The 115343-nt window shown below is 70.8% G+C and carries 101 protein-coding genes, 5 pseudogenes and 1 riboswitch (1 of these 107 running past the window's edge); of the genes and pseudogenes, 75 read left to right on the top strand and 31 right to left on the bottom strand.

Features of this window, described 5'->3' with window-relative positions; translation table 11 throughout:
- On the bottom strand, positions 1-72 hold the 5' portion of the coding sequence (locus ACFYY7_RS35775; protein ID WP_266729460.1) for a hypothetical protein. The gene continues 132 nt to the left of window position 1, outside the view; the window shows 72 of its 204 coding nt (coding positions 1-72); it begins with the start codon at positions 70-72; its stop codon lies beyond the left edge, outside the window.
- Positions 73-82: 10 nt separating this feature from the next.
- Positions 83-790, bottom strand: a complete 708-nt coding sequence (cofC, locus tag ACFYY7_RS35770) for a 2-phospho-L-lactate guanylyltransferase (RefSeq protein WP_388667947.1) — start codon at positions 788-790, stop codon at positions 83-85.
- A gap of 149 nt (positions 791-939) precedes the next feature.
- Between cofC and ACFYY7_RS35765 the strand changes: the two genes are divergently transcribed.
- From ACFYY7_RS35765 to ACFYY7_RS35755, 3 genes are all read left to right on the top strand, one after another.
- The gene (locus tag ACFYY7_RS35765) at positions 940-1692 is read left to right on the top strand and encodes a lysophospholipid acyltransferase family protein (protein WP_388667946.1); all 753 of its coding nucleotides are present in this window, start codon (positions 940-942) and stop codon (positions 1690-1692) included.
- Positions 1689-2699, top strand: coding sequence for an NAD(P)H-dependent glycerol-3-phosphate dehydrogenase (locus ACFYY7_RS35760; RefSeq protein ID WP_388667945.1), 1011 nt, complete (start codon positions 1689-1691; stop codon positions 2697-2699). Before ACFYY7_RS35765 ends, ACFYY7_RS35760 begins: the two co-directional genes overlap by 4 nt.
- A gap of 100 nt (positions 2700-2799) precedes the next feature.
- On the top strand, positions 2800-3957 hold the full coding sequence (locus ACFYY7_RS35755; RefSeq protein WP_356086599.1) for a D-alanine--D-alanine ligase family protein: 1158 nt from the start codon (positions 2800-2802) through the stop codon (positions 3955-3957).
- A gap of 50 nt (positions 3958-4007) precedes the next feature.
- On the opposite strand, the gene ACFYY7_RS35750 is transcribed toward ACFYY7_RS35755, so the two are convergent.
- On the bottom strand, positions 4008-4490 hold the full coding sequence (locus ACFYY7_RS35750) for a DUF3515 domain-containing protein (protein ID WP_388667944.1): 483 nt from the start codon (positions 4488-4490) through the stop codon (positions 4008-4010).
- 20 nt (positions 4491-4510) lie between these two features.
- Positions 4511-4744: an Lrp/AsnC family transcriptional regulator gene (locus tag ACFYY7_RS35745; RefSeq protein WP_072487263.1), complete on the bottom strand. Its 234-nt coding sequence runs from the start codon at positions 4742-4744 to the stop codon at positions 4511-4513.
- Between the two features lie 324 nt (positions 4745-5068).
- On the opposite strand from ACFYY7_RS35745, the gene ACFYY7_RS35740 reads away from it, so the two are divergent.
- Positions 5069-6076 (top strand): thiamine-phosphate kinase, encoded by a 1008-nt coding sequence (locus tag ACFYY7_RS35740; protein WP_388667943.1) that lies wholly within the window; start codon positions 5069-5071, stop codon positions 6074-6076.
- Positions 6077-6086: 10 nt separating this feature from the next.
- Positions 6087-6893, top strand: coding sequence for a bifunctional hydroxymethylpyrimidine kinase/phosphomethylpyrimidine kinase (gene thiD, locus ACFYY7_RS35735; RefSeq protein WP_388667942.1), 807 nt, complete (start codon positions 6087-6089; stop codon positions 6891-6893).
- Positions 6894-7000: 107 nt separating this feature from the next.
- Here the strand turns inward: thiD and rpmB are convergent, their stop codons facing one another.
- The gene (gene rpmB, locus ACFYY7_RS35730; protein ID WP_030928661.1) at positions 7001-7186 is read right to left on the bottom strand and encodes a 50S ribosomal protein L28; all 186 of its coding nucleotides are present in this window, start codon (positions 7184-7186) and stop codon (positions 7001-7003) included.
- Between the two features lie 260 nt (positions 7187-7446).
- Here rpmB and ACFYY7_RS35725 point away from each other — a divergent pair, with 260 nt between their 5' ends.
- Positions 7447-9066: a DAK2 domain-containing protein gene (locus ACFYY7_RS35725; protein WP_388667941.1), complete on the top strand. Its 1620-nt coding sequence runs from the start codon at positions 7447-7449 to the stop codon at positions 9064-9066.
- A 45-nt stretch (positions 9067-9111) separates the two neighbouring features.
- Here ACFYY7_RS35725 and ACFYY7_RS35720 read toward each other — a convergent pair whose 3' ends face one another.
- Together ACFYY7_RS35720 and ACFYY7_RS35715 are read right to left on the bottom strand one after the other, a co-directional pair.
- The gene (locus ACFYY7_RS35720; RefSeq protein WP_388667940.1) at positions 9112-10350 is read right to left on the bottom strand and encodes a tetratricopeptide repeat protein; all 1239 of its coding nucleotides are present in this window, start codon (positions 10348-10350) and stop codon (positions 9112-9114) included.
- A 743-nt stretch (positions 10351-11093) separates the two neighbouring features.
- Positions 11094-11324: pseudogene (locus ACFYY7_RS35715) on the bottom strand (HSP90 family protein); the annotation flags it as partial.
- A gap of 437 nt (positions 11325-11761) precedes the next feature.
- Between ACFYY7_RS35715 and recG the strand changes: the two are divergent.
- From recG to mutM, 8 genes are all read left to right on the top strand, one after another.
- Positions 11762-13975, top strand: coding sequence for an ATP-dependent DNA helicase RecG (recG, locus tag ACFYY7_RS35710; protein ID WP_388667939.1), 2214 nt, complete (start codon positions 11762-11764; stop codon positions 13973-13975).
- A gap of 116 nt (positions 13976-14091) precedes the next feature.
- Positions 14092-14676, top strand: a complete 585-nt coding sequence (gene rsmD, locus ACFYY7_RS35705; protein ID WP_266729451.1) for a 16S rRNA (guanine(966)-N(2))-methyltransferase RsmD — start codon at positions 14092-14094, stop codon at positions 14674-14676.
- A gap of 26 nt (positions 14677-14702) precedes the next feature.
- A complete protein-coding gene (coaD, locus tag ACFYY7_RS35700; protein WP_351255069.1) occupies positions 14703-15182 on the top strand; it encodes a pantetheine-phosphate adenylyltransferase in 480 nt (159 codons plus the stop codon).
- A 98-nt stretch (positions 15183-15280) separates the two neighbouring features.
- Positions 15281-16372: a cell division initiation protein gene (locus tag ACFYY7_RS35695; RefSeq protein WP_388667938.1), complete on the top strand. Its 1092-nt coding sequence runs from the start codon at positions 15281-15283 to the stop codon at positions 16370-16372.
- A 174-nt stretch (positions 16373-16546) separates the two neighbouring features.
- Entirely contained in the window at positions 16547-17221 is a 675-nt protein-coding gene (locus tag ACFYY7_RS35690) for a DUF177 domain-containing protein (protein ID WP_266729449.1), read from the top strand.
- Positions 17222-17223: 2 nt separating this feature from the next.
- On the top strand, positions 17224-17397 hold the full coding sequence (rpmF, locus tag ACFYY7_RS35685) for a 50S ribosomal protein L32 (RefSeq protein ID WP_003965982.1): 174 nt from the start codon (positions 17224-17226) through the stop codon (positions 17395-17397).
- 19 nt (positions 17398-17416) lie between these two features.
- Positions 17417-18241: a ribonuclease III gene (gene rnc / locus ACFYY7_RS35680; protein ID WP_351254800.1), complete on the top strand. Its 825-nt coding sequence runs from the start codon at positions 17417-17419 to the stop codon at positions 18239-18241.
- A 116-nt stretch (positions 18242-18357) separates the two neighbouring features.
- Positions 18358-19218, top strand: a complete 861-nt coding sequence (mutM, locus tag ACFYY7_RS35675) for a bifunctional DNA-formamidopyrimidine glycosylase/DNA-(apurinic or apyrimidinic site) lyase (protein ID WP_388667937.1) — start codon at positions 18358-18360, stop codon at positions 19216-19218.
- Here mutM and ACFYY7_RS35670 read toward each other — a convergent pair.
- A complete protein-coding gene (locus ACFYY7_RS35670; protein WP_376416626.1) occupies positions 19191-19595 on the bottom strand; it encodes a winged helix-turn-helix transcriptional regulator in 405 nt (134 codons plus the stop codon). The genes mutM and ACFYY7_RS35670 overlap by 28 nt on opposite strands.
- 87 nt (positions 19596-19682) lie before the next feature.
- On the bottom strand, positions 19683-20600 hold the full coding sequence (locus ACFYY7_RS35665) for a CAP domain-containing protein (RefSeq protein WP_388667936.1): 918 nt from the start codon (positions 20598-20600) through the stop codon (positions 19683-19685).
- A 120-nt stretch (positions 20601-20720) separates the two neighbouring features.
- Here ACFYY7_RS35665 and ACFYY7_RS35660 point away from each other — a divergent pair, with 120 nt between their 5' ends.
- From ACFYY7_RS35660 to ACFYY7_RS35645, 4 genes are all read left to right on the top strand, one after another.
- A complete protein-coding gene (locus ACFYY7_RS35660; RefSeq protein WP_030928628.1) occupies positions 20721-21002 on the top strand; it encodes an acylphosphatase in 282 nt (93 codons plus the stop codon).
- A 416-nt stretch (positions 21003-21418) separates the two neighbouring features.
- Entirely contained in the window at positions 21419-21631 is a 213-nt protein-coding gene (locus tag ACFYY7_RS35655) for a hypothetical protein (RefSeq protein ID WP_018551753.1), read from the top strand.
- A 326-nt stretch (positions 21632-21957) separates the two neighbouring features.
- Positions 21958-25542: a chromosome segregation protein SMC gene (gene smc, locus ACFYY7_RS35650; protein ID WP_388667935.1), complete on the top strand. Its 3585-nt coding sequence runs from the start codon at positions 21958-21960 to the stop codon at positions 25540-25542.
- Between the two features lie 121 nt (positions 25543-25663).
- Positions 25664-27082 carry a sugar porter family MFS transporter gene (locus ACFYY7_RS35645; protein ID WP_388667934.1) on the top strand — a complete coding sequence of 473 codons (1419 nt, stop codon included), beginning with the start codon at positions 25664-25666 and terminating at the stop codon, positions 27080-27082.
- Between the two features lie 21 nt (positions 27083-27103).
- Here ACFYY7_RS35645 and ACFYY7_RS35640 read toward each other — a convergent pair whose 3' ends face one another.
- On the bottom strand, positions 27104-28078 hold the full coding sequence (locus ACFYY7_RS35640) for an LLM class flavin-dependent oxidoreductase (RefSeq protein WP_388667933.1): 975 nt from the start codon (positions 28076-28078) through the stop codon (positions 27104-27106).
- A 58-nt stretch (positions 28079-28136) separates the two neighbouring features.
- Positions 28137-29552 (bottom strand): purine-cytosine permease family protein, encoded by a 1416-nt coding sequence (locus ACFYY7_RS35635; protein ID WP_388667932.1) that lies wholly within the window; start codon positions 29550-29552, stop codon positions 28137-28139.
- A 109-nt stretch (positions 29553-29661) separates the two neighbouring features.
- On the opposite strand from ACFYY7_RS35635, the gene ftsY reads away from it, so the two are divergent.
- Positions 29662-30873 carry a signal recognition particle-docking protein FtsY gene (gene ftsY, locus ACFYY7_RS35630; RefSeq protein WP_388667931.1) on the top strand — a complete coding sequence of 404 codons (1212 nt, stop codon included), beginning with the start codon at positions 29662-29664 and terminating at the stop codon, positions 30871-30873.
- Positions 30874-30995: 122 nt separating this feature from the next.
- Here ftsY and ACFYY7_RS35625 read toward each other — a convergent pair whose 3' ends face one another.
- The gene (locus ACFYY7_RS35625; RefSeq protein ID WP_388667930.1) at positions 30996-31655 is read right to left on the bottom strand and encodes a bifunctional DNA primase/polymerase; all 660 of its coding nucleotides are present in this window, start codon (positions 31653-31655) and stop codon (positions 30996-30998) included.
- Between the two features lie 424 nt (positions 31656-32079).
- Between ACFYY7_RS35625 and ACFYY7_RS35620 the strand changes: the two genes are divergently transcribed.
- From ACFYY7_RS35620 to ftsH, 6 genes are all read left to right on the top strand, one after another.
- Positions 32080-33552 (top strand): hypothetical protein, encoded by a 1473-nt coding sequence (locus ACFYY7_RS35620; protein WP_388667929.1) that lies wholly within the window; start codon positions 32080-32082, stop codon positions 33550-33552.
- A 368-nt stretch (positions 33553-33920) separates the two neighbouring features.
- On the top strand, positions 33921-35273 hold the full coding sequence (locus ACFYY7_RS35615; protein ID WP_376632060.1) for an ammonium transporter: 1353 nt from the start codon (positions 33921-33923) through the stop codon (positions 35271-35273).
- Positions 35270-35608 carry a P-II family nitrogen regulator gene (locus ACFYY7_RS35610; RefSeq protein ID WP_388667928.1) on the top strand — a complete coding sequence of 113 codons (339 nt, stop codon included), beginning with the start codon at positions 35270-35272 and terminating at the stop codon, positions 35606-35608. Before ACFYY7_RS35615 ends, ACFYY7_RS35610 begins: the two co-directional genes overlap by 4 nt.
- A gap of 146 nt (positions 35609-35754) precedes the next feature.
- Positions 35755-38211, top strand: a complete 2457-nt coding sequence (locus ACFYY7_RS35605) for a [protein-PII] uridylyltransferase (RefSeq protein ID WP_388667927.1) — start codon at positions 35755-35757, stop codon at positions 38209-38211.
- A 125-nt stretch (positions 38212-38336) separates the two neighbouring features.
- The gene (gene ffh / locus ACFYY7_RS35600; protein WP_266729434.1) at positions 38337-39884 is read left to right on the top strand and encodes a signal recognition particle protein; all 1548 of its coding nucleotides are present in this window, start codon (positions 38337-38339) and stop codon (positions 39882-39884) included.
- Between the two features lie 152 nt (positions 39885-40036).
- Positions 40037-41950 (top strand): ATP-dependent zinc metalloprotease FtsH, encoded by a 1914-nt coding sequence (gene ftsH, locus ACFYY7_RS35595; RefSeq protein ID WP_388667926.1) that lies wholly within the window; start codon positions 40037-40039, stop codon positions 41948-41950.
- Between the two features lie 69 nt (positions 41951-42019).
- Here the strand turns inward: ftsH and ACFYY7_RS35590 are convergent, their stop codons facing one another.
- Positions 42020-42880, bottom strand: coding sequence for a class I SAM-dependent methyltransferase (locus ACFYY7_RS35590; RefSeq protein WP_388667925.1), 861 nt, complete (start codon positions 42878-42880; stop codon positions 42020-42022).
- A gap of 256 nt (positions 42881-43136) precedes the next feature.
- On the opposite strand from ACFYY7_RS35590, the gene proS reads away from it, so the two are divergent.
- The 17 genes and pseudogenes from proS (at position 43137) to ACFYY7_RS35505 (ending at position 55641) form a co-directional block, all read left to right on the top strand.
- A complete protein-coding gene (gene proS, locus ACFYY7_RS35585) occupies positions 43137-44552 on the top strand; it encodes a proline--tRNA ligase (protein ID WP_388667924.1) in 1416 nt (471 codons plus the stop codon).
- A gap of 229 nt (positions 44553-44781) precedes the next feature.
- The gene (locus ACFYY7_RS35580) at positions 44782-45375 is read left to right on the top strand and encodes a hypothetical protein (protein ID WP_072487235.1); all 594 of its coding nucleotides are present in this window, start codon (positions 44782-44784) and stop codon (positions 45373-45375) included.
- Between the two features lie 157 nt (positions 45376-45532).
- Positions 45533-45976 carry a 30S ribosomal protein S16 gene (rpsP, locus tag ACFYY7_RS35575; RefSeq protein WP_072487234.1) on the top strand — a complete coding sequence of 148 codons (444 nt, stop codon included), beginning with the start codon at positions 45533-45535 and terminating at the stop codon, positions 45974-45976.
- 2 nt (positions 45977-45978) lie between these two features.
- Positions 45979-46218 (top strand): RNA-binding protein, encoded by a 240-nt coding sequence (locus ACFYY7_RS35570; protein WP_005311361.1) that lies wholly within the window; start codon positions 45979-45981, stop codon positions 46216-46218.
- A 79-nt stretch (positions 46219-46297) separates the two neighbouring features.
- Complete coding sequence (gene rimM, locus ACFYY7_RS35565; RefSeq protein ID WP_388667923.1) at positions 46298-46915, top strand: ribosome maturation factor RimM; 618 nt, start codon at positions 46298-46300, stop codon at positions 46913-46915.
- Entirely contained in the window at positions 46915-47736 is an 822-nt protein-coding gene (gene trmD / locus ACFYY7_RS35560; protein ID WP_351254827.1) for a tRNA (guanosine(37)-N1)-methyltransferase TrmD, read from the top strand. The genes rimM and trmD overlap by 1 nt, the downstream gene beginning before the upstream one ends.
- 127 nt (positions 47737-47863) lie before the next feature.
- Positions 47864-48214 carry a 50S ribosomal protein L19 gene (gene rplS, locus ACFYY7_RS35555; protein ID WP_072487231.1) on the top strand — a complete coding sequence of 117 codons (351 nt, stop codon included), beginning with the start codon at positions 47864-47866 and terminating at the stop codon, positions 48212-48214.
- A gap of 45 nt (positions 48215-48259) precedes the next feature.
- Positions 48260-49027, top strand: a complete 768-nt coding sequence (gene lepB / locus ACFYY7_RS35550; RefSeq protein ID WP_388667922.1) for a signal peptidase I — start codon at positions 48260-48262, stop codon at positions 49025-49027.
- A pseudogene (gene lepB / locus ACFYY7_RS35545) lies at positions 49020-50077 on the top strand (signal peptidase I). Before lepB (ACFYY7_RS35550) ends, lepB (ACFYY7_RS35545) begins: the two are co-directional and overlap by 8 nt.
- Positions 49977-50858: a signal peptidase I gene (lepB, locus tag ACFYY7_RS35540; RefSeq protein ID WP_388667994.1), complete on the top strand. Its 882-nt coding sequence runs from the start codon at positions 49977-49979 to the stop codon at positions 50856-50858. Before lepB (ACFYY7_RS35545) ends, lepB (ACFYY7_RS35540) begins: the two are co-directional and overlap by 101 nt.
- Before the next feature lie 274 nt (positions 50859-51132).
- Entirely contained in the window at positions 51133-52074 is a 942-nt protein-coding gene (gene lepB / locus ACFYY7_RS35535; RefSeq protein WP_388667993.1) for a signal peptidase I, read from the top strand.
- Between the two features lie 51 nt (positions 52075-52125).
- Positions 52126-52875 carry a signal peptidase I gene (gene lepB / locus ACFYY7_RS35530; protein ID WP_388667921.1) on the top strand — a complete coding sequence of 250 codons (750 nt, stop codon included), beginning with the start codon at positions 52126-52128 and terminating at the stop codon, positions 52873-52875.
- Positions 52865-53353: an NUDIX hydrolase gene (locus tag ACFYY7_RS35525; protein WP_358943846.1), complete on the top strand. Its 489-nt coding sequence runs from the start codon at positions 52865-52867 to the stop codon at positions 53351-53353. Before lepB (ACFYY7_RS35530) ends, ACFYY7_RS35525 begins: the two co-directional genes overlap by 11 nt.
- 64 nt (positions 53354-53417) lie before the next feature.
- Complete coding sequence (locus tag ACFYY7_RS35520) at positions 53418-53726, top strand: DUF2469 domain-containing protein (protein ID WP_003965949.1); 309 nt, start codon at positions 53418-53420, stop codon at positions 53724-53726.
- A gap of 192 nt (positions 53727-53918) precedes the next feature.
- Positions 53919-54278 (top strand): YraN family protein, encoded by a 360-nt coding sequence (locus tag ACFYY7_RS35515; protein ID WP_266729425.1) that lies wholly within the window; start codon positions 53919-53921, stop codon positions 54276-54278.
- Positions 54278-54985 (top strand): annotated as a pseudogene (locus ACFYY7_RS35510) (magnesium chelatase domain-containing protein); the annotation flags it as partial. The gene ACFYY7_RS35515 and the pseudogene ACFYY7_RS35510, both read left to right, overlap by 1 nt.
- A 98-nt stretch (positions 54986-55083) precedes the next feature.
- A complete protein-coding gene (locus ACFYY7_RS35505; protein WP_388667920.1) occupies positions 55084-55641 on the top strand; it encodes a hypothetical protein in 558 nt (185 codons plus the stop codon).
- On the opposite strand, the gene ACFYY7_RS35500 is transcribed toward ACFYY7_RS35505, so the two are convergent.
- Genes ACFYY7_RS35500 through ACFYY7_RS35490 form a run of 3 tightly spaced genes read right to left on the bottom strand, consistent with a single transcriptional unit; the run spans position 55622 to position 59483 of the window.
- The gene (locus tag ACFYY7_RS35500) at positions 55622-58072 is read right to left on the bottom strand and encodes a hypothetical protein (protein ID WP_388667919.1); all 2451 of its coding nucleotides are present in this window, start codon (positions 58070-58072) and stop codon (positions 55622-55624) included. The genes ACFYY7_RS35505 and ACFYY7_RS35500 overlap by 20 nt on opposite strands.
- Entirely contained in the window at positions 58069-58401 is a 333-nt protein-coding gene (locus ACFYY7_RS35495) for a helix-turn-helix domain-containing protein (RefSeq protein ID WP_388667918.1), read from the bottom strand. The genes ACFYY7_RS35500 and ACFYY7_RS35495 overlap by 4 nt, the downstream gene beginning before the upstream one ends.
- Positions 58398-59483 carry a tyrosine-type recombinase/integrase gene (locus tag ACFYY7_RS35490; RefSeq protein ID WP_388667917.1) on the bottom strand — a complete coding sequence of 362 codons (1086 nt, stop codon included), beginning with the start codon at positions 59481-59483 and terminating at the stop codon, positions 58398-58400. Before ACFYY7_RS35490 ends, ACFYY7_RS35495 begins: the two co-directional genes overlap by 4 nt.
- A 212-nt stretch (positions 59484-59695) precedes the next feature.
- Here ACFYY7_RS35490 and ACFYY7_RS35485 point away from each other — a divergent pair.
- The 4 genes and pseudogenes from ACFYY7_RS35485 to ACFYY7_RS35470 all read left to right on the top strand — a co-directional run.
- Positions 59696-60616 (top strand): annotated as a pseudogene (locus ACFYY7_RS35485) (ATP-binding protein); the annotation flags it as partial.
- The gene (dprA, locus tag ACFYY7_RS35480) at positions 60613-61884 is read left to right on the top strand and encodes a DNA-processing protein DprA (protein ID WP_388667916.1); all 1272 of its coding nucleotides are present in this window, start codon (positions 60613-60615) and stop codon (positions 61882-61884) included. The pseudogene ACFYY7_RS35485 and the gene dprA, both read left to right, overlap by 4 nt.
- A gap of 241 nt (positions 61885-62125) precedes the next feature.
- Positions 62126-62962 carry an RNA polymerase sigma factor WhiG gene (gene whiG, locus ACFYY7_RS35475; protein WP_388667915.1) on the top strand — a complete coding sequence of 279 codons (837 nt, stop codon included), beginning with the start codon at positions 62126-62128 and terminating at the stop codon, positions 62960-62962.
- Positions 62963-63080: 118 nt separating this feature from the next.
- Entirely contained in the window at positions 63081-63647 is a 567-nt protein-coding gene (locus ACFYY7_RS35470) for a TetR/AcrR family transcriptional regulator (RefSeq protein ID WP_266733522.1), read from the top strand.
- Between the two features lie 86 nt (positions 63648-63733).
- Here ACFYY7_RS35470 and ACFYY7_RS35465 read toward each other — a convergent pair.
- Positions 63734-64432 (bottom strand): annotated as a pseudogene (locus ACFYY7_RS35465) (murein hydrolase activator EnvC family protein); the annotation flags it as partial.
- Positions 64433-64709: 277 nt separating this feature from the next.
- Here ACFYY7_RS35465 and rpsB point away from each other — a divergent pair.
- The 10 genes from rpsB (at position 64710) to ACFYY7_RS35415 (ending at position 75239) form a co-directional block, all read left to right on the top strand.
- Positions 64710-65615 (top strand): 30S ribosomal protein S2, encoded by a 906-nt coding sequence (rpsB, locus tag ACFYY7_RS35460; protein ID WP_342286668.1) that lies wholly within the window; start codon positions 64710-64712, stop codon positions 65613-65615.
- A gap of 99 nt (positions 65616-65714) precedes the next feature.
- A complete protein-coding gene (gene tsf, locus ACFYY7_RS35455; protein WP_388667914.1) occupies positions 65715-66551 on the top strand; it encodes a translation elongation factor Ts in 837 nt (278 codons plus the stop codon).
- 159 nt (positions 66552-66710) lie between these two features.
- Positions 66711-67487, top strand: coding sequence for a UMP kinase (gene pyrH, locus ACFYY7_RS35450; RefSeq protein ID WP_351254843.1), 777 nt, complete (start codon positions 66711-66713; stop codon positions 67485-67487).
- Between the two features lie 182 nt (positions 67488-67669).
- On the top strand, positions 67670-68227 hold the full coding sequence (gene frr / locus ACFYY7_RS35445) for a ribosome recycling factor (RefSeq protein WP_072487217.1): 558 nt from the start codon (positions 67670-67672) through the stop codon (positions 68225-68227).
- Complete coding sequence (locus ACFYY7_RS35440; protein WP_388667913.1) at positions 68227-69312, top strand: phosphatidate cytidylyltransferase; 1086 nt, start codon at positions 68227-68229, stop codon at positions 69310-69312. Before frr ends, ACFYY7_RS35440 begins: the two co-directional genes overlap by 1 nt.
- Positions 69313-69405: 93 nt before the next feature.
- A complete protein-coding gene (gene rlmN / locus ACFYY7_RS35435; RefSeq protein WP_072487215.1) occupies positions 69406-70512 on the top strand; it encodes a 23S rRNA (adenine(2503)-C(2))-methyltransferase RlmN in 1107 nt (368 codons plus the stop codon).
- Positions 70513-70553: 41 nt separating this feature from the next.
- A riboswitch (TPP riboswitch) is annotated at positions 70554-70670 on the top strand.
- Between the two features lie 74 nt (positions 70671-70744).
- Positions 70745-71857: a thiamine ABC transporter substrate binding subunit gene (locus tag ACFYY7_RS35430; protein ID WP_388667912.1), complete on the top strand. Its 1113-nt coding sequence runs from the start codon at positions 70745-70747 to the stop codon at positions 71855-71857.
- A 116-nt stretch (positions 71858-71973) separates the two neighbouring features.
- On the top strand, positions 71974-73587 hold the full coding sequence (locus ACFYY7_RS35425) for an iron ABC transporter permease (protein ID WP_351254850.1): 1614 nt from the start codon (positions 71974-71976) through the stop codon (positions 73585-73587).
- Positions 73588-73589: 2 nt separating this feature from the next.
- Complete coding sequence (locus tag ACFYY7_RS35420; protein ID WP_388667911.1) at positions 73590-74615, top strand: ABC transporter ATP-binding protein; 1026 nt, start codon at positions 73590-73592, stop codon at positions 74613-74615.
- A gap of 171 nt (positions 74616-74786) precedes the next feature.
- Positions 74787-75239 (top strand): SRPBCC family protein, encoded by a 453-nt coding sequence (locus tag ACFYY7_RS35415; protein WP_351254854.1) that lies wholly within the window; start codon positions 74787-74789, stop codon positions 75237-75239.
- Between the two features lie 13 nt (positions 75240-75252).
- Here the strand turns inward: ACFYY7_RS35415 and ACFYY7_RS35410 are convergent, their stop codons facing one another.
- The 5 genes from ACFYY7_RS35410 to ACFYY7_RS35390 all read right to left on the bottom strand — a co-directional run bounded on the left by ACFYY7_RS35410 (position 75253) and on the right by ACFYY7_RS35390 (position 80457).
- Entirely contained in the window at positions 75253-76371 is a 1119-nt protein-coding gene (locus tag ACFYY7_RS35410) for an LOG family protein (RefSeq protein ID WP_388667910.1), read from the bottom strand.
- A 53-nt stretch (positions 76372-76424) separates the two neighbouring features.
- Positions 76425-77603 (bottom strand): hypothetical protein, encoded by a 1179-nt coding sequence (locus ACFYY7_RS35405; protein WP_388667909.1) that lies wholly within the window; start codon positions 77601-77603, stop codon positions 76425-76427.
- A complete protein-coding gene (locus tag ACFYY7_RS35400; protein ID WP_351254859.1) occupies positions 77585-78322 on the bottom strand; it encodes an ATP-binding cassette domain-containing protein in 738 nt (245 codons plus the stop codon). Before ACFYY7_RS35400 ends, ACFYY7_RS35405 begins: the two co-directional genes overlap by 19 nt.
- 279 nt (positions 78323-78601) lie before the next feature.
- Positions 78602-79981 (bottom strand): aspartate aminotransferase family protein, encoded by a 1380-nt coding sequence (locus ACFYY7_RS35395; protein WP_266729411.1) that lies wholly within the window; start codon positions 79979-79981, stop codon positions 78602-78604.
- Positions 79966-80457: an Lrp/AsnC family transcriptional regulator gene (locus ACFYY7_RS35390; RefSeq protein WP_176729251.1), complete on the bottom strand. Its 492-nt coding sequence runs from the start codon at positions 80455-80457 to the stop codon at positions 79966-79968. The genes ACFYY7_RS35395 and ACFYY7_RS35390 overlap by 16 nt, the downstream gene beginning before the upstream one ends.
- Positions 80458-80635: 178 nt before the next feature.
- Between ACFYY7_RS35390 and ACFYY7_RS35385 the strand changes: the two genes are divergently transcribed.
- From ACFYY7_RS35385 to ACFYY7_RS35375, 3 genes are all read left to right on the top strand, one after another.
- Entirely contained in the window at positions 80636-82075 is a 1440-nt protein-coding gene (locus ACFYY7_RS35385) for a gamma-aminobutyraldehyde dehydrogenase (protein WP_388667908.1), read from the top strand.
- 191 nt (positions 82076-82266) lie between these two features.
- Positions 82267-83430 carry a PotD/PotF family extracellular solute-binding protein gene (locus tag ACFYY7_RS35380; RefSeq protein WP_388667992.1) on the top strand — a complete coding sequence of 388 codons (1164 nt, stop codon included), beginning with the start codon at positions 82267-82269 and terminating at the stop codon, positions 83428-83430.
- A 53-nt stretch (positions 83431-83483) separates the two neighbouring features.
- Positions 83484-84029 carry a hypothetical protein gene (locus ACFYY7_RS35375; protein WP_388667907.1) on the top strand — a complete coding sequence of 182 codons (546 nt, stop codon included), beginning with the start codon at positions 83484-83486 and terminating at the stop codon, positions 84027-84029.
- Position 84030: 1 nt separating this feature from the next.
- Here ACFYY7_RS35375 and ACFYY7_RS35370 read toward each other — a convergent pair whose 3' ends face one another.
- From ACFYY7_RS35370 to ACFYY7_RS35345, 6 genes are all read right to left on the bottom strand, one after another.
- Complete coding sequence (locus ACFYY7_RS35370) at positions 84031-85227, bottom strand: serine hydrolase domain-containing protein (protein ID WP_388667906.1); 1197 nt, start codon at positions 85225-85227, stop codon at positions 84031-84033.
- Positions 85228-85426: 199 nt separating this feature from the next.
- Positions 85427-86092, bottom strand: coding sequence for a response regulator (locus ACFYY7_RS35365; protein ID WP_383721876.1), 666 nt, complete (start codon positions 86090-86092; stop codon positions 85427-85429).
- Positions 86089-87303, bottom strand: coding sequence for a sensor histidine kinase (locus ACFYY7_RS35360; protein ID WP_388667991.1), 1215 nt, complete (start codon positions 87301-87303; stop codon positions 86089-86091). The genes ACFYY7_RS35365 and ACFYY7_RS35360 overlap by 4 nt, the downstream gene beginning before the upstream one ends.
- A 76-nt stretch (positions 87304-87379) precedes the next feature.
- Positions 87380-88180 carry an SAM-dependent methyltransferase gene (locus ACFYY7_RS35355; protein ID WP_388667905.1) on the bottom strand — a complete coding sequence of 267 codons (801 nt, stop codon included), beginning with the start codon at positions 88178-88180 and terminating at the stop codon, positions 87380-87382.
- A 261-nt stretch (positions 88181-88441) separates the two neighbouring features.
- Positions 88442-89146 (bottom strand): glycerophosphodiester phosphodiesterase, encoded by a 705-nt coding sequence (locus ACFYY7_RS35350; protein ID WP_388667904.1) that lies wholly within the window; start codon positions 89144-89146, stop codon positions 88442-88444.
- 22 nt (positions 89147-89168) lie between these two features.
- Complete coding sequence (locus tag ACFYY7_RS35345) at positions 89169-90287, bottom strand: adenosine deaminase (RefSeq protein ID WP_388667990.1); 1119 nt, start codon at positions 90285-90287, stop codon at positions 89169-89171.
- 49 nt (positions 90288-90336) lie between these two features.
- Between ACFYY7_RS35345 and ACFYY7_RS35340 the strand changes: the two genes are divergently transcribed.
- Positions 90337-91065, top strand: coding sequence for a DUF4190 domain-containing protein (locus ACFYY7_RS35340; RefSeq protein ID WP_388667903.1), 729 nt, complete (start codon positions 90337-90339; stop codon positions 91063-91065).
- A gap of 94 nt (positions 91066-91159) precedes the next feature.
- Here the strand turns inward: ACFYY7_RS35340 and ACFYY7_RS35335 are convergent, their stop codons facing one another.
- Positions 91160-91699: an NADAR family protein gene (locus tag ACFYY7_RS35335; protein WP_383722008.1), complete on the bottom strand. Its 540-nt coding sequence runs from the start codon at positions 91697-91699 to the stop codon at positions 91160-91162.
- Between the two features lie 216 nt (positions 91700-91915).
- On the opposite strand from ACFYY7_RS35335, the gene ACFYY7_RS35330 reads away from it, so the two are divergent.
- The 8 genes from ACFYY7_RS35330 (at position 91916) to ACFYY7_RS35295 (ending at position 101761) form a co-directional block, all read left to right on the top strand.
- Complete coding sequence (locus tag ACFYY7_RS35330) at positions 91916-93430, top strand: gamma-aminobutyraldehyde dehydrogenase (RefSeq protein WP_383721866.1); 1515 nt, start codon at positions 91916-91918, stop codon at positions 93428-93430.
- Between the two features lie 42 nt (positions 93431-93472).
- Positions 93473-94723, top strand: a complete 1251-nt coding sequence (locus ACFYY7_RS35325; RefSeq protein WP_388667902.1) for a PotD/PotF family extracellular solute-binding protein — start codon at positions 93473-93475, stop codon at positions 94721-94723.
- A 55-nt stretch (positions 94724-94778) separates the two neighbouring features.
- On the top strand, positions 94779-95945 hold the full coding sequence (locus ACFYY7_RS35320; protein WP_388667901.1) for an ABC transporter ATP-binding protein: 1167 nt from the start codon (positions 94779-94781) through the stop codon (positions 95943-95945).
- Positions 95942-96871 (top strand): ABC transporter permease, encoded by a 930-nt coding sequence (locus tag ACFYY7_RS35315; protein ID WP_266729400.1) that lies wholly within the window; start codon positions 95942-95944, stop codon positions 96869-96871. Before ACFYY7_RS35320 ends, ACFYY7_RS35315 begins: the two co-directional genes overlap by 4 nt.
- The gene (locus tag ACFYY7_RS35310) at positions 96871-97671 is read left to right on the top strand and encodes an ABC transporter permease (RefSeq protein ID WP_266729399.1); all 801 of its coding nucleotides are present in this window, start codon (positions 96871-96873) and stop codon (positions 97669-97671) included. Before ACFYY7_RS35315 ends, ACFYY7_RS35310 begins: the two co-directional genes overlap by 1 nt.
- A gap of 24 nt (positions 97672-97695) precedes the next feature.
- Positions 97696-99111 carry an NAD(P)/FAD-dependent oxidoreductase gene (locus ACFYY7_RS35305; protein WP_388667900.1) on the top strand — a complete coding sequence of 472 codons (1416 nt, stop codon included), beginning with the start codon at positions 97696-97698 and terminating at the stop codon, positions 99109-99111.
- Between the two features lie 189 nt (positions 99112-99300).
- Positions 99301-99762: a hypothetical protein gene (locus tag ACFYY7_RS35300; protein WP_388667899.1), complete on the top strand. Its 462-nt coding sequence runs from the start codon at positions 99301-99303 to the stop codon at positions 99760-99762.
- 172 nt (positions 99763-99934) lie between these two features.
- Positions 99935-101761, top strand: a complete 1827-nt coding sequence (locus tag ACFYY7_RS35295; protein WP_388667898.1) for a chitinase — start codon at positions 99935-99937, stop codon at positions 101759-101761.
- Here the strand turns inward: ACFYY7_RS35295 and ACFYY7_RS35290 are convergent.
- Both ACFYY7_RS35290 and gabT read right to left on the bottom strand, forming a co-directional pair.
- The gene (locus ACFYY7_RS35290) at positions 101746-102321 is read right to left on the bottom strand and encodes a phosphatase PAP2 family protein (protein WP_388667897.1); all 576 of its coding nucleotides are present in this window, start codon (positions 102319-102321) and stop codon (positions 101746-101748) included. The genes ACFYY7_RS35295 and ACFYY7_RS35290 overlap by 16 nt on opposite strands.
- 397 nt (positions 102322-102718) lie before the next feature.
- Entirely contained in the window at positions 102719-104059 is a 1341-nt protein-coding gene (gene gabT, locus ACFYY7_RS35285; protein ID WP_266729396.1) for a 4-aminobutyrate--2-oxoglutarate transaminase, read from the bottom strand.
- A 243-nt stretch (positions 104060-104302) separates the two neighbouring features.
- Here gabT and ACFYY7_RS35280 point away from each other — a divergent pair, with 243 nt between their 5' ends.
- From ACFYY7_RS35280 to ACFYY7_RS35250, 7 genes are all read left to right on the top strand, one after another.
- Complete coding sequence (locus ACFYY7_RS35280) at positions 104303-106735, top strand: ATP/GTP-binding protein (RefSeq protein ID WP_388667896.1); 2433 nt, start codon at positions 104303-104305, stop codon at positions 106733-106735.
- Positions 106736-106865: 130 nt separating this feature from the next.
- Positions 106866-108443 carry a PucR family transcriptional regulator gene (locus tag ACFYY7_RS35275; protein ID WP_388667895.1) on the top strand — a complete coding sequence of 526 codons (1578 nt, stop codon included), beginning with the start codon at positions 106866-106868 and terminating at the stop codon, positions 108441-108443.
- Positions 108444-108594: 151 nt separating this feature from the next.
- Positions 108595-110040 carry an aldehyde dehydrogenase family protein gene (locus ACFYY7_RS35270; RefSeq protein ID WP_388667894.1) on the top strand — a complete coding sequence of 482 codons (1446 nt, stop codon included), beginning with the start codon at positions 108595-108597 and terminating at the stop codon, positions 110038-110040.
- A 331-nt stretch (positions 110041-110371) separates the two neighbouring features.
- Positions 110372-112318, top strand: coding sequence for an acyl-CoA dehydrogenase family protein (locus ACFYY7_RS35265; RefSeq protein WP_388667893.1), 1947 nt, complete (start codon positions 110372-110374; stop codon positions 112316-112318).
- Between the two features lie 105 nt (positions 112319-112423).
- The gene (gene dxr, locus ACFYY7_RS35260; protein ID WP_388667892.1) at positions 112424-113677 is read left to right on the top strand and encodes a 1-deoxy-D-xylulose-5-phosphate reductoisomerase; all 1254 of its coding nucleotides are present in this window, start codon (positions 112424-112426) and stop codon (positions 113675-113677) included.
- Positions 113674-114984 (top strand): site-2 protease family protein, encoded by a 1311-nt coding sequence (locus ACFYY7_RS35255; RefSeq protein WP_351267799.1) that lies wholly within the window; start codon positions 113674-113676, stop codon positions 114982-114984. The genes dxr and ACFYY7_RS35255 overlap by 4 nt, the downstream gene beginning before the upstream one ends.
- 190 nt (positions 114985-115174) lie before the next feature.
- Positions 115175-115343: flavodoxin-dependent (E)-4-hydroxy-3-methylbut-2-enyl-diphosphate synthase (locus tag ACFYY7_RS35250; RefSeq protein ID WP_351267810.1), on the top strand; the 169-nt coding region annotated here is incomplete at its 3' end.

The raw sequence follows: 115343 nt of genomic DNA, 5'->3' as shown, positions 1-115343 counted from the left end.
CGGGGTGCCGTCGTCGAGCAGCACACTGCCGGTGCGGGTCTCGGGGTCGTAGGTGTACGAGGTCGCCTGCATGGACGGCAGCCTATCGGTCCGGCGAGGAGGCCGTCGCGGGCTCGGCGCCGGGGGCTCCGGCGGCCCAGTGCCCCGCCGTGTGCGTGCCGACGCCCAGGGTGAGTGCCGCCCGCAGATCGTCGCCGGTGTCCACGTCCTGGCGCACCGAATCGATGCCGGCCAGATCGATTTCCACCGCACCGGACTCCAGGTGCCGGGCCCGGGAAGGGCCGCCGAACGCCGGGCGCAATTCCACCCCAGGTGAGGCCGACAGAAATGTTGTCCCGATTCCTGCCGCATCGGTCACAAATGCGCGAGGGAATTCGGCGGAATAATCGAGTACCCGGGCCAATTCTCCCGGGCGCAGCGCGGGCAGATCCGCGTTGAGCGCGGCGACCGCGGCCCGGGGCCGCCCGGCCCGTACCGCCCGCTCGCCATGCGCCAGCGCGGCGTTGAGCCCGCGGTCGGGCTCGTCGGGGACGATCCGCGCCCCGATCGCCGTGAGAGCCGCCGAGGCCTCCGGGTCGTCCGTGACTACCACCACATCCAGTACCGCCGGGCAGGACAGGGCGGCGGCCACGGTGTCCCGGGCGAAGGCCAGGGCCAGCAGGGGGCGCAGCTCGGCCCCCGTCGCGGGCGTCAGCCTGCTCTTGGCCCGCGCCAGGGGCTTCAACGGGACGACCAGGGACCAAGGACCGGCCGGGTCGGTGTTCGTGGCGATCTCCCCCTCGGTGCGCATCGCCGCCTATTCTCGCCTGCCTGTGCGAGAACCTGGAGGGTCGGTCCCGAAAGCGGGGCGTACGGTGTTCTCGACAGAGCAGGGGCCGGGGGCGAGACTTGACCGTCGGTGACCAGGCAGAGTTCAGGTCCTTAGAGGAAGGTGTCCGAGTGTCCCGCCGCAGAATCGGCTTCTGGTACCGCCTGGCGGCGGTGATCGCAAAACCGCCGCTGGTGGTTCTGTTCAAGCGTGACTGGCGGGGGATGGAACACATTCCGGCCGACGGTGGATTTATCACCGCGGTCAATCACAACTCCTATCTGGACCCGCTTTCCTACGGTCACTTCCAGTACAACACCGGACGCGTGCCGCGGCTTCTCGCCAAGGCGGGCCTGTTCAAGACTCCCTTTGTCGGAATGATGCTGCGCGGCACCGGGCAGATCCCGGTCTACCGCGAGACGACCAATGCGCTGGACGCCTTCCGGGCGGCCGTCGAAGCCATCGAGCGCGGTGAATGCGTCGCCTTCTACCCCGAGGGCACGCTCACCCGCGACCCCGGCATGTGGCCGATGGCCGGCAAGACCGGCGCCGCCCGGGTCGCGTTGATGACCAAGGCCCCGGTCATCCCCGTCGCCCAGTGGGGCGCCAACTTCGCGATGCCGCCGTACGCCAAGGAGAACAAGCTCCGGCTGTTCCCCCGCAAGACCCTTCAGGTGCAGGCCGGACCGCCCGTGGACCTCTCCAGGTTCTACGGCCTGGAGCCGACGCCCGACGTCCTGCGCGAGGCGACCGAGGCCATCATGGCCGCGGTGACCGCGCAGCTGGAGATCGTGCGGGGCGAGAAGGCCCCCACACAGCTCTACGACCACCGTAAGGCCCGTGCGGAGCAGCGGCGCAAGGCAGAAGGAAAGGGACCCAAGTGACGCACCCCGCAAAGGCGGCCGTCTTCGGAACCGGCTCATGGGGTACGGCCTTCGGCATGGTCCTCGCCGACGCCGGCTGCGAGGTCACCCTCTGGGGCCGTCGCGCCGAGATCGCCGAGGCCGTCAACACGACCCGTACCAACCCGGACTACCTGCCGGGAATTGAGCTCCCCGAATCGGTCCGGGCCACCACCGACGCCGTCGAGGCGCTGGACGGCGCCGACTTCGCCGTGCTCGTGGTGCCCTCGCAGACGCTCCGCGCCAACCTCGCCGAATGGACTCCCCACCTCGGTTCCGACACCGTCCTCGTCTCGATGATGAAGGGCGTCGAACTCGGCACCGCGAAGCGGATGAGCGAGGTCATCGAGGACGTCACCAGGGTCTCCGCGGACCGGGTCGCCGTCATCACCGGCCCCAACCTGGCCAAGGAGATCGCCGAACGCCGCCCCGCGGCGGCCGTCGTCGCCTGTCAGGACGAGTCCGTGGCCCAGCGCCTGCAGACCGCCTGCCACACCTCGTACTTCCGCCCGTACACCAACACCGACGTGGTCGGCTGCGAGCTCGGCGGCGCGGTGAAGAACGTCATCGGCCTGGCGGTCGGCATCGCCGACGGCATGGGGCTCGGCGACAACGCCAAGGGTTCGCTGATCACCCGGGGCCTCGCCGAGACGACCCGCCTCGGCCTGGCCATGGGCGCCGACCCGCTGACCTTCTCCGGACTCGCGGGCCTGGGCGACCTGGTGGCGACCTGCTCCTCGCCGCTCTCGCGCAACCACACCTTCGGCACCAACCTCGGCCGCGGCATGACGCTCCAGGAGACCATCGCCGTCACCAAGCAGACCGCCGAGGGTGTCAAGTCCTGTGAATCGGTGCTCGATCTGGCCCGCCGGCACAACGTCGACATGCCCATCACCGAGACGGTCGTCGGGATCGTCCACGAGGGCAAGCCGCCGATGGTCGCGCTGGGCGAGCTGATGTCGCGCAGCGCGAAGCCCGAGCGGCGCTGAGACCGGCCGGGGCGGGCGGACAGGTGAACCTCCCGGTCACCGCTCCGGCGGCCCCGGCCGCGCTGACGCCAGTGGTACCAGCAGGTACGCTCAACGCGATATGAGCAGCGAGAACCTCCCCCAGAGCCCGGAGCAGCAGCTCCGCAAGCCGCGCGTGGCCGTCGTGTTCGGCGGCCGCAGCTCCGAACACGGCATCTCGGTCGTCACGGCCGGCGCCGTCCTGAACGCCATCGACCGGACCAAGTACGACGTCCTGCCGATCGGCATCACGACGGACGGCCGCTGGGCGCTCACCGCCGACGAACCCGAACGCATGGCCATCACGGACCGGAAGATGCCGGAAGTGGCCCAGCTGGCCGAGTCCACCGAGGGCGCCGTGGTGCTCTCCGTCGACCCCGGCAGCCGCGAAGTGGTGTACAGCGAGCCCGGCTCGGTCCCCAAGGCGCTCGGCGAGGTCGACGTCGTCTTCCCGGTGCTGCACGGCCCGTACGGCGAGGACGGCACCCTTCAGGGGCTCCTGGAGCTCTCCGGCGTGCCCTACGTCGGCGCGGGCGTGCTCGCCTCGGCGGTCGGCCAGGACAAGGAGTACATGAAGCGGGTCTTCATCTCCTTCGGGCTGCCGGTCGGCCCGTACCTCGTGGTCCGTCCCCGCGAGTGGGACAACGACCCCTCCGGCGCCCGCAAGCGCATCGTGGAATTCGCCGGCGACCACGGCTGGCCGCTCTTCATCAAGCCCGCAAGGGCCGGATCGTCCATCGGCATCACCAAGGTCGACGACCTCTCCGGCCTCGACGAGGCGATCGAGGAGGCCCGCCGCCACGACCCCAAGTTCCTGGTCGAGTCGCTGCTGCGGGGCCGCGAGATCGAGTGCGGGGTGCTGGAGTTCGAGGACGGTCCGCGCGCCAGCGTGCCCGCCGAGATCCCGCCGGTGACCTCGCACGACTTCTACGACTTCGAGGCCAAGTACATCGACTCGGCCTCCGGGATCGTGCCCGCCCCGCTCACCGAGGAGCAGACGGCCGAGGTGCAGCGGCTCGCGGTCGAGGCCTTCGAGGCCACGTCCTGCGAGGGGCTGGTCCGTGCCGACTTCTTCCTCACCGAGGACGGCACCTTCGTGATCAACGAGATCAACACCCTGCCGGGCTTCACCCCGATCTCCATGTACCCGCGGATGTGGCAGGAGAGCGGTGTCAGCTACCAGGAGCTGGTGGACCGGCTGATCCAGGCCGCGTTGAGCCGCCCGACCGGCCTGCGCTGAGCCGGTTCCCGTGCCGCAAGGGCGTGCGCTCCCGCCCGGGAGCACACGCCCTACAGCCCGGGAACCGTCTTGCGGACGGCGGGGCCGAACGCGGCCAGCGGACTCGCGTCATGGGCGTACGCCGCCGACAGGGTCACCTCGACGTACGCCTTGCGATAGGTCGTCGTGAAACGCGGACCGGCGTCCTCGGACTGCTCCAGCAGCCAGTTGACGCCGTTCGCCTCGGTCCCCTTCGCCATCGGGTCGTCCATCTTCGCGGGCCGGGGGACACCGCAGCGCAGTACGATCTCCCCGTCCCCCCACTCGGCGGTCAGCTCGGACTTCGGCCCGGCGTCCCCGCGGTCGAGTCCGGCAACGGTCTTCGGCAGCTCCTCGTGCAGCGCACGGCAGTAGGCCGCCGCTTGTGGGGACGGGGTGGGAACCGTGATCGGCACCGCGGCGTCCGTTGTGGAGCAGCCCGCCGCGGCCAGCAGCAGCGCGGCGACGGACGGGCCGAGGAACACGGGGTGGCAAAGCCGGCGCGATGAGGTCACCGGCTCAGCGTAGACGGGGGCTACAGATGGACGACCGGGCAGGTCAGGGTTCGGGTGATGCCTTCCACTTGCTGGACCTTGGCGACCACCATGCGGCCGAGTTCATCGACCGTGTCGGCCTGGGCGCGCACGATCACGTCGTAGGGGCCGGTGACGTCCTCTGCCTGGATCACTCCCGGAACTCTGGCGATGGTCTCGGCGACGGTCGACGCCTTGCCCACCTCGGTCTGAATAAGGATGTACGCCTGTACCACGGAACCTCCAGGGCGGCCACGAGGATCATGTGGGGGAGAAAGGGACGCCACGGTATCGCGTTGCCGCGTGCCGCGGGGAGACCTGCGGACCGTTGACGCCCACAGCGTGGCATACACAAGACACAAGTTGACGTATCTCTTGACAGTACCGACAGCAGTGACGGCCCGCGACCGCAAGCGCAGCGGTCCGGAAGGGGGACGGGCATGGCGTTGACCAGCGGTGCGGACCGTTCCCCGGGGCGGCGGCCGGTCCAAGGCACGGACCCCCGGCCGCCGAAGCAGCCCGGACGACCGTCCGGCGCGATAGATGAGAGGTGAGACTCGGTGAAGGGAACCGTGGGCGAGTTGGGGGAGTTCGGGCTCATCAGGGAGCTCACTTCCCGGCTCACCACCACTCCGGCAGTACGGCTCGGCCCCGGCGACGACGCCGCGGTCGTGACCGCTCCCGACCGCAGGGTCGTGGCCAGTACGGACATCCTGTTGGAAGGACGGCACTTCCGCCGTGACTGGTCGACGGCGTACGACGTCGGCCGCAAGGCCGCCGCCCAGAACCTCGCCGACATCGCCGCCATGGGCGCGGTGCCCACCGCGCTGCTGCTCGGCCTGGTCGTCCCCGCCGAACTCCCAGTCACCTGGGCCGGCGAGCTGATGGACGGCATCCGCGACGAGTGCCAGGTCGCGGGCGCGGCCGTGGTCGGCGGCGACGTGGTGCGCGGCGAGACGATCACCGTCTCGATCACAGCGCTGGGCGATCTGCGCAACCATGAGCCGGTCACCCGCTCCGGCGCCCAGCCCGGCGACGTCGTCGCCGTCACCGGCTGGCTCGGCTGGTCCGCCGCCGGGTACGCGGTGCTCTCCCGCGGCTTCCGTTCGCCGCGCGCCTTCGTGGAGGCCCACCGGCGCCCCGAACCGCCGTACCACGCGGGCCCCGCGGCCGCCGGACTCGGCGCCACCGCGATGACGGACGTGAGCGACGGGCTCGTCGCCGACCTCGGGCACATCGCCGAGGCCAGCAAGGTCCGCATCGATCTGCGCTCGGGGCTCATCGACATCCCCTCGCAGATGTCCGACATCGGGCAGGCCGTCGGCGTCGACCCGCTCCAGTGGGTGCTGACCGGCGGCGAGGACCACGCGATCGTCGCCACCTTCCCGCCGGACGTGAAGCTGCCCGCCCGCTGGAAGGTGATCGGCGAGGTCCTCAACCCCTCCGCGCTGCCGCAGGTGACGGTCGACGGGGCGCCGTGGACCAGCAAGAGCGGCTGGGACCACTTCGGGGACATCGAGGACGCCCAGGGCCTGTCCGGCGGATCAGGGTCGGACAGGCCGCAGTAGATTTCGGCGTATGCCCATATCTGCTGCTGTACCCGCCCGTGTCCTCACCGTCGCCGGATCCGACTCCGGCGGCGGTGCGGGCATCCAGGCCGACCTGAAGACGATGCTGGCGCACGGTGTGCACGGGATGAGCGTGCTGACCGCCGTCACCGCCCAGAACTCGCTGGGGGTGCAGGGCGCCTGGGAACTGCCCGCCGAGGCGGTGCGCGCCCAGTACCGCAGTGTCGTCGACGACATCGGGGTGCAGGCGGTCAAGACCGGAATGCTGTCGTCGGCCGTCCTCGTGGAGACCGTGGCCGGACTCCTCGCCGCCACCGGCGCCCCGGCCGTCGTCGATCCGGTCGGCGTCTCCAAGCACGGCGATCCGCTGCTGGCCGCCGAGGCGCTCGATTCCGTGCGGACGAAACTGCTGCCGGTCGCCACGGTCGCCACCCCGAACCTGGACGAGGTGGCCCAGCTCACCGGCATCCATGTGGAAGACGAGGCCGGGTTGCGGCGGGCCGCCGCCGCGCTGCTGGAGTTCGGACCGCGCTGGGTCGTCGTCAAGGGCGGTCATCTGCCGGGGGAGCCCGTCGACCTGCTGACGGACGGCGCCGAGGAGCACTGGCTGCGCGCCCCCAGGCACGACAACCGCCACACCCACGGCACCGGCTGCACCCTCGCCTCGGCCATCGCCTGCGGGCTGGCCCTGGGACAGGACGTGCCCACGGCGGTACGGCACGCGAAGGCGTACGTCACCGGGGCGATCATGGCGGGCTTCCCGCTGGGCTCCGGGATCGGCCCGGTCGACCACGGCTGGCGGACGCGCACCGGCTGAGGGCGCCCGGCGCACGGCACGAAAAGGCCGGGGGCGCAGCAAAAAGCCGGTCCACCGAGGTGGACCGGCTTTTTGGGCAACCGGAAGGCTGCGCTACGACGGGAACGTCAGCGCGCGACCTTGCCGGCCTTGATGCACGAGGTGCAGACGTTGAGCCGCTTCGGCGTCCGACCGACCACGGCACGCACGCGCTGGATGTTGGGATTCCAGCGACGGGACGTACGGCGGTGCGAGTGCGAAATGTTGTTGCCGAAGCCCGGCCCCTTGCCGCAGACGTCGCAGTTGGCAGCCACGGGTCACTCCAAAGACTTCAGATGCACTTACAGTGAAATCCGGCGCGCCGGAATCATTTGACTGAAGTGGCGGTACCGGAGGGATGGCCCGACTCTCATCGGGCAACCGAAGCAGCATACAACGGCTGCGTCGGTAGAACGAAACTACCATGGGTTTCACCGCCCCCCTCCCGCCCCCTGTCCCCGCCGGAACCGGTGCGCGGGGTACTACTCTGCGATGCAGCCGGCCGCCCACGGCCGAATCCGAGGAGGACCGACAGGTGCCGCAGACCGCCGACGACATGGACGCCGTCGCGGTGCGTACCTGGTGCTCACTGGCGCTGGAGGCGCTGGGCCGGGAGCGCGAGGCGATCGACGCGATCAACGTGTATCCCGTCGCCGACGGGGACACCGGGACGAACCTCTATCTCACCGTGGAATCCGCGACCCAGGCCGTCGAAGCGGTCTTCGCCGCCCACGAGACCGGCGGGACCGCGCCCGCCACGGCCGACGCGGTACGGGCCATGGCGCACGGCGCCCTGATCGGCGCCCGAGGGAACTCCGGCACGATCCTGGCCCAGTTGCTGCGCGGGATGGCGGGGGTACTGGCCGACGGCCATGACGCGGACCGGCTGCGCCGGGCGCTCGCCGTCGCCGCCGCGGCGGCCCGGCAGGCCGTGGCCCACCCCGTCGAGGGCACCGTGCTCACCGTGGCCACCGCGGCTGCCGAGGCCGCCGCCCGCACCGAGGACGGCGCCGGGACCACACAGGTCGCACGGGCGGCGTACGAAGGGGCGCGCACGGCCCTGGAGGCGACCCCCGGACAGCTCGCCGTCCTAGGCCGGGCGGGCGTCGTGGACGCCGGCGGACGGGGCCTGGTGACGGTGCTCGGGGCGCTCGTCGAAGCGGTCTGCGGGCAGGCGCCCGAGCACCGTCGGACGGCGATGCCGATCCTTCCCGTGCCGGACGACTGCGCGGAGGCCGACGCGGAGGGCGGACCGGCCTTCGAGGTCATCTACCTGCTGGAGGCCACGGACGACGCGGTGGACCGGCTGCGGACCCGGCTCGACCGGCTCGGCGACTCGCTCGTGGTGGTGGGCGGCGACGGACTGTGGAACGTCCATGTGCACGTCGACGACGCGGGCGCCGCCGTGGAGGCCGGGGTCGAGGCCGGGCGGCCGTACCGGATCCGGATCACCCACTTCGGCGCGGACCGGGTGCACCCCCACGCCGAGCCCGTGCAGCGCGCGGTCGTCGTACTGGTCCCCGGCGACGGGCTCCGCGACCTGTGCAAGGAGGCAGGGGCCGCCACGGTGCTGGCCCGCCCCGGCGAGCCGCCCGCCAGCGGCGAACTGGTCGACGCGATCCTCCGGGCGCACGCCCGAGAGGTGGTCCTGCTGCCCAACGACGCGGAGCTGCGCCACACCGCCGCGGCCGCCGCCGAACAGGCCCGCGCCCAGGGCGTCCGGGTCGCCCTGATCCCGACCAGGGCCGCCGTCCAGGGCATCGCGGCCCTCGCCGTCCACGAACCCGACCGCAGCTTCGACGAGGACGTGGTGGCGATGACCGCCGCCGCCGGCGCCACCCGCTACGCCGAACTCGCCGTAGCCGAACGGCAGTCCTGGACCATGGCGGGCATCTGCCAGGCCGGCGACGTGCTGGGCCTGATCGACGGCGACGTCGCGGTCATCGGCGGGGACGTACCGCGGACCGCCCGCGACGTGCTGGACCGGATGCTGGCGGCGGGCGGCGAACTGGTCACCCTGGTCCTCGGCGAGGACGTCCCCGACAGCCTCGCGGACGCGCTGGAGGAGCACGTGCGCGAGGGCTATCTGGCGGTGGACACGGTGGTGTACCGGGGCGGCCGCCAGAGCGCTCCGCTGCTCATCGGGGTGGAGTAGCGGGGTCGGCCCGAAGGCTGCCGGGGGCCGCCCGGCAGCCTTCTTCTAGGCGCCGGTTCGCCGCCCCACGTACTCCAGCAGCGCCTCGGCCTCCGCGCGGCGCTCCTCGCCCGTCTCGTCCGGCTCCCCGGCCCCGTGGATCTCCAGGACCCTCCGGGCCCGCTCCCGGGCGGCGTCCGGACGGCCCAGCCGGAGCAGCCAGCCGCCGAGCTGATGGCGGGCATGGGCCCCGAGCGTCCCGCCCTCGCCCGACTCGTCCGCCCAGTGCGCGGCGTCCAGCGCCTGCTCGACCGCCTCGGTGAACTGCCCGTTACCGGCGAGGACTTCGGCGAGCCGCAGATGCAGCCGGGCCCGCCCGCGCGCCGGGACGAACGCCGCCCCGTGTTCCAGCGCGGCCCGTGCCGCCGCTTCCGCCCGCCCGTACTCCTCCAGTTGGGCGGCGAGCCCGGACGCCTTGGCCAGGTACTCGACCGCGTACCAGGACAGCCCGGCTCCATCGGTCTCGGCGGCGGCCCGCTCGTACCGCTCCAGCGCGCCGTGCGGGTCGCCGCGGAACGCCGCGACATCGCCGAGCAGATCCAGCGCCTCCGCGGTCCGGGTGGCCACCCCCGGCTTCCCGCGCAGCGGTTCGGTGAACGCGAGCAGCTCCCGCGCCCCCTGTTCGAGACCGGCGAGGGCCGATTCGGCGGCCGCCTCGTCCGGGGCGTCCTGCACCAGCCGGGCGAGGATGCGGGCCCGGCACACCAGTGCGGCGCCCGCCTGGCGGGCGGTGGCCGCGCCGTCGGCGTACAGGGCCAGGATCCGGTCCACCACCGGCGCGATCGCGGCCAGCGCCCCGTCCGCCCCGCCGGGCTCCAGTGCGCGGGCGTACGCGGCCCGGCCCGTCGCGGCGGCGGCCTCGCCCGGGTCGCCCGCGGCCTCGTAGAGCGCGGCGGCCCTCCCGAAGGCCGCCATCGCCTCGGCGGGCGGGAGCGAGCCGTACATCGCCCGGTGGTCCTCGACGCACGCGCGGTCGTGGTCCGACAGACCGGCCGCGGCCCCGTCCGGTTCGGCGGCCCGGCGGGCGACGGCTTCCCAGGCCGCCCCGGCGTCCGGGTGCTGGGCGTCGGAGAGACGGTGCGCCTCGGCCAGCAGGGCGGTCAGGTTCGGCGGCGTCCTCGCAGGTGTCCCCGGGGAAGGCGCCGGGGCGGCCTCCGGTTTCCCGGGCGGGGCGGCCGGCTGCCCGGCCCGTACACCGAGTGGCAGCCGGTCCACCAGCGGCCGGCGGTCCAGTCGCTCCCGCACCAGCTTGCCGACTGCGCGGTGCCGTTGCGCCCATCGAACAGGGCGGCCAGCTCCAGCGCCCGCGCGCGGGCGTGCGCGGCCAGAGAGGAGGCGGTCCAGTCGGTCCCGGCCGGACCCGGCACCGACTGCCCGCCGTGGCCGAGCACGGTCAGCCGGTCCATCAGCAGCGCCGTGACGGCCAGGTAGTCCATCAGGCTGCCGGGGTTGCCGCTGTCGGTGAAGTACGCGGGCCGCTCGGCGAGGATCTCCAGGCCGCGGGGCCTCGTTGCCGGTCAGGGCGCAGAACTCGACGTGCTGCGCGGCCGCGTTCCGCATGCTCTCCATCGACCGGACCATCCGGTACCCGCGCAGACGATGGGCACGGGCCTGCTCCGGCCGGCCGGTCCGCAGCAACGGCAGCAGCGAGGCCGCCAGCACGGCGTGCGGCTCGTGGGCGCAGGAGTGCTCACCGGCCAGCACCGGCGCCCAGCTCTCCAGCGCCTCGTCGCCCAGGCCGAGCGGATGTTCAAGTGGGTCTCCAGCTCCGTGGTCGACCAGCCGCACATCCCGCTCGCCGCGATCGAGAAGTGGCAGAGCGAGATGGAGCACCGCTACCGGCTCGCCGGTCACTCCGAGCGTGCCGTGTGCCAGGGCGAGCTGGAGATCGCCCGCCACCTGGGCGATCTGCCGCGTGCCGCCGAGTCGGCCGGCCGCAGCGGGCGCTGCGCCAACGGCTCGCGGAGTTCCTCGCCGTGCACCGCCTGGATCGTCGCGAGCAGGCTGTGCACATCGGTCTCGGTCAGACCGATCCCGCTGTCTTCGATCCGGAGCCGCCCGCCGTCCGCGTGCAGCCGCACCAGGGCGGGCGCGTCCGGCTGCTCGGCGCGGCGGGCCGTGATGGCGTCCACGGCGTTCTGCAGCAGCTCGCGGAGGTGGACCCGCGGGGAGGAGTAGAGGTGGCGGGAGAGAAGGTCGACCAGTCCGCGCAGATCCACCTGGAAAGTGTGCGGGGACCGGCCGGAGGAACCGGTGTGTTCGGGGGACGCGGAATTCGCTGAGGTCTCAGGTGTCCTCGTCGCAGCGCCGGTGGGGGCCTGTGCCTCGTCCGGTGAGGCACTCGCGACAGCGCGGGTCGGGCGATCCCTTGTGAGGTGATCGCGAGCCGGAAGCGTGGGAGCCGACCTTAAGGGCTGTCCCGTAATCCCTGGTGGGCGTGCGACGACAGCCACGGCACCTCGCCGCGTTGTCGGAACGCCCGAATACATCCAGTATTCGGGCGTCCCTCCGCCTTGCGATGTACCGCGTCTGACGCCGCACGCTGATCCACCAGGGATTACGGGACAGCCCTCAGCGGCGCGGCGACGGTTGCGACCAGGGGATTCACAGGTTCCGGGTGGTGCCCGCCGGACATCTGTCAGTGCTGTGGTGTGCAATGGATCGCGTGTCTGCGTTCGATGAACCCCTCAAGAAGCTGCTCGGCGGAGCCACCGCGAAGGTGATGGCCGAACACCTCGACCTGCACACGGTCGGTGATCTGCTCCACCACTACCCGCGGCGGTACGAGGAGCGCGGCCGGCTCACGGCGCTGGCCGACCTGCCGCTGGACGAGCATGTGACGGTGGTCGCCCAGGTCGCCGACGCCCGCGTCCTGATGTTCAACAACGGCCGCGGCAAGCGCCTGGAAGTGACCCTCACCGACGGCCACGGCCGGCTCCAGCTGGTCTTCTTCGGCCACGGCGTCCACAAGCCGCACAAGGAGCTGCTGCCCGGCCGCCGGGCGATGTTCGCGGGCAAGGTCTCCGTCTTCAACCGCAAGATGCAGCTGGCCCACCCCACGTACCAGCTGCTGGACGCCGAATCCGCCGACGGGGCTGAGGCTGCGGAGGCGGTGGACGCCTTCGCCGGGCGGCTGCTGCCGATCTACCCGGCCTGCAAGCAGCTGGACTCGTGGCGGATCGCCAAGGCCGTCGACACGGTGCTGCCCAGCGCGCAGGAGGCCGTCGACCCGCTGCCGCCGGGCCTGCGCGAGGGCCGCGGCTTCACGGCGCTCCCCGAGGCGCTGCTCAAGGTCCACCGCCCGCAGACCAAGGCGGACATCGCCGAGGCCAGGGACCGGCTGAAGTGGGACGAGGCCTTCGTCCTCCAGGTCGCGCTGGCCCGCCGCAGGTACGCCGACACCCAGCTCCCGGCCGTGGCCCGCAGACCCGTGCCCGGCGGGCTGCTCGACGCCTTCGACGCCAAGCTGCCCTTCACCCTCACCGACGGGCAGCAGAAGGTCTCCAAGGAGATCTTCGACGACCTCGCGACCGAGCACCCGATGCACCGGCTCCTCCAGGGCGAAGTCGGATCGGGGAAGACCATGGTCGCGCTGCGGGCCATGCTCGGGGTCGTCGACGCGGGCGGGCAGGCCGCGATGCTCGCGCCCACCGAGGTGCTCGCCCAGCAGCACCACCGCTCGATCACGGAAATGATGGGGGAGCTGGCCGAGGGCGGCATGCTGGGCGGCTCCGAGCAGGGGACGAAGGTGGTGCTGCTCACCGGTTCGATGGGCGTCGCGGCCCGCCGGCAGGCGCTCCTCGACCTCGTCACCGGCGAGGCCGGGATCGTGATCGGCACCCATGCCCTGATCGAGGACAAGGTCCAGTTCCACGACCTGGGCCTGGTCGTCGTCGACGAACAGCACCGCTTCGGTGTGGAGCAGCGCGACGCTCTGCGCACGAAGGGGAAGCAGCCGCCGCACCTGCTGGTCATGACGGCCACCCCCATTCCCCGTACGGTCGCCATGACCGTCTTCGGCGACCTGGAGACCTCCGTACTGGACCAGCTCCCGGCCGGCCGCTCGCCCATCGCCAGCCATGTGGTGCCCGCCAAGGACAAGCCGCACTTCCTCAGCCGCGCCTGGGAAAGGGTGCGGGAAGAAGTGGAGAACGGACACCAGGCGTACGTGGTCTGCCCCCGCATCGGCGACGACGCCGACGACGAGGCGGCCGGGAAGAAGGCGAAGAAGGCCCCCGAGGCCGAGGGCGACAAGCGCCCGCCGCTCGCCGTGCTGGAGATCGCCGAGCAGCTCACCAAGGGCCCCCTGGCAGGTCTGCGCATCGAGGTGCTGCACGGCAGGATGAACCCCGACGACAAGGACGACGTGATGCGCCGCTTCGCCGCGGGCGAGGTCGACGTCCTGGTCGCCACCACCGTCATCGAGGTCGGCGTCAACGTCCCCAACGCCACCGCCATGGTGATCATGGACGCCGACCGCTTCGGCGTCTCCCAGCTGCACCAGCTGCGCGGCCGGGTCGGCCGGGGCTCCGCCCCCGGGCTCTGCCTGCTGGTCAGCGAGGCCCACGAGGCCAGTCCCGCCCGTGCCCGCCTCTCCGCGGTCGCCGCCACCCTGGACGGCTTCGAGCTCTCCCGGATCGACCTGGAGCAGCGCCGCGAGGGCGATGTCCTCGGCCAGGCCCAGTCCGGGGTCCGCTCCTCGCTGCGGATGCTCACCGTCATCGACGACGAGGAGGTCATCGCCGCAGCACGCGAGGAGGCCGTCGCGATCGTTGCCGCCGACCCGGAGCTCGAACACCTGCCGGAGCTGCGGACCGCGCTGGACGCGCTGCTCGACAAGGAGCGCGAGCAGTACCTCGACAAGGGCTGACCGGGACCGGCGGGGGACGCCGGGTGCGCGGGCCCGATCCGCGACGACGCCATATCGTGGGTGGCACGTCGCCGCGGCACCCCGCGGGCCGCCCACGAACCGAGGACCTGACACCCATGACCCGCGTGATCGCCGGCTCGGCCGGCGGACGCCGCCTGGCCGTTCCGCCCGGCACCGGCACCCGCCCCACCTCCGACCGTGCGCGCGAGGGCCTCTTCTCCACCTGGGAAGCGCTCCTCGGCAGCCTGGAGGGCATCCGCATCGCCGATCTGTACGCGGGGTCCGGGGCCGTCGGCCTGGAGGCGCTCTCCCGCGGCGCGGTGCACGCCCTGCTCGTCGAGGCCGACCCCAAGGCCGTCCGCACCGTCCGGGACAACGTCCGCACCCTCGGCCTGCCCGGCGCCGAGGTCCGCACCGGCAAAGCCGAACAGATCGTGACAGGACCGGCTCCGGGGGACCCCTACGACGTGGTGTTCCTGGACCCGCCGTACGCCGTCACCGACGACGATCTTGGCGAGATACTGCTCACACTCCGTGCTCAGGGCTGGCTCACGGCCGATGCCCTCGTCACCGTGGAACGCAGCACCAGAGGCGGAGAATTCGGCTGGCCCAAGGGATTCGAACCGTTGCGGGCCCGTCGCTACGGCGAAGGAACGCTTTGGTACGGTCGCGCCGCCTCTACGTGCGAAGACGCACGATGACCGGACCGGAGAGCGAGGGAATCAAGTTGCGCCGCGCCGTCTGTCCGGGGTCATTCGACCCCATCACCAATGGACACCTCGACATCATTGGCCGCGCCTCGAAGCTGTACGACGTCGTACACGTCGCGGTGATGATCAACCAGTCCAAGAAGGGCCTGTTCACGGTCGACGAGCGGATCGACCTGATCCGCCAGGTCACCACGGAGTTCGGCAACGTCCAGGTGGAGTCCTTCCACGGCCTCCTGGTCGACTTCTGCAAGCAGCGCGACATCCCGGCGATCGTCAAGGGCCTGCGGGCCGTCAGCGACTTCGACTACGAGCTCCAGATGGCCCAGATGAACAACGGCCTCTCCGGCGTCGAGACGCTCTTCGTGCCGACCAATCCCACCTACAGCTTCCTGTCGTCCTCCCTGGTCAAGGAGGTCGCGACCTGGGGCGGAGACGTCTCCCACCTGCTTCCCCCGCTGGTCCACGAGGCCCTCACCGAACGTCTCGCTCAGCAGTGAACCGCTGACGGTCCGTCACCAGGTGTCGGACGGGCGCCGACTGGCCTTACAGTCGTCCCGTCCGTCTCCAATCGGCTGTAGAGAGTGGCGAGCACACGGTGGACGTGCAGAAGAAGCTCGACGAGATCGTCGAAGCGGTCGGGAACGCCCGGTCGATGCCCATGTCGGCTTCGTGCGTGGTCAACCGCGCCGAACTGCTCGCGATGCTCGAAGAGGTGCGCGAGGCCCTGCCCGGTTCGCTCGCCCACGCCCAGGAGCTCATCGGCGGCCAGGAGCAGCTGGCCGAACAGGCCCGCCAGGAGGCCGAGCGGATCATCGGCGCCGCCCGCGCCGAACGCACCTCGCTGATCTCCGACACCGAGATCGCCAGGCAGTCCCGCAGCGAGGCCGACCGCATCCTCGACGAGGCCCGCCGGGAGGCCGCCGAGGTCCGCGCCGAGGCCGACGAGTACGTCGACAGCAAGCTCGCCAACTTCGAGGTCGTCCTCACCAAGACGATCGGCTCCGTCGACCGCGGCCGCGAGAAGCTCCTCGGCCGCGGCCAGCCCTTCGACGAGCAGGGCTACGAGGACCCGGACTTCGCCGAGGCGCCCGAGCGCAGCGCCGACCCGGCCACGCTCCAGCGTCGGGCGGACGAGTACGTGGACACCAAGCTGGGCGCCTTCGAGGCCGTGCTCGCCAAGACCCTGGACGCGGTCGGCCGCGGCCGGCAGAAGCTGCACGGCCGGGTCGCCACCGACGAGCTCGGCGCGCACGTGGCCGCCCAGGACGCGGCGGGCAACCAGACGCACATGAGCGACGAGGACCACTGGGCCGGCCTCGCCGGGCTCGCCACCCCGGAGCCCCAGCCGGTCCACCAGCAGGCCCAGCCGCACTTCCCCGCCCAGGCCCAGCCGGGCTCGGGCTACGCGGAGACCTACGCGTACCAGGGGCAGCCGCAGCAGGACGTCTACGGCTACCAGCAGCAGCCGGATCCGTACGCCGCGGCCTATCAGCAGCAGGGCTACGACCAGTCCCAGCAGCAGCCCCAGGCCCAGGTCCCCGTCCAGGGGTACGACGGCTGGCAGCAGCAGCCCGCCCAGGCCCAGCAGGTCCAGCAGCAGGGCGAGAGCGCCCTCGACGAGACCAGCCTGTTCGACACCAGCATGATCGACCTGGACCAGCTCCGCCGGTACGAACAGGAGCGCTGACCGGACGGGGCCGCCCGGCCCGGCAGCCCGAGGCCCGGACGGTCCCGGCGGCCCGGATTGGGAGCTGGGCGGCGCGTCCAGTATCCTGGCTCTTCGGTCGCGCGTATGTCCGCGATCCCGGCTGCCCGTTTCGACTCCGAATCCGGTCGGCCCTCCCCACGATGTGCGTTGCACATGATTTCGAAAGCAGGAAAAGCCCTGAACGGCCACCTCGACCACCGAAACCCCCTCGTGTTCGATACGCACGAGCTGGGCCGGCGTCCCGGTGCCCTCCAGCGGCTCTCCCGCACCGTGGACGCACCCGGTCCGCCGGCTGTCCTCGGCATCGAAGGGGTCATCGGTGTGCCGGAAGGCGCGCCCGTGGAGCTGGACCTCCGCCTTGAGTCGGTCATGGAAGGGGTGCTTGTCACAGGCACCGCCCGTGCGTCGGCCGAGGGGGAGTGCGTAAGGTGTCTGGAGCCGCTGCGCCAAGAGGTCGCTGCGGACTTCCAGGAGATGTTCTCGTACCCTGACGCCGATGACCGGGGCCGCAGCAGCAAGGCGGAGCCGGCCGACGACGCCGAGGACGACGAGGACAGGCTCTTCATCGAGGACGGTCTGTTCGACCTCGAACCAGTGCTGCGCGATGCGGTGGTGCTCGCACTGCCGATGCAGCCGGTGTGCCGGGAGTCCTGTGCCGGTCTGTGTTCCGAATGCGGAATCAGGCTGGACGAGAACCCCGACCACCACCATGATGCCGTCGACATCCGTTGGGCGGCATTGCAGGGACTCGCCGACACCGTTCAGGACGGCGAGAAGGACAACATGGGCGGCGCCGAAGCGGGCGTCGACGAGAAGCAGGAGAAGTAGCCGTGGCTGTTCCGAAGCGGAAGATGTCGCGCAGCAACACGCGCCACCGCCGGTCGCAGTGGAAGGCTGCGGTCCCCACCCTGGTTTCGTGTGAGCGTTGCCAGGAGCCGAAGCTGCAGCACATCGCGTGCCCCAGCTGCGGCACGTACAACAAGCGCCAGGTCCTCGAGGTCTGAGCGGCTGGTGAGAGGCCCGATGTCTGAGTTGTCCAATGCCAAGAAGAAGGCAGACAACGTCAACACAGCCTCGTCCCACACGCTTCTGGAAGGGCGGCTCGGGTATCAACTCGAGACCGCCCTTCTGGTGCGTGCGCTGACCCACCGTTCGTACGCGTACGAGAACGGCGGTCTGCCCACCAACGAGCGGCTCGAATTCCTCGGGGACTCGGTGCTCGGCCTGGTGGTCACGGACACGCTGTACCGAACCCACCCCGACCTGCCCGAAGGCCAGCTGGCCAAGTTGCGGGCCGCGGTGGTCAACTCGCGTGCGCTTGCGGAAGTGGGCCGCGGCCTGGAACTCGGCTCCTTCATCCGGCTCGGCCGCGGTGAAGAGGGCACGGGTGGCAGGGACAAGGCGTCCATCCTCGCCGACACCCTCGAAGCGGTGATCGGCGCGGTCTATCTCGACCAGGGCCTCAGCGCGGCCTCGGAGCTGGTCCACCGGCTCTTCGACCCGCTGATCGACAGGTCCTCGAACCTCGGTGCCGGCCTGGACTGGAAGACCAGCCTCCAGGAGCTCACCGCCGGCGAGAGCCTCGGAGTCCCCGAGTACATCGTCACGGAGACCGGCCCGGACCACGAGAAGACCTTTACTGCTGCTGCTCGCGTCGGTGGTGTCTCGTACGGCACCGGCACCGGCCGTAGCAAGAAGGAAGCGGAGCAGCAGGCGGCGGAGTCCGCCTGGCGCGAGATCAGCGCCGCCGCGGAGGAACGGGCGGCTGCGGCGAAGGCCGCTGCCGAGGGAGGGGCCACCGACACCCCGCCCGGCCCGTCGCCGTCCACGGACGCCGCTCCGGCCTGACCCCGAGAACCCCTCGGTGCCCTGTGCACCGGGGGGTTCTTCCTGCCCGGAACCGTATTGTTCAATATTGTTCAATCAGAGCATTCTGCATTCTGCATTCCTTCAGGAGCGACACCGTGCCCGAGCTGCCCGAGGTCGAAGTCGTACGGCGTGGTCTCGAACGCTGGGTCGCCGGCCGCACCGTCGATGACGTCGAGGTGCTGCACCCGCGTGCGGTCCGCCGCCATCTCGCCGGCGGCGTGGACTTCGCGGCCCGGCTCGGCGGCGCCCGCTTCGGAACGGCGATGCGCCGCGGCAAGTACCTCTGGGTGCCGCTGGACGACGCGTCCAGCTCGCTGCTGGGTCACCTCGGGATGAGCGGCCAGCTGCTGGTGCAGCCGCAGGACGCCCCGGACGAGAAGCATCTGCGCATCCGGATCCGCTTCGACGACTCCCTCGGCACCGAGCTCCGCTTCGTCGACCAGCGGACCTTCGGCGGGCTCTCGCTCCACGAGAACACGCCCGACGGGCTGCCCGACACCATCGCGCACATCGCCCGCGACCCGCTGGACCCGGCGTTCGACGACGACGCCTTCCACGCGGCGCTGCGCCTGCGCCGTACGACCGTCAAGCGGGCCCTGCTCGACCAGTCGCTGATCAGCGGCGTCGGCAACATCTACGCGGACGAGGCGCTCTGGCGCAGCAGACTGCACTACGACCGGCCGACCGCGAGCCTCACCCGCCCCAAGGCCGCCGAACTGCTCGGCCATGTCCGCGACGTGATGACCGCGGCGCTCGACCAGGGCGGCACCAGCTTCGACAGCCTCTACGTCAACGTGAACGGCGAATCCGGCTACTTCGACCGCTCGCTCGACGCCTACGGACGCGAGGACGAGCCCTGCCACCGCTGCGGCACGCCGATGCGCCGCCGCCCCTGGATGAACCGCTCCAGCTACTTCTGCCCGCGCTGTCAGCGGCCGCCGCGCGCCTCGTCGTAGCCGTCACGGGCCCGGAGCACCTCGGGCATCCGGCCCTCGACGAGCTCGATCAGCGCGAGCAGCCGTTCGGCCACCTGCCGGCCCAGGGGCGTCAGCTCGTAGTCGACGCGCGGGGGATTGGTCGGCTGGGCCTCGCGGTGGACCAGGCCGTCCCGTTCCAGGGCGTGGAGGGTCTGGGAGAGCATCTTCTCGCTGACCCCGTCGACCCGGCGGCGGAGTTCGTTGAAGCGGAAGCCGCCTTCGTACAGCGCTCCCAGCGTCAGGCTGCCCCAGCGCCCGGTGACATGCTCCAGGGTGGAGCGTGAGGGGCACTGCCGGGAGAACACGTCGAAGGCGAGCGTGTCCGGACGGGTGTTCTCGTCCTTGCTGTCGCCCATACTCTCGTCCATGCCGAGCAGCGTACGCCCGCACAGCGCTCACCACCGGAGTGCGCTTTCTGCGGGTGAGCGCCGGGCTGGCCGCAGTCAGAAGCCGAAGTCCTGGGTCCACCAGGGGCCACCGGAGCCGTAGTGCACACCGACGCCGAGCGTCCGGTAGTCGCAGTTGAGAATGTTCGCCCGGTGGCCGGGGCTGTCCATCCAGGAGTCCATCACGGCCTGCGCGGTCGCCTGGCCACGGGCTATGTTCTCGGCCGCGAGGCCCTGCACACCGGCCTTCGAGGCGCGGTCCCACGGGGTCCGGCCGTCCGGGTCGGTGTGGTCGAAGAAGCCGCGGGCGGCCATGTCCTCGCTGAAGTCCTGGGCGAGCGAGGCGAGCGAGGAGTTGGCGGTCAGCGGGCTGCAGCCGACCTTCGCGCGCTCCTGGTTGACCAGGGCGAGCACGGCGGACGGGACCGAGGAGTCGGCCGGGGCCGAGGCGCTGCGGGTCGCGGGGGCGGAGGTCTTCGGCGCGGCCGACGACTTCTCGGCGGCGGGAGCGGTGCTCTTCCCGGTCCCGGCCGAAGGGGTCTTCGACGGGGCGGACCGGGAAGGCTCCGTCCGCTCGGCCGGCCCGGAGGTCTTCGAGGCGGACGACGGGGATCCGGTGGGGGACTGAGCGCTGGTCGGGCCCTCGGCCCGTCCGGTGCCGCGGCTGGCCGGTCCGGACGCGGTGGACCGGTCGGCCGGTGCGGTGGAGGAGCCGTCCTGGGTCAGCAGATCCGGGGTGCCCGCGGTGCGTACCCGGTCGGAGCTGCCGCCCAGCGAGTAGGTGTCGCCGCCGGGTACCAGGCCGGAGGCCACCGCCACGGCTCCCACGGCGAGGGCCGCGGACACGCCGACCAGTCCGGTCCGGACCGGGGCCGCGGACCGCTTCCTGCGGTGCCCGCCCCGGCTTCGTCCCGCGCCTTCCGCCGCGTGGTCCTCGGCAGTGGAGGCTGTCGCGGAGCGTCGATGGCGTCCCATCTGCTGAGCCCTTCGTCAATACGAATCACCCGTTCGAGTGAGTCCATTGCGTCGGGACTGTACGCCATGGCCCGACGGCAGAAAGTGCTCCGCGAGCAATCGGCCGGTTAGCGTTCGGGCATGAACGAAGATGTACGACTCACCGCATGGGTACGCGGCCGAGTGCAGCAGGTGGGATTCCGCTGGTTCACCAGGGCGAACGCCCTCGAGATCGGTGGGCTCACCGGCTTCGCCCTCAATCTCGACGACGGCAGGGTGCAGGTCGTCGCCGAGGGGCGGCGTGAGAATTGCCACCGTCTGCTGGAGTGGCTGCGCTCGGACGACACACCCGGACGCGTCGACGGAGTCACTGAGATATGGGACACCCCGCGCGGCGGTTACGAGGGCTTCGCGATCCGCTGAACCGGGTCCGTTCCGGGGGTGCGGAACAGGCCATGTTCGGACCGTGTTCGAAACGCGGCGAGGGGTTACCGGACGGGGTGACCTGCGGAATGTCCGGGTGGTTGCCAAGATTCGGTTGGCGTGCCAGGCTGCGGCAGTAAGGATGATCTCCACGCCCCGCAGGGCCCCGCAGGAGAGTCGCGCCGCATGATCGCCCAGCCGCGCGCCCCCGGGCCGCCCGCCTCTACAGGGTGTGATCGTGTTGACCGTCAAACTTTTTGGTGAGACGCTGAAATCCCCGCGCACCTTAGCTGTTTGGCAGAGCTGTTTGGCAGCAGAACAGCAGTGACTACAGAGCACTGCCGAGCACCGCGGGTGCGATTCCCTCACGACCCACACCGCATCGGTCGGTCACTCAGTGTGGAGGACCATCCATCATGGCAAAGGCGCTTCTCGGTTACGTCGGCGGTTCCGACCCGCGACTCCTCGCCGAGATGCGACGGCTCCAGCAGCGCGTCCAGGACCTCGAATCCGAGCTCGTACGGATTCAGGACGAGAACGACGCGCTGAACGCCGCCGCCCAGCACCAAGAGTCGCTGCTCGACAGCATCGACATCGACGTACCTCAGGCGGAGCCGGCGCTGACCTGACCGATGGCCCCCAGGGGCCGGTCGGGCCGCGTGCGCGTCAGCCGTTTGAGATCATCACCCGGATTGCCGCCGGATCATTGAAGATCACTGCTCTTGATCTGTCACCGCCGTGACATGTCCTTGATCCGTCATGCGCAGCTGCACCAGCAACACCGCACAAGTTTTACAAGGGACGCTCAGGCGTCCCTTCTTTCTTTTTCCGCTCGGATCCTTTTCCGCTCGGAAACTGCGCGGTAGCCGCCCCCGCGTACACCCCTTCCCTTACCGTCTGATGTGCCCTGCACCTTCATCAGCGAAACCGAGAGCGAAAGGTAGAGTCCGGCGGCGTGCACCTCAAGGCCCTGACCCTGCGTGGTTTCAAATCGTTCGCCTCCGCCACGACGCTGCGGTTCGAACCCGGCATCACATGCGTCGTCGGCCCCAATGGGTCCGGCAAGTCCAATGTGGTGGACGCGCTCTCCTGGGTCATGGGCGAACAGGGCGCCAAATCCCTGCGCGGCGGCAAGATGGAAGACGTGATCTTCGCCGGCACCACCGGGCGGCCGCCGCTCGGCAGGGCCGAAGTGTCGCTGACCATCGACAATTCCGATGGTGCGCTGCCCATCGAGTACGCCGAAGTGACGATCACTCGGATCATGTTCCGCAATGGCGGCAGCGAGTACCAGATCAATGGCGACACCTGCCGGCTGCTGGACATCCAGGAACTCCTCTCGGACTCCGGCATCGGCCGCGAGATGCACGTCATCGTCGGTCAGGGCCAGCTGGACTCCGTGCTCCACGCCGATCCGATGGGCCGTCGCGCGTTCATCGAGGAAGCCGCCGGTGTGCTCAAGCACCGCAAGCGGAAAGAGAAGGCGCTGCGGAAACTGGACGCGATGGGGGCCAATCTCGCCCGCGTCCAGGACCTCACCGACGAACTGCGGCGGCAGCTGAAACCGCTCGGCCGGCAGGCCGCCGTGGCGCGCCGGGCCGCCGTCATCCAGGCCGACCTGCGCGACGCCAAGCTGCGGCTGCTCGCCGACGACCTGGTGCGGCTGCGCACGGCGCTGAGCAGCGAGATCGCCGACGAGGCGGCGCTCAAGCAGCGCCGGGAGGCCGCAGAGGCGGAACTCAAGGCGGCCCTGGCGCGCGAGGCGGAGCTGGAGGACGAGGTACGGCGGCTGGCGCCGCGGCTCCAGCGCGCCCAGCAGACCTGGTACGAGCTGTCCCAGCTGGCCGAGCGGGTGCGCGGCACGATCTCGCTGGCCGATGCCCGGGTGAAGAGCGCCTCGGCCGCTCCGGAGGAGGAGCGGCGCGGTCGCGATCCCGAGGAGATGGAGCGGGAGGCGGCCCGGATCCGCGAGCAGGAGGCGGAGCTGACCGCCGCGCTGGAGGCCGCGGAACACGCGCTGGAGGACACCTCGGCCCACCGTGCCGAGCTGGAACGGGAGTTGGTGGCCGAGGAGCGCAGGCTCAAGGACGCCGCCCGCGCCATCGCGGACCGCCGCGAGGGGCTCGCCCGGCTGAACGGGCAGGTCAACGCCGCCCGCAGCCGTGCCGGTTCGGCCCAGGCCGAGATCGACCGGCTGGCCACCTCCCGGGACGAGGCGCAGGAGCGGGCGGTCGCCGCCCAGGAGGAGTACGAACAGCTCAGGGCCGAGGTCGAGGGCCTGGACGCCGGTGATCAGGAGCTCGGCGAGCAGCACGACGCCGCCAAGCGGGAGCTCGCCGAGGCGGAGGCGGCGCACTCCGCGGCCCGGGAGGCGGCCACCGCCGCGGAACGGAAGCGGGCGGCGGTGGCGGCCCGCCACGAGGCGCTGGCCCTCGGTCTGCGCCGCAAGGACGGCACGGGCGCGCTGCTGGGTGCGCGGGACCGGCTGTCGGGTCTGGTCGGTCCGGCCGCGGAACTCCTGACGGTGGCGCCGGGGCACGAGGTGGCGGTGGCGGCGGCACTGGGCGCGGCGGCGGACGCGGTCGCGGTGACGGACCCGGCCACGGCGGCGGAGGCGATCCGGCTGCTGCGCAAGCAGGACGCGGGGCGGGCCGCGCTGCTGCTGGGCGCGGTGCGGCGCGCCGAGGCCCCTGGTGAGGGGGGTGCCGGCGATGCCGGTGGTGGTGCCGGTGACGGAGGGCCGCGTGCCGTGGCCGATCTCGTCCGCGGGCCCGTCGAACTGATGGACGCGGTACGCAGTCTGGTGCGGGGCATGGTGGTGGTCGGCACCCTGGAGGACGCCGAGGACCTCGTCGCCGTACACCCGGAGCTCACGGCCGTGACGGCCGAGGGGGACATCCTCTCGGCGCACTTCGCGCACGGCGGTTCCGCCGGGGCGCCGAGCCTCCTCGAAGTGCAGGCATCGGTCGACGAGGCCGCGGCCCAGCTGGAGGAACTGGCCGTGGAGTGCGCCGGGTTGACCGAGGAGCAGCGGGTCGCGGGGGAGCGACGCCGGGCCGGTGCCGCGCTGGTCGAGGAGCTCGGGGAGCGGCGCAGGGCCGCCGAGCGGGAGAAGTCCGGGGTGTCCCAGCAGCTGGGGCGGCTGGCCGGGCAGGCCCGTGGCGCGGCGGGCGAGGCCGAGCGGATGACCGCGTCGGCGGCCCGCGCCCAGGAGGCCCTGGAGCGGGCGACCGAGGAGGCCGAGGAGCTGGCCGAGCGGTTGCTCGTCGCCGAGGAGATGCCGGTCGAGGACGAGCCGGACACCTCCGTACGGGACCGGCTCGCCGCCGACGGTGCCAACGCCCGCCAGACCGAGATGGAGGCCCGGCTCCAGGCGCGTACCCATGAGGAGCGGGTCAAGGCACTGGCCGGCCGCGCCGACTCCCTCGACCGGGGTGCCCGCGCCGAACGGGAGGCCCGCGCCCGCGCCGAGCGGCGCCGGGCCCGGCTGCGGCACGAGGCGGCGGTGGCCTCCGCCGTCGCGTCCGGTGCCCGTCAGCTGCTCGCGCACGTCGAGGTGTCCGTCGTACGGGCCGAACGCGAGCGGGCGGTGGCCGAGGCCGCCAAGGCGGAGCGGGAGAGGGAGCTGGCGGCCGAGCGCGGCCGGGGCCGCGAGCTCAAGGGCGAGCTGGACAAGCTCACCGACTCCGTCCACCGCGGCGAGGTGCTCGGCGCCGAGAAGCGGCTGCGGATAGAGCAGCTGGAGGCGAAGGCGCTGGAGGAGCTGGGCGTCGAGCCGGCCGGGCTGGCCGCGGAGTACGGCCCCGACCAGCTCGTACCGCCGTCACCCGCCGCGGAGGGCGAGGAGCTGCCGCAGGACCCGGACCATCCGCGCAACCGGCCGAAGCCGTTCGTCAGGGCCGAGCAGGAGAAGCGGCTGAAGTCGGCCGAACGGGCGTACCAGCAACTCGGGAAGGTGAATCCGCTCGCCCTGGAGGAGTTCTCGGCGCTGGAGGACCGGCACAAGTTCCTCTCCGAGCAGCTCGAGGACCTGAAGAAGACCCGGGCCGATCTGATACAGGTCATCAAGGAGGTCGACGAGCGGGTCGAGCAGGTGTTCACGGAGGCGTACCGGGACACGGCCCGCGAGTTCGAGGGCGTCTTCTCGCGGCTCTTCCCGGGTGGCGAGGGCCGGCTGATCCTGACCGACCCGGACAACATGCTCGCGACCGGTGTGGACGTCGAGGCGCGGCCGCCCGGCAAGAAGGTCAAGCGGCTCTCGCTGCTGTCCGGCGGCGAACGCTCGCTCACGGCGGTGGCGTTGCTGGTCTCCATCTTCAAGGCACGGCCGAGCCCGTTCTATGTGATGGATGAGGTCGAGGCGGCGCTCGACGACACCAACCTCCAGCGGCTGATCCGGATCATGGAGGAGCTCCAGGAGAGCTCGCAGCTCATCGTGATCACGCACCAGAAGCGGACGATGGAGGTCGCCGACGCGCTGTACGGCGTCTCGATGCAGGGCGACGGGGTCTCGAAGGTCATCAGCCAGCGGCTGCGCTGAGCCCTGCTCACCGAGTGCTCCCGGGCCGGATCCACTCAAGTGGTGGCGGCCGGGAAGTTGTGTGCCACTTGGAAGGGCTCACCCCCACACCTGACGACGTGGCCAGGCATCAGGAGTTCATGTGACCAGCACTTCGCAGGGACCGGCGTCCGGAGCCCGAGCGGCCCACCCGGACCACCTCGGCCATGTCATCTTCATCACCGCGGCCGCCGCGATGGGCGGCTTCCTGTTCGGCTACGACAGCTCCGTCATCAACGGCGCCGTCGAGGCGATCCGCAGCCGCTACGACATCGGCTCGGGAACGCTCGCCCAGGTCATCGCCATCGCCCTGATCGGCTGCGCGATCGGCGCGGCCACCGCGGGGCGCATCGCCGACCGCATCGGCCGCATCCGCTGCATGCAGATCGCCTCCGTGCTCTTCACCATCAGCGCCGTCGGCTCCGCGCTCCCGTTCGCCCTCTGGGACCTGGCGATGTGGCGCATCATCGGCGGTTTCGCCATCGGTATGGCCTCGGTGATCGGCCCGGCGTACATCGCGGAGGTCTCGCCGCCCGCCTACCGGGGCCGGCTCGGCTCCTTCCAGCAGGCGGCGATCGTCGTCGGCATCGCCATCTCCCAGCTGGTCAACTACGGCATCCTGCAGCTGGCCGACGGTGACCAGCGCGGAAAGATCGGCGGCCTCGAAGCCTGGCAGTGGATGCTCGGCGTGATGGTCGTCCCGGCGGTCCTGTACGGGCTGCTGTCCTTCGCGATCCCCGAGTCGCCGCGGTTCCTGATCTCGGTCGGCAAGAAGGACCGGGCCCGGAAGATCCTGGAGGAGGTCGAGGGGAGGAACGTCGATCTGGACGCCAGGGTGACCGAGATCGAGACCGCGATGCACCGCGAGCACAAGTCCAGGTTCACGGACCTGCTCGGCAGCCGTTTCGGCTTCCTGCCGATCGTCTGGGTCGGCATCGGACTGTCGGTCTTCCAGCAACTCGTCGGCATCAACGTGGCGTTCTACTACTCGGCGACGCTCTGGCAGTCCGTCGGCATCGACCCGACCGCCTCGTTCTTCTGGTCGTTCACCACCTCCATCATCAACATCATCGGTACCGTCATCGCGATGGTCCTGGTGGACCGGGTGGGCCGCAAACCGCTCGCGCTGGCGGGCTCCACCGGCATGGCCATCGCTCTCGCCTTCGAGGCCTGGGCCTTCTCCGCCGACCTGGTCGACGGCAAACTGCCCACCACCCAGGGCGTCGTGGCGCTCGTCGCGGCCCATGTGTTCGTGCTCTTCTTCGCCCTGTCGTGGGGTGTCGTCGTCTGGGTCTTCCTCGGCGAGATGTTCCCCAACAGGCTCCGCGCCGCCGCGCTCGGTGTCGCCGCGTCCGCGCAGTGGATCGCCAACTGGGCGATCACCGCGAGCTTCCCGAGCCTGTCCGACTGGAACCTGTCGGGCACGTACATCATCTACGCCTGCTTCGCCACGCTCTCGATCCCCTTCGTGCTCAAGTTCGTGAAGGAGACCAAGGGCAAGGCGCTGGAGGAGATGGGCTGACCCCCGCCGGTCAGGAGCTGGTCAGGAGCTCTGCGGCGCGATCGCCTCGCAGAACAGCCGCAGGCTGCGCCACCCCTCCTCGACCGGCATCCCGCCGCACAGCGGATGCAGCACCAGACTGTCCAGCTCCGTGGCCGCCGCGGCGCACTCGTCGGGCGTGAGGACCCGGTAGACCCCCTCGGCCCGCAGCTCCGGCACCGTCGTCGCCGCCGAACGCACGGCGGAGCGGATGTCCTTGGACTGCCAGGAGGCGTACGTGCGTGCCTCGTGCAGGAAGTGCTCGCCGTACTCGGACCAGGTCCGGTCCGGGTCCTCGGACACGTGCAGCAGCGGTGTCTCGGCGGCGGGCATCATGCAGAAGCCGTCCGTCCCGAACTCGGCGCGCAGTTGCTGGTAGTACGCCTCCAGCTCCGGCAGATGCGCGCTCGGGAAGAACGGCAGCCCGAGCCGGGCCGCCCGCCGCGCCGCCGCCCGCGAACTGCCGCCCACCAGCAGCAGCGGGTGCGGCCGGGTGTACGGGCGCGGCGTGACCCTGACCGTCCGGCCCCGGTACGGGAACGGCTCACCGGTCCACGCCTGGAGCAGCGTCTCCAGCAGTTCGTCCTGGAGCCTGCCGCGCCTGCCCCATTCGACCCCCGCCTGTTCGTACTCCTCGGGCCGGTAGCCGATCCCCGCCACGGTGACCAGCCGGCCGGCGCTCAGCAGGTCCAGGACCGCGATGTCCTCGGCCAGCCGCAGCGGGTCGTGCAGCGGGCCGATGATCGCCGAGACGGTGACCGCGATCCGGCGGGTGGCGCCGAAGACCGAGCCCGCGAAGACGAAGGGGGAGGGCAGCCAGGAGTTGGCGACGCCGTGGTGCTCCTCGGTCTGCACGGTGTCGACGGCGTGCTCGTCGGCGTACGCGGCCATCTCCAGCGCGGCGCGGTAGCGGGACGAGAGCGACTCGGGGGTGGCATCGGGATCGACGAGGTTGAACCGGACCACTGTGAAGGCCATGAGACTTGTCCCCATCGTCGGGCGGGCTCGGCGAGGCGGGACATTAGCTGACGCAGCGTCAGAAGTGTAGAGGTGTGTTGCCGCCGGGACCGTCGCCGTCGCCCCGGGCCCGTCCGGCGGAACGCGGCAGGAGCGTGTACAGGCCGGCGGAAATGGTGATCGTGGCCGCCCAGCCCAGCCCCTGGCGCCCGATCCAGGTGGTGGCGAGCGGCCCGGTGAACCACCGCACGCCGGTGAAGAGCAGCCCCGTCACCAGCCCCGCGGCCCACGCGGCCACGGCCGGTACGGCGAAGCCCCCGGTGTACCAGTAGGCGCCGGCCGGCGTGGTGTCCAGGAGGGCCGCCGGATCGTACGTACGGCCCCGCAGCAGATCCACGGCGAAGACCCCGATCCACGCGGAGAACGTCACGGCGAGCAGCGTCAGGAAGGAGATGAAGGAATCCAGGAAACCGGCGGCCGTGACCATCAGGGTCGCGCCCAGGAGTAGACTGATGGCCGCGTTCATGCCGACCGCCCACGTGCGGGGGATCATGAATCCCAGGGTCTGTGCGGTGAATCCGGCCGAGTACAGCGACATCGCGTTGATCAGCGCCATGCCGACCACGGCGAACAGCAGATACGGCACCGCGAGCCAGCCGGGCAGCAGCGGTCCGATGAACGCGACCGGGTCGCGCGTGACGGCCAGCCCCGGTTCGGCGACCCCCATCACGGCCCCCATCAGCACCATCGGTACGTACACGATCCCGGCGCCGCCCACGGTCGCCCCGATCATCGCCCGGCCGGACGCCGAGCGCGGCAGATAGCGGGTGAAGTCCGGGCCCGACGGGGCCCAGCTGAGACCGCCGGCCGCCAGGGTGCCGACTCCGGCGACCATCATCGTCACCGGCCCGGCGGGCCTGCCCAGCGCACCCCGCCAGTCGGTCGAGCCGATCAGGTGGATCAGTACGAGCACGCTGACACCGCCGAAGAGGTACGTCGACCAGGTGCAGCACACCCGCAGCGCACCCAGGCCCAGCCCCGACACCAGGCAGCTGCACCCCACGAAGGCGAGCAGGGTCACCAGGGTCAGCCGGTGACTGCTCGTGACGCCGAAGAGCAGTTCCAGCACGGCGAGCACCGCGTAGGTGCCGGTGACCGCGTTGACCGTCTCCCAGCCCCAGCGGGCGACCCAGGTCAGCGCTCCGGGCAGCAGATTGCCGCGCTGCCCGAAGACGGCCCGGGAGAGCGCCATGCCGGGGGCCCCGCCCCGTCTGCCCGCGATCGAGACCAGGCCGACCAGCCCGAAGCCGATGACCGAGGCCGTGAGGGCGACCGTGAGCACCTGCCAGAGATTCAGCCCGTTGAAGACGACGAGCCCGGCGCCGACGGTGAGCAGCAGCACGGTCAGGTTCGCGCCGACCCAGGTGGGGAAGAGGGTCCGGACCCGGCCGGTGCGTTCGTTGTCGGGGACGGGCTCCAGGCCGCGGGTCTCCACGGGCAAGATCGTACCTTTACCGCCAAAAGGTGCATAACGGCCGATGGGATGTTCGGGCGATCCTTCGGGGCGGCCCCCGCGGGCGGACGTGACTGATACTGGGTGGGTTATGGAATTCGTCATCCTTGCTGTAGTCATCGCCCTGGTCGCGGTCGGCGTGATCAGCGGGCTCGTGGTCAGCAGCCGCAAGAAGAAGCAGCTGCCCCCGGCGCCGTCGAGCACGCCGACCATCACTCCTCCCGCCGAGCCCCATGTCGGCGAGGAAGCCGAGACGCCGCGCGAGGAACCGCGCCGCACCATCGAGGAGGTCGGCCCGCCCGAGGCCGAGGCTCCCGCCGAGGAGGCCCCCGAGGCCGTCGAGCCGGAGGCGCCCGCCGCCCCCGCCATCGAGGTGCCCGAGCCCACCGCCGGCCGTCTGGTACGGCTGCGCGCCCGGCTCGCCCGCTCGCAGAACTCCCTCGGCAAGGGGCTGCTCACGCTCCTGTCCCGCGACAACCTCGACGAGGACACCTGGGAGGAGATCGAGGACACCCTCCTCACCGCCGACGTCGGCGTCGCGCCCACCCAGGAACTGGTGGAGCGCCTCCGCGAGCACGTCCGCGTGCTCGGCACCCGTACCCCCGAGGGGCTGCGCGCGCTGCTGCGCGAGGAGCTCCTCAACCTGCTCGGCACCGACTTCGACCGTGCGGTCAAGACGGAGAGCGGCCTCGACACCCCCGGCGTCGTGATGGTCGTCGGCGTCAACGGAACCGGCAAGACCACCACCACCGGCAAGCTGGCCCGGGTGCTCGTCGCCGACGGCCGCAGCGTCGTGCTCGGCGCGGCCGACACCTTCCGGGCGGCCGCCGCCGACCAGCTCCAGACCTGGGGCGAGCGCGTCGGCGCCCGCACCGTGCGCGGCCCCGAGGGCGGCGACCCCGCCTCGATCGCCTTCGACGCGGTGAAGGAAGGTATCGCCGAGGGTGCCGATGTGGTCCTCATCGACACCGCCGGACGGCTGCACACCAAGACCGGGCTGATGGACGAGCTCGGCAAGGTCAAGCGGGTCGTCGAGAAGCACGGACCGCTCGACGAGGTCCTGCTCGTCCTCGACGCCACGACCGGGCAGAACGGCCTGGTGCAGGCCCGGGTGTTCGCCGAGGTCGTGGACATCACCGGCATCGTGCTCACCAAGCTGGACGGCACCGCCAAGGGCGGCATTGTCATCGCCGTCCAGCGCGAACTGGGCGTACCGGTGAAGCTCGTCGGTCTCGGCGAGGGACCGGACGACCTGGCCCCGTTCGAACCGGAGGCGTTCGTGGACGCCCTGATCGGCGACTGAGACCCCGCACCGCACCCGAAGAGCCCGACCGCATGGCGCAAGCAGCGGTCGGGCTCTTCGGCGTTACGGGGGACGGTTGGGGCGTTGCTGCAGGACGGGTTACGGGACCGGCTGCCGCGCGCTCAGCCGCAGAGCGGCGCGCGATGGCAGCTGTACGCCAGCGTGCCCAGCAACAGCCGGGCCTGCGGCGGCGCGGCCGCCGTGTCCAGCTCCGGCGGGCGCAGCCAGCGGACCGGGCCCAGGCCGCCCTCGTCGGACGGCGGGGCGGTGATGTGGCAGCCGGGCCCCAGTGCCCGCAGGTCCAGCCCCGCGTCGTCCCAGCCCATCCGGTACAGCAGCTGCGGGAGCTCGGCGGCGGCGCCCGGGGCCACGAAGAACTGCGCCCGCCCGGCCGGGGTCACCGCGACCGGGCCGAGCGGCAGCCCCATCCGCTCCATCCGCACCAGGGCCCGGCGGCCCGCCGCCTCGGCGACATCGAGCACGTCGAAGGAGCGGCCCACCGGCAGCAGCATCGAGGCGCCCGGCGTCCGGGCCCAGGCGTCGGCCGCCGCGTCGAGCATGGCGCCCGCGGGGACCTCGGGGGCGAAGTCCAGCGGATGGGCGCCGGGGGAGGGGCAGCCCGCCTGCCCGCAGGAGCAGCGGCCGGCCGCTGCTCGCGCACCCGGCACGACGGCCCAGCCCCACAGCCCCGTGCACTCGGCCACCGCCGTGTACTCGGCCGCACGGCCGCGGCGCCGTGAGCCGGTGCGCATCTCGCGGATGCCGCCGATCGTGAAGCCCATGCCCCCTCCAACGGGTCCGGCTCGCCGGTGGTTACGACGCGGACCGGAGTCGTTACGCTCCGTCGTCGCCGACGATTCGGGGTGCGCCGGTGATATTCGGGGTCGTGCGAGATTCTTCGCGCTCCCCGTTGCCCATCACTGCGCCCCCTGCTGATCGCCGTGTGTCAAGTGAATCGCGCTCGACGGGGGTGGCGTTCATTCGAAGGGGTGGCGAATGGTGGCGTTTCTGCAAGGGCCCTCGCCCGGGGGGTGATCGTAGGATTACCGTCGGTACACGAACCATGGAAGTATGTGCGCCCGTGGGTATGCCGGAGGCAACCCGATTTCATGTTCGATAGTGCGCGACCTCCGCATGGGCGGCATCGGCTCAGGGCATTCTGGTAATGGTTCGCGCGACAGGTATTCGGCGGATGGGGGCGTTCCAGTGAGTGGCAGCGGCGCAGGCGATTCGAATGCCGGCAAGCGCCCCAATGAGCAATTGAGCTCATGGTTCGTGCGAAGCGGCTGGTCGAAGGGCGAGCTCGCGCGCCAGGTCAACCGCCGGGCGCGCCAGATGGGCGCCCACCACATCAGCACCGACACGTCCCGGGTGCGCCGCTGGCTCGACGGCGAGCAGCCGCGCGAGCCGATCCCGCGCATCCTCTCGGAGCTCTTCTCGGAGCGCTTCGGCGCCGTCGTCGCCATCGAGGACCTCGGACTGCGCTCCGCGCACCAGTCGCCGTCCGTGTCCGGCGTCGACCTGCCCTGGGCGGGACCGCAGACCGTCGCCCTGCTCAACGAGTTCTCCCGCAGCGACCTGATGCTCGCCCGCCGGGGATTCCTCGGCTCCTCGCTCGCCCTGGCCGCCGGACCCGCGCTCATCGAGCCGATGCAGCGCTGGCTGGTCCCCGTCTCCGCCGCCGGCCCCGCCGAACCGGACCCGGCGGCGGCCCGCCGCCCCTCCAGGCTCTCCGGCCCCGAGCTCGATCTGCTGGAGTCGACCACCGCGATGTTCCGCCAGTGGGACGCGCAGTGCGGCGGCGGACTGCGCCGCAAGGCCGTCGTCGGACAGCTCCACGAGGTCACCGACCTGCTCCAGGAACCGCAGCCCGAGGCCACCGCCAAACGGCTCTTCCGGTGCGCCGCCGAGCTGGCCGAGCTGGCGGGCTGGATGAGTTACGACGTCGGCCTCCAGCCCACCGCCCAGAAGTACTTCGTACTCGCGCTGCACGCCTCCAAGGAGGCCGGTGACAAGCCTCTGGGCTCGTACATCCTGTCCAGCATGAGCCGCCAGATGATCCACCTCGGACGGCCCGACGACGCCCTCGAACTGATCCACCTCGCGCAGTACGGCAGCCGGGACTGCGCCACCCCGCGCACCCAGGCCATGCTGTATGCGATGGAGGCCCGCGCGTACGCCAACATGGGCCAGCCCAGCAAGTGCAAGCGGGCCGTCCGGATGGCCGAGGACACCTTCCTCGACGTGGGCATCGACGGCGAGCCCGAGCCCGACTGGATCCGCTTCTTCTCGGAGGCCGAGCTCAACGGCGAGAACTCCCACTCCTACCGCGACCTCGCCTATGTGGCGGGCCGCAGCCCCACGTACGCCTCGCTCGCCGAGCCCCTGATGGAGAAGGCCGTCCAGCTCTTCGGTGACGACGACGAGCACCAGCGGTCCTACGCGCTCAACCTGATCGGTCTCGCCACCGTCCACCTCCTCAAGCGCGAGCCCGAACAGTCGACGGTGCTGGCCGAGAAGGCCCTGCGCGTCGCCAGGAAGATCCGCTCCGAGCGGGTCAACACCCGGCTCCGCAAGACCGTGGACACCGCTGCCAGGGACTTCGGGGACATCCCCGAGGTCGCCAGGCTCACCGACCTCCTCACCGAGCAGCTGCCGGAGACCGCAGAAGCGGTCTGAGCAGCACCCCGGCCCCGGCCACGGCGACCACCCCGCACAGACCGACTTCGGCTCCCCCGATTGCCAGGTCAGCGGGTGGTCGGCGTGGCCGGTTCGCGTTGCCGTGCCCGTACGCCAGAGTCGTAACCGCACCGTATGCGGCCCCGGCCGCGGGACAGGCCCGGCGCCGGTCGCGCCACCGCCGGTTCATGGCGACGTAACACACCGGACCTCTTCGTCACCACGGTGAAACACCGTGCGGCATCGGCGGAAACCGCACTGGGTGAATGTCTAGCCCATAACCGGCCCGCACCTTTTCCCCAGTGGTCCCGCACGTGGTGCCGCTCCCATCGCCCGCACGCGGCCGCACCGACGACGAGGAGACGCCGATGCCCCCAGGCATCACGACGCTTGCCGCAGACACCCCGACGCTGTCTGCCGCCAACACCGGGTTCATGCTGATCTGCTCCGCCCTGGTGATGCTGATGACCCCGGCCCTGGCCTTCTTCTACGGAGGCATGGTCCGCGTCAAGAGCACCCTCAACATGCTGATGATGAGCTTCATCAGCCTCGGGATCGTCACGATCCTGTGGGTGCTCTTCGGGTTCAGCCTCGCCTTCGGCACCGACATCGGCTCCGTCGTCGGCTGGAGCTCGGACTACCTCGGACTCAGCGGGATCGGCGTCACTCAGCTCTGGGACGGCTACACGATCCCGGTCTACGTCTTCGCCGTCTTCCAGCTGATGTTCGCCGTGCTCACCCCGGCCCTGATCAGCGGCGCCCTCGCCGACCGGGTCAAGTTCACCTCGTGGGCCCTGTTCATCACGCTCTGGGTCACCGTCGTCTACTTCCCCGTCGCCCACTGGGTCTGGGGCGCGGGCGGCTGGCTGTACGAGATGGGCGTCATCGACTTCGCGGGCGGTACGGCCGTCCACATCAACGCCGGTGCGGCGGCGCTCGGCGTGATCCTCGTCATCGGCAAGCGCGTCGGCTTCAAGAAGGACCCGATGCGGCCGCACAGCCTGCCGCTCGTCATGCTCGGCGCCGGTCTGCTCTGGTTCGGCTGGTTCGGCTTCAACGCCGGCTCGTGGCTCGGCAACGACGACGGCGTCGGCGCGGTGATGTTCGTCAACACCCAGGTCGCCACCGCCGCCGCGATGCTCGCCTGGCTCGGCTACGAGAAGCTCCGGCACGGCTCCTTCACCACCCTGGGCGCCGCCTCCGGCGCGGTCGCCGGACTCGTCGCCATCACCCCGTCCGGCGGCGCGGTCAGCCCGCTCGGCGCCATCGCGGTCGGCGCGATCGCCGGGGTGCTCTGCGCCATGGCCGTCGGCCTGAAGTACCGGTTCGGCTACGACGACTCCCTGGACGTGGTCGGCGTCCACCTCGTCGGCGGCATCGCCGGTTCCCTCCTCGTAGGCCTCTTCGCCACCGGCGGCGTCCAGTCCGACGCCAAGGGCCTCTTCTACGGCGGCGGCCTCGAACAGCTCGGCAAGCAGGCCGTCGGTGTCTTCGCCGTCCTCGCGTACTCTCTCGTCGTCTCCGCGATCCTGGCCTTCCTGCTGGACCGGACGATCGGGATGCGGGTCCCCGAGGACGACGAGATCTCCGGCATCGACCAGGTCGAACACGCCGAGACCGCGTACGACTTCAGCGGAGCGGGCGGCGGCGCGGCCCCGCGCACCACGAGCTCCGCCCCGGGCAGCACGGCAGCAGCGAAGACGAAGAAGGTGGACGCATGAAGCTCATCACCGCGGTCGTGAAGCCACACCGGCTGGACGAGATCAAGGAGGCCCTCCAGACCTTCGGCGTCCAGGGCCTCACGGTCACCGAGGCAAGCGGGTACGGACGCCAGCGCGGCCACACCGAGGTCTACCGGGGCGCCGAGTACACCGTCGACCTCGTACCCAAGATCCGGATCGAGGTCCTGGTCGAGGACGAGGAATCCGAACAGCTCATCGATGTCGTGGTGAAGGCCGCCCGCACCGGCAAGATCGGTGACGGCAAGGTCTGGAGCGTGCCGGTCGAGACCGCGGTCCGGGTACGGACGGGCGAACGCGGTCCGGACGCACTCTGACGGATGGTCCCGAGGCGCCGACGGCCGTGAAAGCCGACGGTTACGAAGGGCGCCGATGGTCCCGAAGCGCCGATGGCTCCGAAGGCCGACGGCTCCGCAGGCCGCCGGTCACGAAACGCCGACGGTCCCGAACGAAAGGCAGCCGGGTGACGAGCACCGAGACCACCACCGAATCCGCAGACTCGGAACCCGGCGGCTACGCGGCGGCCCGGCTGCGCCTTCTCCAGGAGGAGGCGCGGTCCGGGCCGCCGCGCCGTGCGGCCCTCGCCTCGCTCACCGACGACTGGCTCACCGAGCTGTTCACCGGCGCGGCCCGGCAGACCGGCGTCCAGGGCGCCGCCCTCGTCGCCGTCGGCGGCTACGGACGCGGTGAACTCTCCCCGCGCAGCGACCTCGACCTGCTGCTCCTGCACGACGGGAACGCCGGCCCCGCGGCCGTCGCCGCCCTCGCCGACCGCGTCTGGTACCCCGTCTGGGACCTCGGTCTCGCCCTCGACCACTCCGTACGCACCCCCGCCGAGGCGCGCGGGGCCGCGGCCGAGGACCTCAAGGTCCAGCTCGGACTGCTCGACGCCCGGCCCGTCGCCGGGGACCTCGGGCTCGTCGCCGCGATGCGCACCGCGGTCCTCGCCGACTGGCGCAACCAGGCCCCCAAACGCCTGCCCGCACTCCACGAACTCTGCCGCGAACGCGCCGAACGCCAGGGCGAGCTGCAATTCCTCCTCGAACCCGACCTCAAGGAGGCCCGCGGCGGACTGCGGGACGCCACCGCGCTGCGCGCCGTCGCCGCGTCCTGGGTCGCCGACGCCCCCCGCGAAGGTCTCGCCGAAGCCCGTCGCGTCCTGCTCGACGCCCGTGACGCCCTCCACCTCACCACCGGCCGCGCCACCGACCGCCTCGCCCTCCAGGAACAGGACCAGGTCGCGCAAGCCCTCGGACTCCTCGACGCGGACGCCCTGCTCCGCCAGGTCTACGAGGCCGCCCGCACCATCGCGTACGCCACTGACGTCACCTGGCGCGAGGTCGACCGGGTCCTGCGCGCCCGGTCCGTGCGCCCCCGGCTGCGCGCGATCCTCGGCGGCGGCAGGGCGGCCGCCCCGGAACGCACCCCGCTCGCCGAGGGCGTCGTCGAGGCCGACGGCGAAGTGGTCCTCGCCCGCGCCGCCCGCCCCGAACGCGACCCCGTCCTCGTGCTGCGCGCCGCCGCCGCGGCCGCCCAGTCCGAACTCCCGCTCTCCCGCCACTTCGTACGCCGGCTCGCCACCGCCGCACCCCCGCTGCCGGTGCCCTGGCCCGCCGAGGCTCGCGAGGAACTCGTCACCCTCCTCGGTGCCGGCGAGGCCACCGTCCCCGTCTGGGAGGCGCTCGAAGCCGAAGGGCTCATCACCCGGCTGCTCCCGGACTGGGAACGCGTCCACTGCCGACCCCAGCGCAACCCCGTCCACACCTGGACCGTCGACCGCCACCTCGTCGAGACCGCCGTCCGGGCCTCCGACCTGACCCGCCGCGTCCACCGCCCCGACCTGCTCCTGGTCGCCGCGCTGCTGCACGACATCGGCAAGGGCTGGCCCGGCGACCACTCCGTCGCCGGTGAGGTGATCGCCCGGGACACGGCTGCCCGGATCGGCTTCGACCAGCACGACGTGGGCGTCATCGCCACCCTCGTACGCCACCACCTGCTGCTCGTCGAGACCGCCACCCGGCGTGACCTCGACGACCCGGCGACCGTCCGCTCCGTCGCCACCGCCGTCGGCACCGCCACCACTCTGGAGCTCCTGCACGCGCTCACCGAGGCCGACGCGCGCGCCACCGGGCCCGCCGCCTGGTCCTCCTGGCGGGCCTCCCTCGTCGCCGACCTGGTGGGACGCGTCGCCGCCGTGCTCGCCGGCCAGGCCCCACCGGAGCCGGAACCGGCCGCGCCCGGCGCCGAACAGGAACGCCTCGCCATCGAGGCCCTGCGCACCGGCGGACCCGTCCTGGCGCTGCGTGCCCAGGCCGGGGCCCCGGACGAGGACGGTGAACCGGAACCCGTAGGTGTGGAGCTTCACATCGCCCTGCCCGACCGGCCAGGCGTGCTGCCCGCGGCGGCGGGCGTCCTCGCCCTGCACCGCCTCACCGTGCGCGCCGCCGACCTGCGCGCCGTGGAACTCCCCACCGAACTGGGCGGCTCGGCGGACGTGCTGCTGCTCAGCTGGCGGGTCGCGGCCGAGTACGGCTCGCTGCCGCAGGCCGTCCGGCTCCGCGCCGACCTCGTACGCGCCCTGGACGGCTCCTTGGACATCCGGGCCCGGCTCGCCGAGCGCGAGGCCGCCTATCCGCGCCGCCGCGGGGTGAAGGCCCCGCCGCCGAGGGTGACCGTCGCGGCGGCCGGCTCCCGGCTGGCGACGGTGATCGAGGTGCGGGCCCAGGACGCCCCGGGGCTGCTGCACCGGATCGGCCGGGCGCTGGAGCAGAGCGGGGTACGGGTGCGCAGCGCCCATGTGTCGACCCTGGGGGCGAACGCGGTGGACGCCTTCTACGTCACGGACACCGAGGGGAAGCCGCTGCCGGGTGAGCGGGCGCTCGCGGTGGCGGACGCGGTGGAGGCGGCGCTCCGGGCGTGACGCGGGAACCACGCGGCGTGGCCCGCCCCCGGATTTCCCGGGCAGGGGGTCATCGTTTCTTCCGAGCCGGATACCCTGGGGTACCGAATCCACTTTGCCCCCGACCCTGAGGACCGACGAGCGCCGTGTTCGATACTCTCTCCGACCGCCTTGCCGCGACTTTCAAGAACCTCAGGGGCAAGGGCCGCTTGTCCGAGGCGGACATCGACGCCACGGCTCGCGAGATCCGTATCGCCCTGCTCGAAGCGGACGTCGCGCTGCCGGTCGTCCGCGCCTTCATCGCCAACGTCAAGGAGCGGGCGCGCGGCGCCGAGGTCTCCCAGGCGCTGAACCCGGCCCAGCAGGTCGTCAAGATCGTCAACGAGGAGCTCGTCGGCATCCTCGGCGGCGAGACGCGTCGGCTGCGGTTCGCCAAGACCGCGCCCACCGTGATCATGCTCGCCGGTCTCCAGGGTGCCGGTAAGACCACCCTCGCCGGAAAGCTCGGCCTCTGGCTCAAGGGCCAGGGCCACTCCCCGCTCCTCGTCGCCTGCGACCTCCAGCGCCCCAACGCCGTCAACCAGCTCAGCGTCGTCGCCGACCGCGCCGGTGTCGCGGTGTACGCGCCCGAGCCGGGCAACGGCGTCGGTGACCCGGTCCAGGTCGCCAAGGACTCGATCGAGTACGCGCGGTCCAAGCAGTACGACGTCGTCGTCGTCGACACCGCGGGCCGACTCGGTATCGACCAGGAGCTGATGCAGCAGGCCGCGGACATCCGCGACGCCGTCGGCCCCGACGAGATCCTCTTCGTCGTCGACGCGATGATCGGCCAGGACGCGGTCAACACCGCCGAGGCCTTCCGTGACGGCGTCGGCTTCGACGGCGTGGTGCTCTCCAAGCTCGACGGTGACGCCCGCGGTGGTGCGGCCCTGTCGATCGCCCATGTCACGGGCAAGCAGATCATGTTCGCGTCGAACGGTGAGAAGCTCGAGGACTTCGACGCCTTCCACCCCGACCGCATGGCGTCCCGCATCCTCGACATGGGTGACCTGCTCACCCTGATCGAGCAGGCGGAGAAGACCTTCAGCCAGGAAGAGGCCGCCAAAATGGCCTCCAAGCTGGCGTCCAGCAAGGGCAAGGACTTCACGCTCGACGACTTCCTGTCCCAGATGGAGCAGGTCCGGAAGATGGGCTCCATCTCCAAGCTGCTCGGCATGCTGCCCGGCATGGGGCAGATCAAGGACCAGATCAACAACATCGACGAGCGGGACGTGGACCGCGCCGCCGCGATCATCAAGTCGATGACCCCGAAGGAGCGCGCCGAACCGACGATCATCAACGGCTCGCGCCGGGCCCGTATCGCCAAGGGTTCCGGTGTCGAGGTCAGCGCGGTGAAGAACCTGGTGGAGCGGTTCTTCGACGCCCGCAAGATGATGTCGAAGATGGCTCAGGGCGGCGGCATGCCGGGGATGCCCGGGATGCCGGGCATGGGCGGTGGCCCCGGTCGGCAGAAGAAGCAGGTCAAGCAGGCCAAGGGCAAGCGCAAGAGCGGCAACCCGATGAAGCGCAAGGCCGAGGAGCAGGCCGCGGCGGCCCGTCGCGAGCAGGCGGCGCAGGGCGGCGCGTTCGGCCTGCCGGCGCAGGAGGACAAGAACTTCGAGCTGCCGGACGAGTTCAAGAAGTTCATGGGCTGACCCGGACCGAATGAACCCGGGCCGGGCCGGCCCGGGTTCGCCACGGCTGTCGTACGCCGTCCCCCCAAGGGCCCATCGGACAGGCTCTGGGAGGGCTTTGTCCGCGTTCCTCCCTTACTGTCGCCTCAACGGCAGTCGGCAGAGGAGCACGCGTGACCAACCCCGTACCTCCCCGTGACCGGACCGATCAGCCGTGGCGCTCCGAGGGCGCCCCACCGCCCCCGCCGCCCGGCCGGAAGATGCCGGGAGGCTGGGGCGGACTGCTGCTGACCGCGCTCGCCGTCTATCTGATCGCCAATCTGGTGCTGTCCTTCTTCAACGGGGAGGAGCAGCGGACGATCGCGTACACGGAGTTCAGCAAGCAGGTCACCTCGGGCAATGTCTCCAAGATCTACTCCAAGGGCGACTCCATCCAGGGGCAGCTCAAGAAGGAGGCGAAGGTCCCGGGGAGCGACAAGAAGTACACGAAGTTCGAAACCCAGCGGCCGGCCTTCGCGGACGACAACCTCTGGGCCGAACTGGTCAAGGACGACGTCACGGTCACCGCCGAGCCGGTCGTCCAGCAGCGCAGCTTCCTCGCCAACCTGCTGATCTCGCTCGCACCCATGCTGCTGCTCGTAGTGCTCTGGGTGTTCATCGCCCGGCGGATGTCCCGGGGCATGGGCGGCGGGATGGGCGGATTCGGCCGCAAGGCCCCGCCCAAGCCCGTCGAACTGGAGGGTTCCAAGCGCACCACCTTCAAGGACGTGGCCGGGATCGACGAGGTCGAGGGCGAACTCAACGATGTCGTGGACTTCCTGAAGAACCCGCAGGCGTACCGGAAGATGGGTGCCCGGATGCCCGGCGGGGTGCTCCTCGCGGGACCGCCCGGCACCGGCAAGACCCTGCTGGCCCGTGCCGTCGCCGGTGAGGCAGGGGTGCCGTTCTTCTCGGCGTCGGCCTCCGAGTTCATCGAGATGATCGTCGGTGTCGGCGCGAGCCGGGTGCGGGAACTCTTCGCGGAGGCGCGCAAGGTCGCCCCCGCCATCGTCTTCATCGACGAGATCGACACCATCGGCCGGGCCCGCGGCGGCGGCTCCGGCATGGGCGGCCACGACGAGCGCGAGCAGACGCTCAACCAGATCCTCACCGAGATGGACGGCTTCTCCGGTTCGGAGGGCGTCGTCGTGCTCGCCGCCACCAACCGCGCCGACGTGCTCGACCCCGCGCTCACCCGGCCCGGCCGCTTCGACCGGATCGTCCAGGTCAGCCCGCCGGACCGGAGCGGCCGGGAGGCGATCCTGGAGATCCACACCCGGCAGATCCCGCTCGCCCCCGATGTGAACCTGGCCCAGGTGGCCGGCACGACACCCGGCATGACCGGCGCGGATCTGGCCAACCTGGCCAACGAGGCCGCACTCCTGGCGGTCAAGCGCCGCCAGTCCGAGGTCACCCAGCCCGACTTCTCGGACGCCCTGGAGAAGGTCCAGCTCGGCGCGGAACGCTCACTGGTCATGTCCGACGAGGAACGCCGCAGGACCGCGTACCACGAGAGCGGCCACGCCCTGCTCGGCATGGTGCAGCCGGGCGCCGACCCGGTCCGCAAGGTCACCATCGTGCCGCGCGGCAGGGCGCTGGGCGTCACGCTCTCGACGCCGGACGCCGACAAGTACGCGTACACCGAGGAGTACCTGCGCGGCCGCATCGTCGGGGCGCTCGGCGGCATGGCGGCCGAACAGGTGGTCTTCGGGGTGATCACCACCGGCGCGGAGAGCGACCTGGAACAGGTCACCAACCTGGCCCGCGGCATGGTCGGCCGCTGGGGCATGAGCCACAAGGTGGGCAGGCTGACGGCGATCCCGAGCGACGCCCAGCAGGCGTACGGACTGTCGGCGGCCCCCGCCACGCTCGACGCGGTGGACGGCGAGATGCGGCGGATCGTGGACGAGTGCTACGAGGTGGCCTGCCGGCTGCTGCGCGAGAACCGGGAGCGGCTGGACTCGCTCTCCGCCGCGCTCCTGGCGAACGAGACGCTGGACGAGGCCGAGGCGTACCGGGCGGCCGGCATCACCCGACTGGGGAAGTGACGGCCGCCGCGGCCGTTCGGGTGGTGCGCGGGGGACGGCCCGTTCAGGTCGTGCACACGGGATGGCCGCTCAGGTCGTGCACACGAGATAGCGGAAGACGTTCGGCATCCAGACCGTGCCGTCCCGGCGGCGGTGCGGATGGAGGGCCTGTGCGACCTCCTTCTCCACCTGGGCACGGTCCGTCGCCCGTACCGCCGCGTCGAAGACCCGGGTGGAGAGCAGCCCCCGCACCGCGCTGTCCAGGTCCGCGTACCCGAACGGGCACGCCACCCGGCCCGAGCCGTCGGGATTCAGGCCCGCCCGGAACGCCAGCTCCTCCAGGTCGTCCCGGCCCGACGGCCGCCAGCCGCCCTCGCGGGAGGCCCGGTCCCGGTCGGACAGCCGCCCGGCCACCCGCAGCACGGGCGCCGTCGCGCAGCGCTCCGGCGGACCCCAGCCGGTGAGCACCACGGTGCTGCCCCGCCCGGCCAGCGGCACCGCGGACCGCAGCGCGGCCACCAGCCCCTCGCCGTCGTCGGACGAGCAGCCGATCGGCGTGAACGCGGTGATCAGGTCGTACGGCATCCCGTCGCGGGGCCGGGCCCCGGACGGATCACCCTCCAGGAGCCGGGGCCGGCCGGCCCCGGAACCGGCGTCGCTTCCCGGATCGGGCAGCAACCGGGTCCGGGCGAGCGCCAGACGTTCGAGGTCGGTGTCCACGCCGGTGACGCGCGCGCCCCGGGCGGCCGCGATCAGCAGCGCGAGACCGGAGCCGCAGCCCAGGGAGAGCAGCCGGGTACCGGATCCCACTTCGAGCCGCTCGTACACCGCTTCGTACAGCGGTGCCAGCATCCGCTCCTGGATCTCGGCCCAGTCCCGGGCACGGTTGCCGGGGTCCACCGGGGTGGACGATTCCGCGTGGCTGTGGTGCCGGACGAGCGTGCGTGTCATGAAAGCGCCCCAATCCGCCGAGAGGTCGGCCGTGTCCGATCGGTAGTGCCCGAGTGGATGCTCCCCCGTATGCAAGCCCCCCGCTTCCGTGCGCCCCCCCGCTTCCCCCGTATGTCAGAGAACTGCGCATCCGCGTCCGCGTCCAGGGGTCCGATGGCAATGGCCGCGTGGAGCGGTGACGCGTCCGTGGGTAAGGCCCGTGGCCCCGGGGCCCGTCGCCCCGTGCGGTGGGCCGTGTCGCCGTACGATGCGCGCCATGGCAAAGGCACCCGTTCTCACGCCCCAGGCCGAGGACTTTCCCCGCTGGTACCAGGATCTGATCAACAAGGCCGAACTCGCGGACAACGGCCCGGTGCGCGGCACCATGGTCATCCGGCCGTACGGATACAGCCTGTGGGAGCGGATGCAGCAGGAGATGGATGCCCGCATCAAACAGGCGGGCGCCCGCAACGCCTACTTCCCGCTCTTCATCCCCCAGTCTTACCTGACACGCGAGGCCGAGCACGTCGAGGGCTTCGCGCCGGAGCTCGCGGTGGTCACCCGAGGCGGCGGGAAAGAGCTCGAAGAGCCCGTGGTGGTGCGGCCGACCTCCGAGACGATCATCAACGAGTACTTCTCGAAGTGGGTGCAGAGCTACCGAGATCTGCCGTTGCTGATCAACCAGTGGGCCAACGTGGTGCGCTGGGAGATGCGCCCGCGGGTCTTCCTCCGTACGACGGAATTCCTCTGGCAGGAGGGCCACACCGCCCATGCCACCGACGAGGAGGCCCGGGACTTCGCCGCGTACATCCACCGCGAGGTGTACGCGGACTTCATGACCAATGTGCTGGCCATCGATGTGGTCCTCGGCCGCAAGACCCCGGCCGAGCGGTTCGCCGGGGCCGTCAACACGCTCACCATCGAAGCGATGATGCGGGACGGCAAGGCCCTTCAGATGGGTACGAGCCACGAGCTCGGCACCAATTTCGCCAAGGCCTTCCACACCCGCTACCTGTCGAAGGAGGGCCGGCAGGAGCTCGTCCGGCAGACCTCGTGGGGCTCCTCGACCCGGATGGTCGGCGGCCTGATCATGGCGCACGGCGACGACCACGGGCTCCGGGTGCCGCCGCGGCTCGCACCCGTCCAGGCGGTCGTCCTCGCGGTCAAGGAGGACGAGGCCGTGCTGGGCGCGGTCCGCTCCGTCGCACAGCGGCTGCGCGCGGCGGGGATCAGGACCGAGACCGACGACCGCACCGACACCCCGTTCGGCCGCCGCGCGGTCGACTGGGAGCTGAAGGGGGTGCCGGTACGGATCGAGATCGGCCCGCGCGATCTGGCGGACGGCACCGCGATGCTGGTCCGGCGCATCCCCGGCGGGAAGGAGCCGGTCGCCGTCGATGCCCTGCCCGCACTGCTCCCGGCGGTCCTGGAGGAGGACCAGGCCGCGCTGCTGCGGGAGTCCCGGAGCCGGCGCGAGTCGGCCACCAGCGACGTCACGACCGAGGCGGAGGCCGTGGAGGCGGCGGTCGCGGGCGGCTGGGCCCGCATCACCTGGTCGGCGCTCGGCCCGGCGGGGGAGGCCCGGCTCGCGGAGCACGGGGTGTCCGTACGGTGTCTGGTCGCCGGGGACGGGTCGGTGCCCGGCTCGGACGACGAGCCCGGTACTGTCGCCCTGGTGGCACGCGCTTACTGACGCCCCACCCGCCGCCCCGGCCGCCCGGGGCCCCGGCGTACGGTGCTTGCCTGGGTGTCCGGGCGTACACGTCGCTACGTACCACCTTGGTGCGAGCTGTGAGGCTTCTCCACAGATCTGCGCACCCGCCCTCGTCGGGACGCATGCAAGGGCAACTGACTGGTACGTGCAAATTATTTGGGATGGCCCGGAATCGGAACACCGGGGCACTCGCGCTCGTTGTCACGACGTGAGCACGACACCACCTGTACTTGCCGCAGAGCTGGCACAGGCGTGGGCCGACATTCAGCGGTACCACCCCGAGCTGCCGGATCTAGCCGCGCCCGAGTCCCTGATCGGAGAGTCCTCGTCCGCCTGTGGCGCCGAACTCTCCTTCGAGCGACTGCTCCACGAGGCAGTCCACGGCATCGCCGCCGCGAGAGGCGTCCGCGACACTTCGCGCGCCGGCCGCTACCACAACCGCAGATTCCTCGCGATCGCCGAGGAGCTGGGCCTCGACCACGCCGAGGAGCCCCACCCCAGCAGCGGCTTCTCGCTGGTCGCCCTCAACCCCGAGGCCAAGCGCCGCTACCGCCCGACGATCGAGCGGCTGCAGCGCGCCCTCAAGGCGCACACGGTTGCCACCGCCGCCGACACCAAGCGTTCCTTCCGCGGGCCGGCCGCCCGGCACGGCTCCTCCGGCGGGGGCGTCCGTGTCAAGGCCGTCTGCGACTGCGGACGCAATGTGCGCGTCGTCCCGTCGGTCCTGGCGCAGGCGCCGATCGTCTGCGGAGGATGCGGGAAGCCCTTCCGCATCCCGGAAGCCGCAGTCGCGGTGGGGTGACCCGGCGCGGTGTGGCACAATGGCTAGCTGTACTCGACAGTCGCACAGGACCCCTCTCTCCTCCGGCTGACGCGTCCATCGGGCACCCGAGTACCGCAACCCCACGTGGCATCTTCGTTGTGCCCACCCACGTCATAGACCAGGAGACACCACTTCCGTGGCAGTCAAGATCAAGCTGAAGCGTCTGGGCAAGATCCGTTCGCCTCACTACCGCATCGTCGTCGCCGACTCCCGTACCCGCCGTGACGGCCGGGCCATCGAGGAGATCGGTCTGTACCACCCGGTGCAGAACCCCTCGCGCATCGAGGTCAACTCGGAGCGTGCGCAGTACTGGCTGTCCGTCGGCGCCCAGCCGACCGAGCCGGTTCTCGCGATCCTGAAGCTCACCGGTGACTGGCAGGCCCACAAGGGTCTCCCGGCCCCCGCGCCGCTGCTGCAGCCGGAGCCCAAGGCTGACAAGCGCGCCCTGTTCGAGGCTCTGACCAAGGACGGCGGCGACGAGTCCAAGGGCGAGGCCATCACGCAGAAGGCGAAGAAGTCCGACAAGAAGGCGGACGAGGCTGCTGACGCGGCTGCGCCCGCCGAGTCGACCGAGGCCTGAGCATGCTCGAGGAGGCTCTCGAGCACCTCGTGAAGGGCATCGTCGACAACCCTGACGATGTGCAGGTCGCCTCGCGCAACCTGCGCCGTGGTCGCGTGCTGGAGGTCCGGGTCCACCCCGACGACCTCGGCAAGGTGATCGGCCGCAATGGCCGCACCGCCCGCGCGCTGCGTACCGTCGTGGGCGCCATCGGCGGCCGTGGTATCCGTGTCGACCTCGTCGATGTGGATCAGGTTCGCTGACAGAGTTGAACACCGGCACGGGCCGGGGAGGGCCATGAGCCCGCCCCGGCCCGTCGTCGTATGACAGGAGAGACACAAGGTGCAGTTGGTAGTCGCGCGGATCGGCCGGGCCCATGGCATCAAGGGCGAGGTCACCGTCGAGGTCCGTACGGACGAGCCGGAGCTGCGGCTCGGGCCCGGGGCCGTGCTCGCCACCGAACCGGCCGGTGCCGGACCGCTGACGATCGAGACCGGCCGGGTGCACAGCGGACGGCTGCTGCTGCGCTTCGAGGGCGTGCGCGACCGTACGGCTGCCGAGGCGCTGCGCAACACGCTCCTGATCGCCGACGTCGACCCGGCTGAACTCCCCGAGGACCCCGAGGAGTTCTACGACCATCAGCTGATGGACCTCGACGTGGTCCTCGCCGACGGCACCGAGATCGGCCGGATCACCGAGATCACGCACCTGCCGTCCCAGGACCTCTTCATCGTCGAGCGGCCGGACGGCAGCGAGGTGATGATCCCGTTCGTCGAGGAGATCGTCGCCGAGATCGACCTGGCGGAGCAGCGCGCGGTGATCACCCCGCCGCCCGGCCTGATCGACGCCGACCAGGCCGTGATCGCCTCCGCCCGGGACGAAGAAGACGAAGAAGGCGACGGAGCGGGCGGCGACGCGGCTTCCGCCGATGGGACTTCCGCCGATGGGAAGGACGCCTGATGCGCCTCGACGTCGTCACGATCTTCCCGGAGTATCTGGAACCGCTGAACGTCTCCCTCGTCGGCAAGGCCCGAGCCCGGGGTCGCCTCGACGTCCACGTGCACGACCTGCGCGACTGGACGTACGACCGGCACAACACGGTCGACGACACCCCGTACGGCGGTGGCCCCGGCATGGTCATGAAGACCGAGCCGTGGGGCGAGGCACTGGACGACGCCCTGGCGGGCGGGTACGAGGCCGGGGCGCACTCCCCGGTGCTCGTGGTACCCACGCCCAGCGGGCGCCCGTTCACCCAGGAGCTCGCCGTCGAACTCTCCGAGCGGCCCTGGCTGATCTTCACGCCGGCTCGCTACGAGGGCATCGACCGGCGGGTGATGGACGAGTACGCCACCCGGATGCCGGTCGTCGAGGTGTCCATCGGGGACTACGTGCTGGCCGGCGGGGAAGCCGCGGTACTGGTGATCACCGAGGCGGTCGCCCGGCTGCTGCCCGGAGTGCTGGGCAACGCCGAATCGCACCGGGACGACTCCTTCGCCCCCGGCGCGATGGCCAATCTGCTGGAGGGGCCCGTCTACACCAAGCCGCCCGAGTGGCGCGGCCGGGGCATTCCGGAAGTGCTGCTCAGCGGTCACCACGGGCGGATCGCCCGTTGGCGCCGGGACGAGGCGTTCCGCCGTACCGCCCTCAACCGGCCCGATCTGATCGAGCGCTGCGAAGCCGCGGGGTTCGACAAGAAGGACCGCGAGATGCTCTCCATCCTCGGCTGGGCACCAGAGCCCGGTGGCCGATTTTGGCGCAGGCCCGAGGCCGTGGAAGAATAGGCCGCTGCTGTACGTCCGGCGTACGCCCCTGCCACAGGGGGAACGACGTCCGCCCGACGCGATCAGCACCCCATTTCTCCCTATCTCCCGTCGATGACCTGTGGCATCGGCGAAGAAAGCAGACAACATGGCTTCCCTGCTCGATGGCGTCAACGCCGCATCGCTGCGTACCGACATCCCGTCGTTCCGCCCCGGTGACACCGTCAACGTCCACGTCCGAGTGATCGAGGGCAACCGCTCCCGTATCCAGCAGTTCAAGGGCGTAGTCATCCGTCGCCAGGGCGCGGGCGTCAGCGAGACCTTCACGGTCCGCAAGGTCTCCTTCAGCGTCGGCGTCGAGCGCACCTTCCCGGTGCACAGCCCGATCTTCGAGAAGATCGAGCTCGTCACCCGCGGTGACGTCCGTCGCGCCAAGCTGTACTACCTCCGTGAGCTCCGCGGCAAGGCCGCGAAGATCAAGGAGAAGCGCGACAACTGAGCTGACTCCCAGGTCCACAGGTCGGCCGGATAGGCTCTGGCCCCGATGGACACGGAAGCAAAGCCCTCGGAGCGCGACCGCTCCTCCGCACCCGCAAAGGCGCTGGAGGAGGGGTCGCGCTCCTCGCGTATCCCGGACCTGCCCGCCGCGATCTCCTGGCGGCGGACCGTCGCGCTCGGAGCCGTCTGCGCGGTCTTCGTACTGCTCCTGAGCAACTACGTGGTCCAGCCCTTCCTGATCCCCAGTGGCTCGATGGAGCCCACGCTGCGGGTGGGGGACCGGGTGCTGGTGAACAAGCTGGCCTACAGCTCCGGATCCGCGCCGCAGCGGGGCGACGTGGTGGTCTTCGACGGCACCGGATCCTTTGTGCAGGAGCCCCCGGAACAGAACCCCGTCACCGGTCTGATGCACTCGGTGGCCGCGTCCCTGGGCCTGGCCGAGCCGGCCGCGACCGACTACGTGAAGCGGGTGGTCGGCGTGGGTGGCGACCGGGTGGTCTGCTGCGACAAGGAGGGGCGGATCGAGGTGAACGGCCGGCCGGTCGTCGAGGACTATCTGCATCCAGGGGACGCGCCCTCCCAGGTCCGCTTCGACATCGTCGTGCCCGACGGCACGCTGTGGATGTTGGGCGACCACCGCAGCAACTCCCGCGACTCGCGTGACCACCTGGGAGAGCCGGGCGGTGGCATGGTCCCGGTCGACATGGTGATCGGCAGGGTGGACTGGATCGGCTGGCCGCCGAGCCGGCTGGGCTCGCTGCCGGACAGCGCCGCGTTCGCCACCGAACGGTCGCAGGGCGGGGGCCATGGGTAACCGCGGCCGCGGGCGGCGCCGGGCCGAACCCGGAACTGCGCCGACGGCCGGGAGCCGGCCGCCCACCAGGGTGGAGCGGCGGAGACTGGCCCGCAAGGTCAAGCGGCGGCGGCGCGGCGCCGCGGTGGGTGAGATCCCGCTGCTCATCGTCGTGGCGCTGGTGATCGCGCTCGTGCTCAAGACGTTCCTCGTGCAGGCCTTCGTGATCCCTTCGGGGTCGATGGAGCAGACCATCCGGATCGGTGACCGGGTGCTCGTGGACAAGCTGACGCCCTGGTTCGGATCCCGGCCGCAGCGCGGCGACGTCGTCGTCTTCAAGGACCCGGGGGGCTGGCTCCAGCAGGAGAAGGTCGGCAAGAAGGAATCGCCCGTCGTCGTCAAGCAGGTGAAGGAGGTGCTGACCTTCATCGGACTGCTGCCCTCCGACGACGAGCAGGACCTGATCAAACGGGTGATCGCGGTCGGCGGGGACACGGTGAAGTGCTGCGGCAAGGACGGCCGGGTCACCGTCAACGGCGTACCGCTCGACGAGCCGTACCTGTATCCCGGGAACCCTCCCTCCCTCATCAAATTCGAGGTAAAGGTTCCGCAGGGCCGGATCTTCGTCATGGGTGACCACCGGTCGGATTCGGCCGACTCGCGCTATCACCTGGACGAGCCGGGACACGGCACGGTGTCCGAGGAGGAGGTCGTGGGCCGGGCCGTGGTGATCGCCTGGCCCGTCGGCCACTGGCGGAAGCTGGAGGAGCCGGAGACTTTCGGCTCGGTCCCTGACGCGCGCGCCGGGGCGGCCGGTGCGTCGGGTCCGTCGAATAGTGTGGCGTCCGAGGATCTCAACGGAATGATCCCTCTCCCGACCCCTGCAGAACTCCCGCTCGTTATGGGAGTGGTGGGCCTGCACCGGCTGGGGCGCAGGCGTGGCACGGAATAAGGAGTGGATGTGGGGGATTTGGCCGTCGGCGCACGATCCGGACACGAGGAACCCGAGGACCGGCCGGACCGTTCGGGCCATGCCGAGTCCGCCGGGAACGCGAGCCACGCCGGGAGTGACGGCGACACTCCGGACGGCGGCGGCAAGGCCATGAAGAAGCCGCGCTCCTTCTGGAAGGAGCTGCCCCTGCTGATCGTCATCGCCCTGGTTCTCGCGCTGCTGATCAAGACGTTCCTGGTGCAGGCGTTCTCGATCCCGTCGGACTCGATGCAGAACACGCTCCAGCGGGGCGACCGGGTGCTGGTGGACAAGCTGACCCCCTGGTTCGGCTCGGAGCCCGAGCGCGGCGAGGTCGTGGTCTTCCACGACCCGGGCGGCTGGCTGGACGACACCCAGGAGGTCCATCCGAACGTGGTCCAGAAGTTCCTCAGCTTCATCGGGCTGATGCCGTCCGCCGAGGAGAAGGACCTGATCAAGCGCGTCATCGCCATCGGCGGCGACACGGTGGAGTGCAGGGAGAACGGCCCCGTCGTGGTCAACGGCAGGCCCCTGGACGAGCAGTCGTTCATCTTCCCGGGCAACACCGCCTGCAATGACGAGCCGTTCGGCCCGATCAAGGTGCCCGAGGGCCGGATCTGGGTGATGGGCGACCACCGTCAGGACTCCCGCGACTCCCGTTACCACCAGGAACTGCCGGGCAACGGCACGGTCTCCAACGACGAGGTCGTCGGCCGGGCCTTCGTCGTGGCGTGGCCGATCAGCCGCTGGTCGACGCTGCCGATCCCGAAGACCTTCGACCAGCCGGGCCTGAACGCCGCGATGGCCGCGGCGCCCGGTGCGATCGGGATCGCCGGGGCCGTGCCGATCGTGCTCTGGCGCAGGCGGGTCCGCCTGTCCTGACCAAGGGAACGGCAAGATCGAGTAAATACGGGACGCTCGCCAGGTCTTCTTCGTAGGATCCTGGCGGCCGATCAGTGCATCCGCACGGGGCGGCCCGGGTGCGGCAGGGCGGTGCCCGGCGGTCCGGGGGCGGCACGGCGGTCGGCGAAGCGGTGGTCCTCAGGAACTCCCGCTCGTTGTTCAGGGCAGAGGGCCCTCGAACGGGCAGTGGGCCCTTGAACGTACAGGGTCCTGGAGCAGGCGGGGCGCATAGTGAGGACTGGATGTGAGTGACGTGGCTGCCGGTGCACGACCTGGACACGGAGACCCCGCGAAGGGGCCCGACCAGTCCGCCGAACCTGCCGTCGATCCGGCGGTGGGCCAGGTGGCTGATCAGGCGGCCGATCAGGGAGGGGCGCCGGACCCGGACGTGTCCGCGGACGAGCAGGCCCCGGACGGGGGTGGCAAGAAGGAGGCGAGGAAGCAGCGTCCCTTCTGGAAGGAGCTGCCCCTGCTGATCGTCGTCGCCCTGGTTCTCGCGCTGCTGATCAAGACGTTCCTGGTGCAGGCGTTCTCGATCCCGTCGGACTCGATGCAGAACACGCTCCAGCGGGGCGACCGGGTGCTGGTGGACAAGCTGACCCCCTGGTTCGGCTCGGAGCCCGAGCGTGGCGAGGTGGTCGTCTTCCACGACCCGGACAACTGGCTCGCCGGGGAGCCGACCCCCGAGTCGAACGCGGTGCAGGACTTCCTGAGTTTCATCGGTCTGATGCCGTCGTCCAAGGAGAAGGACCTGATCAAGCGGACGATCGCGGTCGGTGGTGACACCGTGGAGTGCGCGAAGGGCGGTCCGGTCAAGGTCAACGGGAAGGCGCTCGACGAGCCGTACATCTTCCCCGGCAACACGGCGTGCGACGACAAGCCCTTCGGCCCGGTCAAGGTGCCCGAGGGCAAGATCTGGGTGATGGGCGACCACCGGCAGAACTCCCTGGATTCGCGCTATCACATGGACGAGGCGACCAAGGGCTTCGTGCCCGTCGAGGACGTCGTGGGACGGGCCGTGGTGGTGGCGTGGCCGATAAACCGCTGGGCGACGCTGCCGGTCCCGGACACCTTCGATCAGCCGGGGATCAACACGGCGGCCGCCCTGGCCCCGGGAGCACTCGGCATCGCGGGCGCGCTGCCCCTCGTGCTTTGGCGCCGCAGGAGGCTGACCAGCGGGCGTACCGCCGGGTAGGGTGCCCACTCGGATCAGCGATTGTCGATCTCCGGAGTGGGGGACGCTGGGATGAGTGGACAAGGACGTACGGGTGACGGCCACGGCCGGCTCGGCAGCATGCTGTCGGGGCTGGCCGTGGCCGTCGGCTGTGTGCTCTTCCTCGGCGGGTTCGCCTGGGGGGCGGTGGTGTACAAGCCGTACACGGTGCCGACCCAGTCGATGACTCCGACGGTGAACTCCGGCGACCGGGTGCTCGCGCAGCGCATCGACGGCAGCGAGGTGCGCCGCGGCGACGTGGTGGTCTTCACTGATCCTGCGTGGGGCGACATGCCGATGGTGAAGCGGGTCGTCGGGGTCGGCGGCGACAAGATCGCCTGCTGCGACAAGGGCGGCCGGCTCTCGGTCAACGGCAAGCCCATTGACGAACCGTATCTGCGCACCAAGGGCCTCGCCTCCGCCGAGAACTTCACGGCGGAGGTGCCCAAGGGGAAGCTCTTCCTGCTGGGCGACGAGCGCACCGCGTCCCTGGACTCCCGGGTCCACCTGGACGACGCGGGGCAGGGCTCCGTCCCGCGCGACGCGGTACAGGCCCGGGTGGACGCCATCGCCTGGCCGATGAACGGCATGGTCGAGCGTCCGGAGGCCTTCGCCTCGCTCCCGGGCGGGGTGTCGTCGCCCGGACCGCTGCGGTTGCAGCTCGCGGCCGTGCTCGTGGGCGTGGTGCTCATCCTGGGCGGTGCGGCATACGGGCCGATCGCGGCACGGTCCGCGCGCTCGCGACGCGGCAAGGGCGAAAAGGTGCCCGCCGGTGCGCACTGAGAAGCGGAAGGTCGCCCGCGTGGTGCTCCTGGACCCCGACGACCGGATCCTGCTGATGCACGGCTTCGAACCGGAGGATCCGGCGAGCACCTGGTGGTTCACCCCCGGCGGCGGTGTGGAGGGCGACGAGACCCGGGAGGAGGCCGCGCTGCGCGAGCTGACCGAGGAGACCGGGATCACCGACGTCGAGCTGGGGCCGCTGCTCTGGCAGCGGATGTGCTCGTTCCCGTTCGACGGACGCCGCTGGGACCAGGACGAGTGGTATTTCCTGGCACGTACGAGGCAGACCGCCACCGACACCAGTGGGCAGACCGGGCTGGAGCAGCGCAGCGTCGCGGGGCTGAGGTGGTGGACCTCCGCCGAACTGTCGGCGGCGCGTGAGACGGTGTACCCGACCAGGCTCGCCGAGTTGCTGCGCACGCTGCTCGACGAGGGTCCTCCGCGTACGCCACTGGTTCTCGACCCCGAAATCGCCTAAGCGCCCAGGGGGACCGGGGCCTGGCGCACAATGGGGGGACGCACGGCTGAAGGGGAACATGCCAATGAGCGCCGAGGACCTCGAAAAGTACGAGACCGAGATGGAGCTGAAGCTCTACCGGGAGTACCGAGATGTCGTCGGTCTGTTCAAATATGTGATCGAGACCGAACGGCGCTTCTACCTCACCAACGACTACGAGATGCAGGTGCACTCGGTCCAGGGCGAGGTGTTTTTCGAAGTATCGATGGCGGATGCCTGGGTCTGGGACATGTACCGGCCCGCGCGGTTCGTCAAGCAGGTACGGGTGCTGACGTTCAAGGACGTCAACATCGAGGAGCTCAACAAGAGCGACCTCGAACTTCCGGGCGGCTGAGCCCGACCCCGAGGGCGTTGCCCCGGGCGTTGATACCCCGGCGGTTCGCCAGCGATTTTCGGCGGCTGCCAAGGGATTCCCCGCTGATTCCCACTTCCGGGTGGCCGGGTTATCCACAATCCCGGGGTTGTCCACCAAGATCCACCAATCGGGACCGGACGCGTCAGAGTCGGTCCCGGAGGTGGTGCCGAAATGAACGCACGGGGGGCACTCGGGCGGTACGGCGAGGATCTGGCGGCGCGGCTGCTGGCCGAGGCCGGCATGTCCGTACTGGAACGGAACTGGCGCTGTCGCGCCGGTGAGATCGACATCGTCGCGATGGACGGCGACGCACTCGTGGTCTGCGAGGTGAAGACCCGCAGGGCTGGCGCGTTCGAGCATCCGATGGCGGCCGTCACACCGGTCAAGGCGGAGCGGCTGCGGCGGCTGGCCGGTATCTGGACCCACCGGCACGGCGGCCCGCCGCCCGGCGGGGTCCGGATCGACCTGGTCGGCGTGGTGCTGCCCAGGCGCGGGGCGCCCGTTGCCGAGCATGCGCGGGGGGTGGCCTGATGGGGTTCGCGCGGGCGTGCTCGGTGGCGCTCGTCGGCGTCGAGGGCGTGGTGGTGGAGGTCCAGGCGGACCTGGAGGCGGGGGTGGCCGCGTTCACCCTGGTGGGGCTGCCGGACAAGAGCCTGGTGGAGAGCCGGGACCGGGTCAGGGCCGCGGTGGTGAACTCGGGGGCCGAGTGGCCGCAGAAGAAACTCACGGTTGGCCTGTCACCGGCCTCGGTACCGAAGGGCGGATCCGGGTTCGATCTCGCCGTCGCCTGTGCGGTGCTGGGCGCGGCGGAGCGGATCGATCCCGCTTCCATCGCCGATGTGGTGATGATCGGCGAGCTGGGGCTCGACGGCCGGGTGCGGCCGGTGCGCGGTGTGCTGCCGGCCGTGCTCGCCGCGGCGGAGGCAGGGTACCGGCAGGTCGTCGTGCCCGAACAGACCGCAGGGGAGGCGGCGCTGGTTCCGGGGGTCTCCGTCCTCGGGGTACGGAGCCTGCGGCAGCTGGTCGCCGTGCTCTGCGACGAACCGGTGCCCGACGAGCGGCAGGCGCACGACGAGGGGCGCCCCGACACCATGCTGGCCGGGCTGATGGTGCCCGGCGCGGGCATCGGCACCGGGCTCGCCCGCGGGGCCGGGCAGGGCGACGGGAACGCACCGGATCTCGCGGACGTGGCGGGGCAGGAGCTGCCCCGCAAGGCTCTGGAGGTCGCCGCGGCGGGTATTGGTAACCCCGGATAACGGAACATGCGGAATGCCCTGGCTCCGGAATCTGCCGAAAGTCACCACGACGGCAGCGCAAGCGTGCTAGCCATGACCGTGTGGATGAGTTGCTTGTTGCCCTAGTTGCGGCTGGTGCGGCCTTGGCCGGCAGCGCAGTCACAGGGTTCTTCGCGGTGAGGGCGGCCGAACGCCAGGCAGGTGCGACGCGTGATGCGGCGCAGCGGCAAGCTGATGCCGCCTGGGCCTCTGCGCAGCGGCAAGCTGATGCCGCCTGGGCCTCTGCGCAGCGGCAAGCCGATGCTCAGCTTGAGGTCCTGCGCGAGGGACACCAGGCCCAAGAGATCAGCAAGAGGCGAGAACTGCGGCGCCAGGCGTATGTCGAGTTCTTGAACCGCGTGGACCAGTTGGTCGCAGCCCCGACGACTGATCAGCGTGCAGCTTCTGGCATTGCGACTGAGTTCCACGATCGAGTCGAGCAGGCACTCAACATCGTGCGGCTGGAGGGACCCGCATATGTAATTCCCTCTGCCGAGGAAGTCGCGCGCCGTCCTGGCGACGCTGCAAAGCGTGACAGCTTCCTGGAAGCGGCGAGGGAGGCTCTCAACGAGCCGCTGCGTCCCCCTGCTCCCCCTCTCCTTATTGCAGATCCTGAGTGATCGCTGACCCCTGCGAAGCATGGGGGCGGTTCTGGAGCTCTGCGGCGTATCGAGCCCAGTTGCCTCCTTCCTGGGTCCAGGCGGTGGCGGTCTCGGGGCTGATTCCCAGGAGTTCGGTGAGGATCGCCGCTGGCAACTGGGTGGAGAGTCCCATCAGGGCGGAAGTCCGGCCCGGACGTGAGTAGATGCCCAGCCGCTTCAACCGTGTTCCGAGATGGTGGCTGCTGAGCGGCTGGCCGGCGAAGGCGCCGGGGAAGAGCCAGGGCGAGTCCGCCGAGGAGCCGATCGTGATGTGTCCGCGTCGCCGGGCGACGAGCCGCCGGGCGAGTTTGTCGACGGGATCAGGCAGCAGCAGGGGAGTGTCGCCCAGCATCAGCGACGTCTGCGGGCCTTCTGTGATCACCGCTGTGACCGGCAGCTGTGAGACCGCCGTGAGGGGCTGGGCATAGAGCAGGACGAGGAGCCCGGCGAATCGGTCCTCGATGGCAAGGCCGTCGTCGTGCATCAGGCGACGACTGACAGCCCAGCGTTCGTCTTCGTCTGTCGGCCGGACATGGCTCAGCTTCTCGCGGGCTGGGATCTCCAGGTCCTTGCTGATGTGCCGGTTCTTGCGGCACCACTCGATGAAACCGCGGGCGTCGTATCGGGGCGTGGCCCCGCTGTCGATCCACTCGTCCAGGTGAGCCTTGGTGCAGAGCCCGAGTTCAGCGCCCTGTTCGCGCAGCCAGACCAGCAGGGCGACCGCGGCGCGGATACTGGCTCGGACCGCGTGCGCCTGGGTCGAGGTGACCGGGTGTTTCGCAGCCTCGCGTCGAAGGCGCCGCAGGTGGTGCCAGGTCGCGAAGCGCCGGACGAGCTTGCGTTCACCGTCGTCCGTGACCGCCTCGGTCGCCGTGGTGATCCACTGTTCCAGGGCGGCGAATCGCTCGTCGCGTGCGGGCAGAACGCCGGCCGTGACCAGGGCGGCACGCAGGAAGGCCACGGACTTGTTCGGCAGGAGGGCGTCCAGGCCCTCGTGGGTGAGTGGGCAGGTGCCGTCCGCGAGGGCGTCGAGGATCGTGCGGGCGCTGGGGTGGGTCAGCCATTTCAGTCCGGCCTTCGCCCCGCTGGCGGCGAGGACGTCATGGACCGGCTGGAGACCGGGGCGCAGGACGCCGTCTCGGGAAAGCGCGTCGCGGACCTGCTGGTCGCGGACGCAGCTGTGGCAGCGGCCGTAGCTGTGCAGATACTCGACCGTCCCGCAGAGTCGGCAGGGGTTGAAGGAGATCGGATTCTTCTGCCAGCAGGTCTCGCAGAGGTGGCCGTCCTCGGTCCGGGCCGCGGCGTACTTTTCCTTGCCGCAGCCCACACAGGTTCGGCGGGTGCGGGAACAGACGTCGCAACGGGGCATCCCGGTCGCCGCCCGGAAACAGCGTCGCGGCCCCTTGCCACAGAACGAGCAGATCAACGGGACCGGCCGGTAGCAGGCGCCGCAGAGCGGCCCGTCCTTAGTGCGTCGCCCGACGGGACGGACCCGGTCGCAGAGGACGCAGGTGATCAACTGGTCGGCCTCGTGGCGCATGCAGGGCGAACACAGCGGGGCTCCTCCCAGGCGACGGGTGGCGACAGGCCGGTCTCGGCCGCAGCGGTCGCAGGGAGTGGCGGTGGCTCTGCGGTAGCAGGGCTCGCAACAGCGGAGACTGGTGAGCACATGGGTCAGTGGTCGGACCTCGCCGCAGCGGTGGCAGGCCGGGGCGGTGACGGTGACGCCGGCGGCGGAGAGCGCGGTGATCAGTCGGGCGGCCCGAGCGGACGCCTTGGCGCCCTCGCCGGTCAGCAGGCCCGGAGTGTCCTCGATCTCCCAGAGCAGCCGAAACATCAAGTAGACGTTGCCGACCGGGGCGACCGACTCGACGGCTCGCCGGACGGCCGCAGGCTCGGCGCCCGGGGCGACGGCGGTGACGGCCGCGCTGATCAGAGCGGCCGGGTCGCCGTCGGGCAGCCTCCAGCAGCCGCGGCAGATCGCCTCGCCGGTGCGAGTGCGGCGATAGACCCGAGCTGGCCGGGCGCACTCAATACAACTCAGCGACGCAGCGCGGACCTTGTGATCGCAAGGCTGGCAGACGCGTTTGCCGTCGGCCCGCAGGCTTGTCAGCTTCTTCGTGCTGGAGCAGTCGGCGCACTTCGGCAGGACGGCCCGGCGGGAGCCGTGCGCGAGCAGGGCCCGGATGAAGTCTCCGATCACGGCTGGCCCCTCGGGGCGGCCAGAGGTCAGCAAGCCCGATTCGTCGGCGAGAGAACGGGCCAGACGGCGGCGCTTGGCCCGGGAAGCCGCCGCGTCGGCGACCGCCTGCCGTACGACTTCCTCGGTCAGGCCCGGCTCGACGCCTGCCATGATGGAGACGACGATGTCGTCGGGTTCGGGCGTCGGAACGAGAGGTGCAGTGGTCATTTCTCCGGGCCGGTGATGCGTGCCCTCTTCGGGCGGAAGCTGCCGATGCCCGCCTCGGTGCCATCGGCCGTGCGCTTGGAGCGGGTGGCCTTGGCAGCGGTGGTCGGCTTGATCAGGTCGTCCATGGGGCAGCCGAAAATGTCGATCAGGGCCATCAGGACCTTCAGACTGAGCCGTTCCGGCTTCTCCGTCACCAGCCGATAAACCTGGCTGGTCGACAGGCTCACCCCTCGCTCGGCCAGCATCGGCTGCAGGGCAGCCGTGGTGAACATGCCCTGCTCAGCCATGATTTCGCGCAGCCGCCAGGTGTAGTCCAGCTTGGCCGTCATCCGGTGTCTCCCATGTCCGCGTCCCGCTTGAAGGCCCGGTCCAGGGCCTTGCGCATCATTGTGTTCATGAAGTCGCCGCTGACCGCCGTGTAGATGGCAGTCGTGCTCGCATAGCGATGTCCGACCTGGTCCTGTACGAACTTCGGGTCGACACCGTCCTCGATCTGGTGCGTGACGTGGCTGTGGCGAAGTGAGTGTGGTGTCAGTTCCGGTGGCAGGCCGATCGCGTCGCGGTAGGCGGTGAAGCGGTCGTTGACCTCGCGTGGCTGCAGACGGCCCCCGCGCTCGGTCAACCAGAGAGCCGGGTGGTCCGGGGCCCCGAACCGCGGGCGGATGTTGACCACGTAGTCCTCGACGGCCTCCACCGCCCACGGCATCACGGTGGCGACGTTCCGCCGCCGCGGCGGCGAGCCCTTCGTCGCCTTGCCCCAGCGGACCTGCAGCATCCCGTACCGGCCCAGCTCAGGCGCGGCGGCGTTGCGGTGGAAGTCCACCAGGTCGAGCTTGCAGCCCTCGGTGCGGCGCAGGCCCCAGCCGTAGAGCGTCTTGAACAGCGTCGCGTCGCGGTAGGCCGCCAGGGCGCCCTTGCGGCGGGAGCGGGCCGCGACGTCGATCCGGTCGTCGCAGTAGTCGAAGAACTTCTGCAGTTCTTCCCGGGTGAACGGCCGCCTCTCGGCCTGGCCCTCGTAGTCGGTCAGGTGCTGGGCGGTGTTCCACTCGTGGCAGATCTGCACCGGGTGTGTGCCGAACCGCTTCTCGCACTCGGCCGCCCACTCGTAGGCGGGGCTGATCAGGAAGTCGCAGAACAGCCGCACCGTCAGCTGATAGGCCCGTAGCGTCGAGTGGGCCAGCCCCTTTTCGCTGATCAGGGACACCATCCACTCGTCCATGTGTGAGGCAGACCAGTTCCACGGGTACTCATTCGTGAACGTGGCGAACCGGCGCAGCTGCCCGTCACGGCCCTTGACTGTCTTCTTGTCGAGCCGCCGGCCGCCCCGCTGCTGCTTGGCAAACCCGCTGAGCATCGCCTCGAAGACCGCGTCCTCGGGATGCAGCAGAGCGACCCCGTCCACCAGCTCCATCCGGGCCGCACCCGTTATAGGCGGTCTTGCACCATTCGACACCCTCACGTGCCCTTCCCGTTGACTGCACGAATCTTGCAATAAACGGGAAGTTTCTAGCAAACTGCCAGGTCACAGGCTTGGTGTACGGTGACGGAGAGGCTGGGCATTGTCCGAGATGAGCGGCTTGGAGCCCCTTCGGATCGTGCATCAGATGCAATACCGCGCAGTTCGGTCACCACCTCCTGCTCTCGGGACCGCCAGGCGCCGGCAAGACCATGCTGGCCGAGCGGCTGCCGGCCATCCTGCCGGAGCTGACCCGGAAGGAATCCCTGGAGGTGACCGCGGTGCACTCGGTGGCCGGCATCCTGCCACCGGGAGAACCACTGGTCAGCCGGCCGCCCTACTGCGCACCCCACCACTCGGCGACGATGCAGTCGCTGGTCGGCGGGGGCAACGGACTGCCGAGGCCCGGTGCGGTCTCGCTGGCTCACCGGGGAATTCTCTTTCTGGACGAGGCGCCCGAGTTCTCCGTACGGGCGCTGGACGCGCTGCGACAGCCGCTGGAGTCGGGACATGTGGTGGTGGCGCGCAGCGCCGGGGTGGTGCGGCTGCCCGCCAGATTTCTGATGATGCTGGCCGCCAACCCCTGCCCGTGCGGCCGGTACGGCCTCAGCGGCGCCGGCTGCGAGTGCCCGTCCGCCACGGTCAGGCGCTATCAGGCGAGACTCTCCGGGCCGCTGCTCGACCGGGTGGACCTGCAGGTGTTCGTCGACCCGGTCAGGCGCGAGGACCTGATGGGGCAGGGCGGCAGGGGCGAGTCGACGGCCTCCGTGGCGGCCCGGGTCCGGCGGGCCAGGGCGCGGGCAGCGGAACGGCTGACGGGCACCGGGTGGTCCACCAACAGCGAGGTGCCCGGCCATGAACTGCGGACCAGGCTGGTCGCGGCACCGGGTGCGCTTCTCGCGGCCGAGCGGGACATGGAACGGGGCATGCTCACCGCGCGGGGCCTGGACCGGGTGCTCAGAGTGGCGTGGACGGTCGCCGATCTGCGCGGCGCCGACCGTCCGGACGCCTCCGACATCGCGGTGGCGCTGGAACTGCGGACCGGGATTCCACGGGGCGCCCTGACGAACGCCGGGACGCCGTCATGACGCGGCGGACGGAGGACGGGCCGGGGAACGGGCCGGACCTGTCGGGGGAGGTACGGGGACCGGGTGCGGCACACGCCACGGGGGAGGAGCCCGGGGCCGGGCCAGGGCTGACGGTGAGCGGTCAGGAGCGGCTGGCGCGAGCCGCCCTGACCCGCATCATCGAGCCCGGGGACGAGCACGGCGGCCGCTGGCTGCGCGAGTGCGGTGCCGTCGAACTGGTACGGCGGATCACCAGCGGGGACGGCACCGCGGAGCAGCTGAGCGGGATGACCCCGAAGCGGCTCGCCGGATACCGGTTGCGGGCCGAGAGCGCCGACCCCGGGCGGGACCTCTCGGTGATCGCCGCGCTCGGCGGGCGGTTCGTCTGTCCCGGAGACAGGGAATGGCCCAGCCAGCTCGACGACCTCGCGGACGCCAGGCCGACCGGCCTGTGGGTGCGGGGGCCCCGCGATCTGCGGCTCTGGGCGCTGCGTTCGGTCGCCGTGGTCGGCGCCCGAGCCTGCACCCCCTACGGATCGCACATGGCGGCCGGACTCGGCGCGGGACTCGCGGAGCTGGGGTGGGTGGTCGTGTCGGGAGCCGCGTTCGGGGTCGACGGGGCGGCGCACCGCGGCGCGCTCGCCGTCGGCGGGGCGACGACGGCGGTCCTGGCCTGCGGGGTGGACGTCCCCTACCCCCGGGGACACGCCGAGCTGATCGGACGGATCGCGCAACAGGGGCTCGTCATCGGTGAATTACCACCGTCCGATCATCCCACCCGCAGCAGGTTCATTCTCCGGAACCGGGTCATCGCCGCGTTGACGCGCGGGACGGTCGTCGTCGAGGCCGAATACCGCAGTGGTTCGCTCGTCACCGCGCGCTGCGCACAGCGGCTCGGCCGCTTCACGATGGGCGTGCCAGGACCCGCCACCAGCGGGCTGTCGGCAGGGGTGCATGAACTCCTGCGCGGAGAGGCCGTCCTGGTCACCGATGCCGCCGAAGTCGCCGAACTGGTGGGGGACATCGGCGAACTGGCCCCGGCCAGACGCGGTCCCGTGTACCCCCGGGATCTGCTGGACGCGACCTCCGACAGAGTCCTCGACGCCCTGCCCCGCCGGGGTGCCGTCAGCGGGCGCGATGTGGCCCGCACCGCCGGAACCAGCGCCGACGAAGCACTCGGCAGGCTGTACGAACTGCACTCACTGGGGTTCGTCGAACGGGATGGCGAGGGATGGCGGTTGACGCCGGGGCCGACTTGCAATGGCGACGCGCGGCGAGGCGGTACTTGACCTGGAGCATTCGGGTGAAAAGGTGATGCCGATGACCTCGGCGGATCCTTCAGCGACGCCTCCGGGGCCGACGCGCACGGCGACGGCCCCGGGCCTCAGCCGTGTTGAATCGGCCGGATTCGCACAGCGCTGATCCTCTATCCTGCGCGGACCGCGACATCGTCGTCACGCTACGCTCACAAGGGTTTCGACTCAGACATACGTCCACAGCACTTCACGGCAGAACGGCTCAAGGCACCACATGCCCCAGCACACCTCCGGGCCTGACCGCGCGGCAGCGCCACCGGCTGCGCGTGGCACTGTGCGTCCCCCCGCCCCCTCCTCGCTCGACGAGTTGTGGCGTTCGTACAAGTCCACCGGCGACGAGCGGCTGCGGGAGCAGCTGATCCTCCACTACTCGCCGCTGGTGAAGTACGTCGCGGGCCGGGTGAGTGTGGGCCTGCCTTCCAACGTCGAGCAGGCGGACTTCGTCTCCTCGGGGGTCTTCGGACTGATCGACGCGATCGAGAAGTTCGACATCGAGCGCGCGATCAAGTTCGAGACCTACGCGATCACCCGGATCCGGGGCGCGATGATCGACGAACTCCGGGCGCTGGACTGGATCCCGCGCTCGGTGCGCCAGAAGGCGAGGGCGGTCGAACGCGCCTACGCCACGCTGGAGGCGCAGCTGCGGCGTACCCCGTCCGAGGCGGAGGTCGCCGCGGAGATGGGCATCGCGCTTGAGGAACTCCATACGGTTTTCAGCCAGTTGTCGCTGGCCAACGTGGTCGCGCTGGAGGAACTGCTGCACGTCGGCGGCGAGGGCGGCGACCGGCTCAGCCTGATGGACACGCTGGAGGACACCGCCGCCGACAATCCGGTTGAGGTCGCCGAGGACCGCGAGCTCAGACGGTTGCTCGCGCGGGCGATCAACACGCTTCCGGAGCGCGAGAAGACGGTCGTCACCCTCTACTACTACGAGGGCCTTACCCTCGCCGAGATCGGCAACGTCCTCGGGGTCACCGAGAGCCGGGTCAGCCAGATCCACACCAAATCGGTGCTGCAACTGCGCGCGAAGCTGGCCGACGCCGGACGCTGAGCCCCGCTCGCAACCGGCGCCGGCCATGCTTGCTTCGGCCATCGATCAGGGCCGCACTCGCCCTCTCGGACACCGGTCGCCGTAGAGTGGGCACGTGCCCAGGATTCGAGCGGCCTCGGTGGCCGAGCACCGGACCATGCAGCGCGGCGCCCTCCTGGACGCCGCACGCTCCCTGCTGTCCGAGGGTGGTACGGAGGCGCTGACCTTCCCCGCTCTCGCCGAACGGACGGGCCTCGCCCGGTCCTCCGTGTACGAGTACTTCCGATCCCGCGCGGCCGTCGTGGAGGAGCTCTGCGCCGTCGACTTCCCCGTCTGGGCGGCCGAGGTCGAGAACGCGATGGAGCAGGCCACGACGCCCGAGGGCAAGATCGAGGCATATGTGCGCCGGCAGCTCGACCTCGTCGGGGACCGCCGCCACCGGGCCGTCGTCGCCATTTCGGCCAGCGAGCTGGACGCCGGGGCGCGCGAGAAGATCAGGGCCGCGCACGGCGGGCTGATCGCCATGATCGTCGAGGCGCTCGGCGACCTCGGCCACGCGCAGCCGAGGCTGGCGGCGATGCTGCTCCAGGGTTCGGTGGACGCCGCGGTGCGACGTATCGAGCTGGCCGTCGCCGAGGAGCCGGCCGTGATCGCGGACACCGCCGTCGGCATGATCCTCCGAGGCGTACAGGGCGCACGGAGCTGACGCGGCCGCCGCGTCGCGGCGACCGCGAGCAGAACGCCGGGGGCGGCGAGCCCGTCCCCGGTCCTCCCGTCGGCGCGTGCGGCCCCGGGCACGCCGAACACCGGAAGCAGCCGGGACGGGCCCCGCCGCAGCAGTGACGGCGGCAGCAACGACAGCGGATCCAGATAGGTGTCACCGCGCCGCAGGCCCCAGTGGAGACAGCCCGCCGCGCAGTGGAAGGGCCCTGCCTCCACGATCGCCACCTCCTGCCCCGCCGTCACCTCCTCGCCCTTCGCGACGAGCGCCCGCACCGGTTCGTACGTGGTCCGCAGCGGCGGATCACCGCTGCCGGCCACCTCGATCGCCAGCACCCCGCGTCCCGCCACCCGCCCCGCGAACGAGACCTTTCCCGAGGCGGCGGCGAGCACCGCCGCACCCGGCTCCGCGGCGAGGTCGACGCCCCGGTGGCCCCGCCCGTAGGTGCCGGCCGGGGGCTCCCAGCCCCGTACGACCGCGGGCCGCCCGGCGAGCGGCCAACTCCGGCCGCCGTCCGGCACCGGCCCGGATTCAGACGCGGGCGCGGGCGTGGATGTGGACGTCGGCCTGACGGCTGCGGGCGCGGGCCTCGGCGTCTGTCTCCCGGCTGCGGGAACGGGCGTGGGCTTCGGCCCGCCGGCCGCGGCGACAGGTAAGCCGCACACCACCGCCAGCAGGACCGCCACCGCCACCACGAGCGCCTCCCGCAGGCGCGCGGGAGCGGGCTCCGCAGGAGCGGCCGGACCGGTCGGATCAGTTGTGGATCGCATGGCAGAACCGTCCCGCAGCCCCGCGATCCGCGGGGATCATGAACCGGATCTGTGGACAACCTGCCGGTTGTGGACAGCGCCGTCACCCGGCACTCGGGCCGTCCCGTACACTTCCTATGGCGATCCGGGTCACCGGGTCGACTTCGCACGCCCCGCCACCTCCCTCTCTGCGGACGGTGGCCGCGCTCCTCGGTCCCCAGTGGCACGGCGCGTCGGGGCGTCAGGCGCGACAGCAATCCTGCGGTCGCGACAACCGAGCACCTCAAGGAGTACGGCCATGGCCGTCGTCACGATGCGGGAGCTGCTGGAAAGCGGCGTCCACTTCGGTCACCAGACCCGTCGCTGGAACCCGAAGATGAAGCGCTTCATCTTCACCGAGCGCAACGGCATCTACATCATCGACCTGCTCCAGTCGCTGTCGTACATCGACCGCGCCTACGAGTTCGTCAAGGAGACCGTCGCCCACGGCGGCTCCATCATGTTCGTGGGTACGAAGAAGCAGGCCCAGGAGGCCATCGCCGAGCAGGCGACGCGCGTCGGCATGCCGTACGTCAACCAGCGTTGGCTCGGTGGCATGCTCACCAACTTCTCCACCGTCTACAAGCGCCTTCAGCGTCTGAAGGAGCTCGAGCTCATCGACTTCGAGGACGTGGCCGCCTCCGGCCTCACCAAGAAGGAGCTCCTGGTTCTCTCCCGCGAGAAGGCCAAGCTGGAGAAGACCCTCGGTGGTATCCGCGAGATGCAGAAGGTGCCGAGCGCCGTCTGGATCGTCGACACTAAGAAGGAGCACATCGCCGTCGGTGAGGCGCGCAAGCTCCACATCCCGGTCGTCGCGATCCTCGACACCAACTGCGACCCCGACGAGGTCGACTACAAGATTCCGGGCAACGACGACGCGATCCGCTCCGTCACCCTGCTCACCCGCGTGATCGCCGACGCCGTCGCCGAGGGCCTCATCGCCCGTTCCGGTGCCGCCACCGGTGACTCGAAGCCGGGCGAGAAGGCCGCCGGCGAGCCGCTCGCCGAGTGGGAGCGCGACCTGCTCGAGGGCGACAAGAAGGCCGACGCCGAGGTCCAGACCTCCGCCGAGACCGAGAAGGTCGCGGACGCCGAGGCCGCCGAGGCCCCCGCTGCCGAGGCCCCCGCTGCCGAGGCCCCGGCCGCGGACGCCGAGCAGGCCTGACACCCGTCACGGCTGATGACAGCGGGGGCCGGTGCCACAAGCACCGCCCCCGCCGTTCACCCGTAGATCTTTCAGACTTCGAGAGAGAAACCCAGACTCATGGCGAACTACACCGCCGCTGACGTCAAGAAGCTCCGCGAGCTCACCGGCGCTGGCATGATGGACTGCAAGAAGGCGCTCGACGAGGCCGACGGCAACGTCGACAAGGCCGTCGAGGCGCTCCGTATCAAGGGTCAGAAGGGCGTCGCCAAGCGCGAGGGCCGCTCTGCCGAGAACGGTGCCGTCGTCTCCCTCATCTCCGAGGACCAGACGTCCGGTGTTCTGCTGGAGCTGAAGTGCGAGACGGACTTCGTCGCCAAGGGCGAGAAGTTCCAGAACGTCGCGAACACCCTCGCCGCGCACGTCGCCGCCACCTCCCCGGCCGACATCCAGGCGCTGCTCGCCTCCGAGATCGAGGCCGGCAAGACCGTCCAGGCGTACGTCGACGAGGCCAACGCCAACCTCGGCGAGAAGATCGTCCTGGACCGCTTCGCGCAGTTCTCCGGCGCGTACGTCTCCGCGTACATGCACCGCACCATGCCCGACCTGCCGCCGCAGATCGGTGTTCTGGTCGAGCTGGACAAGGCCGACGCCGAGCTGGCCAAGGGCATCGCGCAGCACATCGCCGCGTTCGCCCCGAAGTACCTGTCCCGCGAGGACGTCCCGGCCGAGGTCGTCGAGGCCGAGCGCCGCGTCGCCGAGGAGACCACGCGCGCCGAGGGCAAGCCCGAGGCCGCGCTCCCGAAGATCGTCGAGGGTCGCGTCAACGGCTTCTTCAAGGAGGCCACCCTCCTCGGCCAGCCGTACGCGCTGGACAACAAGAAGTCCGTCCAGAAGGTCCTGGACGAGGCCGGTGTCACCCTGAAGCGCTTCTCGCGCATCAAGGTCGGCATCTGAGTCCGTCCGCGAAACACGGTGGACCCCGATAGGGTCTAGTGCAGTCGTCGGCCGCACTCACGCCGTACGACCGCAGATCTGACGAGGAGGCCATTGCCGCTGAGGGACACCAGACCCACCGGCAATGGCCTTCTTCGTATGTGCACGAGGAGAATCTCCATGAACAAGGGCGCGGACGCCGCAAAAGGTGACCACAAGCGCGACGACGGCAAGGTGGCCGGACGCTTCATGCTGAAGCTGTCCGGAGAGGCGTTCGCCGGCGGCGGGGGTCTCGGTGTCGACCCCGACGTCGTACACGCCATCGCCCGGGAAATCGCGGCGGTCGTCCGCGATGGCGCGGAAATCGCTGTCGTCATCGGCGGCGGCAACTTCTTCCGTGGCGCCGAGCTCCAGCAGCGCGGCATGGACCGGGCCCGGTCCGACTACATGGGCATGCTCGGCACGGTCATGAACTGCCTGGCACTCCAGGACTTCCTGGAGAAGGAAGGCATCGACTCCCGCGTCCAGACCGCCATCACCATGGGGCAGGTCGCGGAGCCGTACATTCCGCTGCGCGCCGTGCGCCATCTGGAGAAGGGCCGCGTCGTCATCTTCGGCGCCGGCATGGGGATGCCGTACTTCTCCACCGACACCACTGCCGCCCAGCGCGCCCTGGAGATCGACGCGGAGGGTCTCCTGATGGGCAAGAACGGGGTGGACGGGGTCTACGACTCCGACCCGAAGAGCAACCCCGACGCGGTGAAGTTCGACGCGCTCGAGTACAGCGAGGTTCTCGCCCGCGATCTCAAGGTCGCCGACGCCACCGCCATCACGCTCTGCCGCGACAACGACCTGCCGATCCTCGTCTTCGAGCTGACCGCCACCGGCAATATCGCCCGCGCGGTCAATGGTGAGAAGATCGGCACGCTCGTGAGTGACCGGAGCACCCGGGTCTGACGACCGGGGGACCTTCCCGGAGTACGACGGGGAGGTCCGGGCCCCCGGGGGTAGCACCCCCGGGACCGGCCCCGAAGGATGGACAACGGCCTGCCGGTCGGACACCGTGCAGGTGAGGACGCGACGCAGGACCCGCCGGGCCCGAGCACGACGGGCCCACTCAAGACACGCAGGAGCACGTGGTGATCGAAGAAACCCTCCTCGAGGCCGAGGAGAAGATGGAGAAGGCCGTCGTCGTGGCGAAAGAGGACTTCGCCGCGATCCGTACCGGCCGTGCGCACCCGGCGATGTTCAACAAGATCGTCGCCGACTACTACGGCGCGCTGACCCCGATCAACCAGCTCGCCTCGTTCTCGGTGCCCGAGCCGCGCATGGCCGTCGTGACGCCGTTCGACAAGACCGCGCTGCGCAACATCGAGCAGGCCATCCGCGACTCGGACCTCGGCGTCAACCCGAGCAACGACGGCAATATCATCCGGGTGACCTTCCCGGAGCTCACCGAGGAGCGCCGCCGCGACTACATCAAGGTCGCCAAGGGCAAGGCCGAGGACTCCAAGATCTCCATCCGCGCGGTGCGCCGCAAGGCCAAGGAGACCCTGGACAAGCTGGTCAAGGACAAGGAGTCGGGCGAGGACGAGGTGCGTCGCGCCGAGAAGGAGCTCGACGACACCACCGCGAAGTACGTCGCGCAGGTCGACGAGCTGCTCAAGCACAAGGAAGCCGAGCTGCTCGAAGTCTGATGAACGACTCTTCCTGGGGCGCCCCGCAGGGAGCCGGCCACTGGGGTGCGCCCGAGATGCAGGCTGCTCCGGCGGGTCCTGCATACGATGTGCATGACGCCCAGCAGACTCGGCCCATGCCCATAGTGCCGGACGTTCCCGACGCAGGTAGAGACGCTGACGACCGTGATGACCGGGACCAGGGGGCCGGACGCCTGAGCGGCGGCCCCCTGTTCCGTGACGAGAAGCCGCAGGAGCCCATGTCCACCGCGCCGCCGCCCCCGCAGAAGAAACGTGCGGGCCGTGATCTGCGAGCCGCCATAGGGGTCGGTGTGGGGCTCGGCGCCGTCATCGTCGCCTCGCTGTTCATCGTGAAGGCCGTCTTCGTCGGTGTGATCGTGGTCGCCGTCGTCGTGGGCCTCTGGGAGCTCACCTCACGGCTCCAGGAGCGCAAGGGCATCAAGGCGCCGCTCGTCCCGCTGGCGGTGGGCGGCGCGGCGATGGTGGTGGCCGGCTACGCGCAGGGCGCCGAAGGCGCCTGGGTGGCGATGGCGCTGACCGCGCTGGCGGTGCTCGTCTGGCGGATGACCGAACCGCCCGAGGGCTACCTCAAGGACGTCACGGCCGGTGTGTTCGCGGCGTTCTACGTACCGTTCCTCGCCACGTTCGTCGCCATGCTCCTGACCGCCGACGACGGGCCGCAGCGGGTGCTCACCTTCCTGCTGCTGACCGTGGTCAGCGACACGGGTGCGTACGCCGTCGGCTGGCGCTTCGGGAAGCACAAGCTGGCTCCGCGCATCAGCCCCGGAAAGACCCGGGAGGGTCTGTTCGGCGCCATCGCCTTCGCGATGGTCGCCGGTGCGCTGTGCATGCAGTTCCTGATCGACGGCGGTTCCTGGTGGCAGGGGCTGCTGCTCGGGCTCGCAGTCGCGGCCAGCGCCACCCTCGGTGACCTGGGCGAGTCGATGATCAAGCGGGATCTCGGCATCAAGGACATGGGCACGCTGCTGCCGGGGCACGGCGGCATCATGGACCGGCTGGATTCGCTGCTGCCGACCGCCCCGGTGGTCTGGCTGCTGCTGGTGCTGTTCGTCGGATCCAGCTGAGAAAGCGTTCCTGACCTGCGATTTTACGAGTGAGGGCCCGTTGTCCACAGGACGGCGGGCCCTCACTGTTCTGTCTGCGACACTGGATGAACCATGCCTAAGCCCGGAGAACTCACTTTCGTCGCGCCCCGCGGAGCCAAGAAGCCGCCGCGGCATCTCGCCGACCTCACGCCCGCCGAGCGCAAGGAAGCCGTCGCCGCGATCGGCGAGAAGCCGTTCCGCGCCCAGCAGCTCTCGCAGCACTACTTCGCGCGGTACGCGCACGACCCGGCGGAGTGGACCAACATCCCGGCCGCGTCGCGGGACAAGCTCGCCGAGGCGATGTTCCCCGACCTGATGTCCGTGGTCCGCCACATCAGCTGCGACGACGACACCACCCGCAAGACGCTGTGGAAGCTGCACGACGGGACGCTCGTCGAGTCCGTCCTGATGCGCTACCCGGAGCGCGTGACGATGTGTATCTCCTCGCAGGCCGGATGCGGGATGAACTGCCCGTTCTGCGCCACCGGGCAGGCCGGCCTCGACCGCAATCTGTCGACCGCCGAGATCGTCCACCAGATCGTGGACGGCATGCGGGCCCTGCGCGACGGCGAGGTCCCCGGCGGCCCGGCGCGGCTCTCCAACATCGTCTTCATGGGCATGGGCGAGCCGCTCGCCAACTACAACCGGGTGGTCGGCGCGATCCGCCGGCTCACCGACCCGGAGCCGGACGGGCTGGGGCTCTCGCAGCGCGGGATCACCGTCTCCACGGTGGGCCTGGTGCCCGCGATGCTCCGCTTCGCCGACGAGGGCTTCAAGTGCCGTCTCGCCGTCTCGCTGCACGCGCCCGACGACGAGTTGCGCGACACCCTCGTTCCCGTGAACACGCGCTGGAAGGTCGGCGAGGTGCTGGACGCCGCGTGGGAGTACGCGGAGAAGTCCGGCCGCCGCATCTCCATCGAGTACGCGCTGATCCGCGACATCAACGACCAGGCATGGCGCGGTGACCGGCTGGGCCGGCTCCTCAAGGGCAAGCGGGTCCACGTCAATCTGATCCCGCTGAACCCCACGCCCGGTTCCAAGTGGACCGCCTCGCGGCCCGAGGACGAGAAGGCGTTCGTCGAGGCGATCGCCGCCCACGGGGTGCCGGTCACCGTGCGGGACACCCGCGGCCAGGAGATCGACGGGGCCTGCGGTCAGCTGGCGGCGGCCGAGCGCTGAGGCCGATAAGGCCCGTGTAATCTGGGCCCGAAATCAACTTCATATTCCGACAGGGGAGCGCCACAGCGCTGAGAGTGCGGCACCGAGGACAGGTCGGCCGCAGACCCTCTGAACCTCGCCCGGGTCATTCCGGGTAGGAAGTTCGGTCATCAACTCATGCTGTTGCGCCCTGCCCGCTTCCTGCGGGCAGGGCCGCGTCTCTTCCTGGCCAAAACCCAGGAGGAATACACAAATGATCACCACGCGCAGGACCAGGCAGCTCGCGGCTTCGGCCGTCGCCGCCGCGCTCGGCGTCACCGCACTCGCCGGGTGCGGTAGCTCCGACGACACGTCCTCCGGTTCCGGCGGCACGAAGGGCTCGAGCTCCAAGACCGTGACCCTCGTCAGCCACGACTCCTTCAACGCCTCCAAGGACGTGCTGAAGCAGTTCACCGAGGAGACCGGATACACCGTCAAGGTGCTGAAGAGCGGCGACGCGGGGGTCGCGCTCAACCAGGAGATCCTGACCAAGGGCTCCCCGCGCGGCGACGTGTTCTTCGGCGTCGACAACACGCTGCTCTCCCGCGCCCTCGACAGCGGGCTCTTCACGCCGTACGAGGCGAAGGGCATCGACCGGGTCGCGGCGGACACCCGGCTCGACGCCGGCCAGCACCGGGTCACTCCGATCGATACTGGTGACATCTGCGTCAACTACGACAAGAAGTACTTCGCCGACAAGAAGCTCGCGCCGCCGCGGTCCTTCGACGACCTGGCGAAGCCCGCGTACAAGGACCTGCTCGTCACCGAGAACGCCGGGACCTCCTCGCCCGGTCTCGGCTTCCTCCTCGGCACCGTCGCCACCTACGGCGAGAAGGGCTACCAGGACTACTGGAAGAAGCTGGAGCGCAACGGCGTCAAGGTCGTCGACGGCTGGGAGCAGGCGTACAACGAGGAGTTCTCCGGCTCCGCGGGCGGAAAGAAGGCCAAGGCGGACCGGCCGCTCGTCGTCTCGTACGCCTCCAGCCCGCCCGTCGAGGTGCTGTACGCGAAGCCGCAGCCGGCCGAGGCCCCGACCGGTGTCGCCACCGGGACCTGCTTCCGCCAGATCGAGTTCGCCGGCCTGCTGAACGGGGCGAAGAACGAGGAGGGCGGCAAGGCCCTGCTGGACTTCCTGATCAGCAAGAAGTTCCAGGAGGACATGCCGCTCAACATGTTCGTCAACCCGGTCGTCAAGGACGCGACGCTGCCGGAGCTCTTCACCAAGTTCGGTGCGACGGTGGACAGCCCGACGACCGTGGCCCCGGACCGGATCGCCAAGAACCGTGAGCAGTGGGTCCAGTCGTGGTCCTCGCTCGTAGTGAAGTAACGAAGAGTCCCGTACGCGGAACGGACGCGGGCGGGAAGACTCCCCGCCCGCAGCCCGCGCACGCGGCTGCCGCTCGCGCGAAGGCCCGGCGCGGGAGCGCGGTGCGGCTCGGCCTGATGGCCGTGCCCGTCGCGTTCTTCGCGCTGTTCTTCGCCTACCCGGTCGCGGCGATCGTCGGCCGGGGCCTGAAGGTGGACGGCGTCTGGCAGTTCGGCCGGATCGGCGAGGTGCTGACCCGGCCGGAGATCCGCGACGTCCTCTGGTTCACCACCTGGCAGGCGCTCGCCTCGACGGCGCTGACCCTGCTGATCGCGCTGCCCGGCGCCTATGTCTTCGCCCGCTTCGACTTCCCCGGCAAACAACTGCTGCGGGCGGTCGTCACGGTGCCGTTCGTCCTGCCGACCGTGGTCGTCGGGACGGCCTTCCTGGCGCTGCTGGGACGCGGCGGATTCCTCGACCAACTCTGGGGCGTACGGCTCGACACCACCGTCTGGGCGATTCTGCTCGCCCATGTCTTCTTCAACTACGCGGTGGTCGTAAGGACGGTGGGCGGGCTGTGGTCCCAGCTCGACCCCCGGCAGGAGGAGGCCGCCAGGGTGCTCGGCGCGGGACGGTTCGCCGCCTGGCGACGGGTCACCCTGCCGGCCCTGGCGCCCGCCGTGGCCGCCGCCGCGCTGATGGTCTTCCTCTTCACCTTCACCTCCTTCGGGGTCGTGCAGATCCTCGGCGGCCCCGGTTACGCCACCCTCGAAGTGGAGATCTACCGGCAGACCGCGCAGTTGCTCGCCCTGCCGACGGCCGCCGTGCTGACGCTGGTGCAGTTCGCCGCGGTCGGCGCGATCCTCGCCGTGCACGCCTGGACCGTACGGCGCCGGGAGACCGCGCTGAAGCTGGTCGACCCCGCGCAGACCGCCCGCAGGCCGCGCGGCGCCGGGCAGTGGGCGCTGCTCGGCGGGGTGCTGCTGACCGTGCTGCTGCTGATCCTGCTGCCGCTCGGAGTGCTGGTCGAGCGCTCCTTGGACACCACCGGCGGGCATGGCTTCGACTTCTACCGTGCCCTGTCCTCCGTGGACGCGGGCGGCGGTACGTTCCTGGTCGCGCCGCTCGAAGCGATCTGGAACTCCCTGCAGTACGCGCTGGTCGCGACGGTCATCGCGCTGGTCATCGGCGGGCTGGCCGCCGCGGCGCTGACCCGGCGGGCCGGCCGGCTGGTGCGCGGTCTCGATGCGCTGCTGATGCTGCCGCTCGGAGTGTCCGCGGTCACCGTCGGCTTCGGCTTCCTGATCACCCTGGACAAACCGCCGCTGGATCTGCGGACCTCCTGGATCCTGGTGCCGCTCGCGCAGGCGCTGGTCGGTGTGCCCTTCGTCGTACGGACCATGCTCCCCGTGCTGCGCGCGGTGGACGGGCGGCTGAGGGAGGCGGCCGCGGTGCTCGGGGCGTCGCCGCTGCGGGCCTGGCGGGAGGTCGATCTGCCGCTGGTGCGGCGGGCGTTGCTGGTCGCGGCCGGTTTCGCGTTCGCCGTCTCGCTCGGTGAGTTCGGTGCGACGGTGTTCATCGCCCGGCCCGACCGCCCGACGCTGCCGGTCGCCGTGGCCCGGCTGCTGGGGCGGGCCGGGGAGCTCAACTACGGCCAGGCGATGGCGCTGAGCACCATCCTGATGGTGGTCTGCGCCGTCTCGCTGCTGCTGCTCGAACGTATCCGCACGGACCGGTCCGGGGAGTTCTAGGAATGCTGACACTGGAATCGGCCACGGTTCGCTTCGGCGAGCGGGCGGCGCTCGACGCGGTGGACCTGGAGGTCGCCGAGCACGAGATCGTCTGTGTGCTCGGGCCGAGCGGAAGCGGCAAGTCCACCCTGCTGCGGGTGGTCGCCGGACTGCACCCGCCGGACGGCGGCCGGGTGCTGCTGGACGGTGCGGACCAGGCCGGGGTGCCGGTGCACCGGCGCGGGCTCGGCCTGATGTTCCAGGACCACCAGCTCTTCCCGCACCGGGACGTCGGCGCCAACGTCGCCTTCGGGCTGCGGATGCGCGGGGTCTCGCGCCGCGACCAGGAGCACAGGGTCGGCGAACTCCTCGACCTGGTGGGCCTGCCCGGTGCCCAGCGGCGCGCCGTCGCCGCCCTGTCCGGCGGTGAGCAGCAGCGCGTGGCCCTGGCCCGGGCCCTCGCCCCGAGCCCCAAGCTGCTGATGCTGGACGAGCCGCTCGGCCAGCTCGACCGCGGTCTGCGGGAACGGCTCGTCGTCGAGCTGCGCACGCTCTTCGGCCGCTTGGGCACCACGGTGCTCGCCGTCACCCACGACCAGGGCGAGGCGTTCGCCCTGGCGGACCGGGTGGTGGTGATGCGTGACGGGCGGATCGCCCAGGCGGGAACCCCGCTGGAGGTATGGCAGCGGCCCGCCTCCGCCTTCGTCGCCCGGTTCCTCGGCTTCGACAACGTGGTCGGAGCGACGGTGACCGGTGCCGTCGCCGACACGGTGTGGGGCAGGGTGCCGGTGCCGAAGGGCTCGCCGCAGGGGGCGTGCGATCTGCTGGTGCGTCCGGCCGGGGTCAAGATCGGCGCCCCGGACGAGGGGCTGCGCTGTGTGGTCGGGACGCGCACGTTCCGGGGCAATCATGTCGCGGTGCGGCTGAAGCCCGAGAGCGGTCCGGAGCTGGAGGCGGAGTGCGCGCTGCGGGACGCCCCCGAGGAGGGTGCGACGGTCGGGGCGGGCTTCGACGCGGCGGAGACCGTGGTCCTGCCCGCCCGGCTCTGACCGTCCGGCCAAGGGCTGCCCGGGGACGGCGCGCACCGGTCGCGGGAGCCGCCCATCGGCCGGAGGATTGCCCGGATGCGCCGGAATGCGGCGCCGGCCGCCCCGGGGACCCGGTGGAACGCCCTCGCGGGCGGCCCCGGGACCGTGCGGCAGATCCGGAAGGACAGGGACATGACCGAGTCAGCACGCGAGGGCATCGACATCACCCGCATCCTCGACGCCCCGCCGGAGAAGGTCTTCACGGCCTGGACGACGCCGGAGCACTTCGCGGCCTGGTACGGCGGCGACGCCGAGGTGCCGCTCGACCGGGTGTCGATGGACGTCAGGCCGGGCGGCGCCTGGAGCCTGGTCATGGTGGTGCCGGGCACCGAGATGCCGTTCCACGGCGTCTACCGGGAGGTGGTGGCCCCGGAGCGGCTGGTCTTCACCCTGAAGGACGCCTCCGCGCCCGCCGACGTCGAGGGCGAGACCGTCACCGCCACCTTCACCGACCGCGGCCACGGGACCACCGAGATGGTCTTCCGACAGCGCGGCGGCAACCTCACGGCCGAGCAGTACGCGGCGGCCGAGGACGGCTGGGAGGCCTTCTTCGACGCGCTCGTGACCCGGCTCGCTTCCTTCTGAGCCCGGACAGGACCTACGCGTACAACCGGGCGAGTGCCTCGGGGGCCTCGTCCACCGTGTCCACGAGCGCGATCCGGTACTCCATCGCCCGGCCGGCGGCCAGCGCGCGCAGCAGCGGCCACGCGGGCAGGGCGCGCGTCCAGTGGGCGCGGCCCACCAGCACCATCGGGGTCGGCCCGCCGAGCGAGCCGTAGTAGTTCGGCGTCGCGTTGTCGAAGATCTCCTGTACGGTGCCGGCCGCGCCGGGCAGGAAGATCACGCCCGCCGTGGAGCGGGTGAGCAGTCCGTCCTCGCGCAGCGCGTTGGCGAAGTACTTGGCGATGCGGTCCGCGAACGGGTTCGGCGGCTCGTGCCCGTAGAACCAGGTCGGGATCGAGACGGAACCGCCGCCGCCCGGCCAGCGCCGCCGTACGTCGAAGGCGGCCAGCGCCCAGTCGGTGACCGACGGGGTGAACGAGGGGGCCGTGGCCAGCAGCGCGCAGGCCTCGTCCAGTACGGGTTCGGGGTGCGGCGCCGTGTACGCCCCGAGGTTCGCGGCCTCCATCGCGCCGGGCCCGCCGCCGGTGGCCACTGTCAGACCGCCTCGGGCCAGGGCCCGGCCCAGCCGGGCGGCGGCCGCGTACGGGGCGCTGCCGCGGGCCGTCGCGTGGCCGCCCATCACCCCGACCACGCGGGCGCCGGTGAGGAACTCGTCCAGCGCGTCGGAGACCGCGTCGTCGTGCAGTGCCCGCAGCATCGACGCGAGGGTGTCGCCGTTCGCCCGGGTCTGCTGGAACCAGCGGTACGCGCGGGCGTCGGGCGTGGCCGCGTAACCGCCGTCCGACAGCCCCTCGTAGAGCGCGTCGGGGGTGTAGAGCAGGCCGCGGTACGGATCGAAGGGGAGTCCGGGCACCGGCGGGAAGACGAACGCGCCGTCGGCCCGTACCTTCGCCGTCACCCCGGGCTCCATCCTGCAGCCGAGGAAGACGGCGCCCGCCGTGTCGGCGGCCAGCAGGGCGGCGCCGCGGTCCGTCAGGTCGACCGACTGCACCCGGTGCCCGGCCAGCGACCCCGAGGCGACCGCCTCGTCGAATTCGGCGAGCGACTCGATCTCGGGGCCGGGCGGGGGAGTGACATCGTCCGGATTGTCCACGTTGTCATGCTACGTAGCGGCCGGGTGCGGGGCGTGGTCCGCGGCGCGCGTGCTCAGGCCGTCAGCGGCAGTGCGGCCAGCTCGGCGATCAGCCAGGTCAGCGGGGCGAAGACGATCAGCAGGACGGTGGCGCGCAGGGCCGTCGCGGCCCGCAGCGCCGATACCGGGGCGCCGAGCCGCAGCAGCGCCCGCGCCGTGTGTGCGCGCGCCTGCCGCGCCTCCAGTGCCGAGGTCATCAGCGTCGCCGTCGTGCAGCCGAGCACGAGCACCGCGCCCAGGACCGTCAGCGGGCCGAGGGGGTGGGTCTTCGTCCCGTAGAGCGCGTAGGCGGCGACCGCCGCGGCGAGCACCGCGCAGACCACACCGAGCGGCCGGCCGATCCGGCGCGACTCGTCCATCAGCACCCGGCCGGCCAGCAGCCGGACGGCACCGGGTCGCGCCGCCTGCAGCAGCCGCCCGCACAGATACGCCAGCCCCGGGCCCGCCATGGCCAGACCGGCCGCCGCCAGCGTCCACCCCACCAGCACCCCGGTCGGGGTGGCGTCGAGCCTGCCGGGCAGCGGGAGCAGGCTGCGGACGTCGCCCCGGCTCATGTACGCCTCGACGGCGAGGCCCGTCGCGGTGAGCGCCACGCCCCACGGCAGCCCCGTGGGAGGCGCCGCCGGACCGGGGGCCTCCGGCTCCGTCAGGATCTCCGAGTCGTCCGGGGCCGCCGTGGCCACCGGCTCGGCGCGCAGCGCGAGCGCGCTCGCCGTCGCCGCGGCCACCGGGACCAGGGCCAGCAGCACCAGCGCGGCAGCCGGCGGCAGCGGGGTCTCGGCGTCGAGCAGTCCGGCCGCGGCGCCGTCGAACGGCAGCCCGGACAGATCACCGCGCAGATGCAGGTAGAACAGCAGCGCCACCATCGACCCGAGGGTGCAGGAGACGGCGGTGGAGACCGCGGCGAGCACCGCGAGCCGGACCGGCCCGAGGCCCACGGCGGACAGCCCGGAGCGCGGCCGGGTGCTGGGGTCGGTACGTGCCACCGCGACCGCGAACTGCACGGTGGCGGCGAGCGGCACGAAGCACCACAGCAGGTGCAGCACGGCGCCGGTGGAGTGCGCCGGGTGCGCCGAGGCGTAGCCCAGGGCGCACAGCAGCAGGAAGCCGACACCGGCCGAGGCGGCGGCGACCAGTAGCCGCCTCAGCAGGACCAGCGGATGGGAACCCCGGGCTAGACGGAGAGCGAGCACGCCGCGCGGCCTTCCGTATCGGACCCGGCGGGCAGGGCGACGGTGGCGACGCGACGGCCGTCCAGCAGCGGGACCGTACGGTCGGCGAGGGCGGCGATCTCCGCGTCATGGGTGGCGAGCACGATCGTGATGCCGTGCGAACGGGCCGCGCTGGTGAGGGTGCGCAGCACATGCGTCCGGTCGCTGCGGTGCAGGGTCGCGGTCGGTTCGTCGGCGAAGATCACCGTGGGGGCGGCCGCCAGGGCGCGGGCCACGGCGATCCGCTGGCGCTGTCCCTGGAGCAGGGTGTGCGGCCGCTGCCTGGCGCAGGCGCCGATGTCGAGCCGCTCCAGCCACTCCAGGGCGGCCTTCTTCGCCTCCCGGTGCGAGGTGCCGCGCAGCAGCAGCGGGAGAGCGGTGTTCTCCCAGGTGTTCAGCTCGGGCACCAGCTGAGGCTCGGGGGCGATCCAGCCGAACCGGTCCCGGCGCAGCCGCTCGCGCAGCCGGGGGCCCATGGTGTGGATGGGGACGCTGTTGAACCACACCTCGCCCTGCTCGGGCACCAGCTGACCGGACAGGCAGTGCAGCAGGGTCGTCTTGCCGCAGCCCCGGGGGCCGGTCACGGCGAGGATCTCGCCGTCACGGACGCCCAGGGATACGCCGCCGAGCGCGGGTGAGCCGTTGTGGGAATGTTGCAGGGAGCGCGCCCAGATCACGTCGTTGTCCGGCGGGGCCACCATGGCGTACACCTCGGTTCAGATCGTAATTCCCGTCCCCCGTACGGGGGAACGAAATCGGGGCCGATCGGTCACTCGGCACCGTAAGGATTCGAACCGCGGTGAGCGCACAGCACACGGCCCGGGTGCGCCCCTTCCCACTCGAATGGGCGCATCCGGGCCGTGTGGACCGTGTGAGGATGACGGCTGGAAGCCGGTCAAACAGTGGTCAAGCGATGGTCAAGCGACGGGGCGGTCCGACCGGCGGCCGATCCGTGGTCGGGCCGCCGGTCGTCGTGCCGGTCAGAGCTTGGTCCATGCCTCCGTGAGGACGGTGCGCAGGATGCCCTCGATCTCGTCGAACGTCGACTGGTCGGAGACCAGCGGCGGAGCGAGCTGGACGACCGGGTCGCCGCGGTCGTCGGCCCGGCAGTACAGGCCGTTGTCGTACAGCGCCTTGGAGAGGAAGCCGTACAGGACGCGCTCGGTCTCCTCGTCGGTGAAGGTCTCCTTGGTGGCCTTGTCCTTCACCAGCTCGATGCCGTAGAAGAAGCCGTTGCCGCGGACGTCGCCGACGATCGGCAGGTCGAGCAGCTTCTGCAGCGTCGTGAAGAAGGCGTTCTCGTTGTCCAGGACGTGCTGGTTGAGGCCCTCACGCTCGAAGATGTCGAGGTTGGCGAGGCCGACCGCCGCGGAGACCGGGTGGCCACCGAAGGTGTAGCCGTGCAGGAAGGTGTTGTCACCCTCGTAGAACGGCGCGGCGACGCGGTCCGAGACGATGCAGGCACCGATCGGGGAGTAGCCCGAGGTCATGCCCTTGGCGCAGGTGATCATGTCCGGCACGTAGCCGAACTTGTCGCAGGCGAACATCGTGCCGAGACGGCCGAAGGCGCAGATGACCTCGTCGGAGACGAGCAGCACGTCGTACTTGTCGCAGATCTCGCGGACGCGCTGGAAGTATCCGGGCGGCGGCGGGAAGCAGCCACCGGCGTTCTGCACCGGCTCCAGGAAGACCGCGGCGACGGTGTCCGGGCCCTCGAAGAGGATCTCCTGCTCGATCTGGTCGGCGGCCCAGCGGCCGAAGGCCTCGGGGTCGTCGCCGTGGATCGGGGCGCGGTAGATGTTGGTGTTCGGCACCTTGTGCGCGCCGGGGACCAGCGGCTCGAAGGGGGCCTTCAGGGCCGGCAGGCCGGTGATGGACAGGGCGCCCTGCGGGGTGCCGTGGTAGGCGACCGCACGCGAGATGACCTTGTACTTGGTCGGCTTGCCCTGGAGCTTGAAGTACTGCTTGGCCAGCTTCCAGGCGGTCTCGACGGCCTCGCCGCCACCGGTGGTGAAGAAGACCTTGTTGAGATCGCCCGGGGCGTAGTCGGCGAGGCGCTCGGCCAGCTCGACTGCCTTCGGGTGGGCGTAGGACCACACCGGGAAGAAGGCCAGCTCCTGGGCCTGCTTGTACGCGGCCTCGGCGAGCTCGTGACGGCCGTGACCGGCGTTGACCACGAACAGGCCGGACAGGCCGTCCAGGTAACGCTTGCCCTGGTCGTCGAAGATGTAGGTGCCCTCGCCACGCACGATGGTGGGAACGGGCGCGTTCTCGTAGTCCGACATGCGGGTGAAATGCATCCACAGGTGGTCGTACGCGGTTTGGCTGAGGTCCTTGCTCACGGCTATCGGGTTCCCCACATATAGGTCTGCTTCTTGAGCTTCAGGTACACGAAGCTCTCGGTGGAGCGCACACCGGGGAGGGCCCGGATGCGTTTGTTGATCGTTTCCAGCAGGTGGTCGTCGTCCTCGCAGACGATCTCCACCATCAGGTCGAAGGAGCCCGCGGTCATCACCACGTACTCGCACTCGGCCATGGCCGACAGCGCTTCGGCGACGGGATCGAGGTCTCCCTCGACATTGATGCCGACCATCGCCTGCCGCCGGAACCCCACGGTGAGGGGATCGGTGACGGCGACGATCTGCATCACGCCCTGATCGAGCAGCTTCTGGACCCGCTGTCGCACGGCCGCCTCGGAGAGGCCGACGGCCTTGCCGATCGCGGCGTACGGACGGCGTCCGTCCTCCTGGAGCTGCTCGATGATTGCGAGGGAGACGGCATCGACCGCTGGTGACGATCCGTTCCCGGTCCTGGAGTCTGCGCTGCGACTGGCCACGCATCCACTGTGCACCGGGACTCGTCGGTCTGGCAAGCCCAGATCGATGAAATTCGTTGTTTGAGGGTCCAGATCTAACTGAATCCGAAGTTCGCGGCGGTTGGGCATGTCGAAAGCGACACCCGAGCGACTACCCTGGGCATCTCACCCATTGGACGTGTCGACAGGAGGGGTGGTTGTGACCACCGAGGTGCGCCGTCTGCGCAACTACATCAACGGAGAATTCCGGGACGCCGCTGACGGGCGGACCATCGATGTGATCAACCCGGTGACGGAAGAGGTCTACGCGACCTCGCCGCTCTCCGGGCAGGCCGATGTCGATGCCGCGATGGACGCCGCCGCGGCCGCTTTCCCCGCCTGGCGCGACGCCACGCCCGCCGAGCGCCAGAAGGCCCTGCTGAAGATCGCGGACGCCTTCGAGGAGCGCGCCGAGGACCTCATCGCCGCCGAGTCGGAGAACACGGGCAAGCCGCTCGAACTGACCCGTACCGAAGAGGTCCCGCCGATGGTGGACCAGATCCGCTTCTTCGCGGGTGCGGCCCGGCTGCTCGAAGGCCGCTCGGCCGGCGAGTACATGGAGGGTCTGACCTCCATCATCCGGCGTGAGCCGGTCGGCGTCTGCGCGCAGGTCGCGCCGTGGAACTACCCGATGATGATGGCCGTCTGGAAGTTCGCCCCGGCGCTCGCCGCGGGCAACACCGTCGTCATCAAGCCGTCCGACACCACCCCGGCGTCGACCGTGCTGATCGCCGAGATCATCGGCCAGATCCTGCCCAAGGGCGTCTTCAACGTCATCTGCGGCGACCGGGACACCGGCCGCGCGATGGTCGAGCACCAGACCCCGGCGATGGCCTCCATCACCGGCTCGGTACGGGCCGGCATGCAGGTCGCCGAGTCCGCCTCCAAGGACGTCAAGCGGGTCCACCTGGAGCTCGGCGGCAAGGCCCCGGTCGTCGTGTTCGAGGACACCGACATCGCCAAGGCCGTCGAGGGCATCTCCGTCGCGGGTTACTTCAACGCCGGTCAGGACTGCACGGCCGCGACCCGCGTCCTGGTCCACGAGTCCATCCACGACGAGTTCGTCACCGCGCTCGCCAAGGCCGCCGCCGACACCAAGACGGGGCAGCCGGACGACGAGGACGTGCTCTACGGCCCGCTCAACAACGCCAACCAGCTGAAGCAGGTCAGTGGCTTCATCGAGCGGCTCCCCGCCCACGCCAAGGTCGAGGCGGGCGGCCACCGGGTCGGCGACAAGGGCTACTTCTACGCCCCGACCGTCGTCTCCGGCCTCAAGCAGGACGACGAGATCATCCAGAACGAGGTTTTCGGCCCGGTCATCACCGTCCAGAAGTTCACCGACGAGGCCCAGGCCGTGGAGTACGCCAATGGCGTCGAGTACGCCCTCGCCTCCTCGGTGTGGACCAAGGACCACGCCCGCGCCATGCGGATGTCCAAGAACCTCGACTTCGGCTGCGTGTGGATCAACACCCACATCCCGCTCGTCGCCGAGATGCCGCACGGCGGCTTCAAGAAGTCCGGCTACGGCAAGGACCTCTCCGCGTACGGCTTCGAGGACTACACCCGCATCAAGCACGTCATGACCTCGCTCGACGACTGATATCCCGTCAGCAGGCAGGTAACGGCCCCGGGCACCCGCCCGGGGCCGTTCCCGTTCCCTCGGGGCCGTACCGTCGCGCCCGCATCGACAGGGTGTGCGGACGGAGCGGGTGGCGCTGGACGGTTGGTCCATTGCCCGCGCCGCCGGCCGACCGGCATCCTGCGCAGGTGCGAGCAACCCCGAAGAACCCCATGTCCCGCCGGTCCCTGCTGCGCGCCTTCGGAGCCACGGCCGCCGGTGTCACGCTGGCCGGCTGCGGAGTGCCCGCCGCCTATGTGGAACCCGGTGACCGCGCCGGACGCGACACCTCGGCGAGCGACCACAGCCTGCAGTTCGCGAACTGGCCCCTCTACATCGACACCGACGACGAGGACCAGTCGAAGCGGCCCACCCTCGACGCGTTCGGCAGGCGGACCGGGATCTCCGTCACGTACACCGAGGAGATCAACGACAACGACGAGTTCTTCGGGAAGATCAGCCCGGCGCTGATGAATCACCAGGAGACCGGCCGGGACCTGATCGTCGTCAGCGACTGGATGTCCGCCCGGTTCGTACGGCTGGGCTGGGTGCAGGAGATGGACCGGGCGAAGCAGCCGAACGTCGCCAAGTATCTGGACCCGCAGCTGCGTTCGCCCGCCTTCGACAAGGGCCGGATGCACAGCGTCCCCTGGCAGTCCGGGATCACCGGCATCGCGTACAACCGCAAGAAGCTCGGCCGCGAGATCAAGCACCTGAGTGATCTGTGGGCGGACGACCTGCGCGGCAAGGTGACGCTGTTGTCCGGGTTCGACGAGTCCTTCGGCCTGCTGATGCTGGGCAACGGAGTCGACGTCACCCACTGGCAGCGGGACGACTTCTACCAGGTGTGCGAACAGGTCGAGAAGCTGGTGAAGAAGCGGCACATCCGCCGCTTCACCGGCAACGACTACATCAAGGACCTGTCGACCGGCGATGTGCTCGCCTGCCAGGCCTACTCCGGCGACGTCATCCAGCTCCAGGCCGACAACCCGGAGATCGAGTTCGTGGTCCCCGAGGAGGGGGGCGAGCTCTGGTCGGAATCGCTCATGATCCCCAACCTCGCGCGCCACAAGCGCAACGCGGAGCGGCTCGTCGACTACTACTACGAGCCGGAGGTCGCCGCCGAGCTGGCGGCCTGGGTCAACTACGTCTGCCCCGTCCCGGCCGCCCGCGAGGTGCTGGCCTCCGCCAAGGACAAGGAGACCGCCGAGCTCGCCGAGGACCCGCTGATCTTCCCCGACGACGCGATGCGCAAGCGGCTCGCGACCGCCCGCGACGTCACGTCCGAGGAACGTACCGAGTTCGCGAAGAAGTGGAACGCCATAGTCGGGCTGTGAGCCGTACCAGGGGTGGCGAAAGAGGCCGGTAAACGCGGGCGTACGCTGCGGACATGAGCGAGCGAAGAGCCCTGCTGAGGCGCATACGCGTGTGGTTGGCCGTCTTTATCGTCTGTCTGGTGCTGAGCGGGCTGACAGCCTTTCCGCTCGTCCATGAACTCCACTGGGCCGAGGACCTGCTGAGGTCCTCGGCCTCTCCCGTTCCGGAGCACTTCCCGGCACTGATGGAGTGGATCACCAAGGTCCGCGCCGGCCTCGACGAGGCCGACGCGAAGTACCCCTTCGTGCTGTACGGCACCGACTGGCTGGCCTTCGCGCACCTGGTCATCGCGGTCGCCTTCTACGGCCCCTACCGCGACCCGGTCCGCAACATCTGGGTCATAGAGTTCGGCATGATCGCCTGCGCCGGGATCATCCCGCTCGCGCTGATCTGCGGACCCATCCGAGGTATCCCCTTCTGGTGGTCGGTCATCGACATGTCGTTCGGCGTCTTCGGGGTGATCCCGCTGCTCGTGGTGCGCCGCATGATCAAGCGGCTGGAGGCCCTGGAGGGGGCACCGCGGCCGGAGCCCGCCGCGGCGACCGCTCAGGCTCTCTGAGTCACCCGGCCGACGGGGCGCCGAAGGCGGCCACGACTATGTTCATCGCCGTGGGGTTCATGCCGTCCCCCTTCGCGTCCGTCGAGTTGACGCTGTAGACGAGGGTCCGGGAGAGATCACGGGTGGCCGCGACGACGGTGTTGTAGCCCCAGCGGCCACCTGTCTTGCCCCAGACCTCGCGTCCGCCCAGCCGCATCACCGAGAGACCCGCGCTGTACGCGGCGGGCTTGCCCGTGCCGTACTCACGCACCGAGGCGTCGGGCAGCGTGAACATCTCCTGGAGCAGCGGACCGCGCACCACCCGCCCGCCGAACAGCGCCCGGGTGAAACGCTCCAGGTCAGCGGTGGTCGAGATCAGGTCGCCTGCCGCCCAGGCGTCCGTCGCCCCCCACACCGTCACATCGCGCAGCTCGCCCGTGCCGAAGAGCTGGTAGCCGTGGTTGTGCGGTCCGCGGATCGCCGGGTCGGTGCCGGGGAAGTACGTGTCCTTCAGGTGCAGGGGCTCCAGGACGCGGCGGGAGACCTGCGAGGCGTAGGTGTCGCCCGTGACCCGCTCGATCAGCAGGCCCGCCACGGTGTAGCCGATGTTGGCGTAGTGCTGCTGGGTGCCGGGCACGAAGTCCGGCTCCAGGGAGGTGGCTTCGCGCACGGTCCGCTCCGGGTCGTGCAGGTCGAAGCGGTGCGCGTACCAGTCGTCCAGGTCGCCGCCGGAGCCGACGGACGGGATGCCGCTCGTGTGGTTCAGCAGCTGGCGCACTGTGACGTCCTTGTACGCCGCCGGGATCAGATCCGGCAGATAGCGCCGGACCGGGCGGTCCAGACCGAGCCTGCCCTCCTCGGCCAGCTGAAGCACGACGGCCGCCGTGAAGACCTTGGTCACCGAACCGGCCCGGAAGCGGCCGTCCGGGTCCGCCGGCTGCCCGGAGGCCAGGTCGTGGACGCCGGAGCTGCCCCGCCAGTTGCCCCCGGAGCCCGAGACCCGCACCAGCGCGGCCGTGGCATCGTCCTTCGGGAGGCCGGCGATGGCGGACCGCAGCGCCTCGGCGTCCGGAGCATTTGTGACGGGAGCCCTCTGCGCCCAGTGCCCTGCGGCCGCCGAGGCGCCGGTACCGGCTGCCAGGGCCGGTGAGGCGGGGCCCGCGGCGATGCCGAGGACGAGCGCGGCTGCGAGGGCGGTGCTGGACATGCGGACGTTCATGACGGGTGCCTCCTGGGCGTGGAATCCTCAACTGCTCACGGACTCCATCCTGTTGATCAGCACCCCCGGGCGGATCCCCCGCCCGGGGGTTTGCCCGGGGGAGGCGGGCTCCCCTGCGCGGGGGAGCCGGATGCCGGACCTCCCCCCGGAGAGGGAGACACGGCTGGAGACAGCGTCACGACCGGAGCCGGAGAGGGGGTCACGATTCCGGAGAGGGAGTCACGACACCGCACTCGTATGCGCAGATCACCGCCTGGATCCGGTCACGCAGCCCCAGCTTGGACAGCACATTGCCGACATGGGTCTTCACCGTGTGCTCGCTGACGACCAGCGCCGCCGCGATCTCCGCGTTCGACAGCCCACGGGCCAGGTGCAGCAGCGTCTCGCGCTCCCGGGCGGTCAGTACGTCCAGGCGCGCCGACGGTGCCACGGCCGCGGCCGGCGGGCGCGAGGTGTACTCGGCGATCAGCCGGCGCGCCACCGAAGGAGCCAGCAACGAGTCCCCGGCCGCCACCACCCGTACCGCGTGCACCAGGTCGTCGCGGCGGACGTCCTTGAGCAGGAAACCGCTCGCGCCCGCGTGCAGGGCCTCGTAGACGTACTCGTCGGAGTCGAAGGTGGTCAGCATGACCGTCCGGCAGCCGGTCCCGGCGCTGATGGTGCGGCAGGCCTCGATGCCGTCCGTGCCGGGCATCCGGATGTCGAGCAGCGCCACGTCGGGCGCCAGCCGCCGTACCGCTTCGACCGCCGCCCGGCCGTCGCCCGCCTCGGCCACCACCTCGATGTCCGGCTGCGCGTCCAGGATCATCGCGAAGCCGCTGCGTACCAGCTCCTGGTCGTCGGCCACCACCACACGGATCGTCAACTTCCCACCTCTGTCCCCTGTTTCTTCTCCATCTTCGTCTCCACCCCTGTCTCCGCCTCTGCCCCTGTCCCTGTCCCTGCTTCTGCCCCTGCCTCTGTCGCCGGCCGGGCCCGCGGGATCGTCACCCGGACCCGGAACCCCCGCCCGTCCGGACCGGGGCCGGTACCGGCCGTGCCGCCGTGCGCGGCGGCCCGCTCCCGGATGCCGATCAGCCCCAGCCCCGCGCCTCCCCCGGGGCCCCGTCCGTCGTCGGTGACGGTGAGCGTCAGCGCGTCGCTTCCGTGCTCCAGCCGGACGCCGACCGTGCTCGCGTCCGCGTGCCTGACCACGTTCGTCAGCGCCTCCTGCACGATCCGGTAGACGGTCGCCTCGACCGCCAGGTCCAGTGAGCCGGGGCTGCCCGTGACCTCGTACGAGACTGCCGGACCGCTGCCGCGCACCCGCTCCACGAGCCCCGGCAGTCCGGCCAGCGAGGGCTGCGGCTCCCGCGGCGCGTCCGGCGCGCCCTCGTTCTCGCGCAGTACGCCGAGCATCCGGCGCAGCTGCGCCATCGCGTCCCGGCCCGCCTCCGAGATCGCGTCGAAGGCCGCCTCGGCACGCTCCGGCGCCGTGCGGACCGCCACCGGTCCCGCCTCCGCCTGCACGATCATCAGGCTCACCGCATGGGACAGGATGTCGTGCATCTCCCGGGCGATCCGGGCCCGTTCGCGGGCCGCCGCCTGTTCGGCCTCGATCCGGTGCGTCAGTTCCAGCTGACGGGCCCGGTCCTCCACCGCGCGCAGATAGGCCCTGCGCGTCACCGTGAACCGGCCGAAGGCGTAGGCCGCCGCGAACACGAACAGGGAGAAGAGCAGCTCCCGCATGTCCTCGCCGTCGAGTCCGACCGAGAACAGCACCGCCGCCACCGTGAGCGCCGCGATCCCGATCCGCTTCGGCGGCGAGGAGAGCTCGGCCACCGTGTAGAACGCCACGAGACCGGTGTACGGGAGCGGCTGACCCGGCCCGTCGACGGTGAACGTGTACAGGGCGCCGGCGGCCAGCACCGCGATGAGGACCGCCACCGGCGCCCGGCGGCGGGCCACCAGCGGCAGCACCATCAGGGTGGTCAGCCCGTACGACGTCCACGTCGCCTCCGGCAGCTCCGGGGCGCGCGGCACGACGAACGGCATGGTCATGGCGGCCTGGACCAGAAGAACGATGAGCAGGTCCATGCCGAGGCGGCCGGCCCCCGGGGCGAGTCCCGGCACTCTCGCGGTGATGTCCCGTATGCGCATCGGACCGGCGCCCTCAGGGCTTCCGCGCAACCACGCCGAACTGCGCGACCTGTGCCGCACCGGGCTCGCCGCGCCAGTGCGCGCACGACACGACGCCCGGGTCCACGAGGTCGAGCCCGGTCAGGAACGCGGCGAACTCGGCGCGGGTGCGGGCGGTGATCGGCGGGGTGGCGTTCTCGTTCCAGAACCGCATCGCTGCCTCGTTGCCCTCGCCGCCCAGCTCCAGCGTGGGATGGGTGAGCACCAGATGGCTGCCCGAGGGCAGCGCGTCCATCAGTGTGCGGACGATGCGCCGTGCCTCGTCCGTGTCGAGCACGAAGTTCAGAATGCCCAGGAGCATGACCGCGACCGGCCGCCCCAGGTCGAGCGTCGGCTGCGCCGCCCGCAGGATCCGCTCCGGGTCGCGGGCGTCCGCGTCGACGTACTCGGTCGCGCCCTGCGGCGATCCGGCGAGCAGCGTCCGGGCGAGCGCCAGCACCGTCGGATCGTTGTCGACATACACGACGCGACAGTCGGGCGCGGTGCGCCGGGCGACCTCGTGGGTGTTGCCGGCGCTCGGCAGGCCGGTGCCGATGTCCAGGAACTGCCTGATCCCCGCCTCACCGGCCAGATAGCGGACCGCCCGATCCAGGAACGCCCGGTCGGCGCGCGCCACTTCGCCGATGTTCGGGTACATGGCCGTGACCCGGTCGCCGACCGCGCGGTCCACGGGGTGGTTGTCCGTGCCGCCCAGCCAGTGGTTCCAGACCCGCGCGTTGTGGGCGACGTCGGTACGGATGCGGTCGGGGACGGGGGTGGTGCGGGGATCGGTCATGTCGCTCTCCTCCTGCGCCGGGCCCGCATCACGGACGACGGGGCGGGCCCATGATGCCGGACCGGTCGACGGGAGTGGTTGGGTGCGGCCATGATGCCGGACCGGTCGACGGGAGTGGTTTGGTGCGGCCATGATGCCGGACCGGTCGACGGGAGTGGTTTGGTGCGGCCATGATGCCGGACCGGTCGACAGGCGCGGATCGGCGCGGCCATGAGCCGGACTCCGGCGGGAGCGGCCCGGCGGGCCCGTGCTGCCGGACCGTCAACGAGGGTGTTCCGCAGGGGAGTTGGCGAGGACATCGTGCAGGACGTCGACCCGGTTGGTGGTGATCGAGTCGACGCCGTGCCGGACGAGGCGGCGCATGGTCCGCCTGGTGTCGGCCGTCCAGGCGGAGACCAGCAGCCCGTCCCGGTGCAGCCGCCGGGTCAGTTCCGGGTCCACCAGGCCGAACCGGTAGTTCAGCCAGCGCGGCCGCACCGCGTCGAGCAGCGCGGCGCGCGGCGGCGCGAGACTCGTCCAGGTCAGGGCGATCTCGGCGCTCGGGTCGGCGGCCCGGACCCGGAGCATCGCCCCGGCCCCCGCGCAGTAGTACGCCCGCTCACCGGCACCGCACTCGCGCACGACACCGACGATCCTCGGCACGGAGCCGTCCGTCGAGCCCGGCAGATCGACCATGACGCGATGCGCCCCGGCGGCGAGCAGCGCCTCGCGCAGGGTGGGCACGCCGCCCCGGGTCAGCTCGGTGAGCTCCGCGTGGGTCAGCCGGTCGAGCCGCACATCGTGACCCCACAGCCGCTTCAGTGTGGCGTCGTGCAGCAGGACCGGCACGCCGTCCCGGGTGAGCCGTACATCGATCTCGACCGCGTCCGCCCCTCGTCCGAGCGCTGAGCGGATCGAGGGCACCGTGTTCTCGCGGACACGGTAGGGATCGCCGCGGTGGGCCACGGCGGTGACTGAGGTGACCATGGGGCCATTGTGGCCACCGGGATCACCGGCCCGCGCGCCCCAGCCAGTTGGCCGTGTACGTGTCGATCTCGGCGGCCAGCCTCCGCTTGCCGGCCGCGTCGAGGTACGACGCCTCGACGGCGTTCTTCGCCAGCGACGCGAGACCCCGCTCGTCCAGAGCGAGGAGGCGGGCGGCCACCGCGTACTCGTTGTTGAGGTCGGTGCCGAACATCGGCGGGTCGTCGCTGTTGATGGTGACCAGGACGCCCGCGTCCACCATCTCCCTGACCGGGTGCTGCTCGATGTCCGCCACCGCACGGGTCGCGATGTTCGAGGTCGGGCAGACCTCCAGCGGGATGCGGTGCTCGGCGAGGTGGGCCAGCAGCTTCGGGTCCTGGACGGAGCTGGTGCCGTGGCCGATGCGCTCGGCGCGCAGGTGGATCAGGGCGTCCCAGACGGTCTGCGGGCCGGTGGTCTCCCCGGCATGCGGCACCGAGTGCAGGCCCGCGGCGATCGCCCGGTCGAAGTAGGGCTTGAACTGCGGGCGCTCCACACCGATCTCCGGACCGCCGAGACCGAACGAGACCAGCCCCTCGGGCCGCAGGTCCACGGCGAGCCGGGCGGTCTCCTCGGCCGATTCGAGCCCGGCCTCGCCGGGAATGTCGAAGCACCAGCGCAGCACGACACCCAGCTCGGCCTCGGCGGCCTTGCGGGCGTCCTCTATCGCCTCCATGAACGCCTGCTCCGGAATGCCGCGCCGGGTCGAGGAGAACGGGGTCACCGTGAGTTCCGCGTAACGGATGTTCTGCCGCGCCATGTCGCGGGCGACCTCGAAGGTCAGCAGGCGGACGTCCTCCGGGGTGCGGATCAGGTCCACGACGGAGAGGTACACCTCGATGAAGTGCCCGAAGTCCGTGAAGGTGAAGTAGTCGGCGAGCGCCTCCGGGTCGGTGGGGACCTTGGAGTCGGGGTGGTGCGCGGCCAGCTCGGCGACGATACGCGGAGAGGCGGACCCGACGTGGTGGACATGCAGCTCGGCCTTGGGCAGCCCCGCGATGAAGGGGTGCAGATCGGTCATCGGACTCTCCGGGGCGTGGAACGGTTCGGGTGCCGGGCATGGTTGGCCGGGCAGGGGACGGGGATCATCGTAGGCCGGGCCCATCGGTGCGCGGCGGGGCCGTAGCATGACGGGACCACGATGGGGGAGGCCCATGTCAGACAACACAGAGCAGCCAGAGGGTGGGGCCGCGCCGCGCGATCCGTGGGCTCCGCCGGACAGCAAGGTGCCGCTGGAGAAGCCGGCCGGCGATCCCCGCCCGCCCGCTGTGCACAACCAGCCCACGGTCGCCTCGATGCCGGGCGCCGGGGACGGCCCCGCACCCGCTGATTCGACACCGCCGGGATTCGGTTCGCCGGCGCAGACCGGGCCGGTGCCCGGATTCGGCCCCGGCCCCGGCGAGGTTCCGCCGCCGCCGGTCGGACCGAACGGACCGGGCCAGCCGGTCCCGCCGGTCGCGGGCCAGTACGGCTACCCGGCCGCACCGCCCGTCCCGCAGTACGGCGGCTACCCGGGGTACCCCGGCTACAACCAGGCGCCCTGGGGCGGTCCGCCGCCCTCCAACGGCATGGGTACCGCGGCCATGGTGCTCGGCATCCTGGCCGTCTGCTTGTTCTGCATCTACGGGATACCCAGCCTGGTCCTGGGCGCACTGGCCCTGATCTTCGGCATCCTCGGCCGCAAGCGGGTGCAGCGCGGTGAGGCGACCAACAGCGGTCAGGCGCTCGCCGGGATCATCATGGGGGCCATCGGCATCGTCTTCGGCGTCGCGATCATCAGCTTCTTCATCTGGGTGTTCGTCGCCCACGGTGAAGAATTCGAAGAGAGCACCTACAACGACGACCCGTACTCCACGTCGCTGGTCCTCGAGGTCACCCGCTAGCCGGGCCCGCAGTCAGTCCCGCTCCCGATGGCCCGGCTCCCGCAGCCGGGCCATCGGGCTTTCGGCCGCCGGGCCGCCAGGTGTCCGGCGCGCCTCATGACGCGCGCAGCTCCGCCCGCGCGTCCATCAGCGCGAACCCCAGCAGATTCAGCCCCCGCCAGCTCGCCGGATCCGCCGCCCGCGGGTCGTCCGCCGCCAGGCCTATGCCCCAGATCCGGTCCATCGGGCTCGCCTCGACCAGCACCCGGTCCCCGGTGTTCAGCAGGAACTCCCGCAGCTCCGGATCGCCGCCGAACTTGTGCACACTGCCGGCCACCACCAATCCGTACCGCTCGCGCTCCCATACCGCGTCGTCGAATCCGCGGACCAGCCGGCCCACCTTCTTCGCCATCGCCGGGCTCTTCGCCGCCACCGCCGCGGCCTCCGACTCCGCATCGCCGAACAGCCGCGCCTTGCCGGCCATCATCCAGTGCTCGGCCGACGCGTAGGTCACGCCGTCGACCGTGAAACGCGACGGCCACCACTGACTGAGGCAGCTCGTACCGATCCGGCCGTCGGGCCGGGGGCGGTGCCCCCAGAAGTGCAGGTACTTCACCTTCTCGCCGCGTGCGGCCCGCGAGAGGAGATCGTCCATGTGTTCCATGACATGCGATTCTGGCATTCGCCACTGACACTCCGTACGGGGATTTCTGCACCGACGCGACACATGGTCGACAGATTCCGTCGCGTAACCAAAAGGCAACAACGGAATCACTTGTTGGGGTAGATCCCCTCTGCCAGGATCGGCACTCAAATCGAGCAGAGGCTACGCCGCCCCCGCACTCCGGGGTACGCGGCGGAGGAGATCGTCATGGGCAACGGCATCCAGGTGCGGGACCGCTTCGCGGACGGCGCACAGTACATCGGCGGAAAGCTGCGGTCCGGAACATCGGGACGTCACCACGACGTGGTGAACCCGGCGACGGGCGAGACCGTCTACCGCTACGAGCTGGCGGGCACCGCCGACGTGGACGCCGCCGTGGCGGCCGCACGCGAGGCGTTCCCCGGCTGGTCGGGCGCGACGCCCGCCGAGCGGGCCGAGGCGATGCACCGTTTCGCCGCCGTCCTCGCCGAGCAGGCCGACGACTTCGCGTACGTGGAGTCCCTCCAGTGCGGCAAGCCGATCAAGCTCTCCACCGAGTTCGACGTGCCCGGCACCGTGGACAACACCTCCTTCTTCGCCGGGGCCGCCCGCCACCTGGAGGGCAAGTCGGCCGCCGAGTACGACGGCGACCACACCTCGTACGTACGCCGCGAGGCGATCGGCGTCGTCGGCTCCATCGCGCCCTGGAACTACCCGCTCCAGATGGCCGCCTGGAAGATCCTCCCGGCCATCGCCGCGGGCAACACGATCGTGCTGAAGCCCGCCGAGATCACCCCGCTGACCTCGCTGATGTTCGCCCAGGCGGCCACCGGGGCCGGGATCCCCGACGGTGTGATCAACATCGTCACCGGCGCGGGCAAGGATGCCGGCGAGCACCTCGTCGGCCACCCGGACGTCGTGATGACCTCCTTCACCGGCTCCACCGCCGTCGGCAAGCGGGTCGCGGAGATCGCCACCTCCACCGTCAAGCGCCTCCACCTCGAACTCGGCGGCAAGGCCCCCTTCGTGGTCTTCGACGACGCCGACCTCGAAGCCGCGGTGAACGGCGCGGTCGCCGGAGCGCTCATCAACACCGGCCAGGACTGCACCGCCGCCACCCGCGCCTACGTCCAGCGCCCGCTGTACGACGCCTTCGTGCAGGGCGTGGCCGAGCTCATGGAGACCGTCCGGCTCGGCGACCCCTTCGACCCGTCGACCGACCTCGGCCCGCTGATCAGCCACGCCCAGCGCGACCGGGTCGCCGGATTCGTCGAGCGGGCCCGCGCGTACGCCACCGTCGTCACCGGCGGCGAGGCCCCCGGTGGCGAACTGGCGGCCGGCGCCTACTACCGGCCGACGCTGGTCGCCGGAGCGGCCCAGGACAGCGAGATCGTCCAGTCGGAGATCTTCGGCCCGGTCCTGGTCGTGCTGCCCTTCGACAGCGACGACGAGGGCATCCGCCTCGCCAACGACACCCCGTACGGACTCGCCGCCTCCGCCTGGAGCCGCGACCTGTACCGCGCCAACCGCGCCACCCGCGAGATCAAGGCGGGCTGCGTCTGGGTCAACGACCACATCCCGATCATCAGCGAGATGCCGCACGGCGGATACAAGGCCAGCGGCTTCGGCAAGGACATGTCCTCGTACTCCTTCGAGGAGTACACACAGGTCAAGCACGTCATGTACGACAACACCGCGGTCGCCCGCAAGGACTGGCACCGCACGATCTTCGGGGACCGATAAGCCGGCCGACCCCGGCCACACACACCCGAAAGGGCAACGCGCATGGAGCAGTACGAGCCCGAGCGCCTCTCCGCGGCCCAGATCGCCGCGATGCGACGCAGCCTCACCAACGGCCGGGGCGCTCTGACCCGCCGATCGCTGATCCGCGCCTCCGGCATGGGGGCGCTGGCGATCGGCGGACTGGGCACGCTGAGCGCGTGCGGCATCCCGCCCGCCAAGCGGGAGGGGGATGCCGCCGCGGCGTCCGACGACCACTCGGCCGAGGAGAAGCAGATCAACTTCTCCAACTGGACCGAGTACATGGACGTCACCGACGACGGCAAGCACCGGCCCACCCTGGAGGCGTTCACCGAGCGCACCGGGATCAAGGTCAAGTACACCGAGGACATCAACGACAACGTCGAGTTCTTCGGCAAGATCAAGCCGCAGCTCGCGGCCGGCCAGGACACCGGCCGCGACATCATCTGCGTCACCGACTGGCTGGCCGCCCGCATCGTCCGGCTCGGCTGGGCGCAGAAGCTCGACGCGTCGAACCTGCCACACGCCTATGCCAACCTCTCGGCCCAGTTCCGGTCCCCGGACTGGGACCCGGGCCGTGCCCACTCCTACCCCTGGGCGGGCATCCCCACCGTCATCGCCTACAACTCCAAGGCGACCGGCGGCCGCAAGGTCGACTCCGTCAGCCAGCTGCTGGACGACCCGAAGCTCAAGGGCCGGGTCAGCTTCCTCTCGGAGATGCGCGACACCATCGGCATGACCCTGCTCGACATGGGCAAGGACCCCGGCAACTTCACCGACGCCGACTACGACGCCGCGATCGGCCGCCTCCAGAAGGGCGTGGACAAGAACCAGATCCGCCGCTTCACCGGCAACGACTACACCGCGGACCTCGACAAGGGCGACATCGCCGCCTGCGTCGGATGGGCCGGCGACGTCATACAGCTCCAGGCCGGGAACCCGGACATCAAGTACGCGATACCCGCCGCGGGTTACGTCATATCCAGCGACAACCTGCTGGTCCCGGTGAACGCCCGGCACAAGACCAACGCCGAGAAGCTCATCGACTACTACTACGAGCCGTCGGTCGCCGCGAAACTCGCCGCGTACATCAACTTCGTCTGCCCGGTCGACGGGGTCCGTGACGAGCTGGCGAAGATCGACCGGGCGATGGCCGACAACGTCCTGATCCTCCCGGACAGGGAGATGGCGTCCCGGTCGCACGCCTTCCGCTCTCTGACCAGCAAGGAAGAGACGGCGTACGAAGAGAAGTTCGCCAAGCTCATCGGCGCCTGACCGCCGCTCCGCACCCCCTCCTGATCTCCCTCTGACACCACTGGGACCGCGATCCATGACACAGCAGCAGACCGGCGGCGACGTCCGCCTCACCGGGATCAGCAAGACGTACGGCTCCTTCGAAGCCGTCAAGCCGCTCGATCTCACCGTCCCGCAGGGATCCTTCTTCGCGCTGCTCGGCGCGTCCGGCTGCGGCAAGACCACCACCCTGCGGATGATCGCGGGCCTGGAGGAGGCGACCACCGGCACGGTCTCGCTCGGTGGCCGCGACATCACCGGGCTTCCCCCGTACAAACGGCCCGTCAACACGGTCTTCCAGAGCTACGCGCTCTTCCCGCACCTCGACATCACGGAGAACGTCGCCTTCGGCCTGCGCCGGCGCGGCATCAAGTCGGTGAAGAAGCAGGTCGACGAGATGCTGGAGCTCGTCCAGCTCGGCGACTTCGCCAAGCGCAAGCCGCACCAGCTCTCCGGCGGCCAGCAGCAGCGCGTCGCCGTCGCCCGCGCCCTGATCAACCACCCGCAGGTGCTCCTGCTCGACGAGCCGCTCGGCGCCCTCGACCTCAAGCTGCGTCGCCAGATGCAGCTGGAGCTCAAGCGCATCCAGACCGAGGTCGGCATCACCTTCATCCACGTCACCCACGACCAGGAGGAGGCCATGACCATGGCCGACACCGTCGCGGTGATGAACGGGGGCCGCGTCGAGCAGCTCGGCGCGCCCGCCGATCTGTACGAGAACCCCAGGACGACCTTCGTCGCCAACTTCCTCGGCACCTCCAACCTCATCGAGGGCGAGACCGTCTCCGCGGGCACCGACATCGTGGTGGCGGCGGGCGGCGGGAAGCTGCGGCTGCCCGCCGACCGGTGCACGGCCCCGACCACGAGCGGCGGCAAGCTGCTCCTCGGCGTCCGCCCGGAGAAGATCTCGCTCGCGCACGCCGACGACGCGGACGCGATCGCCGACGGCCGCAACCGGGTCACCGGCCGGATCGTCGACTCCAGCTTCATCGGGGTGTCCACGCAGTACGTGGTGGAGAGCCCGGCGGGGAAGGCGCTTCATGTGTACGAGCAAAACGTCGAGAGGCGCGCGGGACTCGTGGTCGGCGCCGAGGTCGTTCTGCACTGGAACCCCGCGCACACCTTCGGACTGGACGCCGCCCAGTCCATGCTTGCAGGGACGATGGGCGACGCCGGCGTGGAGACGGTGGAGGACGCGGCGTGACCGTCACCAAGGAGGCACCACCGGCGCCCGTCACGGCGGAGCTCGTGCTGCGCAAGCCCTCCACCCGCAAGCGCCTCGTCCCGTACTGGCTGCTGCTCCCCGGCATCCTGTGGCTGCTGGTCTTCTTCGCGCTGCCGCTGGTCTACCAGGCGTCGACCTCCGTGCAGACCGGATCCCTGGAGAAGGGATTCGAGGTCACCTGGCACTTCCAGACCTACTGGGACGCGCTGACCGACTACTACCCGCAGTTCGTCCGGTCCCTGCTGTACGCCGGCACCGCCACCATCCTGTGCCTGCTGCTCGGCTACCCGCTCGCCTACCTCATCGCGTTCAAGGCGGGCCGCTGGCGCAACGTCGTCCTGGTGCTGGTCATCGCGCCGTTCTTCACCAGCTTCCTGATCCGCACGCTCGCCTGGAAGACGATCCTCGCGGACGGCGGCGCGGTCGTCGACGTGCTGAACACCCTGCACGTCCTGGACGTCACCAGCTGGCTCGGCTGGACCGAGTCCAACCGGGTGCTGGCCACCCCGATGGCGGTGGTCTGCGGTCTCACGTACAACTTCCTGCCGTTCATGATCCTGCCGCTCTACACCTCGCTGGAGCGGATCGACGGCAGGCTGCACGAGGCGGCCGGCGACCTGTACGCCACCCCCGCCACCACCTTCCGCAAGGTGACCTTCCCGCTCTCCATGCCGGGTGTCGTCTCCGGAACGCTGCTCACCTTCATCCCGGCCAGCGGTGACTACGTCAACGCGGAACTGCTGGGCTCCACCGACACGAAGATGGTCGGCAGCGTCATCCAGACCCAGTTCCTGCGGGTCCTGGACTATCCGACGGCGGCCGCGCTCTCCTTCATCCTCATGGCGGTCGTCCTGATCATGGTCACCGTCTACATCCGCCGCTCCGGGACGGAGGACCTGGTCTGATGCCCGTACTGCGCTGGATACGCCGGAATCTGATCGTCATCGCGGGTCTGCTGACCCTCGCGTACATGATCCTTCCGAACATCGTCGTCATGGTGTTCTCGTTCAACAAGCCGAACGGACGCTTCAACTACTCCTGGCAGCGCTTCTCGCTCGACGCCTGGAAAGACCCCTGCGGCGTCGCCGACATGTGCGGCTCGCTCTCGCTGTCCCTGCAGATCGCCGTCTGGGCCACCGTCGGCGCGACCGTCCTCGGCACGATGATCTCCTTCGCGCTGGTCCGCTACCGCTTCCGGGCGCGCGGCGCGATCAACTCGCTGATCTTCCTGCCGATGGCGATGCCCGAGGTCGTCATGGCCGCCTCGCTGCTCACCCTCTTCCTCAACATGGGCGCGCAGCTGGGCTTCTGGACGGTCCTCATCGCGCACATCATGTTCTGCCTGAGCTTCGTCGTGACGGCCGTCAAGGCGCGCGTGATGTCGATGGACCCGAGGCTGGAGGAGGCGGCCCGCGATCTGTACGCCGGACCCGTGCAGACCTTCCTGCGGGTGACGCTGCCGATCGCCGCCCCCGGAATCGCCGCGGGAGCGCTGCTCGCCTTCGCGCTCTCCTTCGACGATTTCATCATCACCAATTTCAACGCGGGCTCCACCGTGACCTTCCCCATGTTCGTCTGGGGATCGGCACAGCGCGGCACGCCCGTGCAGATCAACGTCATCGGAACGGCGATGTTCATCATTGCCGTGATGGTGGTCGTCGTCGGCCAGCTCATCGCGAACCGGCGCAAGAACAGCGCACGATAGAAAGCCCTGAAGGAGTTGGAAACCATGGCCCCAGCTGCCATGCGTACTGCTGCACAATCACTCTCCGACGCGAAGCCCGTCTCGTTCTGGCTGGACGACCCGGGCAAGCCCGGCGCGTTGCCCGCACTCACCGGTGACGAGCACTGCGACCTGCTCGTCATCGGCGGCGGCTACAGCGGACTGTGGACCGCGCTGATCGCCAAGGAACGCGACCCGGAACGGGACGTCGTACTGATCGAGGGGCACGAGGTGGGCTGGGCCGCCTCGGGCCGCAACGGCGGATTCTGCGCCGCCTCCCTCACCCACGGCCTGCCCAACGGGCTGGAGCGCTGGCCCGAGGAGATCCACAAGCTGGAGGAACTCGGGGAACGCAACCTCGACGCCATCGAGGCCGCCGTCGCCCGGTACTCGATCGACTGCGAATTCGAGCGCACCGGCGAGATCGACGTCGCCACCGAACCGCACCAGCTCGAAGAGCTCCGGGAATGGCACCAGGAAACCGAGAAACTCGGCTTCACCGGCACGGAATTCCTGGACCGGGACGCGCTGCGCGCCGAGGTCGACTCACCGACCTTCCTGGGCGGACTCTGGGACCGCAGGGGCGTCGCCATGCTGCACCCCGCCAAGCTGGCCTGGGGCCTGAAGCAGGCCTGCGTCGACCTGGGCGTGCGGGTGTACGAGCACACCCGGGGCCTCGAACTGGCCAGGTCCACCACGGGAATGGCGGTCCGCACCCCGTACGGAAGGGTCTTCGCGCGCCGGGTGGCGCTCGGTACGAACATCTTCCCGTCGCTGGTCAAGCGGGTGCGCCCGTACACCGTGCCGGTCTACGACTACGCGCTGATGACCGAGCCGCTCACCGCGGACCAGCTCGCCTCCATCGGCTGGAAGAACCGGCAGGGGCTGGGTGACAGCGCCAATCAGTTCCACTATTTCCGGCTGTCGTCCGACAACCGGATCCTGTGGGGCGGCTATGACGCGATCTATCCGTACGGCGGCCGGCTGAGCGCCGATCTCGATCAGCGTCCGGAGACCTTCCTCAAGCTCGCGGGCCAGTTCTTCGACTGTTTCCCGCAATTGGCGGGGGTGCGTTTCAGCCATGCCTGGGGCGGGGCGATCGACACCTGTTCGCGCTTTTCCGCGTTCTTCGGCACGGCCCATCAGGGCCGGGTCGCCTATGCCGCCGGATTCACCGGACTCGGCGTCGGCGCCACCCGTTTCGGGGCCGATGTGATGCTCGATCTGCTGGCGGGCGAACAGAACGAACGGACTGCGCTGGAAATGGTCCGCAGCAAGCCGATGCCCTTCCCGCCGGAGCCCTTCGCCTGGGCCGGGATCGAGCTCACCAAGCGGTCCCTGGCCAGGGCGGACAGCAACGGCGGGCACCGCAATCTCTGGCTGCGGACGATGGACCGGCTGGGACTCGGCTTCGACAGCTGAGCAAGGCAGCTGAGTACGAGAACTGAGTAGGAAAGCGGAGTACGACGGGCAGGTCACCCCCCGCGGGGGTGACCTGCCCGCTTGTCGTGAATTCGTTGCCCGAACCCGCGTAATCGATCGGCGTCACCTCTCTCTCCCGTGTGAAGCACCGCCACCGTATGGCCGGTGCACACGGAATGGAGGCAGGTCATGGCTGGCGCGGGGGTCAAGGCAGCGGTCGAATGGCTGGCATCGGTGGCGTCGGATCCGGATGCCTGCCGGTGGGAATGGGAGCGCAATCCCCGAGGGGTCGCGCTCCTTCCCGCCGGCCGGCGCTGGGACGTGCTGGTTCTTCCGGGGGCGCTGGGCCATCCCACCCTCGACGTACTGACCCGCCTCATCGACAGGCCCGGTCCTGTTCTCTCCGACTTCGGCGACGCCCGCATGGGTTTCTTCGTGGCGCCGGGCACCGTCTCCCGCTGGGTCGGCACCGGAGTACGGGGCGTGGGGCAGGGAACCTGGATCGTCGTGCCGCATCCGGGCCGGGCGTCCAGCGGCGGGGTGCGCTGGCTGATCCCGCCCGACGGCTCGGGAACCCTCACCGATGCGACGCTTCTGGAGCTCGCGATGCACGAAGCGGCGGCCGGACAGGCCGAACGCGGCAGGGGCTGACAGGGGCCGGGCGGAGGAAAGGAGCAGGCCGCCGGGCCGGGGAGAACGGTGTACGCGGCCGGGCCGGGCTGATGCCCCGGGACTGCCGGGACTGTCAGAGGTCTTGACAACCTGATTGGTCTGGACCATGTTGTGGCGGCCGCACTCAATTCCCCCATGCACGGAGGCCGTTGTGGAACGCACGGGACCCCCCGCCCGATTTACCGGAGCCGTGGCCGCCTTCGCGGCGGCCCTGCTCGCCGCCGGCGGCCTGACCGCCATCGCTCCGCCCGCCGCCGCTGCCGACACCGACCAGGCGCGCAACGGCGGCTTCGAGTCCGGCCTGGACGGCTGGACCTGTACCGGCGGCAGCGGAGCCGCCGTCAGCACCCTGGCCCACAGCGGCACTTCGGCGCTGAAGGCGACCCCGGCCGGCTCCGACAACGCCAAGTGCTCCCAGCAGGTGGCGGTCCAGCCGGACTCCACCTACACGCTGAGCGCCTGGGTGCAGGGCTCCTACGTCTACCTCGGCGCGGAGGGCACCGGCACCACCGACGTCTCCACCTGGACCCAGTCCTCCGCCGACTGGAAGCAGCTCACCACCACGTTCAGGACCGGCCCGTCCACCACCGAGGTGACCGTCTACACCCACGGCTGGTTCGGCACCCCCGCCTACTACGCCGACGACCTCACCCTCGTCGGTCCGGGCGGCGTCCCGGCCGAACTCCCGGCCGCCCCCACCGGACTCAAGGCCGGCACGGCCACCGCCTCCTCCGTCGACCTCTCGTGGACCGGTTCCTCCGGGGCCACCGGCTACAACGTCTACCGGGGCGGCACGAAGGTCCTCTCGGTCACCGGCACCTCCACCACCGTGACCGGCCTCGCCGCGTCGACCGCGTACAGCTTCCAGGTCGCCGCGACCAACTCCGCCGGGGAGTCCGCCAAGTCCGCGGCCGTCTCCGCCACCACCACGGCGGGCGGCGGAGGGGGCGGGGGAGGCGGCCTGCCCGCCCACGCGCTCGTCGGCTATCTGCACTCCAGCTTCGCCAACGGCTCCGGCTACACGCGGATGGCGGACGTGCCCGATTCCTGGGACGTCATCGACCTGGCTTTCGGTGAACCGACCTCGGTCACCTCGGGCGACATCCGCTTCTCGCTCTGCCCGGTCACCGAGTGCCCGAACGTCGAGTCCGAGGCCGAGTTCAAGGCGGCCATCAAGGCCAAGCAGGCCGCGGGCAAGAAGGTGCTGATCTCCATCGGCGGCCAGAACGGCCAGGTGCAGCTAGCCACCACCGCCGCCCGCGACACCTTCGTCTCCTCGGTCGGCAAGATCATCGACGAGTACGGTCTGGACGGCCTCGACATCGACTTCGAGGGCCACTCGCTCTCGCTGAACACCGGGGACAACGACTTCCGCAACCCCACCACCCCGGTCGTGGTCAACCTGATCTCCGCGGTGAAGTCCCTCAAGGCCGAGTACGGCGACAAGTTCGTCCTGACGATGGCCCCCGAGACCTTCTTCGTCCAGCTCGGCTACCAGTACTACGGCTCGGGCCCCTGGGGCGGCCAGGACCCCCGGGCCGGCGCCTACCTCCCGGTCATCCACGCGCTGCGCGACGACCTGACCCTGCTCCACGTCCAGGACTACAACTCGGGCTCCATCATGGGCCTGGACAACCAGTACCACTCGATGGGCGGCGCGGACTTCCACATCGCCATGACCGACATGCTGCTCACCGGCTTCCCGGTGGCGGGCGACCAGACCAAGGTCTTCCCGGCGCTCCGCCCCGACCAGGTCGCCATCGGCCTGCCCGCCTCCACCCAGGCGGGCAACGGCCACACCTCGCCCGCCGAGGTCACCAAGGCGCTGAACTGCCTGACGAAGAAGACCGACTGCGGCTCCTACGCCACCCATGGAACATGGCCCGCGCTGCGCGGACTGATGACGTGGTCGATCAACTGGGACCGGTTCAACAACGGGGAGTTCTCGAAGAACTTCGACGCCTACTTCGGTGGCTGACGCCTACTTCGGCCGCTGAGGGGGCTACGGGACAGCCCCCTCAGCGGCAGCAGCACCGCCCAGAACAGGAACCAGCTGCCCAGCACATCCAGCGGCCAGTGGTAGCCGCGCAGCACCAGACCGATGCCCGTCGCCGTGGTCACCAGGACAGCGGCGACGGGCATCATCCATGACCACGACCGCCGCACGTACGGCGCGACCAGCAGCGCCGCCGCCCCGTACGCCACCGCAGCCGTCGCCGCATGACCGGACGGGAAGTAGCCGGTGGCGTCCGTCAGCGGCCCCGGACGGGCGATCCACGCCTTCAGCGGCACGACCAGCGCGGGCACCGCGCCCATGGCGATCGCCGCGTACAGCGGGGCACGGCGCGCGCCGCGCACCAGGGCGAGGACGATCGCGCAGCCCAGCACCGGGAGCGCGACCTGCGTATTGCCCAGATCGGCGAGGAATTCGGTCAGCCGGGCGGGTCCGTGGCCGACGACGGCCCGGCCGGTCCGCTCGTCCAGCGCGCGCAGCGGGCCGTCGGCCACGATCTGCCAGGTGGTGAGCGCGAAGAGCACCAGGAGGAGTGGTGCCAGGAAGAGGAAAGCGGCCGGCCGCCCGGGAACAGGGGGGGTGGTTCCGGGGCGGCCGGTCGGACCGGTTTGCCGCACGCCCCGGGGGGTTTGGGGCGAGCGGCCATCCGATCGGTGAGGAGTTCCGGAGCCAGAGGCTCCAGCGGTGCGCCCGAAGGCACGGCCAGGACGGCGCTGGGGAAGCTCCGGCCCGGCATCGCCCGCAGTCCCCTGCGGGCGGGGTGTTTCTCTCATCTGCAGGAACCGTACGGCAGCCGACGGGGGACCGACAGCGGGAAACAGATCCCGCCATCGGCCCCCCACACGTTCTTCACAGGCCCACACGCGGGCCCCTCGGAACCCCTGCCGGAACGCGTTCCGGAGCCGTCGGGGCTCGCACAGGTCAGATCCGGCCGAAAGCCTGCTCGATGACGTCGAGCGCCTCGTTCAGCAGGTCCTCGCCGATCACCAGCGGCGGGAGGAAGCGCAGGACGTTGCCGTACGTGCCGCAGGTGAGGACCAGGACGCCCTCCGCGTGGCAGGCCTTGGCGAGCTTCGCGGCGGCCTCCGGGTTCGGGTCCTTCGTGCCGGACTTCACCAGCTCGATCGCGATCATCGCGCCGCGACCGCGGATGTCACCGATGATGTCGCCGTTGTCGAGCTTCGACTGCATCTCGGCGAGGCGGCCCTTCATGACCTCCTCGATGCGCTTGGCCTTCCCGTTCAGGTCCAGCTCGCGCATCGTCTCGATGGCGCCGAGCGCACCCGCGCAGGCGACCGGGTTGCCGCCGTAGGTGCCGCCGAGGCCGCCGGAGTGGGCGGAGTCCATGATCTCGGCGCGGCCGGTCACGGCGGAGAGCGGCAGACCGCCCGCGATGCCCTTGGCGGTGGTGATCAGGTCCGGGACGATGCCCTCGTCCTCGCAGGCGAACCACTGGCCGGTGCGGCAGAAGCCGGACTGGATCTCGTCGGCGACGAAGACGATGCCGTTGTCCTTGGCGAACTGGGCGATCGCCGGGAGGAAGCCCTTGGCCGGCTCGATGAAGCCGCCCTCGCCGAGCACCGGCTCGATGATGATCGCGGCGACGTTCTCCGCGCCGATCTGCTTGTTGATCTGGTCGATGGCCTGGGCGGACGCCTCGGCACCGGCGTTCTCGGCACCGGTCGGCCAGCGGTAGCCGTACGCCACCGGCACCCGGTAGACCTCGGGCGCGAACGGGCCGAAGCCCTGCTTGTACGGCATGTTCTTGGCGGTCAGCGCCATCGTGAGGTTGGTGCGGCCGTGGTAGCCGTGGTCGAAGACGACGACCGCGGTGCGCTTGGTGTGGATGCGGGCGATCTTCACCGCGTTCTCGACGGCCTCGGCGCCCGAGTTGAACAGCGCGGACTTCTTCGGGTGGTCGCCCGGCGTCAGCTCGGCGAGCTGCTCACAGACCTCGACGTACCCCTCGTACGGCGTGACCATGAAACAGGTGTGGGTGAAGTCGGCGAGCTGCGCGGAGGCGCGGCGCACGACGGCCTCGGCGGAGGCGCCGACCGACGTCACGGCGATACCGGAGCCGAGGTCGATCAGACGGTTGCCGTCCACGTCCTCGATGATCCCGCCACCGGCGCGGGCGGTGAACACCGGCAGGGTGGAGCCCACACCTGCGGCAACCGTCTCCAGACGGCGGGCCTGCAGCTCCACCGACTTCGGGCCGGGAATGGCAGTGACGACGCGGCGCTCCTGCGGGATTTCGGTCATGAGGGGCTCCTGGGGGATGTTTCGGACGCTTCCTGGCCAGGCTATGGGCGAGGCCGGGGGTACGGCATGTTCCGTTCGGGAGTGGTGTTCGCGCGTCGTTGTCCGTCACGGACATAGCGAGGGGGTGCGGCGGGCCGGGAAACCGTGCACCCCGGTGCGGGAGCCTTGCTGAACTCGCCCTGCGGGCGCACTAGATTGACCGGGGCAGACGGACGGACCCGGCCGGTCAGGGGGCAACGGTTCATGAAGAGCGACGACGCGCGCGGTGCGCGGGGCACGAGCGGTACCGAGGGGGAGGGCGGCCGGCCCGATGTGCCCCGCCCTCAGGTGCCACGCCCGGCCGGGCCGCCGCCCGCCGCGCCGCCTATGCCCATCGGCGCCCCCCGGAGCGGTCCGCCCGCGGCTCCGCCGGTGCCCGCCGGCCTGCCCGGGGCCGGGCCGTCGGTCGTGGAGTGGCTGAACACCGTCCGCCCCGCCGCCGGGCCCGGTGTCTGGCGCTACGGACATGTGCCGCGCTCCGCCGAGCGGCTGCCGCGCCCCTCCCTGCTCGGGCCGCTGATCGCCCTGGCGCTCTGGCTGGTGATCTGGGCGCTGCTGGCGGACTTCCGGATCCCGTACGTGAAGGTGCCCCTGGAGGCGGTCACGCCGGGGAGCTGGTGGGTCTTCGACACGCTGCGGGCAGGCTCCGTACCGGCCGCCGCGTACAGCATCGAGACGCTCTACAACCAGCTGCTGGTGCTGATCGCGGGGCTGTGGGCAGCCCGCGTCGGACACTGGGCGGGGCTCTTCCGGTACTGGGCCGGCCCCCGCCCGGAGCGTGCCCGGCTGGCTCTCTCGGGCTTCGGCGCGCTACTGGCCCTGTGGCTGATCTGGACCCAGAAGGTGCCGCTGCTCGACGTCCTCTTCTACTGGACGAGGGGCTGGCTGTTCAGCGGGGACCAGCTGCTGGCCACCCTGGCCGCCTACGGCTCCTACGCGGTAGCCATTGCCGTCGTCGTCGTGCCGATCGGCCGGGCCGGGCAATGGCCCGCCGCTCTCCGCGCTCTCCGGGCACGGCGCGCGGCCCCCCGCCCGCAGGACGCGGGAACCCCGCCGCCCGTGGCCGTGACGGACGCGGCGACCTGGCCGAAGCTGCGCGCCGCAGGTCGCGTGGAGGCGGCGGAGGCGCTCACCGCGGCCGTCCGGGCCGGGCGCCTGAACGACGTGGACTGCGTACGCGTGAACCGTGCCTGGGAGCGGGCGCGGACCCGTCACGACGGACCGGCGTCCTTCGACGAGGCGGTCGTGCGCCGGGGGGCCGATGCCTTCCTGCATCCCTCGGGCAGCCGGGACCTTCCCCTGCGGAGCGCGCGTCACGATCTGCTGGCCGGCCAGGTCCGGATCGGTGGCTGCGCGGACGACGAACGCAACCCGTACGCCCGCAGGGGTTCGGGCATGGCCCTGGACCCCGCCCTCCTCGGCACGTCCCTGCTGGCGGTCGGCCCGCCCGGCGCGGGCAAGACGGCGCGGGTGGTGCGTCCGGTCGTCGAGACGCTGTCCCTCCAGGCCCTGACGGGCGGGGCGGCGGTGCTCGCGGTGGGCGCCGCGGGGGCGTCCCTGGGTCCCGACGAGGCGTACGACGTCGTGGTGAAGATCGGCGACCCCTCGTCCGTCCACGACTTCGACCTGTACGGCGGGTCGGCCGACCCGGACGAGGCCGCGGCCACCCTCGCGGAAGGACTCGCCGGGGATGTGCCGCACCTGGACGGACGGCGCGCGGCCCTGGCCCTCGGCCAGCTGCTCGGTCCCTACCGGGCGGTCCACGGCTGCTTCCCGGCGGTGCCGGCGCTGCGGGAGCTGCTGGCCGGGGACGAGTCGGCCGTCGGTGAGCTGCGACGCGCCCTGGAGGCGGGCGGCCACTCGGCCATGCTCCGTGAGCTGGACGCCCGGATCCGGCAGACCGGCGGAGCGGGCGACCCGGCGGCGGTACTGGCCGATCGCGTCGCCCTCCTCGACCGGCCTGCGTTCGCCGGTTTCTTCGCCACGGGGGAGGAGGCGCGGCCCTTCTCGCTCCGCTCGCTGGGACAGCATCCGCTCAGGGTCCGGATCGACCTGCCGGAGCGTGCCCATGCCGGGGCCTGCCGGGTGCTGACCCGCCTCGTCCTCGCACAGTTCAACGCGATCGCCGCGGCCCGCCCCGACCGGTCGGTCTTCACCTGTCTGGTGCTGGACGACGCGACGCACACGGTCACCGCCGAGACCGTCCAGGGGATCAGGCGGCTCAGGTCGGTGAACGCCGGCGCGGTACTGGCGCTGCGCACCCTCGACGACGTCCCCGAGGCGCTGCACTCGGCGCTGCTGGGCGCGGTGGGATGCGGCATGATCTTCCCGGGCGTCACCACCTGGGACGGGAAGCGGTTCTCGGAGGCCTGGGGCAAGGAATGGGTCTCCGTCCGCGAGGTCGCCCAGCACGGGGTCTTCGCCGACCAGCCGTTCACCCGCGCCATGCACGCGCTGCGCAAGCTCGCCACCGGCAAGGCGGTCACCGTCGACGCGGTCACCGTGCGGCAGGTGGAGCGCGAACGCTGGTCCGCCTCCGCGCTGGCCTACGAGCTGCCCGCCGGGCACGCGGTTCTCTCCGTGACGACGGTCGACGGCGAACACGCGCCGCCGCTGCTGGTGAATCTGAACGGCTGAGCGGTGCGGGGTGCTCCCGGCACCCCGCACCACTGGTCGTGGTCATGCCGGACCCTGCCGCTCTGGCAGAATTGAGAACAGCCGTTCATACGGGACGGCAAAATCGACTCTCCGAGGTCCCGCGGTCCCCATGCCCCTCACTCTCGCCTCGCTCGTCCAGCATTCGGCGCTCAAACTCACCGTGCGCGCGGGGGCGGACCGGCTCGACGCGCCCGTGCGCTGGGCGCACGCCAGCGAACTCGCCGACCCCGTGCCGTACATGGAGGGCGGCGAGTTCCTGCTCGTCACCGCCACCAACCTCGACGCCGAGAACCCCGAGGCGATGCGGCGCTACGTGCGGCGGCTGGCCGGGGCCGGGGTCGTCGGCCTGGGCTTCGCCGTCGGCGTCAACTACGACGAGGTGCCGAAGGCGCTGATCGACGCGGCCGAGGAAGCGGGGCTGCCGCTCCTCGAAGTGCCCCGCCGCACCCCGTTCATCGCGATCGCCAAGGCCGTCTCCTCCGCGATCGCCGAGGAGCAGTACCGGGCCGTGACCGCCGGGTTCGAGGTCCAGCGGGAACTGACCAGGGCCGCCCTCGCGGGCGACGGGCCCGGCGAACTCCTCACCCGGCTCGCCGCGCACCTCGACGGCTGGGCGGCGCTGTACGACGCCGCCGGCCAGGTCGTCGCCGCCGCCCCCGAGTGGGCCGCCCGCCGCGCCGCCCGGCTCACCCCCGACGTGGAGCGGCTGCGGGACCGCCCGGCCCCGGCCAGCGTCGTCGTCGGCGACACCGACGACCGGGTGGAGCTCCAGTCCCTGGGCACCGGCCGCCGGGTCAGGGGAGCGCTCGCCGTGGGCACCGGCGCGGCACTCGGCACCGCCGAGCGGTACGCGGTGCACTCCGCCGTCGCCCTGCTGACCCTGACCACCGCACGCTCCCGGTCCCTCCAGGGCGCCGAGCAGCGCCTCGGCGCGGCGGTGCTGCGGATGCTGCTCGCCGGCCAGCCGGACCACGCCAGGGCCGTCGCCGGGGACCTGTACGGGGGGCTGCTCGACGCCCCGTTCCGGCTGCTCATCGCGGAGGCGTCCGACCCGGCCACCCCGCTGTCGCTCGGCGAGGCGATGGAGGCGGCGGCGCTGCGGACCGGCGAGACCCTGCTGACCGTCCCCGAGGGCGACCGGCTCGTCGTGCTGGCCGCGGACGGCGGAGCGGCGGTCGCCGCCTGCGCGGCGTACGCGGAGGCCCAGGAGGCGCGGGCGCCCGCCGAAGGGACCAAGCCGGAGGAGGACCAGGTGGTCGTGGGCCTCTCCGCACCGGCGGGCCCGATCGCTGTCTCCGCCGCGTACAAGCAGGCCGAACAGGCCCTGTCGGTGGCCCGCCGCCGGGGCAGGGCACTGGTCGAGCACGAGGAGCTGGCGGCGGGCTCGGTGCTCCCGCTGCTAGCGGACGACGCGGTGCGGGCCTTCGCCGACGGAATGCTCCGGGCCCTGCACGAGCACGACGCCAAGGGCCGTGGCGACCTCGTCGCCTCGCTGCGGGCCTGGCTCGCCCACCACGGCCAGTGGGACGCCGCCGCCGCGGACCTGGGCGTGCACCGCCACACCCTGCGCTACCGGATGCGCCGGGTCGAGGAGATCCTGGGCCGCTCGCTGGACGATCCGGACGTCCGGATGGAGCTGTGGCTGGCGCTCAAGGCGACGAGCGCCCCGTCGGCGCCGGAGGCGTGACCGCCGAACCGGAGTCATGCATTCCGGTTGCATCCGACAAACCGGCGCGTCCCCGTGGCGCACTGCTCCACCCCGGACAAACGCCACGGCGCCCGCGCGGCCCTACGGTGGGGGCAAGACACCCCCACCGCTCCGAAGGGCCGGAACCTCCATGACTTCCACCCACGCCTTCTGGCTCGCCGGCCGCCAGGCCACCGGCGAGGACAGCTTCGACGTCACCAACCCCTACGACGGCCGTCTCGTCGGCACCGTCAGCGTGCCGACCGACGCCCAGATCGAGGAGGCCGTCGCGGCCGCGCACGCCGTGCGTGAGGAGTTCGCAGCGACCCCGGCCCACGTCCGGGCCGCCGCACTCGACCACGTCGTACGCCGTCTGGTGGAGCGCACCGAGGAGATCGCCCAGCTGATCTCCGCCGAGAACGGCAAGCCCATCAAGTGGGCCCGCGGCGAGGTCGGCCGCGCCGTCTCCGTGTTCCGGTTCGCCTCGGAGGAGGCCCGCCGCTTCAACGGCGGCGACGCCCAGCGCCTGGACACCGACGCCGGCGGCACCGGCCGGCTCGGCCTGACCCGCCGCTTCCCGCGCGGCACGGTCCTCGGCATCGCGCCCTTCAACTTCCCGCTGAACCTGAGCGCCCACAAGGTGGCCCCGGCCATCGCCGTCGGTGCGCCGATCATCCTGAAGCCCGCCCCGGCCACGCCGATCTCCTCGCTGATCCTGGGCGAGCTGCTGGCCGAGACCGACCTGCCGGCCGGTTCCTGGTCCGTGCTGACCGTCCCCAACGACCGGATGCCCGCCCTGGTCCAGGACGAGCGCCTGCCGGTCATCTCCTTCACCGGGTCCGGCCCGGTCGGCTACTCGATCCTGGAGTCGGTGCCCCGCAAGCACTGCACCCTGGAGCTCGGCGGCAACGCCGCGGCGGTCGTCCTCGGCGACTACGCCTCGGACCAGGACCTGGACTGGGCCGCGACCCGTATCGCGACCTTCTCCAACTACCAGGGCGGCCAGTCCTGCATCTCGGTGCAGCGCGTCATCGCGGACGCCGCCGTCTACGACCGGCTGCTCCCGAAGATCGTCGCGGCCGTCGAGGCCCAGGTCACCGGCGACCCGTCGGACGCCACCACCGACGTCGGCCCGCTGGTCAGCGAGGACGCCGCCAAGCGCGTCGAGTCCTGGGTCGACGAGGCCGTCCAGGCCGGCGCCCAGCTGCTCGCCGGCGGCAAGCGGGACGGCGCCACCTACGCGCCGACCGTGCTCGCCGAGCTCCCGGACAACGTCACCCTCTCCTGCGAGGAGGTCTTCGGACCGGTGCTGACCGTGCAGAAGGTGGACGGCGAGGCCGAGGCGTTCGAGGCCGTCAACTCCTCCAGGTACGGCCTGCAGGCGGGCGTGTTCACGCACGACCTGCAGACCGCCTTCCGCGCCCACCGCGCCCTCGAGGTCGGTGGCGTGATCATCGGCGACGTCCCCTCCTACCGCGCCGACCAGATGCCGTACGGCGGCGTCAAGGAGTCCGGTGTCGGCCGCGAGGGCGTCCGCTACGCCATGGACGACTACACCTACGAGCGCGTGCTGGTCCTCACCGGCCTCGCCCTGTAGTCCGCGAACAGGATCGAAGAGATCCACCCGAAGTCGCCTGTGTTCCGCCTGGACAGCACGACAGCAGGCGACAGCGAGACGGCCGGAGCCCACTGTGCGGGGGCTCCGGCCGTCTCTGCGTTCCTGTCGTGCGCCGTGCGCGCCACCGCAGGCGGGTCAGTGGAGTGGCTCGCGACCCGATCGGCGTCCGGGGGATGGTGGACGTGTCGGGATTCGGGTACATACGGACGAGCAGGGCCTGTCCGGCCCGAGCCGGCTGGTACCCGTGGGCGCTGTCCCCACCCGGACCGGCCGCGTCCACCCACTCACACCGCGGCGAGGTGAGCTCCTCATGTCCGCACCATCCGCACCGAAGAACACGCCCCGGGTCACCGAGCGTGAAGCGCGCCAAGTGGCCGAGGCCGCACGCGAACAGGACTGGCACAAGCCGAGCTTCGCCAAGGAACTCTTCCTCGGACGCTTCCGGCTCGACCTGATCCACCCGCATCCCCTGCCGCCCGCGGACGACGTCCGGCGGGGCGAGGCCTTCCTCGCCCGGCTGCGCGAGTTCTGCGAGACGAGGATCGACGGTGCCCTGATCGAGCGCGAGGCGAGAATCCCCGACGAGGTGATCAACGGCCTCAAGGAACTCGGCGCGCTCGGCATGAAGATCGACCCCAAGTACGGCGGCCTCGGCCTGACCCAGGTCTACTACAACAAGGCCCTGGCCCTGGTCGGTTCGGTGAGCCCGGCCATCGGCGCACTGCTCTCCGCCCACCAGTCCATCGGTGTGCCGCAGCCGTTGAAGATCTTCGGCAGCCAGGAGCAGAAGGACACCTTCCTGCCCCGGCTGGCCCGTACCGACATCTCGGCGTTCCTGCTCACCGAACCGGACGTCGGCTCCGACCCGGCCCGGCTCGCGACTTCGGCCGTCCCGGACGGGCCCGACTACGTCCTTGACGGGGTGAAGCTCTGGACGACCAACGGCGTCGTCGCCGACCTGCTCGTCGTGATGGCCCGGGTACCGAAGTCGGAGGGCCACAAGGGCGGCATCACGGCCTTCGTCGTCGAGGCGGACTCCCCGGGCATCACCGTCGAGAACCGCAACGCCTTCATGGGCCTGCGCGGCCTGGAGAACGGCGTCACCCGCTTCCACCGGGTCCGGGTCCCCGCCGCGAACCGCATCGGCCCCGAGGGCGCCGGGCTCAAGATCGCCCTCACCACGCTCAACACGGGACGGCTCTCGCTGCCCGCCATGTGCGTCGGCGCCGGGAAGTGGTGCCTGAAGATCGCCCGCGAATGGTCCGCGGTACGTGAGCAGTGGGGCAGGCCGGTCGCCCGGCACGAGGCCGTCGGCGCCAAGATCTCCTTCATCGCCGCGACCACCTTCGCCCTCGAAGCGGTGGTCGACCTCTCCTCCCAGATGGCCGACGAGAACCGCAACGACATCCGCATCGAGGCCGCCCTCGCCAAGCTGTACGGCTCCGAGATGGGCTGTCTGATGGCCGACGAACTCGTCCAGATCCGGGGCGGACGCGGCTTCGAGACCGCCGAATCCCTCGCCGCCCGCGGCGAGCGGGCAGTCCCCGCCGAACAGTTGCTGCGCGATCTGCGGATCAACCGGATCTTCGAGGGCTCCACCGAGATCATGCACCTGCTGATCGCCCGCGAGGCCGTCGACGCCCATCTCAAGGTCGCCGGGGACATCATCGACCCCGACAAACCCCTCTCCGCCAAGGCGAAGGCGGGCGCCAACGCGGCCGGCTTCTACGCCCGCTGGCTGCCCAGGCTCGTCACGGGTCCGGGACAACTCCCGCGTACGTACGGCGAGTTCAGCCATCCCGGCCACCCCGACCTGGCCGCCCATCTGCGCTACGTCGAACGGGCCTCGCGCAAACTGGCGCGCTCCACCTTCTACGCCATGTCGCGCTGGCAGGGCCGGATGGAGACCAAGCAGGGCTTCCTCGGCCGGATCGTCGACATCGGCGCGGAGCTCTTCGCGATGAGCGCCGCCTGCGTCCGTGCCGAACTGCTGCGCTCCTCGGGCGAGCACGGACGCGAGGCCTACCGGCTCGCCGACGTGTTCTGCCACCAGTCCCGCGTCCGCGTCGAGGAACTCTTCACCCGGCTGTGGACCAACACCGACGACCTGGACCGGCGCCTCGTCGACGGCGTCCTGTCCGGGGCGTACACCTGGCTGGAAGAGGGCGTCGTCGACCCGAGCGGCGAAGGCCCCTGGATCGCCGACGCCACCCCGGGACCGTCCACCCGGGAGAACGTCCACCGGACCATCCGCTGAACCACCGGCCGGGCGGGGCGCGTCCACGTACCGGACGCGTCCCGTCCGCCCCGTGTCCGGGACGCACTGTCCACGCCCACAGGTGATGCGGCAACAATGGGGGGCATGAGCGACAGCCCTGCCCCCCTCGCCGACCCGCACCTCGTCTTCGACGCAGCGGAAGGCCGCCGGGATCTCGTCATCCTCGGCTCCACCGGATCCATCGGCACCCAGGCCATCGACCTGGTGCTGCGCAACCCCGACCGCTTCCGCGTCACCGCGCTCTCCGCCGCCGGCGGACGGGTCGCCCTCCTCGCCGAGCAGGCGAGGCGGCTGCGGGTGGCCACCGTCGCCGTAGCCGCACCGGACGCCGTACCGGCCCTGCGCGAGGCGCTGCGCGAGCAGTACGGGACGGGCGAGCCGCTCCCCGAGATCCTGGCAGGGCCCGACGCCGCCGCGCAGCTGGCCGCGAGCGACTGCCACACGGTGCTCAACGGAATCACCGGCTCGATCGGACTCGCCCCCACGCTCGCCGCGCTGGAGGCGGGCCGCACGCTCGCCCTGGCCAACAAGGAATCGCTGATCGTCGGCGGCCCGCTGGTCAAGGCGCTGGCGAAGCCCGCCCAGATCATCCCGGTCGACTCCGAGCACGCCGCACTCTTCCAGGCCCTGGGCGCCGGCACCCGCGCCGACGTGCGCAAGCTCGTCGTCACCGCCTCCGGCGGCCCCTTCCGGGGTCGGACCAGGAGCGAACTGGCGGAGGTCACCCGCGAGCAGGCCCTCGCCCACCCGACCTGGGCCATGGGACCGGTCATCACGATCAACTCCGCCACCCTGGTCAACAAGGGCCTTGAGGTAATCGAGGCGCATCTCCTCTACGACATCCCCTTCGACCGGATCGAGGTCGTCGTCCACCCCCAGTCGTACGTTCACTCCATGGTGGAGTTCACCGACGGCTCCACCCTCGCCCAGGCCACGCCCCCGGACATGGGCGGCCCGATCGCCATCGGCCTCGGCTGGCCCCGGCGCGTCCCGGACGCCGCCCCCGCCTTCGACTGGTCGAAGGCGTCCAGCTGGGAGTTCTTCCCGCTCGACGACGAGGCCTTCCCGTCCGTGGGTCTGGCCAGGCACGTCGGCACGCTCGGGGCCACCGCACCGGCCGTCTTCAACGCCGCCAACGAGGAATGTGTCGACGCATTCCTCGCAGGACGGCTGCCGTTCAACGGAATCATGGATACGGTCACGGCGGTGGTGGCCGAACACGGCACCCCCGCCACGGGAACTTCGCTCACGGTCGCAGACGTCCTGGAAGCGGAGACCTGGGCACGAGCCCGGGCTCGTGAACTCTCGGCGAAAGCGACAGCGGAGGCGCGCGCATGAGTATTTCGACGGTCCTGCTGACGATTCTGGGCATCGCCGTCTTCGTCTTCGGCCTGCTGTTCTCGATCGCCTGGCACGAGCTGGGGCACCTGTCGACCGCGAAGCTCTTCGGCATCCGCGTACCTCAGTACATGGTCGGCTTCGGGCCGACGATCTGGTCCCGTAAGAAGGGCGACACCGAGTACGGGATCAAGGCCATCCCGGCCGGCGGCTACATCCGCATGATCGGCATGTTCCCGCCGGGAGAGGACGGGCGCCTGGAGGCGCGGTCCACCTCGCCCTGGCGCGGCATGATCGAGGACGCCAGGTCCGCCGCCTTCGAGGAACTCGAACCGGGCGACGAGAAGCGCCTCTTCTACACGCGCAAGCCGTGGAAGCGCGTCATCGTGATGTTCGCCGGACCGTTCATGAACCTGGTCCTGGCCGTCGCGATCTTCCTCGGCGTGGCGATGACCTTCGGCTTCCAGACCCAGACCACCGAGGTGGCCGGTGTCCAGAAGTGCGTGATCGCCCAGAGCGAGAACCGCGACACCTGCAAGAAGTCCGACCCGGTCTCGCCCGCCCAGGCGGCGGGACTCAAGAAGGGCGACAAGATCGTCGCCTTCAACGGCCAGAAGGTCGACGACTGGGCCACGCTCTCCGACAAGATCCGCGACACCATCGGCCCCGCCACCGTCACCGTCCTGCGCGACGGCCAGGAGAAGACCCTCCACGCCGTGCTCAAGGAGAACGCGGTGGCGAAGAAGGACTCCAAGGGCGAGGTCATCGCCGACGAGTACGTGAAGGCCGGCTACCTCGGCTTCGCCGCCCAGACCGAGATCGTCCCGCTCTCCTTCGGCGACTCGGTCGTCCGCATGGGAGACATGATCGAGAACGGCGTCGACTCGATCATCGCCCTCCCGTCCAAGATCCCCGGCCTGTGGGACGCCGCCTTCGGTGACGGCGAGCGGGCGGCCGACTCCCCGGTGGGTGTCGTCGGCGCGGCCAGGATCGGCGGCGAGGTGATGACGCTCGACGTCCCCGCGACCAACCAGATCGCGATGATGCTGTTCCTGCTGGCGGGCTTCAACCTCTCGCTGTTCCTCTTCAACATGCTGCCCCTGCTGCCGCTCGACGGCGGGCACATCGCCGGAGCGCTCTGGGAGGCCCTGCGCCGCAATGTGGCCCGGGTCTTCCGGCGCCCCGACCCCGGCCCCTTCGACGTGGCCAAGCTGATGCCGGTCGCCTATGTCGTCGCCGGAGTCTTCATCTGTTTCACGCTGCTGGTGCTCGTCGCCGACATCGTGAATCCGGTCAAGATCTCCTGACCCACCGAGCACCTCGTAGCACCTCGTACACCAAGAGTGACGGCCCGGCGCACAGTGTGTGTCCGGGCCGTCGCATTTGTGTAGCACTCCCGTACGCGGTGTGCTTCGGGCCGCCTCCGGTGCCGTAACCTCGAAGGCCGGAGCCCGCCGATCTCGGGACCTTGATCCACACCTTGGGGATGCTCAGCGCATGACTGCGATTTCTCTCGGAATTCCGTCCGTTCCGACCAAGCTCGCCGACCGGAGGGTCAGCCGCAAGATCCAGGTCGGGTCGGTTGCGGTGGGCGGGGACGCGCCGGTGTCGGTGCAGTCGATGACGACGACGCGTACGTCGGACATCGGTGCGACGTTGCAGCAGA

Origin of the sequence: Streptomyces sp. NPDC001933 (assembly GCF_042890955.1) — a bacterium.
GTDB lineage: Bacteria > Actinomycetota > Actinomycetes > Streptomycetales > Streptomycetaceae > Streptomyces.
The sequence above is the reverse complement of the archived record's forward strand: the minus strand, read 5'-3'. Positions and strand labels throughout refer to the sequence as shown.

What these genes read in the sequence shown, in the direction of transcription:
- ACFYY7_RS35570 (WP_005311361.1), top strand. Translation starts at nt 45,979, where the DNA reads ATGCTCGAGGAGGCTCTCGAGCACCTCGTGAAGGGCATCGTCGACAAC.
- ACFYY7_RS35335 (WP_383722008.1), bottom strand. Translation starts at nt 91,699, where the DNA reads ATGGACGATCTCCTCTCGCGGGCCGCACGCGGCGAGAAGGTGAAGTAC.
- dprA (WP_388667916.1), top strand. Translation starts at nt 60,613, where the DNA reads ATGACGCGGCGGACGGAGGACGGGCCGGGGAACGGGCCGGACCTGTCG.
- ACFYY7_RS35345 (WP_388667990.1), bottom strand. Translation starts at nt 90,287, where the DNA reads ATGGGCCCGGCCTACGATGATCCCCGTCCCCTGCCCGGCCAACCATGC.
- ACFYY7_RS35610 (WP_388667928.1), top strand. Translation starts at nt 35,270, where the DNA reads ATGAAGCTCATCACCGCGGTCGTGAAGCCACACCGGCTGGACGAGATC.
- rsmD (WP_266729451.1), top strand. Translation starts at nt 14,092, where the DNA reads ATGACCCGCGTGATCGCCGGCTCGGCCGGCGGACGCCGCCTGGCCGTT.
- ACFYY7_RS35515 (WP_266729425.1), top strand. Translation starts at nt 53,919, where the DNA reads ATGAACGCACGGGGGGCACTCGGGCGGTACGGCGAGGATCTGGCGGCG.
- ACFYY7_RS35320 (WP_388667901.1), top strand. Translation starts at nt 94,779, where the DNA reads ATGACACAGCAGCAGACCGGCGGCGACGTCCGCCTCACCGGGATCAGC.
- pyrH (WP_351254843.1), top strand. Translation starts at nt 66,711, where the DNA reads ATGAACAAGGGCGCGGACGCCGCAAAAGGTGACCACAAGCGCGACGAC.
- ACFYY7_RS35590 (WP_388667925.1), bottom strand. Translation starts at nt 42,880, where the DNA reads ATGACACGCACGCTCGTCCGGCACCACAGCCACGCGGAATCGTCCACC.
- ACFYY7_RS35640 (WP_388667933.1), bottom strand. Translation starts at nt 28,078, where the DNA reads ATGGCCTTCACAGTGGTCCGGTTCAACCTCGTCGATCCCGATGCCACC.
- ACFYY7_RS35300 (WP_388667899.1), top strand. Translation starts at nt 99,301, where the DNA reads ATGGCTGGCGCGGGGGTCAAGGCAGCGGTCGAATGGCTGGCATCGGTG.
- ACFYY7_RS35310 (WP_266729399.1), top strand. Translation starts at nt 96,871, where the DNA reads ATGCCCGTACTGCGCTGGATACGCCGGAATCTGATCGTCATCGCGGGT.
- rplS (WP_072487231.1), top strand. Translation starts at nt 47,864, where the DNA reads ATGGCTTCCCTGCTCGATGGCGTCAACGCCGCATCGCTGCGTACCGAC.
- gabT (WP_266729396.1), bottom strand. Translation starts at nt 104,059, where the DNA reads ATGACCGAAATCCCGCAGGAGCGCCGCGTCGTCACTGCCATTCCCGGC.
- ACFYY7_RS35660 (WP_030928628.1), top strand. Translation starts at nt 20,721, where the DNA reads ATGAACGAAGATGTACGACTCACCGCATGGGTACGCGGCCGAGTGCAG.
- ACFYY7_RS35305 (WP_388667900.1), top strand. Translation starts at nt 97,696, where the DNA reads ATGGCCCCAGCTGCCATGCGTACTGCTGCACAATCACTCTCCGACGCG.
- proS (WP_388667924.1), top strand. Translation starts at nt 43,137, where the DNA reads ATGGCAAAGGCACCCGTTCTCACGCCCCAGGCCGAGGACTTTCCCCGC.
- ACFYY7_RS35440 (WP_388667913.1), top strand. Translation starts at nt 68,227, where the DNA reads ATGAACGACTCTTCCTGGGGCGCCCCGCAGGGAGCCGGCCACTGGGGT.
- ACFYY7_RS35325 (WP_388667902.1), top strand. Translation starts at nt 93,473, where the DNA reads ATGGAGCAGTACGAGCCCGAGCGCCTCTCCGCGGCCCAGATCGCCGCG.
- ACFYY7_RS35420 (WP_388667911.1), top strand. Translation starts at nt 73,590, where the DNA reads ATGCTGACACTGGAATCGGCCACGGTTCGCTTCGGCGAGCGGGCGGCG.
- ACFYY7_RS35520 (WP_003965949.1), top strand. Translation starts at nt 53,418, where the DNA reads ATGAGCGCCGAGGACCTCGAAAAGTACGAGACCGAGATGGAGCTGAAG.
- cofC (WP_388667947.1), bottom strand. Translation starts at nt 790, where the DNA reads ATGCGCACCGAGGGGGAGATCGCCACGAACACCGACCCGGCCGGTCCT.
- whiG (WP_388667915.1), top strand. Translation starts at nt 62,126, where the DNA reads ATGCCCCAGCACACCTCCGGGCCTGACCGCGCGGCAGCGCCACCGGCT.
- ftsY (WP_388667931.1), top strand. Translation starts at nt 29,662, where the DNA reads ATGGAATTCGTCATCCTTGCTGTAGTCATCGCCCTGGTCGCGGTCGGC.
- ACFYY7_RS35615 (WP_376632060.1), top strand. Translation starts at nt 33,921, where the DNA reads ATGCCCCCAGGCATCACGACGCTTGCCGCAGACACCCCGACGCTGTCT.
- recG (WP_388667939.1), top strand. Translation starts at nt 11,762, where the DNA reads ATGGATCGCGTGTCTGCGTTCGATGAACCCCTCAAGAAGCTGCTCGGC.
- trmD (WP_351254827.1), top strand. Translation starts at nt 46,915, where the DNA reads ATGCGCCTCGACGTCGTCACGATCTTCCCGGAGTATCTGGAACCGCTG.
- ACFYY7_RS35400 (WP_351254859.1), bottom strand. Translation starts at nt 78,322, where the DNA reads ATGGTGGCCCCGCCGGACAACGACGTGATCTGGGCGCGCTCCCTGCAA.
- ACFYY7_RS35255 (WP_351267799.1), top strand. Translation starts at nt 113,674, where the DNA reads ATGAGTATTTCGACGGTCCTGCTGACGATTCTGGGCATCGCCGTCTTC.
- ACFYY7_RS35270 (WP_388667894.1), top strand. Translation starts at nt 108,595, where the DNA reads ATGACTTCCACCCACGCCTTCTGGCTCGCCGGCCGCCAGGCCACCGGC.
- ACFYY7_RS35355 (WP_388667905.1), bottom strand. Translation starts at nt 88,180, where the DNA reads ATGACCGATCCCCGCACCACCCCCGTCCCCGACCGCATCCGTACCGAC.
- dxr (WP_388667892.1), top strand. Translation starts at nt 112,424, where the DNA reads ATGAGCGACAGCCCTGCCCCCCTCGCCGACCCGCACCTCGTCTTCGAC.
- ACFYY7_RS35655 (WP_018551753.1), top strand. Translation starts at nt 21,419, where the DNA reads ATGGCAAAGGCGCTTCTCGGTTACGTCGGCGGTTCCGACCCGCGACTC.
- rlmN (WP_072487215.1), top strand. Translation starts at nt 69,406, where the DNA reads ATGCCTAAGCCCGGAGAACTCACTTTCGTCGCGCCCCGCGGAGCCAAG.
- ACFYY7_RS35360 (WP_388667991.1), bottom strand. Translation starts at nt 87,303, where the DNA reads ATGGACCTGCTCATCGTTCTTCTGGTCCAGGCCGCCATGACCATGCCG.
- ACFYY7_RS35415 (WP_351254854.1), top strand. Translation starts at nt 74,787, where the DNA reads ATGACCGAGTCAGCACGCGAGGGCATCGACATCACCCGCATCCTCGAC.
- ACFYY7_RS35690 (WP_266729449.1), top strand. Translation starts at nt 16,547, where the DNA reads ATGATTTCGAAAGCAGGAAAAGCCCTGAACGGCCACCTCGACCACCGA.
- lepB (WP_388667922.1), top strand. Translation starts at nt 48,260, where the DNA reads ATGGACACGGAAGCAAAGCCCTCGGAGCGCGACCGCTCCTCCGCACCC.
- ACFYY7_RS35500 (WP_388667919.1), bottom strand. Translation starts at nt 58,072, where the DNA reads ATGACCACTGCACCTCTCGTTCCGACGCCCGAACCCGACGACATCGTC.
- ACFYY7_RS35625 (WP_388667930.1), bottom strand. Translation starts at nt 31,655, where the DNA reads ATGGGCTTCACGATCGGCGGCATCCGCGAGATGCGCACCGGCTCACGG.
- lepB (WP_388667921.1), top strand. Translation starts at nt 52,126, where the DNA reads ATGAGTGGACAAGGACGTACGGGTGACGGCCACGGCCGGCTCGGCAGC.
- ACFYY7_RS35370 (WP_388667906.1), bottom strand. Translation starts at nt 85,227, where the DNA reads ATGAACGTCCGCATGTCCAGCACCGCCCTCGCAGCCGCGCTCGTCCTC.
- ACFYY7_RS35665 (WP_388667936.1), bottom strand. Translation starts at nt 20,600, where the DNA reads ATGGGACGCCATCGACGCTCCGCGACAGCCTCCACTGCCGAGGACCAC.
- ACFYY7_RS35275 (WP_388667895.1), top strand. Translation starts at nt 106,866, where the DNA reads ATGCCCCTCACTCTCGCCTCGCTCGTCCAGCATTCGGCGCTCAAACTC.
- ACFYY7_RS35490 (WP_388667917.1), bottom strand. Translation starts at nt 59,483, where the DNA reads ATGGAGCTGGTGGACGGGGTCGCTCTGCTGCATCCCGAGGACGCGGTC.
- ACFYY7_RS35380 (WP_388667992.1), top strand. Translation starts at nt 82,267, where the DNA reads ATGTCCCGCCGGTCCCTGCTGCGCGCCTTCGGAGCCACGGCCGCCGGT.
- ACFYY7_RS35340 (WP_388667903.1), top strand. Translation starts at nt 90,337, where the DNA reads ATGTCAGACAACACAGAGCAGCCAGAGGGTGGGGCCGCGCCGCGCGAT.
- ACFYY7_RS35670 (WP_376416626.1), bottom strand. Translation starts at nt 19,595, where the DNA reads ATGGGCGACAGCAAGGACGAGAACACCCGTCCGGACACGCTCGCCTTC.
- ACFYY7_RS35350 (WP_388667904.1), bottom strand. Translation starts at nt 89,146, where the DNA reads ATGGTCACCTCAGTCACCGCCGTGGCCCACCGCGGCGATCCCTACCGT.
- ACFYY7_RS35330 (WP_383721866.1), top strand. Translation starts at nt 91,916, where the DNA reads ATGGGCAACGGCATCCAGGTGCGGGACCGCTTCGCGGACGGCGCACAG.
- thiD (WP_388667942.1), top strand. Translation starts at nt 6,087, where the DNA reads ATGCCCATATCTGCTGCTGTACCCGCCCGTGTCCTCACCGTCGCCGGA.
- tsf (WP_388667914.1), top strand. Translation starts at nt 65,715, where the DNA reads ATGGCGAACTACACCGCCGCTGACGTCAAGAAGCTCCGCGAGCTCACC.
- ACFYY7_RS35375 (WP_388667907.1), top strand. Translation starts at nt 83,484, where the DNA reads ATGAGCGAGCGAAGAGCCCTGCTGAGGCGCATACGCGTGTGGTTGGCC.
- rnc (WP_351254800.1), top strand. Translation starts at nt 17,417, where the DNA reads ATGTCTGAGTTGTCCAATGCCAAGAAGAAGGCAGACAACGTCAACACA.
- ACFYY7_RS35755 (WP_356086599.1), top strand. Translation starts at nt 2,800, where the DNA reads ATGAGCAGCGAGAACCTCCCCCAGAGCCCGGAGCAGCAGCTCCGCAAG.
- ACFYY7_RS35425 (WP_351254850.1), top strand. Translation starts at nt 71,974, where the DNA reads ATGGCCGTGCCCGTCGCGTTCTTCGCGCTGTTCTTCGCCTACCCGGTC.
- ACFYY7_RS35495 (WP_388667918.1), bottom strand. Translation starts at nt 58,401, where the DNA reads ATGACGGCCAAGCTGGACTACACCTGGCGGCTGCGCGAAATCATGGCT.
- ACFYY7_RS35265 (WP_388667893.1), top strand. Translation starts at nt 110,372, where the DNA reads ATGTCCGCACCATCCGCACCGAAGAACACGCCCCGGGTCACCGAGCGT.
- rpsB (WP_342286668.1), top strand. Translation starts at nt 64,710, where the DNA reads ATGGCCGTCGTCACGATGCGGGAGCTGCTGGAAAGCGGCGTCCACTTC.
- ACFYY7_RS35280 (WP_388667896.1), top strand. Translation starts at nt 104,303, where the DNA reads ATGAAGAGCGACGACGCGCGCGGTGCGCGGGGCACGAGCGGTACCGAG.
- ACFYY7_RS35430 (WP_388667912.1), top strand. Translation starts at nt 70,745, where the DNA reads ATGATCACCACGCGCAGGACCAGGCAGCTCGCGGCTTCGGCCGTCGCC.